Annotated in this window: 106 protein-coding genes and 2 pseudogenes (1 of these 108 running past the window's edge); 45 read left to right on the forward strand and 63 right to left on the reverse strand. The window is 57.3% G+C overall.

All coding sequences use genetic code 11. The features are described 5' to 3' along the window. The 5 genes from HK24_RS01145 to HK24_RS01165 all read right to left on the reverse strand — a co-directional run. Positions 1-176, reverse strand: the 5' end (the start) of a protein-coding gene (locus tag HK24_RS01145) for a divergent polysaccharide deacetylase family protein (RefSeq protein WP_086632968.1). It extends 928 nt beyond the left edge of the window; only the first 176 of its 1104 coding nucleotides appear in the window; the start codon lies at positions 174-176; the stop codon falls past the left edge of the window. A 30-nt stretch (positions 177-206) separates the two neighbouring features. After that, positions 207-1673, reverse strand: a complete 1467-nt coding sequence (locus tag HK24_RS01150; RefSeq protein ID WP_086632969.1) for a S41 family peptidase — start codon at positions 1671-1673, stop codon at positions 207-209. A 125-nt stretch (positions 1674-1798) separates the two neighbouring features. Beyond that, on the reverse strand, positions 1799-3088 hold the full coding sequence (locus HK24_RS01155; protein ID WP_086632970.1) for a murein hydrolase activator EnvC: 1290 nt from the start codon (positions 3086-3088) through the stop codon (positions 1799-1801). Further along, positions 3075-4613, reverse strand: a complete 1539-nt coding sequence (gene gpmI, locus HK24_RS01160) for a 2,3-bisphosphoglycerate-independent phosphoglycerate mutase (RefSeq protein WP_086632971.1) — start codon at positions 4611-4613, stop codon at positions 3075-3077. The genes HK24_RS01155 and gpmI overlap by 14 nt, the downstream gene beginning before the upstream one ends. A gap of 123 nt (positions 4614-4736) precedes the next feature. Continuing rightward, the gene (locus HK24_RS01165; protein ID WP_046901216.1) at positions 4737-4928 is read right to left on the reverse strand and encodes a CsbD family protein; all 192 of its coding nucleotides are present in this window, start codon (positions 4926-4928) and stop codon (positions 4737-4739) included. A gap of 147 nt (positions 4929-5075) precedes the next feature. Here HK24_RS01165 and msrB point away from each other — a divergent pair, with 147 nt between their 5' ends. The 3 genes from msrB (at position 5076) to HK24_RS01180 (ending at position 6513) form a co-directional block, all read left to right on the forward strand. Beyond that, positions 5076-5495 (forward strand): peptide-methionine (R)-S-oxide reductase MsrB, encoded by a 420-nt coding sequence (gene msrB / locus HK24_RS01170; protein ID WP_086632972.1) that lies wholly within the window; start codon positions 5076-5078, stop codon positions 5493-5495. Beyond that, on the forward strand, positions 5492-6130 hold the full coding sequence (gene upp, locus HK24_RS01175; RefSeq protein WP_064275018.1) for a uracil phosphoribosyltransferase: 639 nt from the start codon (positions 5492-5494) through the stop codon (positions 6128-6130). Before msrB ends, upp begins: the two co-directional genes overlap by 4 nt. Positions 6131-6225: 95 nt before the next feature. Further along, complete coding sequence (locus HK24_RS01180; protein ID WP_086632973.1) at positions 6226-6513, forward strand: DUF1330 domain-containing protein; 288 nt, start codon at positions 6226-6228, stop codon at positions 6511-6513. Between the two features lie 72 nt (positions 6514-6585). On the opposite strand, the gene HK24_RS01185 is transcribed toward HK24_RS01180, so the two are convergent. After that, positions 6586-7812, reverse strand: coding sequence for a threonine ammonia-lyase (locus HK24_RS01185; RefSeq protein WP_086632974.1), 1227 nt, complete (start codon positions 7810-7812; stop codon positions 6586-6588). Beyond that, positions 7812-8285 (reverse strand): transcription elongation factor GreA, encoded by a 474-nt coding sequence (gene greA, locus HK24_RS01190; RefSeq protein WP_086632975.1) that lies wholly within the window; start codon positions 8283-8285, stop codon positions 7812-7814. The genes HK24_RS01185 and greA overlap by 1 nt, the downstream gene beginning before the upstream one ends. 178 nt (positions 8286-8463) lie before the next feature. Here greA and HK24_RS01195 point away from each other — a divergent pair, with 178 nt between their 5' ends. Further along, positions 8464-9009 carry a hypothetical protein gene (locus HK24_RS01195; RefSeq protein WP_086632976.1) on the forward strand — a complete coding sequence of 182 codons (546 nt, stop codon included), beginning with the start codon at positions 8464-8466 and terminating at the stop codon, positions 9007-9009. Continuing rightward, positions 9009-9215, forward strand: a complete 207-nt coding sequence (locus tag HK24_RS01200; protein WP_046901223.1) for a helix-turn-helix transcriptional regulator — start codon at positions 9009-9011, stop codon at positions 9213-9215. The genes HK24_RS01195 and HK24_RS01200 overlap by 1 nt, the downstream gene beginning before the upstream one ends. 51 nt (positions 9216-9266) lie before the next feature. Here the strand turns inward: HK24_RS01200 and carB are convergent, their stop codons facing one another. Both carB and carA read right to left on the reverse strand, forming a co-directional pair. Beyond that, positions 9267-12521 (reverse strand): carbamoyl-phosphate synthase large subunit, encoded by a 3255-nt coding sequence (carB, locus tag HK24_RS01205; RefSeq protein ID WP_086632977.1) that lies wholly within the window; start codon positions 12519-12521, stop codon positions 9267-9269. Positions 12522-12524: 3 nt separating this feature from the next. Further along, positions 12525-13886 (reverse strand): glutamine-hydrolyzing carbamoyl-phosphate synthase small subunit, encoded by a 1362-nt coding sequence (carA, locus tag HK24_RS01210; RefSeq protein WP_086632978.1) that lies wholly within the window; start codon positions 13884-13886, stop codon positions 12525-12527. Positions 13887-14128: 242 nt separating this feature from the next. On the opposite strand from carA, the gene HK24_RS01215 reads away from it, so the two are divergent. Both HK24_RS01215 and HK24_RS01220 read left to right on the forward strand, forming a co-directional pair. Continuing rightward, entirely contained in the window at positions 14129-14584 is a 456-nt protein-coding gene (locus HK24_RS01215) for a GatB/YqeY domain-containing protein (protein WP_086632979.1), read from the forward strand. 149 nt (positions 14585-14733) lie between these two features. Continuing rightward, positions 14734-15690: a cation diffusion facilitator family transporter gene (locus HK24_RS01220; RefSeq protein WP_086632980.1), complete on the forward strand. Its 957-nt coding sequence runs from the start codon at positions 14734-14736 to the stop codon at positions 15688-15690. Positions 15691-15699: 9 nt separating this feature from the next. Here HK24_RS01220 and HK24_RS01225 read toward each other — a convergent pair whose 3' ends face one another. The 7 genes and pseudogenes from HK24_RS01225 to HK24_RS01255 form a co-directional block, all read right to left on the reverse strand. Continuing rightward, the gene (locus HK24_RS01225; protein ID WP_086632981.1) at positions 15700-16590 is read right to left on the reverse strand and encodes an alpha/beta fold hydrolase; all 891 of its coding nucleotides are present in this window, start codon (positions 16588-16590) and stop codon (positions 15700-15702) included. A 50-nt stretch (positions 16591-16640) separates the two neighbouring features. Beyond that, positions 16641-17669 carry a retropepsin-like aspartic protease gene (locus HK24_RS01230; protein WP_086632982.1) on the reverse strand — a complete coding sequence of 343 codons (1029 nt, stop codon included), beginning with the start codon at positions 17667-17669 and terminating at the stop codon, positions 16641-16643. 86 nt (positions 17670-17755) lie between these two features. After that, positions 17756-18740 (reverse strand): annotated as a pseudogene (locus HK24_RS01235) (zinc-dependent alcohol dehydrogenase family protein). Positions 18741-18774: 34 nt separating this feature from the next. Continuing rightward, entirely contained in the window at positions 18775-19803 is a 1029-nt protein-coding gene (gene adhP / locus HK24_RS01240; protein ID WP_046901231.1) for an alcohol dehydrogenase AdhP, read from the reverse strand. Between the two features lie 24 nt (positions 19804-19827). Beyond that, positions 19828-21249 carry an NAD(P)(+) transhydrogenase (Re/Si-specific) subunit beta gene (locus HK24_RS01245; RefSeq protein ID WP_046901232.1) on the reverse strand — a complete coding sequence of 474 codons (1422 nt, stop codon included), beginning with the start codon at positions 21247-21249 and terminating at the stop codon, positions 19828-19830. After that, positions 21246-21566, reverse strand: a complete 321-nt coding sequence (locus HK24_RS01250) for an NAD(P) transhydrogenase subunit alpha (protein WP_007282792.1) — start codon at positions 21564-21566, stop codon at positions 21246-21248. The genes HK24_RS01245 and HK24_RS01250 overlap by 4 nt, the downstream gene beginning before the upstream one ends. Then, complete coding sequence (locus tag HK24_RS01255; RefSeq protein WP_086632983.1) at positions 21563-22783, reverse strand: NAD(P) transhydrogenase subunit alpha; 1221 nt, start codon at positions 22781-22783, stop codon at positions 21563-21565. Before HK24_RS01255 ends, HK24_RS01250 begins: the two co-directional genes overlap by 4 nt. Positions 22784-23116: 333 nt before the next feature. On the opposite strand from HK24_RS01255, the gene dnaG reads away from it, so the two are divergent. The 7 genes from dnaG to HK24_RS01290 all read left to right on the forward strand — a co-directional run bounded on the left by dnaG (position 23117) and on the right by HK24_RS01290 (position 30524). Then, positions 23117-24955 (forward strand): DNA primase, encoded by a 1839-nt coding sequence (gene dnaG, locus HK24_RS01260; RefSeq protein ID WP_086632984.1) that lies wholly within the window; start codon positions 23117-23119, stop codon positions 24953-24955. A gap of 134 nt (positions 24956-25089) precedes the next feature. Further along, the gene (rpoD, locus tag HK24_RS01265; RefSeq protein WP_064275007.1) at positions 25090-27045 is read left to right on the forward strand and encodes an RNA polymerase sigma factor RpoD; all 1956 of its coding nucleotides are present in this window, start codon (positions 25090-25092) and stop codon (positions 27043-27045) included. Positions 27046-27056: 11 nt separating this feature from the next. After that, positions 27057-27629 (forward strand): GNAT family N-acetyltransferase, encoded by a 573-nt coding sequence (locus tag HK24_RS01270; RefSeq protein WP_086632985.1) that lies wholly within the window; start codon positions 27057-27059, stop codon positions 27627-27629. Positions 27630-27787: 158 nt separating this feature from the next. After that, positions 27788-28270 (forward strand): 30S ribosomal protein S6, encoded by a 483-nt coding sequence (gene rpsF / locus HK24_RS01275; RefSeq protein WP_046901239.1) that lies wholly within the window; start codon positions 27788-27790, stop codon positions 28268-28270. 5 nt (positions 28271-28275) lie between these two features. Beyond that, positions 28276-28566 carry a 30S ribosomal protein S18 gene (rpsR, locus tag HK24_RS01280; RefSeq protein ID WP_046901240.1) on the forward strand — a complete coding sequence of 97 codons (291 nt, stop codon included), beginning with the start codon at positions 28276-28278 and terminating at the stop codon, positions 28564-28566. Between the two features lie 10 nt (positions 28567-28576). Beyond that, positions 28577-29170 (forward strand): 50S ribosomal protein L9, encoded by a 594-nt coding sequence (gene rplI / locus HK24_RS01285; protein WP_064275005.1) that lies wholly within the window; start codon positions 28577-28579, stop codon positions 29168-29170. A 133-nt stretch (positions 29171-29303) separates the two neighbouring features. Next, a complete protein-coding gene (locus HK24_RS01290) occupies positions 29304-30524 on the forward strand; it encodes a cyclopropane-fatty-acyl-phospholipid synthase family protein (RefSeq protein ID WP_086632986.1) in 1221 nt (406 codons plus the stop codon). Positions 30525-30528: 4 nt separating this feature from the next. Here the strand turns inward: HK24_RS01290 and HK24_RS01295 are convergent, their stop codons facing one another. The 10 genes from HK24_RS01295 to HK24_RS01340 form a co-directional block, all read right to left on the reverse strand. Then, positions 30529-31104: a DNA-3-methyladenine glycosylase I gene (locus HK24_RS01295; protein WP_086632987.1), complete on the reverse strand. Its 576-nt coding sequence runs from the start codon at positions 31102-31104 to the stop codon at positions 30529-30531. Further along, on the reverse strand, positions 31085-31909 hold the full coding sequence (gene rsmA, locus HK24_RS01300; RefSeq protein WP_046901244.1) for a 16S rRNA (adenine(1518)-N(6)/adenine(1519)-N(6))-dimethyltransferase RsmA: 825 nt from the start codon (positions 31907-31909) through the stop codon (positions 31085-31087). The genes HK24_RS01295 and rsmA overlap by 20 nt, the downstream gene beginning before the upstream one ends. A gap of 1 nt (position 31910) precedes the next feature. Continuing rightward, complete coding sequence (locus HK24_RS01305) at positions 31911-33269, reverse strand: peptidylprolyl isomerase (RefSeq protein WP_086632988.1); 1359 nt, start codon at positions 33267-33269, stop codon at positions 31911-31913. Between the two features lie 2 nt (positions 33270-33271). Further along, positions 33272-35590, reverse strand: a complete 2319-nt coding sequence (locus HK24_RS01310; protein WP_086632989.1) for an LPS-assembly protein LptD — start codon at positions 35588-35590, stop codon at positions 33272-33274. Continuing rightward, entirely contained in the window at positions 35590-36777 is a 1188-nt protein-coding gene (gene lptG, locus HK24_RS01315) for an LPS export ABC transporter permease LptG (RefSeq protein ID WP_086632990.1), read from the reverse strand. Before lptG ends, HK24_RS01310 begins: the two co-directional genes overlap by 1 nt. Then, positions 36774-37922 carry an LPS export ABC transporter permease LptF gene (gene lptF, locus HK24_RS01320; RefSeq protein WP_086632991.1) on the reverse strand — a complete coding sequence of 383 codons (1149 nt, stop codon included), beginning with the start codon at positions 37920-37922 and terminating at the stop codon, positions 36774-36776. Before lptF ends, lptG begins: the two co-directional genes overlap by 4 nt. A 56-nt stretch (positions 37923-37978) precedes the next feature. Next, positions 37979-38461 carry a hypothetical protein gene (locus tag HK24_RS01325; RefSeq protein ID WP_086632992.1) on the reverse strand — a complete coding sequence of 161 codons (483 nt, stop codon included), beginning with the start codon at positions 38459-38461 and terminating at the stop codon, positions 37979-37981. 3 nt (positions 38462-38464) lie between these two features. Beyond that, on the reverse strand, positions 38465-39478 hold the full coding sequence (locus tag HK24_RS01330; protein ID WP_086632993.1) for an L-threonylcarbamoyladenylate synthase: 1014 nt from the start codon (positions 39476-39478) through the stop codon (positions 38465-38467). Continuing rightward, entirely contained in the window at positions 39475-40272 is a 798-nt protein-coding gene (locus tag HK24_RS01335) for a 3'(2'),5'-bisphosphate nucleotidase CysQ (RefSeq protein WP_086632994.1), read from the reverse strand. The genes HK24_RS01330 and HK24_RS01335 overlap by 4 nt, the downstream gene beginning before the upstream one ends. Before the next feature lie 65 nt (positions 40273-40337). After that, positions 40338-40976 carry a hypothetical protein gene (locus HK24_RS01340; protein ID WP_086632995.1) on the reverse strand — a complete coding sequence of 213 codons (639 nt, stop codon included), beginning with the start codon at positions 40974-40976 and terminating at the stop codon, positions 40338-40340. Positions 40977-41081: 105 nt separating this feature from the next. On the opposite strand from HK24_RS01340, the gene HK24_RS01345 reads away from it, so the two are divergent. From HK24_RS01345 to HK24_RS01390, 10 genes are all read left to right on the forward strand, one after another. Continuing rightward, positions 41082-42563, forward strand: a complete 1482-nt coding sequence (locus HK24_RS01345; protein WP_086632996.1) for a leucyl aminopeptidase — start codon at positions 41082-41084, stop codon at positions 42561-42563. Positions 42564-42565: 2 nt separating this feature from the next. Next, on the forward strand, positions 42566-43009 hold the full coding sequence (locus HK24_RS01350) for a DNA polymerase III subunit chi (RefSeq protein ID WP_086632997.1): 444 nt from the start codon (positions 42566-42568) through the stop codon (positions 43007-43009). Positions 43010-43075: 66 nt separating this feature from the next. After that, positions 43076-43921, forward strand: coding sequence for an aldo/keto reductase (locus HK24_RS01355; protein WP_086632998.1), 846 nt, complete (start codon positions 43076-43078; stop codon positions 43919-43921). 105 nt (positions 43922-44026) lie between these two features. Continuing rightward, entirely contained in the window at positions 44027-45274 is a 1248-nt protein-coding gene (locus HK24_RS01360) for a hypothetical protein (RefSeq protein ID WP_086632999.1), read from the forward strand. Then, complete coding sequence (locus HK24_RS01365) at positions 45271-46131, forward strand: hypothetical protein (protein ID WP_086633000.1); 861 nt, start codon at positions 45271-45273, stop codon at positions 46129-46131. The genes HK24_RS01360 and HK24_RS01365 overlap by 4 nt, the downstream gene beginning before the upstream one ends. After that, the gene (locus tag HK24_RS01370; protein WP_086633001.1) at positions 46128-46649 is read left to right on the forward strand and encodes a hypothetical protein; all 522 of its coding nucleotides are present in this window, start codon (positions 46128-46130) and stop codon (positions 46647-46649) included. Before HK24_RS01365 ends, HK24_RS01370 begins: the two co-directional genes overlap by 4 nt. After that, positions 46649-47740 carry a hypothetical protein gene (locus tag HK24_RS01375; protein WP_086633002.1) on the forward strand — a complete coding sequence of 364 codons (1092 nt, stop codon included), beginning with the start codon at positions 46649-46651 and terminating at the stop codon, positions 47738-47740. Before HK24_RS01370 ends, HK24_RS01375 begins: the two co-directional genes overlap by 1 nt. After that, entirely contained in the window at positions 47710-49176 is a 1467-nt protein-coding gene (locus HK24_RS01380; protein WP_233125916.1) for a hypothetical protein, read from the forward strand. The genes HK24_RS01375 and HK24_RS01380 overlap by 31 nt, the downstream gene beginning before the upstream one ends. A 14-nt stretch (positions 49177-49190) precedes the next feature. After that, complete coding sequence (locus HK24_RS01385; protein WP_086633053.1) at positions 49191-49658, forward strand: NADH-quinone oxidoreductase subunit B family protein; 468 nt, start codon at positions 49191-49193, stop codon at positions 49656-49658. 171 nt (positions 49659-49829) lie between these two features. Continuing rightward, positions 49830-50765 (forward strand): ROK family protein, encoded by a 936-nt coding sequence (locus HK24_RS01390; RefSeq protein ID WP_046901260.1) that lies wholly within the window; start codon positions 49830-49832, stop codon positions 50763-50765. 84 nt (positions 50766-50849) lie between these two features. Here the strand turns inward: HK24_RS01390 and HK24_RS01395 are convergent, their stop codons facing one another. The 3 genes from HK24_RS01395 to HK24_RS01405 form a co-directional block, all read right to left on the reverse strand. Then, complete coding sequence (locus HK24_RS01395) at positions 50850-51731, reverse strand: phosphatidylcholine/phosphatidylserine synthase (RefSeq protein ID WP_046901261.1); 882 nt, start codon at positions 51729-51731, stop codon at positions 50850-50852. A gap of 14 nt (positions 51732-51745) precedes the next feature. After that, the gene (locus HK24_RS01400; RefSeq protein WP_086633003.1) at positions 51746-52423 is read right to left on the reverse strand and encodes a phosphatidylserine decarboxylase; all 678 of its coding nucleotides are present in this window, start codon (positions 52421-52423) and stop codon (positions 51746-51748) included. A gap of 61 nt (positions 52424-52484) precedes the next feature. Further along, positions 52485-53201 carry a methyltransferase domain-containing protein gene (locus tag HK24_RS01405; protein WP_086633004.1) on the reverse strand — a complete coding sequence of 239 codons (717 nt, stop codon included), beginning with the start codon at positions 53199-53201 and terminating at the stop codon, positions 52485-52487. A 40-nt stretch (positions 53202-53241) separates the two neighbouring features. On the opposite strand from HK24_RS01405, the gene gloB reads away from it, so the two are divergent. Further along, on the forward strand, positions 53242-53958 hold the full coding sequence (gene gloB / locus HK24_RS01410) for a hydroxyacylglutathione hydrolase (RefSeq protein WP_086633005.1): 717 nt from the start codon (positions 53242-53244) through the stop codon (positions 53956-53958). Between the two features lie 54 nt (positions 53959-54012). Here the strand turns inward: gloB and HK24_RS01415 are convergent, their stop codons facing one another. The 8 genes from HK24_RS01415 to HK24_RS01450 form a co-directional block, all read right to left on the reverse strand. After that, complete coding sequence (locus tag HK24_RS01415; RefSeq protein WP_086633006.1) at positions 54013-54168, reverse strand: DUF2474 domain-containing protein; 156 nt, start codon at positions 54166-54168, stop codon at positions 54013-54015. Between the two features lie 19 nt (positions 54169-54187). After that, entirely contained in the window at positions 54188-55213 is a 1026-nt protein-coding gene (gene cydB / locus HK24_RS01420; RefSeq protein WP_046901265.1) for a cytochrome d ubiquinol oxidase subunit II, read from the reverse strand. A gap of 6 nt (positions 55214-55219) precedes the next feature. Then, the gene (locus tag HK24_RS01425; RefSeq protein WP_046901266.1) at positions 55220-56644 is read right to left on the reverse strand and encodes a cytochrome ubiquinol oxidase subunit I; all 1425 of its coding nucleotides are present in this window, start codon (positions 56642-56644) and stop codon (positions 55220-55222) included. Positions 56645-56854: 210 nt separating this feature from the next. Then, complete coding sequence (locus tag HK24_RS01430; RefSeq protein ID WP_086633007.1) at positions 56855-57931, reverse strand: DUF2125 domain-containing protein; 1077 nt, start codon at positions 57929-57931, stop codon at positions 56855-56857. A gap of 250 nt (positions 57932-58181) precedes the next feature. Continuing rightward, entirely contained in the window at positions 58182-58931 is a 750-nt protein-coding gene (locus tag HK24_RS01435; RefSeq protein ID WP_086633008.1) for a 1-acyl-sn-glycerol-3-phosphate acyltransferase, read from the reverse strand. 44 nt (positions 58932-58975) lie between these two features. Next, the gene (locus HK24_RS01440; RefSeq protein ID WP_086633054.1) at positions 58976-59569 is read right to left on the reverse strand and encodes a YdcF family protein; all 594 of its coding nucleotides are present in this window, start codon (positions 59567-59569) and stop codon (positions 58976-58978) included. Then, positions 59566-60465, reverse strand: a complete 900-nt coding sequence (locus HK24_RS01445) for an ABC transporter permease (RefSeq protein ID WP_086633009.1) — start codon at positions 60463-60465, stop codon at positions 59566-59568. Before HK24_RS01445 ends, HK24_RS01440 begins: the two co-directional genes overlap by 4 nt. Beyond that, on the reverse strand, positions 60462-61139 hold the full coding sequence (locus HK24_RS01450; RefSeq protein ID WP_046901269.1) for a cell division ATP-binding protein FtsE: 678 nt from the start codon (positions 61137-61139) through the stop codon (positions 60462-60464). Before HK24_RS01450 ends, HK24_RS01445 begins: the two co-directional genes overlap by 4 nt. A gap of 122 nt (positions 61140-61261) precedes the next feature. Between HK24_RS01450 and HK24_RS01455 the strand changes: the two genes are divergently transcribed. After that, positions 61262-61729 (forward strand): zinc-ribbon domain-containing protein, encoded by a 468-nt coding sequence (locus tag HK24_RS01455; RefSeq protein WP_086633010.1) that lies wholly within the window; start codon positions 61262-61264, stop codon positions 61727-61729. Positions 61730-61738: 9 nt separating this feature from the next. Here HK24_RS01455 and HK24_RS01460 read toward each other — a convergent pair whose 3' ends face one another. Beyond that, on the reverse strand, positions 61739-62149 hold the full coding sequence (locus tag HK24_RS01460; RefSeq protein WP_086633011.1) for a hypothetical protein: 411 nt from the start codon (positions 62147-62149) through the stop codon (positions 61739-61741). 117 nt (positions 62150-62266) lie between these two features. Here HK24_RS01460 and HK24_RS01465 point away from each other — a divergent pair, with 117 nt between their 5' ends. The 5 genes from HK24_RS01465 to HK24_RS01485 are packed head-to-tail and all read left to right on the forward strand — an operon-like array spanning position 62267 to position 68389. Then, on the forward strand, positions 62267-64087 hold the full coding sequence (locus HK24_RS01465; protein ID WP_086633012.1) for an ATP-binding protein: 1821 nt from the start codon (positions 62267-62269) through the stop codon (positions 64085-64087). Then, on the forward strand, positions 64084-65988 hold the full coding sequence (locus tag HK24_RS01470; RefSeq protein ID WP_086633013.1) for a response regulator: 1905 nt from the start codon (positions 64084-64086) through the stop codon (positions 65986-65988). The genes HK24_RS01465 and HK24_RS01470 overlap by 4 nt, the downstream gene beginning before the upstream one ends. A 55-nt stretch (positions 65989-66043) precedes the next feature. Continuing rightward, positions 66044-66622 (forward strand): ATP-dependent protease subunit HslV, encoded by a 579-nt coding sequence (hslV, locus tag HK24_RS01475; protein WP_198942030.1) that lies wholly within the window; start codon positions 66044-66046, stop codon positions 66620-66622. A gap of 1 nt (position 66623) precedes the next feature. Continuing rightward, on the forward strand, positions 66624-67940 hold the full coding sequence (gene hslU / locus HK24_RS01480) for an ATP-dependent protease ATPase subunit HslU (protein WP_086633015.1): 1317 nt from the start codon (positions 66624-66626) through the stop codon (positions 67938-67940). Between the two features lie 14 nt (positions 67941-67954). Then, the gene (locus HK24_RS01485) at positions 67955-68389 is read left to right on the forward strand and encodes a SufE family protein (RefSeq protein ID WP_086633055.1); all 435 of its coding nucleotides are present in this window, start codon (positions 67955-67957) and stop codon (positions 68387-68389) included. 63 nt (positions 68390-68452) lie between these two features. Here HK24_RS01485 and HK24_RS01490 read toward each other — a convergent pair whose 3' ends face one another. The 3 genes from HK24_RS01490 to HK24_RS01500 all read right to left on the reverse strand — a co-directional run bounded on the left by HK24_RS01490 (position 68453) and on the right by HK24_RS01500 (position 71963). Continuing rightward, positions 68453-68662: a hypothetical protein gene (locus tag HK24_RS01490; RefSeq protein ID WP_086633016.1), complete on the reverse strand. Its 210-nt coding sequence runs from the start codon at positions 68660-68662 to the stop codon at positions 68453-68455. Positions 68663-68747: 85 nt separating this feature from the next. Beyond that, positions 68748-69404 carry an energy transducer TonB gene (locus tag HK24_RS01495; RefSeq protein ID WP_086633017.1) on the reverse strand — a complete coding sequence of 219 codons (657 nt, stop codon included), beginning with the start codon at positions 69402-69404 and terminating at the stop codon, positions 68748-68750. Between the two features lie 132 nt (positions 69405-69536). Further along, positions 69537-71963, reverse strand: coding sequence for a glucose/quinate/shikimate family membrane-bound PQQ-dependent dehydrogenase (locus tag HK24_RS01500; protein ID WP_046901278.1), 2427 nt, complete (start codon positions 71961-71963; stop codon positions 69537-69539). Between the two features lie 304 nt (positions 71964-72267). Here HK24_RS01500 and rpmI point away from each other — a divergent pair, with 304 nt between their 5' ends. The 5 genes from rpmI (at position 72268) to lpxB (ending at position 77744) form a co-directional block, all read left to right on the forward strand. Further along, positions 72268-72468: a 50S ribosomal protein L35 gene (gene rpmI, locus HK24_RS01505; RefSeq protein WP_046901279.1), complete on the forward strand. Its 201-nt coding sequence runs from the start codon at positions 72268-72270 to the stop codon at positions 72466-72468. Positions 72469-72483: 15 nt separating this feature from the next. Then, complete coding sequence (gene rplT / locus HK24_RS01510; RefSeq protein ID WP_007282845.1) at positions 72484-72843, forward strand: 50S ribosomal protein L20; 360 nt, start codon at positions 72484-72486, stop codon at positions 72841-72843. Positions 72844-72944: 101 nt separating this feature from the next. Continuing rightward, on the forward strand, positions 72945-74015 hold the full coding sequence (gene pheS / locus HK24_RS01515; protein WP_086633056.1) for a phenylalanine--tRNA ligase subunit alpha: 1071 nt from the start codon (positions 72945-72947) through the stop codon (positions 74013-74015). A 1-nt stretch (position 74016) separates the two neighbouring features. Then, positions 74017-76485 carry a phenylalanine--tRNA ligase subunit beta gene (gene pheT, locus HK24_RS01520; RefSeq protein ID WP_086633018.1) on the forward strand — a complete coding sequence of 823 codons (2469 nt, stop codon included), beginning with the start codon at positions 74017-74019 and terminating at the stop codon, positions 76483-76485. Further along, positions 76482-77744 carry a lipid-A-disaccharide synthase gene (gene lpxB, locus HK24_RS01525; RefSeq protein WP_086633019.1) on the forward strand — a complete coding sequence of 421 codons (1263 nt, stop codon included), beginning with the start codon at positions 76482-76484 and terminating at the stop codon, positions 77742-77744. Before pheT ends, lpxB begins: the two co-directional genes overlap by 4 nt. Here the strand turns inward: lpxB and trpS are convergent. Genes trpS through HK24_RS01540 form a run of 3 tightly spaced genes read right to left on the reverse strand, consistent with a single transcriptional unit; the run spans position 77734 to position 79693 of the window. Then, positions 77734-78723 carry a tryptophan--tRNA ligase gene (gene trpS, locus HK24_RS01530; protein ID WP_086633020.1) on the reverse strand — a complete coding sequence of 330 codons (990 nt, stop codon included), beginning with the start codon at positions 78721-78723 and terminating at the stop codon, positions 77734-77736. The two genes, lpxB and trpS, sit on opposite strands and share 11 nt — an antisense overlap. Positions 78724-78761: 38 nt before the next feature. After that, on the reverse strand, positions 78762-79211 hold the full coding sequence (locus HK24_RS01535; protein WP_086633021.1) for a cytochrome c: 450 nt from the start codon (positions 79209-79211) through the stop codon (positions 78762-78764). After that, positions 79208-79693, reverse strand: coding sequence for a cytochrome c (locus HK24_RS01540; protein WP_086633022.1), 486 nt, complete (start codon positions 79691-79693; stop codon positions 79208-79210). The genes HK24_RS01535 and HK24_RS01540 overlap by 4 nt, the downstream gene beginning before the upstream one ends. A 95-nt stretch (positions 79694-79788) precedes the next feature. Between HK24_RS01540 and HK24_RS01545 the strand changes: the two genes are divergently transcribed. Beyond that, on the forward strand, positions 79789-80331 hold the full coding sequence (locus tag HK24_RS01545; protein WP_086633023.1) for a thymidine kinase: 543 nt from the start codon (positions 79789-79791) through the stop codon (positions 80329-80331). Positions 80332-80367: 36 nt separating this feature from the next. Here the strand turns inward: HK24_RS01545 and HK24_RS01550 are convergent, their stop codons facing one another. The 3 genes from HK24_RS01550 to rlmN form a co-directional block, all read right to left on the reverse strand. Further along, the gene (locus HK24_RS01550; RefSeq protein WP_086633024.1) at positions 80368-80856 is read right to left on the reverse strand and encodes an FKBP-type peptidyl-prolyl cis-trans isomerase; all 489 of its coding nucleotides are present in this window, start codon (positions 80854-80856) and stop codon (positions 80368-80370) included. A gap of 23 nt (positions 80857-80879) precedes the next feature. After that, positions 80880-82112, reverse strand: coding sequence for an argininosuccinate synthase (locus tag HK24_RS01555; protein ID WP_046901287.1), 1233 nt, complete (start codon positions 82110-82112; stop codon positions 80880-80882). A gap of 73 nt (positions 82113-82185) precedes the next feature. Beyond that, complete coding sequence (gene rlmN / locus HK24_RS01560; protein ID WP_086633025.1) at positions 82186-83397, reverse strand: 23S rRNA (adenine(2503)-C(2))-methyltransferase RlmN; 1212 nt, start codon at positions 83395-83397, stop codon at positions 82186-82188. 128 nt (positions 83398-83525) lie between these two features. Here rlmN and HK24_RS01565 point away from each other — a divergent pair, with 128 nt between their 5' ends. Together HK24_RS01565 and HK24_RS01570 are read left to right on the forward strand one after the other, a co-directional pair. Beyond that, positions 83526-83993 carry a nuclear transport factor 2 family protein gene (locus tag HK24_RS01565; RefSeq protein WP_086633026.1) on the forward strand — a complete coding sequence of 156 codons (468 nt, stop codon included), beginning with the start codon at positions 83526-83528 and terminating at the stop codon, positions 83991-83993. Next, positions 83990-84574: a TetR/AcrR family transcriptional regulator gene (locus HK24_RS01570; RefSeq protein ID WP_086633027.1), complete on the forward strand. Its 585-nt coding sequence runs from the start codon at positions 83990-83992 to the stop codon at positions 84572-84574. The genes HK24_RS01565 and HK24_RS01570 overlap by 4 nt, the downstream gene beginning before the upstream one ends. Here the strand turns inward: HK24_RS01570 and HK24_RS01575 are convergent. The 5 genes from HK24_RS01575 to HK24_RS01595 form a co-directional block, all read right to left on the reverse strand. Next, positions 84525-85289, reverse strand: a complete 765-nt coding sequence (locus HK24_RS01575; RefSeq protein WP_086633028.1) for a TlyA family RNA methyltransferase — start codon at positions 85287-85289, stop codon at positions 84525-84527. The two genes, HK24_RS01570 and HK24_RS01575, sit on opposite strands and share 50 nt — an antisense overlap. A gap of 3 nt (positions 85290-85292) precedes the next feature. After that, positions 85293-87275 (reverse strand): 1-deoxy-D-xylulose-5-phosphate synthase, encoded by a 1983-nt coding sequence (gene dxs / locus HK24_RS01580; protein WP_064274978.1) that lies wholly within the window; start codon positions 87273-87275, stop codon positions 85293-85295. A gap of 4 nt (positions 87276-87279) precedes the next feature. Further along, positions 87280-88182, reverse strand: coding sequence for a polyprenyl synthetase family protein (locus HK24_RS01585; protein WP_086633029.1), 903 nt, complete (start codon positions 88180-88182; stop codon positions 87280-87282). After that, on the reverse strand, positions 88179-88430 hold the full coding sequence (locus HK24_RS01590; RefSeq protein ID WP_046901294.1) for an exodeoxyribonuclease VII small subunit: 252 nt from the start codon (positions 88428-88430) through the stop codon (positions 88179-88181). Before HK24_RS01590 ends, HK24_RS01585 begins: the two co-directional genes overlap by 4 nt. Before the next feature lie 98 nt (positions 88431-88528). After that, positions 88529-88783, reverse strand: a complete 255-nt coding sequence (locus HK24_RS01595) for a sulfurtransferase TusA family protein (protein ID WP_046902033.1) — start codon at positions 88781-88783, stop codon at positions 88529-88531. A gap of 137 nt (positions 88784-88920) precedes the next feature. Between HK24_RS01595 and HK24_RS01600 the strand changes: the two genes are divergently transcribed. Both HK24_RS01600 and HK24_RS01605 read left to right on the forward strand, forming a co-directional pair. Continuing rightward, complete coding sequence (locus HK24_RS01600) at positions 88921-89265, forward strand: hypothetical protein (RefSeq protein WP_086633057.1); 345 nt, start codon at positions 88921-88923, stop codon at positions 89263-89265. Positions 89266-89276: 11 nt separating this feature from the next. Next, on the forward strand, positions 89277-89756 hold the full coding sequence (locus HK24_RS01605; protein WP_086633030.1) for a hypothetical protein: 480 nt from the start codon (positions 89277-89279) through the stop codon (positions 89754-89756). A 131-nt stretch (positions 89757-89887) separates the two neighbouring features. Here HK24_RS01605 and HK24_RS01610 read toward each other — a convergent pair whose 3' ends face one another. The 3 genes from HK24_RS01610 to HK24_RS01620 form a co-directional block, all read right to left on the reverse strand. Beyond that, a complete protein-coding gene (locus HK24_RS01610; RefSeq protein WP_086633058.1) occupies positions 89888-90655 on the reverse strand; it encodes a hypothetical protein in 768 nt (255 codons plus the stop codon). A gap of 59 nt (positions 90656-90714) precedes the next feature. Continuing rightward, on the reverse strand, positions 90715-92046 hold the full coding sequence (locus HK24_RS01615) for an NCS2 family permease (protein WP_086633031.1): 1332 nt from the start codon (positions 92044-92046) through the stop codon (positions 90715-90717). An 83-nt stretch (positions 92047-92129) separates the two neighbouring features. Beyond that, positions 92130-94232 (reverse strand): AsmA family protein, encoded by a 2103-nt coding sequence (locus tag HK24_RS01620; RefSeq protein ID WP_369826505.1) that lies wholly within the window; start codon positions 94230-94232, stop codon positions 92130-92132. A 113-nt stretch (positions 94233-94345) separates the two neighbouring features. Here HK24_RS01620 and HK24_RS01625 point away from each other — a divergent pair, with 113 nt between their 5' ends. Then, positions 94346-94897, forward strand: coding sequence for a biliverdin-producing heme oxygenase (locus HK24_RS01625; RefSeq protein ID WP_086633033.1), 552 nt, complete (start codon positions 94346-94348; stop codon positions 94895-94897). On the opposite strand, the gene HK24_RS01630 is transcribed toward HK24_RS01625, so the two are convergent. The 7 genes from HK24_RS01630 to efp form a co-directional block, all read right to left on the reverse strand. Next, positions 94887-96281, reverse strand: coding sequence for a glycosyltransferase family 2 protein (locus tag HK24_RS01630; protein WP_086633034.1), 1395 nt, complete (start codon positions 96279-96281; stop codon positions 94887-94889). The genes HK24_RS01625 and HK24_RS01630 overlap by 11 nt on opposite strands. Positions 96282-96290: 9 nt before the next feature. Next, a complete protein-coding gene (gene lepA, locus HK24_RS01635; protein WP_086633035.1) occupies positions 96291-98093 on the reverse strand; it encodes a translation elongation factor 4 in 1803 nt (600 codons plus the stop codon). A gap of 83 nt (positions 98094-98176) precedes the next feature. Continuing rightward, positions 98177-99178, reverse strand: a complete 1002-nt coding sequence (locus HK24_RS01640; protein ID WP_086633036.1) for a peptidoglycan -binding protein — start codon at positions 99176-99178, stop codon at positions 98177-98179. A gap of 2 nt (positions 99179-99180) precedes the next feature. Beyond that, a complete protein-coding gene (locus HK24_RS01645; protein WP_086633037.1) occupies positions 99181-100329 on the reverse strand; it encodes a flagellar motor protein MotA in 1149 nt (382 codons plus the stop codon). A gap of 17 nt (positions 100330-100346) precedes the next feature. Beyond that, complete coding sequence (locus tag HK24_RS01650; RefSeq protein ID WP_198942031.1) at positions 100347-101084, reverse strand: OmpA family protein; 738 nt, start codon at positions 101082-101084, stop codon at positions 100347-100349. Between the two features lie 60 nt (positions 101085-101144). Continuing rightward, positions 101145-101972: an inositol monophosphatase family protein gene (locus tag HK24_RS01655; protein WP_064274968.1), complete on the reverse strand. Its 828-nt coding sequence runs from the start codon at positions 101970-101972 to the stop codon at positions 101145-101147. 2 nt (positions 101973-101974) lie between these two features. Beyond that, on the reverse strand, positions 101975-102541 hold the full coding sequence (gene efp, locus HK24_RS01660) for an elongation factor P (protein ID WP_046901304.1): 567 nt from the start codon (positions 102539-102541) through the stop codon (positions 101975-101977). 216 nt (positions 102542-102757) lie between these two features. Here efp and HK24_RS01665 point away from each other — a divergent pair, with 216 nt between their 5' ends. Next, a complete protein-coding gene (locus tag HK24_RS01665; RefSeq protein ID WP_046901305.1) occupies positions 102758-103072 on the forward strand; it encodes a carboxymuconolactone decarboxylase family protein in 315 nt (104 codons plus the stop codon). Positions 103073-103231: 159 nt separating this feature from the next. On the opposite strand, the gene HK24_RS01670 is transcribed toward HK24_RS01665, so the two are convergent. Next, positions 103232-104281 carry a lysine-2,3-aminomutase-like protein gene (locus tag HK24_RS01670; protein WP_086633038.1) on the reverse strand — a complete coding sequence of 350 codons (1050 nt, stop codon included), beginning with the start codon at positions 104279-104281 and terminating at the stop codon, positions 103232-103234. 52 nt (positions 104282-104333) lie between these two features. Between HK24_RS01670 and epmA the strand changes: the two genes are divergently transcribed. Together epmA and HK24_RS01680 are read left to right on the forward strand one after the other, a co-directional pair. Then, positions 104334-105329, forward strand: a complete 996-nt coding sequence (epmA, locus tag HK24_RS01675; protein WP_086633039.1) for an EF-P lysine aminoacylase EpmA — start codon at positions 104334-104336, stop codon at positions 105327-105329. A gap of 107 nt (positions 105330-105436) precedes the next feature. Next, a pseudogene (locus HK24_RS01680) lies at positions 105437-105735 on the forward strand (hypothetical protein); the annotation flags it as partial.

Below are 105735 nucleotides of genomic sequence, written 5' to 3' on the forward strand. Positions count from 1 at the left end.
GCCAGAGCAGTTTCGGTTTTTTGTGGTGGCACGTCTGCAGGTGTCTGATGCCGAAGCATCAGGGCTGCTGACGTACCACCAACCAGGACGACACCCCAGAACACGATCAGAAGACGCCCGATAACGGGAAGGCGGCTCCAGAGCCCAGAGCGGGATGAAGCGGGACGGTTCTGCACGGTCTGGGCTGTCCTGTATCGTTCTACGGGTTAGTGCGTCGGCGCCGGTTCAGGGGCGGCCTTTTTGTCTGCTGGAGGCGCTTTGACTTCCGTAGCCTGCTCCACAGCCGGTGCAGGATTGGAAATTCCAGCCATGGCGTTGACGACCTTGATAGCCTGCTGCAGCTGGAAGTCCGTTGCCGGTTTGGTCAGATCAAATTTCGGCCAGTCTGCCGGCGGAGCTTTCGGAATAGACTTTGAGATCGGGGGCAGGTCAGTCCGAGGCGTTTCTGCTGTTCGGTTTCCGCCGACATTGGTCAGAATGTGGGACAGGTCTGCTTCCCGATAACCATAGGCGTCATCGTCCTTGGTTTCCGCAACGGGGATGTCAGGCGTGATGCCCAGTCCCTGGATAGAACGGCCAGATGGCGTGTAGTAACGCGCCGTTGTCAGGCGAACGGCACCCTGATCCCCAATAGGAATCAGCGTTTGGACAGACCCCTTGCCGAACGTCTTTTCACCTAGAATGACAGCCCGACGATGGTCTTTCAGCGCTCCGGCCACGATTTCACTGGCAGACGCAGAGCCACCATTGGTCAGAACGACAATCGGAAGGCCATTTGTGATGTCCGTGCCGCGCGCATCCCAGCGCTGGTTGTTTTCAGCATGCCGCCCGCGGATGGAGACGATTTCTCCCTCCTTGATGAAGTCATCAGAGACGGCAATAGCCTGATCGAGCTTGCCGCCCGGATTAGACCGCAGATCGAGGATGATACCTGTCAGCTTGTGGGCTGGAGTCTTGGCAGCTTCAGCCTTCAGCTTGTCAAAAGCGGCATGCATTGCGCCTTCGAGATCATCGTCGAACTCTGTCAGGCGAATATAGGCAGTGCTGCCGTACAGAGCGGACCTTACGATCTGGACGTGAACGATTTCGCGCTTCATGTCGAACGTGAGTGTCTTGCCCGTTTTCGGACGAACCACGGTCAGGCTGATGGATGTTCCCGGATCGCCGCGCATCTTGCGAACAGCTTGATCGAGCGTCAGGCCATCAATGCTTTTGTGATCCACCATCGTGATGAAATCACCAGTCTGGATACCAGCCCGTGCGGCAGGCGTGCCATCAATTGGTGAGACAACGCGCACATGGCCGGATTCAGCCTGAACCTGTAGGCCCAGACCGCCGAACTTGCCGGAAATCTCGGTCTGCATGTCCTTGAACTGGGCGGCAGTCATGTAAGACGAGTGGGGATCGAGTTCGCCAACCATGCCATCCAGGGCATTGTTGATGAGGTCTTTGTCCGTCACGGGATGGACGTATTCGGCTTTCACGACATCCATGACCGTGCCGAGCAAAGTCAGGAGGCGAACGGTTTCAGCGCTGTTGTCGTGAGAGACGTCGCGAGCGATGGCGGCGGTGGGGAAACTGCCAGCGGACCCGACGAGACGCAGTGCGCCCGGTCCGACAGCCAGTCCGGCCAGAAAGGCGGTGCCCAGCAACAGGCCAGTACGGAACTTCATGTGATCTCCATCCTCGGGAACGGGCGTGCTTCCGGCGTCTCTTGCAGTGTGTGAACTAGCGCGAAACGGGTTGCCGAAATGTTAAGACGTGATCTTACAGTGTCCTGCCCTGTCAGAAAACAGGGTCACAGAAACGGAGCAGGGCTGACGATCTGGGCGCCGTGACGCAGCTGGACAAAGAGCAACCCCTCAGCAGACGGCATTTGCCCGAGTGCGGCAGCTTTCCTGACACTTTGCCCGCTGGAAACACCCAGTGATCCCAAGCCAGAGAGAACAAAGCGGTAATTCTGTCCGCAATCCAGAATCAACATCTGTCCAAAAGAGCGGAACGGACCGGAAAAGACGATTCGGCCACTGCACGGAGCTTGAACGGAGGCTGAAGGTGCGGCGGCATAGGTGATGCCTGTTGACGGGCCAGCTTCCGTATCCTGTCCCCAGCGAACCGCAATACGCCCGGTGACAGGTGCGCGGCCGCTCCCGGAAGAAACACCGTTTCCGGCGGAAAGAGCTTTGACCTGGGCACGGGCTTTGCGGGCCTGTTCCATCTGATGGCTCTTTGCGAGCGCACGGGCTTCGGCTTCCAATGTTGCCTTGGCCTGAGCTTCCTGTCGGGCGATTGCGTCAATTTCCGCGGAAAGGTCCGCAGACGCCTTCATCGCTTCGGCAACTGCGGATTTCGCACGGCGTGCGGCCTGGTCCGACACGTTTTCCTGCTTGGCCGCAATCCGGGTTCTGGCGGCCGCGATATCACGTTGATGCGTCTGTGACTGAAGGAGGCCATCGAGCTCTTTCTGGCGGGCCTCTAGAGTGGCTCCGATCTCCTGAAGCTCATCTTCCTTCGTTTGCAAGTTTGCAGCCCGCTGCTGGGTCAGGCGGGAGAAACCTCCTAAAATGGAAAGTGCGGTAATGCTCTCAGTTGCAGTCGTCGGGGAGGCTAGCAGAGCAGCATCGGGCGCTATCGAGAGTCTCGCTGCAACGGGCAGGAGCGGTTGCAGCGCTTGGTTTTCGTGGGCGATATCCTGCCGTACGTTTGCTTGCCGACTGGTGAGATCTGCGATTTCGGTATTCAAAGCCGCAATACGGGAACGTGTGGTCTGTACAACGGTCTGGGCCGTGTGGGTCTGAGCGGCCAGTGCATCTTTTCGCGCGCTGTCCTGCAGGGCCTTTTGCTGTGCGGCAACCGCGGCAGCCTGTCTGGCGCGGAGTGTGGCGGCTTCCTGGGCCTGCTGTGTCTCAAGCGCTTTCCGGGCAGCCTGAGCTCGGGCCAGTGCTTGTTGTCCCGCGCTCAGGGCATGCGCCGGGTGAGCGTGGGCAGTGGTATGATGCCCATGAGGCGTGGGCGCAGTCGCGGCCACCAGCAATGGCGAGAACGCCAAAACCAGTGGCAGAACGACGGCCGGGTCAGGCGTTTTCAAGCAGGGAGACGCCTGTCATCGCTGGGGGCTGAGCAAGGCCCAGAAGTGCCAGAAGCGTCGGGGCCAGGTCTGCCAGGCGTCCGTCGTGAATCGTTTTGCCATCAGCATGGGCCAGAATGACTGGAACGACGTTGAGTGTGTGGGCTGTATGAACGCCGCCCGTTTCAGGGTCGCGCATGGTTTCGCAGTTTCCGTGATCGGCGGTGACAATCAGTGTGCCACCCGCGCGGACAAGTGCGTCATTGATGCGGCCCAACCCCTGATCAACGGTTTCGCAGGCCTTGATGGCAGCGGGCAGGGAGCCTGTGTGGCCAACCATATCCGGATTTGCGAAATTCAGAATGATCATGTCGAAACGGCCGGAATCAATGGCTTCTACGGCACGATCTGTCAGCTCGGGAGCGGACATTTCTGGTTGCAGGTCGTAGGTGGCAACCTTGGGAGACGGCACGAGAATGCGTTCTTCGCCCGGAAGCTGAACTTCACGACCACCATTCAGGAAGTATGTGACGTGAGGGAATTTTTCAGTTTCGGCCATACGAAGCTGAGTCTTGTTAGCCTTGGCCACGACCTCACCCAGAAGATCTTCCAAAGGAATTTTTGGGAACAGGACTGTCATATAAGGCGACAAGTGATCCGAGTAGCGCGTCATGCCGGTAATGGCGGCAAACTTGATGCGGCGTCCGCTGTCGTATCCATCAAAGTCCGGAGCCACGAGAACGTCCAGCAACTGACGGATACGATCGGCACGGAAATTACAGGAGAGAATGCCGTCGCCGTCTTTCATGCCTCCATACTGTCCGAGTACGGTTGGAAGGACGAACTCGTCTCCCTTGTCCTCCGCGTAACTGGCTTTGAGTACAGAGAGGGCGCTATCTGCATGAGGGCCTTGGCCATCACGGATCGCATCCACGGCCAGCTTGACGCGCTCCCAACGGCGGTCGCGGTCCATGGCGTAGTAGCGGCCACTGATCGTGGCGACCTGTACGGTCTCTGGCAGATCTCGAAGGAGGGCTGAAATGAATTCCTCGCCAGAGCGCGGGGGAGTGTCACGGCCGTCGCTGAAAATGTGTAGAGCGACAGGCACTCCTGCTGTGCTGACGATTTTTGCGAGAGCCAGAATATGGTCTTGGTGTGCATGAACGCCGCCAGGCGAGACGAGACCCATCAGGTGGCAGGTTCCACCTGAAACCTTCAGTGCATGAATATATTCTTTGAGGGCTGTATTTTCGGCGAGTGAGCCGTCACGGGCACTGCGGGAAATGCGAGGCAGTTCCTGCATCACGACGCGGCCTGCACCAATATTCAGATGGCCGACTTCGGAGTTTCCCATCTGGCCTTCAGGAAGTCCGACATCTTCTCCGCATGTTTTAAGAAAAGCATGCGGGTTATTCGCCCAAAGTCCGTCAAATGTTGGAGTGTTTGCCAGTCTTACCGCGTTATCGGAGTTTTCTTCACGCCAGCCGAACCCATCCAGAATGACAAGCATAACGGGGCGGCGTGGAGAAGAAGCGGTATGGGACATGATTGGACTTCCTGTCTCGCATTAAGGAGGAAAAGACTGTCGGGCATTATGCCACCTCTCTTCCAAAATGCGAACGCCCGCCAGATGGCGGGCGTTGCAGGTGACATGACAGTCGCGTGAGCGTCAGATCTTGTCGATGCCGCCTTTGACGGCGTCCTTGACGTCACCCTTGGCGGTCTGGGCCTGTCCCTTCAGATTTTGGACAACACCTTCACCTTCAAGCTTTTCATCGTCGGTGACGCGACCAACTTCTTCCTTGATCTTGCCGACGACCTTGTTGGTGGCGCCTTTGATCTTGTCTTCAATGGAGCTCACGACATTACCTCCTGAAACAGGGTTGCCGAACATAAACGGCTGGTGAGGCAGGAAGTTTCATGTCTTGCGCTCAGATATGCGTGACAAAGCGGCGTGCGGCTTCCATATATCCAAGACTGAAAACCTCAGATTTTCTGGAGATTGACCATGACCCAAAGCTGCGGTCCCGTTTCGGGAACCAATGGCGGGGGGTGTGGCGTCGGCCTTACGCCGGAACAGCGCCGTATCCTGCTCGAGCATGGCACCGAATATCCCGGTTCCAGCCCGCTGAATGATGAAAAGCGGGCTGGAATTTATGCCTGCGCAGGATGCGGGCGTGAACTTTTTTCATCCGCCACAAAATACGAAAGCGGAAGTGGCTGGCCGTCTTTTTTCGCGCCTTTGGAAAACGGTGTTGGGACGACGCAGGACGTCAGCCACGGAATGGTTCGGACGGAAGTGCACTGTGCGGGTTGTCATGGGCATCTGGGGCATGTTTTTCCTGATGGGCCACCGCCCACAGGGTTACGGTATTGCATGAACGGTCTGGCACTCGATTTTCGCCCGGCCGAAGGAGAAAAAGCATGAGTCAGGCGCTGCCGCCTATCGTTCTCGACCACCCGCTGGTGCGCCACAAGCTGACCCGTCTGCGTGATAAGAATACATCTACAGCAGGCTTTCGTCGGCTGACCCGTGAGCTCAGTCTGCTTCTGGCCTATGAAGCGACGCGCGGGCTTTCTCTGGCGTCTCGCCATATCGAAGCCCCGAGCGGGCCAATGGAAGGTGAGGAACTGGACGGCAAGAAGCTCTGCTTCGTCTCCATTCTGCGCGCAGGAAACGGCCTTCTCGACGGAATGCTGGATCTGGTTCCGTCTGCGCGTGTGGGACATATCGGTCTGCGCCGCGACCATGAAACGCTGGAAGTCAGCGAATATTATTTCAATATGCCAAGCGACGTTCCGGGGCGGACATGTATTGTTCTGGACCCGATGCTCGCCACGGGACATTCCGCTGCGGCGGCTGTTGCGCGCGTCAAGGAAGCGGGTGCTATTTCACCTGTTTTCGCCTGCCTGCTCGCAGCACCGGAAGGCATTGATTACATGACGAAGCTGCACCCTGATGTGCAGATCGTAACGTGTTGTGTTGATCAGAAGCTTGATGAACACGGATACATCGTCCCGGGTCTGGGCGATGCTGGCGATCGTCTTTTCGGGACGCGCTAAACGGGTTCAAATGTTCAGCACACGCGCTTGTGTGCTGAACATCCCGCCGTTTTGTGGCCGGTTATGCATCACCCCCGTTCAGGAGATGAAGTACCATGACCGCTTACGCTATTTTCATTCGTGACAAATTGACCGACCCAGCCGAGTTTGAAGCCTATTCAAATGGTGTCGGCGAGACCTTCAAGGGGCATCCTGCCAAAATTCTTGCTGCCTACGGGAAGCAGGAAAAGCTTGAAGGTATCGAGCCGGATGGTGTCGTTATTGTCGAATTTCCGGATATTGCTGCTGCTCGTGCCTGGTATGACAGCCCAGCCTATCAAACGGTCGCGAAGCATCGCTGGAAGGCCGCTTCTTACAACGTGGTGATTGTAGAAGGCATCTGAATTTCGGAAATTAGGTTGCAGTTGCATTGTGTTCGATGCTGGGGGACCCGTTCGAACACAATGCGTGCAGTTTCAGTCCCGTCGAACGATGTAATGACGGGCAAGATCGGTTTCGATCTGCGTGGCGTGCTGAGTGTCACGGGCTTCGATCATCACAACCAGCTCGGCTGTCTGAACCGACGGCGAGGCAAAAAGGCGATGATGGGACACCTCAATGATGTTTCCGCCGTAGTTGCCAATGCGCGCAGAAATATCAGCCAGCATTCCGGGGCGGTCGGGAATTTGGAAGATCAGACGAAGAATTCTTCCGTCCCGGAGGAGGGAGCGAAGGATCGTATTGGCCAGAATACGGGCATTGATGTTGCCACCCGACAAGGGAAGGGCAACCTTGCGGCCCTTGAACATCTCAGGGTTGGCCAGAACAGCAGCCAGACCAGTCGCGCCAGCGCCTTCGCAGACCTGCTTGGCTTTTTCCGCCAGCGTCGTGATGGCGCTTTCGACCTGAAGCTCGTTAACTACGAGAATTTTGGAAATCCGGTGACGAAATGCCCTGAGGCAATGATCGCCCAACTGCGTCACGGCAATGCCTTCAGCAATTGTCGAGCCACCGAGAGTGGCGCCACCTTCCGTCGGAAATGCAGCTAGAGAGGCATAAGCCTCGACCTGCACGCCAATGATTTCCACGTCGGGACGAAGTGCAGCCATGACGGTTGCAAAACCACCGATCAGGCCGCCACCGCCCACAGGGACGACAACCGTATCAATGTCGGGTGCATCTTCGAGAAGTTCGAGCGCAGCAGTCCCCTGGCCTGCAATGACGGCAGGGTCATTGAACGGATGGACGAGGACCCGGCCTTCTTTATTCTGAATTTCTTCCGCCGTTACGCATGCAGAAGCAAAATCGTCGCCTGCGAGGACAACATTTGCTCCCCATGCCTGCGTCGCTGCAACTTTGGTTGCTGGCGTGAAGCGGGGCATGACGATCGTGGCATCAATGCCAAGGAGGCTGGCCTGACGCGCTACACCCTGTGCGTGATTGCCTGCCGAGACTGTAATAACGCCGCGGGCGCGTTCCTCGGGCGTCAGGAGCGCCATTTTGTTGGCTGCTCCTCGCTCCTTGAACGAGCCAATAGCCTGAAGATTTTCAAGCTTGAGCGTAATTTCGGCACCTGTCAGGCGGGAAAGGGCCGGGCAGGCAATCGTCGGCGTGCGAACAACCGTGGACGCAATACGCTTCTGAGCGTTTTCAATGTCCAGAAGGGTCACGACAGGGGCGACGGACGTCAGGACGTCAGACATTAGCGGTATGTGACTTTCAGGATCTCGTAGCTGCGGTCACCGCCGGGAGCGGGAACGGAGATGGTGTCGCCCACATCTTTGCCAATCAGCGCCTTCGCCAAAGGAGACGAGATTGAAATCAGGCCCTGCTTGATGTCGGCTTCATGAACGCCAACGATCTGATAGGCGTTTTCCTTGTCCGTCTCTTCGTCAACGACTTCGATATGCGCGCCGAAACGTACTTTCGTGCCTGTCAGGGTCGAAGGATCAATAACTTCTGCCGAGGAAACAATGCTTTCCAGCTCAAGTACGCGACCTTCGATGAAAGACTGACGATCTCGGGCGGCGTGATATTCGGCGTTTTCGGAAAGGTCGCCATGTTCGCGGGCTTCTGCGATGGCACGAATGACTGCAGGGCGGTCAACGCTCTTGAGGGTACGCAGTTCGTCTTCAAGACGCTGCAGTCCCTTTGCGGTCATGGGGATCTTCTGCACTCTGAAATCCTCGGAAAAGCGTGACTGAAATTGAATGAACAGCCTGACAACATAGGATTTTAGGGGGGTTTATGCAAGGTGGCGCGTTTTTGTTTATCGAAAAGTAATAAATTCTCTGGCGAAACGAAATGAAACATATTATTGAAAAACGATAAATTCATTGTCAGGGTGGGTAGGAATGATTGCAGGTGCGCGTAAGGGCAGGACAGAAAGAAAAATCGAATATGCATTGACCCTGCTCAAGCTGTTCCGTCTGCTCCTTTGGCTTCCCATTGGCTTTTTCGGGCTGATTACGTTCGGTATCATTTTTATTGTAATTTTTGATCATTTCCCTTTGGAAAACTCTCTTGGGTACACGAAAGAAGATATATGCTGGAGTTTTATATTTATTTCCGAAGTGGTAATAGTCTACTCCTGTTTTGAAGTAATATTAAGAATTTTGTCCGAAATTTTAGTGAGCTTGATGCAGGGAAAAATTTTTACAAAAGAAAATGTGAAAAGAGCATATAAAATTTTATTTCTCGGGTTTGTTTATAATTTTCTTATTCCGTTAACGAATTACATCCATGACGTTTGGAATTTGCCAGGGTTTAGTTTTGCGAATTGGTTTGGATACTTTTTTGAGTTCCTGTCAGACGTGCCTGAAGCGATCATCCTGTTTGCTGTTGTGTGGCTTTTCGATTTAGGAACCCAGCTTCAGTCCGAAATGGATGAGGTCATTTAATGCCGGTTCAGGTCAGTCTGGATGCACTGCTGAAAGAGCGCGGTATGTCTCTTACGGAGCTGTCAGAGAAGGTTGGCCTAACCCTCGCCAATCTTTCAATTCTCAAGACTGGTAAGGCAAAGGCAATCCGGTTTTCCACGCTTGAGGCGCTCTGCCATGTGCTGGAGTGTCAGCCGGGCGATCTTCTGCGCTATTCCAACGATTGAATACAAAGAAGCCCGCCAGATTGCTCTGACGGGCTTCTTTGCTGGAAGGGCTTAGAACTCGCCCTTGAAGTAGGACTGAAGCGGAGCGACGCTGAGGTCGCCTTCCTTAAGAACCGCGATGGCGTAGGTTGCCGCACGGGCACCGGCAATCGTGGTGTAGTGCGGGATGCCCATGGTCAGAGCGCCGCGACGGATATCGTAGCTGTCACGTGCGGCCTGGCCACCCTGCGATGTGTTGATGACCATTTGAACGTCACCCGAGCGGATGGCATCCACGCAGTTCGGACGGCCCTGCATGACCTTGTTCACGCGCTTGACCGGAATGTTAGCCGCTTCCAGGCGTGAAGCTGTTCCGCTGGTTGCAAGAACGGTGAACCCCATTTCAACCAGTTTGCGGGCTAGCAGCTGAACATGTCCCTTGTCGCTGTCACGGACGGACAGGAAGACCGTTCCAGCCAGTGGCAGCTTTACGCCGGCAGCGAGCTGAGATTTCGCAAAGGCACGCTCGAAGCTGGAATCCAGCCCCATGACTTCACCCGTAGAGCGCATTTCCGGACCGAGGATCGTGTCTGCGTTCGCAAAGCGATGGAACGGGAAGACGGCTTCCTTGACCGCAACGTGTGGGGAGACCGCCCCGCCATCCAGACGGAACTCGGACAGGCGTGCGCCAGCCATAACGCGAGCGCCGATTTTGGCAACCGGAACGCCTGTTGCCTTGGCAACAAACGGCACCGTGCGAGACGCGCGCGGGTTCACTTCAAGGACGAAAACTTCCTGGTCCTTGATGGCGTACTGCACGTTCATCAGGCCGCGGATGCCAAGCTCACGAGCCATGGCTTCCGTCTGGGAGCGTAGTTCCGTCACCAGTGCCGGGGAGAGCGTGTAAGGCGGTAGGGAGCAGGCAGAGTCACCGGAATGGATACCAGCTTCCTCAATGTGCTCCATGACGCCGGCGACATAGACGTTTTCGCCGTCCGAAATGCAGTCCACATCGGCTTCGATGGCATCGTTCAGGTAATGATCGAGCAGGACTGGCCCGGTGGAAACTTCGGGGCCAGCAGCGCGCAGAACCGTATTCAGGTAATTCTTCAAGCCCGCGTTATCATAGACAATTTCCATCGCACGGCCGCCCAGAACGTAGGACGGACGAGCAACGACCGGGTATCCGACCTCTTCGGCCACTTTCTCGGCTTCTGCCGGATTGCGGGCAATGCCGTTACGTGGCTGGCGAAGTCCCAGCTTGCGCAGCATGGTCTGGAAGCGTTCACGGTCTTCCGCGCGATCAATAGCGTCAGCCGGGGTGCCGAGCAGCGGAATGCCTGCCTCTTCAAGTGCACGGGACAGCTTGAGAGGCGTCTGGCCACCGTACTGAACGATGCAGCCCAGAACCTTGCCACCCTTCGCTTCCGTGCGGATCAGGGCAATGACGTCTTCCGCAGTCAGAGGTTCGAAGTACAGACGATCGGACGTGTCGTAATCGGTGGAAACGGTTTCCGGATTGCAGTTGACCATGACCGTTTCGAAACCGGCTTCACGCAGGGCGTAAGCGGCATGAACGCAGCAGTAATCGAACTCGATGCCCTGACCAATCCGGTTCGGTCCGCCACCCAGAATGATGATCTTGTCGCGGTTGGTTGGTCGGCTTTCGCATTCCGGCGTGCCATATCCGCCTTCATAGGTGGAATAGAGATACGGAGTGTCAGAAGCGAACTCTGCGGCGCAGGTATCGATGCGGCGATAGACGGGCACGACTTCAAGAGCTTCGCGCTGTGCTGCGACGTCCGCAATGCTTTGGTCTGACAGGCGGGCAAGCTGGGCGTCAGAGAAGCCCTGAGCTTTCAGACGGCGCATGCCGTAGGCGTCTTTTGGCAGGCCGTTCTTTTCCACGTCCCGCTCAGAAGACACGATGTCTTCAAGCTGGCGTAGGAACCAGGGCTCGAACTTGCAGGCCTGCTGGATCTCTTCGACCGTCAGGCCCGCGCGCAAGGCTTGCGTGGCCATCAGAATGCGTTCCGGGCGTGGCTCTGCAAGAGCAGCCAGATAGGCGTCTTTCGAACCATCGCCGGGTGCTTCAACCGGGTCCAGACCCATCAGGCCCGTCTCCATGGAGCGGAAGCCTTTCTGGATGGCTTCGGCAAAGGAACGGCCTACGGACATGGCTTCGCCGACCGACTTCATGGACGTCGAAAGCAGGGCCGGGGAGCCTGGGAACTTCTCGAACGTGAAGCGGGGGATCTTGGCGACAACGTAGTCGATCGTTGGCTCGAAGGAAGCCGGGGTCGTCTTGGTGATGTCGTTCTTGAGTTCGTCCAGCGTGTAACCAACGGCCAGCTTGGCGGCGATCTTGGCGATCGGGAAGCCGGTGGCCTTGGAGGCAAGCGCGGAGGAACGGGAAACGCGCGGGTTCATCTCGATGACGACCAGACGACCATCGGCAGGGTTGACGCCGAACTGCACGTTGGAGCCACCAGTCTCGACGCCGATCTTGCGTAGGCACGCGATCGAGGCGTCCCGCATGCGCTGATATTCTTTATCGGTCAGCGTCAGGGCCGGGGCGACGGTGATGGAGTCACCGGTGTGCACGCCCATCGGGTCGATGTTTTCAATGGAGCAGATGATGATGCAGTTATCCGCGGTGTCGCGGACGACTTCCATCTCGTACTCTTTCCAGCCGAGGACGGACTCTTCGATGAGCACTTCCGTTGTGGGAGAGGCATCAAGGCCGCCTGCAACGATCTGGTCGAACTCTTCGCGGTTATAGGCGATGCCGCCACCCGCGCCGCCCATCGTGAAAGACGGACGAATGATGGCCGGAAGGCCGACGTCACCCAGAGCTGCGCGGGCTTCTTCCAGCGTATGGGCGATGGTGCTGCGCGGGCTTTCGATCCCGATCTCGTCCATGGCTTCGCGGAACTTCTGGCGATCTTCAGCACGGTCAATGACCTCTGCGTCTGCGCCGATCAGTTCCACGTTGTGCGTCTTGAGGAAGCCGGACTTGTCGAGCGCCATGGCGGCGTTCAGGGCTGTCTGGCCACCCATGGTCGGCAGAACGGCGTCGGGCTTTTCCTTGAGGATGATGCGCTCGACGAATTCTGGCGTGATCGGCTCGATATAGGTCGCGTCCGCCAGGCCCGGATCAGTCATGATCGTGGCCGGGTTGGAGTTGATGAGGATGACGCGATAGCCTTCCTCACGCAGGGCTTTACAGGCCTGTGCGCCGGAGTAATCGAACTCGCAGGCCTGTCCGATAACGATCGGGCCTGCGCCGATGATCAGGATGGACTTGATGTCTGTCCGTTTTGGCATGGCTCAGGCTCCTGCTTTAGCGCGACGGTCCATGACCGCGACGAAACGCTCGAAAAGATAGAAACTGTCAGACGGGCCAGGGCTGGCCTCGGGATGGTACTGAACGGAGAAGGCGTCCTTCGTGGTGGAGGCGATGCCTTCGTTGGAGCCGTCAAACAGGCTCACATGCGTCACCTTCACATCCGCAGGCAGGGACTTCTCGTCCACTGCAAAGCCATGGTTCTGGCTGGTGATTTCCACGCGGCCGCTCTCGATGTCCTTGACCGGCTGGTTGGCGCCGCGATGGCCACGATCCAGCTTGTAGGTCTTGCCGCCGAGAGCCTGTGCGAGAAGCTGGTGGCCAAGGCAGATGCCAAAGACGGGCACGTTGGCATCCAGAACGCTCTTGATGGCCGGGACGGCATACGTGCCAGTAGCTGCCGGGTCGCCCGGGCCATTGGAGAGGAACACGCCTTCGGGCTTCAGTTCCAGAATTTCCTCGGCCGTTGCCGTCGCAGGCAGAACCGTGACGTCACAACCGGCGGTCACGAGGCAGCGCAGGATGTTGTCTTTGGCGCCGTAGTCCATGGCAACCACGCGGCGGCGGTTCTCGGTACGGGCCGGGCGGGTGCTCTCCCACACGCCATCGGTCCAGACGCGCTTTGGCTGCGTGACCTCTTTGGCAAGATCCATGCCTTCGAGCCCAGGCCACTGACGTGCGCGGTTCAATAGGCTGTCCGTGTCGATCCGACCATTCGCCGGGAAGGCAAGGATGGCGGTCTGTGGGCCATTGTCACGCAGGGAACGGGTAACTGCACGGGTGTCGACGCCGCTGATGCCAGCGCGGCCGTGCTGCTTCAGCCATCCGTCGAGGGACTCTGTGGAGCGCCAGCTTGCCGGAGCGGTGATGTCTTCCTTCACGACGGCGCCAAGAGCAGCCATTTTCGGCGCTTCATTGTCGTCCGTGTTCGTGCCGACATTGCCAATATGCGGGAAGGTGAAGGTGACGATCTGCCCGGCGAAAGACGGGTCTGTCAGGGTCTCCTGATACCCGGTCATGCCGGTGGAGAAGCAGAGTTCACCGACGGCGCCATCGGTATGGGCGCCGAAGCCTCGGCCCCACAGGACCGTGCCATCTGCAAGGACAAGGGCGGCATTGGCGCCGGCAGGGCAGGAATTGGACACGTCCGTCTCTCTTTCTTGCGGGGTTTCAGCGGAAGTTAGGTCCTGGAGTTCGATTCCGGGAACGCGCAGTAGGGCGGGCCAGTGCTTGGTCGGCACGGTTCGCGACTGACGCCACTTTCGTACGGCTTCAAGGCCGACACCAGCCAGCGCGGCGATTTCTTCCGCGCCACCAGCTTTTTCAATGATTCTGTCGATGTCCATGGTCGCCCATTCCTGGCTCCGCGTTCACTTTCCCGTCTGATAGGCGATCGAACAGGGAATGGGAAGTTTTTTCCCAATGAGTTTTTGTGTCTGTAGAATGGTATGGGAAAAAACTTCCCTACACCTTGTGACGATGCTGGAAAGAGCTGTGCTTTCCATTGTTGGGGGGAGGCTTTTATGCGATTTTGCCGCCATTGACTGAACAGGGGCTTTTCAGGCCCCGCGCAAACAGGAGAAGACGCATGTCGCTTCGCACGCAGATCATGGATGACCTCAAAACAGCAATGAAGGCTGGTCAGTCTGAGAAGGTGGCGCAGATCCGTGGCATCACGGCGAAGCTGAAGGATCTTGAAGTTGCTGCTCGCGCCAAGACCGGGGAAGTGACGGAAGCAGAGATTATTTCCGCTCTGCGCTCCATGATCAAGTCCCGTACTGAATCCGCAACGATGTATCGTGAGGGTGGCCGTCCGGAACTGGCGGAAAAGGAAGAAGGTGAGATCGCAACGATCAAGGCCTACCTGCCGCCAGAACTCGATGAGGCAACTCTGAAGTCTGCCATTGATGAAGCCGCCACTGCTGTAGGTGCGGAAAGCATGAAAGACATGGGCAAGGTGATGGCAGCGCTGAAAGAGCGTTTTGGTGCCGATCTGGACCCGGCCAGGGCCAGTGCACTTGTGAAGGCACGTCTGTCTGCCTGAAGCGGGCTAGCCATCGTCGCTTGAAGAAGGCCGTCCCTTGAGGGCGGCCTTTTTTATGTTGGGGTCATGAACCCAAGAAAGCCCGCAAAGTTTGACTTAGGTTATCTGAGGTCCCCAATCTGGCCTTTGCTTACGGAAATGAGGGCTTCATGTCTGCTGGTGGTTCAACAAAAGTCGTTTTCATCGCGCTGGGTGTCAATTTCGGCATTGCCTGCGTGAAAGGCATGGCTGCCCTTCTAACTGGCTCTGCTGCGATGTTGGCTGAGACGGTTCATTCCTTTGTGGACTGCGGAAACCAGATCCTGTTGTTGGTGGGCATGAAGCGGTCCGCGGCACCGGCAACGAAGGAGCATCCGCTGGGCTACCATCGCGAGCTGTATTTCTGGACGATGGTTGTGGCTGGCGCGCTGTTTGTGGGTGGTGGCGTCGCGTCTCTTTATGAAGGTTGGGAGAAGGTCATGCATCCGGCGGAAATGCAGCCGGTGAACCTTCTGGGTCATGTCTTTCCGGGATGGTGGATGAACGTGGCCATTCTCGCAATTTCCGGCAGCATGGAAGGGTATGGGTTCATTGCTGCGGTGAAATCCCTGCCACGTAGCGAGGGGGTTTCATTGTGGAGAATGATACGGCGGAGTGCCGATCCCGGCCTGTTCGTCGTGTTGTTTGAGGATGGGGCCGCGCTGGTCAGTCTGTTGATTGCGCTGGTGTTTACAGTGCTTTCCGTAGTGACAGGTTGGCACGTTCTGGATGGAATTGCATCGCTGCTGATTGGTGTCGTGCTGGTTGTGGTCGCAGCATTGCTGACCAACGAGACGCGCTCTCTTCTTGTGGGTGAGAGCAATCCGGAAATTGATGCCTTTGTGCGCGCTGAAGCGCGGAAATTGCCCGGTGTTGTCGGGATCAATGAGGTTGTGACGGAGACCCGAGGCCCCGAGAGCATTATCGTTCTGCTGTCTCTGGACTGGGATGACGCGATCTCAGCCGGAGACGTGGAGCGGGGAGTTTCGATGCTGGAGAAAACAACCCGCACGCGATACCCCGCTGTATTGCGGATGTATGTTGAGGCACAGGACATGAGGGACGGGATTCCAGCCCCTCTGGTCTGATGGCGGGTACTACTTCGCTGCTAGGAACGGCTCGACGGCTTTAAGAAAAGCCTCGGGTCGCTCAATGCTGGGGGCATGCCCTGATTGCGGAATGACCGTCAGATGTGCTCCGGGAATTTTTGCAGCAAAATCGTGGCCGTCGGCCAGTGGAATGACTTGGTCATTCTGTCCCCAGATCACCAGCGTGGGAATATGAATGGCCTTCATGCTGTCATCGAGAAAGGTGTCCGGCACATTGGCGTTTCTGGCGAAGCTCTCCTGCGTGTATTGCGCACCTTCGGCCAGTCGGGTTTGGAATGTTGCCTGAACCAGTTCATCTGTAATGAGGGCTTTATTGTAAAACAGCCATCTTAGCCCCGTGCGAATGCCAGAAAATGAGACCGGCCCGAACAGGGGAAGACCATGTTCGACGAGAGACTTGTGGCCAGCGGCATCACTCAGGACGAGGCGCAGGGGCATGGCCATGGAGGAATTCTGTGCCGCTTCGATTGTGTAAAGTCCCGCAATCCAGCCGCCAAGGGATTCTCCAGCGAGCATGAAATGCGTGATGTGACGTGCTTTCAGGAAGCCATCCAGCATGTCCACCCATGTCTGAATTCCGTAGGCGATCAGCGGCTTTTCCGAAGCACCAAAACCGAGCTGATCCATGGCAATCACATGATAATGCCGGGACAGTTCAGGGATGACTTTGCCCCAGTCCATTGTGGCGCTGCTTCCGAGGCCATGGACCAGCACAAGGTCCGGACCTGTACCAGCTTCCAAGAAACGGATCTGCTGACCGTAAACGGAGACACTTTGCAGGGGCGGGAGAGTTTGCGCCTCGCCGTGGCTGGGGATGCATGCTGCGCCAAGTGTGGATGCGAGCAAGGCGCTTCGAAGTGTTTTGGACAGTCGTCTCATGGCGGCCGAGCCTTTATGGTCAGATGATATGTTTCTAATTCGGAATAGTATTATCGATCTGGCCTGGCTTTCTTCAACATATCATTCCCGGAATGAACGGTATCTTTTGGTGCGATGCCCTGATCATGAGCAGTCGCCTGATACTTCCGGATATGGAGGGGCGTCCATGGCAGCGGAGGTTCTTTGGTGAGAGAAGGGTCTGACGCGGGAGAGAGCCAGATGGCCGCACGAGGTGGGTCCAGAAGGATATGGAAATGGTTCAAAGCATCAGTGCCTAACTCGTCATAGGCAATGGTGGAAGCGATGACGATCTTCGGGTGAGACAGCAGAAACGGGCCGATTTTTAGTGTGTCGAACGTATGAAGATAGCCACCAACTGTATTGCTTGCATTGATGCGGACGGGATCATCTGTGTTTGGCTCAGGCGCAATGCCTATTGCTCTGGCTGTATCTTGCTGGATCAGGGTTCGGTTGGAGCTTAGGTTGATTTTCATCCGAACTGGATGGCCGTTGAGTTCAACAAGAACCGTGTTCGAGAGTGGATAACCGTCTTGATAGAGGTGCAGTTTGGTTGTCGGCGCGGGGAGCAAATCTCCGATCGATGGACATTTCTCATCGTCGTATCGAAAGAACGTGACGTTGCGAGAGGAGCGGTCAATCAGGGTGGAAATATGGGAGAGAAAGTGCTCTCCCAGTTCCACCTGGAGTGGCGGAATAATAGTGTTGGGCACTGAATAATCCACCACATAAGCAGTATAATTTTTGAGTATGAGGGCACCAATATTTACGGTTGAGAGCGTTTTTACGAATACTGTCGCTTCGCCTGTTTCTGATCCGGCATCTTCAGGAGCTGAGCCCGAAAACGTGACATTGTGATTGGCAAAAATAAAAGTATCGCTTGCCTGTGGGGCAAGGAAAAAGCGGGCAGGTAATCTGTCTATACTGCCCAGCATGGAGGGTGGCGCATTATAGTGCTCTAGTGGAACGGAGACCGCGCCATGAAGGCAATTCTGCCAAGGTGCAGCTTGAGCATGCCCGCAGAATTGAAAGACGATCAGGAGAAGAGCTGTTTTACGCATGAAGTGCCTGTCGCCTTAGTGTGACACAGTATGTCTTTCTTAGGCGATGGGGCTGTTAAGAGCGAGGGCAGAGCAGTGATGTCCGCTTATGGAATGAGAACAGCGGCTCCTTCGAAGCGACCGTGACGCAGGTCATCCAGAGCCTGATTGGCATCTTTGAGGGCATAAGGCGTATTCGTGACCTTGATGCCGATTTCAGGAGCCAGTTTCAGAAAATCCAGACCGTCCTGCCGGGTCAGATTGGCAACGGAGACGATTTCACGTTCTTCCCAGAGTGTATCGTATGAGAAGGACGGGATCGGGCTCATGTGGATGCCGCCACACACGACCTTTCCACCCTTGCGGACGGCTTTCAGTCCGGCTGGAACCAGCGCGCCGACAGGCGCAAACAAGATGACGGCATCAAGAGGTTCGGGGGGAAGTTCGTCTGAACCGCCTGCCCATATGGCGCCAAGGGAACGGGCAAATGCCTGCTTCTCTGTGTCTCCGGGGGATGTGAAGGCATAAACCTCGCGCCCCTGCCAGCGCATTACCTGAATGATGATGTGAGCGGCGGCTCCAAAAGCCATAAAGACCAATCTTTTTGCCGTCTCCAGCCTTGCTGAGACAGCGCCAGCCGATCAGGCCTGCGCAAAGCAGGGGAGCAAGATCCTTGTCTTCCCCTTTGTCACCCATGGGAAAGGCATATCGCGCATCAGCAACCGTCATGGTGGCGTAGCCACCATTGCGGGTGAAGCCTGTGAACAGGGGGTGATCGCAGAGATTTTCCATCCCGTGCGTGCAGTAATAGCAATGCCCACAGGTATGGCCGAGCCACGGGATGCCGACGCGTTCCCCAACATTCAGGCTCGTAACGTTGCTTCCGAGTTTATCAATTCGCCCGACGATTTCATGTCCGGGAATGATGGGAAGAGTGGGGTTGGCGAGTTCGCCGTCCACGACATGCAGATCTGTGCGGCAGACGCCGCAGGCCCCGATGCGGATGCGGATTTCGTCCGGTCCGGGTTCGGGGTCTGGCAGCTCCACCCATTCCGGAGGCTGGTGGTGTTGGCGGAGCTGCATGGCAAACATGGCGTGTGCTTTCTAAAGTCTCAGGTGTCCTGTCTCAGGACCGGAAATCCAGAACCGTACGGCCCTGAAGGCGGCCGTTCTTGAGGTTGTCGAAGATCGTGTTGATGTTCTCGATCTTGTCTGCGGTGACGACGGATTTCACTTTGCCACGGGCGAAGAAATCCATGGCTTCGATCATGTCCAGCCGTGTGCCCACGATGGAGCCACGAATGGTCGTGCCGTTCATGACCATATCGAAGATCGACACCGGGAAGTCTCCGGGTGGCAGGCCGTTCAGAACGATTGTGCCGCCACGGCGGGCATAACCCATGGCCTGCGAGAACGCGGTGCGACCCACAGCCGTAACGAGAGCGCCATGAGCGCCGCCAACTTCCTGCTGGATGAAGGCTGCCGGGTCCTTGTCCTTGGCATTGACGGTCAGAGCCGCGCCAAGCTTTGTAGCGGTGGCGAGCTTGTCGTCGTCAATATCGACGGCCACGACATTCATGCCCATGGCGACCGCGTATTGAACGGCCATCTGACCCAGTCCCCCAACGCCCGAAATGGCCATCCACTGACCGGGGCGGGCCTCGGTCATTTTCAGGCCCTTATAGACGGTCAGACCAGCACAGAGCACTGGTGCTGCCTGTAGGGCATCAATGTTGCTGGGCAGATGTGCGACATAGTTCGGATCTGCGACGACATATTCGGCGAAGCAGCCATTGACCGTGTAGCCGGTGTCGTCCTGATCCTTACACAGCGTCTCCCACCCGCCGAGGCAGTGTTCGCAGTGTCCGCAGGCCGAGTAGAGCCACGGCACACCGACCACGTCGCCGATCTTGGCGTGGCTGACCTGACTGCCAACGGCCACGATATGGCCGATGCCTTCATGGCCCGGAATGAACGGTGGGTTCGGCTTTGCGGGCCAGTCACCCTCCGCGGCATGCAGGTCGGTGTGGCAGACGCCGCAGGTATCGACTTTCACAAGGATCTGGTTGGGCCGGATCTCGGGGATGGGAAGTCTCTCTACGGAGAGAGGCTTCCCGAACTCCCGGACGACGGCGGCCAGCATTGTATCAGCCATGAGAGTGTCTCCTTGAGAAGGGTTTTACGATGCGCCGAGAGCCTTGACGGCTTCGACCATCTTGCTGAGGACGGCCTGCGCATCGCCGAAGACCATGGCGCAGTTGTCCTGGAAGAAGAGCGGGTTCTGAACCGCGGAGTAACCCATGCCCATGCCACGCTTGATGACGAAGACCTGACGGGCCTGATCGGCATTCAGGATCGGCATGCCGTAGATCGGGGAGGATTTGTCCGTCCGGGCGGATGGGTTCACCACGTCGTTGGCGCCGATGATGAGGGCGACATCTGTGTCAGCGAAGCTGTCGTTAATGTCTTCCATGTCATAGATCATGTCATACGGGACGCCGGCTTCGGCGAGCAGCACGTTCATGTGGCCCGGCATACGACCGGCGACTGGATGGATGGCGAACTTGACGTCCACCCCTGCGGCCTGAAGCTGTTTGACGAAGTCGTACAGCTTGCCCTGAGCCTGAGCGACGGCCAGACCGTAACCCGGCACGATGATGACAGACGACGCATAACGCATTGTCGTGGCAGCATCGCTTGGAGCGACGGACTTGGCTTCCTTTTCGGGGCCTGTTGCTGTGGAGGCAGAAGCTTCACCGAAGTTGCTGAACAGCACGTTGGCAATCGAACGGTTCATGCCCTTGGCCATCATGACCGTCAGCAGTGTACCGGCGGAACCCACAACCATACCGGCGATCATCAGAGCCGGATCGGCCATGACATAGCCTTCGAGACCGACAGCCAGACCTGTGAAGGCGTTGTAAAGCGAGATCACGACCGGCATGTCAGCGCCGCCGATGGGGATCGTCATGCAGATGCCAGCCAGCAGGGCACCGATGAAGAACAGCAGCGTGGCGATACCGCCGCCATCCTGATGGTACAGGAAGGCTGCCATGATGCCGAGCAGGACGGTGAGCATAAAAACGGCAGCATTGACGATACGCTGCCCACCGAAACGGATCGGCTTGTTCATGCGGCCATCGAGCTTGGCCCAGGCAATGATGGAACCCGACAGGGACATGCTGCCGATCAGGCCACCGGCGACGGTGACGAGCAGCGGAACGATGCCTGTCTCTTTCGGGCCGGTCAGGGCAATGACGGACACAGCTGCGGCAGCACCGCCACCCATGCCGTTGAAGAGGGCAACCATCTGCGGCATGGCCGTCATGGCAACGCTGCGGCCTTTCCACCCAGCCCAGCCGCCGCCGATGACAAGGGCGAGAATGGCCAGAATGACGTTGACGACCAGATGTGGTTTTGCGGCTTCAGAAACACTGAAGATGCCGAGGAAGCTGGCTGCCGTGACGAACAGCATACCCCAGCCAGCCGTCACAATGCCGGAAACGGCCGTGACGGGAGAGGACATGCGCTTGAGGCCGTAGACCAGTAGGCCGGAGGCGATAAGGGCGCTGATAGCGACGATATATTCGAGGAGGATCATTTCTGCGCTCCCTTCTGCGGAGCCGCTTTGTCACTGGGCTTGAACATGGCCAGCATACGGTCTGTCACGACGTAACCGCCGACAACGTTACCAGCGCCCATCATGACGCCGAGGAAACCGACAACCTGTTCGAGCACGGAAGAGGCGTTGAAAAGGGCTGTCAGCGCCCCCACGACCACGATGCCGTGCACGAAGTTCGAGCCAGACATCAGCGGTGTGTGCAGAATGGATGGCACGCGACTGATGACCTCGTAGCCCGTGAAGGCCGCGAGCATGAAGATGTAGAGCGCGATGATGAAGGTCATTGCGGTGATCATCGTGCGGCCTCCTGTCCTGAAGCCTGTGCCGGTGCGGCGGGGGCGGCAGCCGGGGCAGGGGGTTGTGGTGCGGGTGGCGCCGGGGAATTCGGATCGACGGCCGTGCGGATGCCTTCGTTCGTGATGTAGCCATCATGAGTCAGGGCTGTGCCGGAAATGACTTCATCCGTGAAATCCAGCTGGATCTGACCATCCTTGGTCAGGATCTGTTGGAGCAGATGCATGATATTTTTGGAATAAAGTTCGCTGGCCTGAAGGGCGAGCATGGACGGAACATTGATCGGACCAACGATTGTGGTCGGGCCAACCTGCACCGTCTGGCCGGCCTGTGTGCCTTCACAGTTGCCACCACCTTCTGCACCGAGGTCGATGATGACGGAGCCGGGCTTCATGGCCTTGATCTGCTCGGCATCAATCAGGCGCGGAGCCTTTTTGCCGGGGACTGCTGCTGTCGTGACGATCAGGTCAGCCCGTGCGATGTGGTCGCTGATGACCTTGCGGACCGTCTGTTTTTCTTCGTCTGTCAGTTCGCGGGCATAACCGCCCTTGCCGGTGCCATCCACGCCGGTATCGACGAATTTGGCACCCAGAGACTGTGCCTCTTCGCGTGTTTCGGGGCGGACGTCATAGCCTTCCGTGACGGCACCAAGACGCTTGGCCGTTGCGAGAGCCTGAAGGCCAGCGACGCCAAGCCCCATGACCAGAACCTGTGCGGCCCGCAGGGAGCCGACGGCCGTGGTCATCATGGGAAGGATCTTGGTCATATGCACGGACCCGAGCAGAACGGCGTAATAGCCGGCAAGGGTGGCCTGACTGGACAGGGCGTCCATGGCCTGTGCGCGGGAAATGCGGGGCACCAGCTCCATGGCGAAGCAGGTTACTTTCTGGTCCCGCAGGGCTTTGACCAGATCAGGGTGGTTTCGGCCGTAAATGAAGGACACCAGAATGGCGCCGGGCTTCATGGCCTGAACGGTTTCAATGGTGGGAGGCTGAACGGCGAGGACAATATCCGCATCGCCGAGAAGAGCCTTCCGGTCTGTTGAAAGGGTTACGTCTTTATAGGTTTCATCCGGATAGGAAGAGGCGACACCGGCCCCGTTTTCCATCGCGAAAGAGACGCCGAGGCTGCTAAGGCGCTCGACAACCTGCGGGATCAGGGCGACGCGACGTTCACCGCCTTCGTCCTGTTCTTTTAGTACCGTGATTTTTACGGTCATAGGTTGAGATCCTGCGTCTTTAATCTTTTGTGAAGGAGCGACTCATCCACCCCACTAAAGGGATGCAGGGGCCTGCACCTCGTTCGACTGCCATATTGACGCTATATTTGCGCCTCTTCCATTGATGGGTGTCAAAAGAAAAAAATTTCTTTTAGTTGTCATATTGTAATCGTTTCCAGATCAGGAAAACGGCTACGATTGTTTCGGAAACGGCCAGTAACCTTTCTGTTTTTCTTTGAGTGCCCGCTGTTCGAGCCAGAGTAGATTTTCCTGTCTCAGGCTTGTAAGAGCCATCTCTTCCGACGGAACTGATTGAAAGGCTCCTGCTGCCCGATGGCATTCGACGCCGCCTTTCTGGACGAACTCCGCAATCGAACGCCGCTGGCCTCCCTGATCGGGCGTCGTAACAAGCTGGTTCGCTCCGGTCGTAACTGGAAGACATGCTGTCCTTTCCACGGGGAAAAGACGCCGTCTTTCTACGTTTATGATGATCATTTTCATTGCTTTGGCTGTGGCGCGCATGGTGATGCGATCTCCTTTGTCATGCAGAGCGACGGCAGGAGTTTCCCTGAGGCTGTTGAGCAACTAGCCGCTGAAGCAGGCCTTGAAGTTCCGAAGCAGGACCCACGGAGTGAGGCGCGTGCGCGGGAGGTCAAATCTCTTGGCGATGTCTTGTCTCTCGTTCAGGCCAGTTACCGGCGTCGGCTCTTCCTTCCGGAAGGACGGGAAGGGCTTGCTTATCTGCGTGGGCGCGGACTGAGTGACGCGACTATCGAGCGGTTTGGTTTGGGGTGGTCTGGCGATGGGCGGCATCTGGTTGAAGAACTGCGCGCCCATGATGTGACGCCTGAAATGCTGGTTCAGGCGGGCATTTTGCGTGTGGATGATCGGGGGCAGCCCAAAGGGGAACTGTTTTTCAATCGCGTGACGTTTCCGATCCGGGATCGCCGCGGCAAGCTGATTTCTTTTGGCGCGCGCACCCTGGGGGACGGGCAGCCAAAATATCTCAATGGTCCGGAAACGGCGCTCTTCTCCAAGCGGCGCACACTCTACAACCTCGATCTGGCGCGTGAGGCTGTCCACAAGGGCGCGGAGCTTGTTGTGGTTGAAGGGTATATGGATGTCATTGCTCTGGACCAGGCAGGCTTTGGTGGTGCTGTGGCGCCGTTGGGGACTGCGCTGGGCGAAGAGCAGCTTGATCTGTTGTGGCGTATGACGCCCTCTCCGATCCTGTGTCTGGATGGTGATGCGGCAGGAGCCCGCGCGGCGCTGCGGGTCTGTGAAGTCGCGCTTCCCCTGCTATCTCCCGAACGAACGCTCAGGTTCTGTCGCTTGGACCCTAAAGATGACCCGGACAGTCTGATCCGTACACGCGGCGTTGCGGCCATGAAGGAAGCCCTGTCTGGGGCGACGTCTCTGGCGACTGAATTGTTCGGGTTGATGACAGGGGGAATGGTTGATCCCGGTCCCGATCAGCGGGCGGCGTTGCGTGAGAAGCTTGTTGCTCTGTCAAAGCTGATCCCGGATCGGGCACTTGCGTCTGAGTATCGCAGTACGTTTCTGGATATGTTTTTCGCGCGGTTCAGGCGCGGTGGTGGAAGCAAAAAGCCGTTCCAGAAGAAAGGAGCGCCGCTTCCTCTTTCAACGCAGGCCCCTGGTGAGATGCGGCATATCGAGCAGGGGAGTGTGGAGCGTCTCAACATTCTGACTGCGATGCTGCTGTGCTATCCGGATATTCTTCCGGAGGTGGAGCAGGCCTATAGCAGTCTGGCTCTCCCGGTGGATCTGGATCGGATTCGCTCCGCCCTTTTGGACTGGAGTTGCCAGGACGAGGATCTGACGGAAGAGAACTGCCATCGCTGGATCGAGGCTCATGGGCTGACGGATATCGTGGCGGCTGTGACAGAAAGTCCGATGCCTCGGGAAGTGGGGCTCGGAAAAGATAGAGATGAAGTTCTCAAGATCGATGTTGTGGAGAGCTGGTGGCACTTTTACGGGCTTGTAAATTTTCGCAATTTCGAGCGCGAAGTGGCCAATGACATTCAGGCAACCATCATGCAGGTCTATTCTGGTAGAGGGGGCGGAGACTCATCTTTTCCGGAAAGCCTGCTGGCGCGGATGAGGGTTCTGGAAGCGCTGCGGCGAGGTGAGGATGTTGAAGAAGAAGGGTGAAAAAGGCCGGGGCTAACGTTTTTTATTGCCCTGAAGTTGCTTTCTTTTTCGTCTAAACCTTGACTTACGGCTCAGGATCGACCACCTGCACGCTGCCGAATTGCTTGCTTTCGGTGGAGTTGAGGGAGAGACGCATGGCGACGAAAACAGCCTCTGGTACGGATCGGAACGCGCAGGAACAGGAGGGGGATGCCACTCTTCTTGATACGCAATCCGCTGCCGTGAAGCGGCTGATCGCCAAAGGGCGTGAGCGTGGCCATATTACCTTTGACGAGCTGAACGCCGTTCTGCCGCAGGACCAGATGTCCTCCGAGCAGATCGAAGACGTCATGGCAGCTCTGTCAGAGATGGGCATTCAGGTTCTGGAAAACGAAGAACAGGACGAAGCTGAGCCGGCTCAGGAAGAAGCCAAGGAAGAAGCTGAGGAATCAGACGAGCCTCAGGGCGGCAATATTGATGCCGAGGCTGCCAGCCGCACGGATGATCCGGTTCGGATGTATCTGCGTGAGATGGGGTCTGTAGAGCTCCTGTCCCGCGAAGGCGAAATCGCGATCGCCAAGCGCATTGAAGCAGGTCGTGACGAGATGATTGGCGGGCTTTGCGAAAGTCCGCTGACGATCCGCGCGATCATTTCCTGGCATGAACGCCTCAAGGACGGCGAAATGCTGCTCCGCGACATCGTCGATCTGGAAGCCAGTCAGGCTGTCGGTCCGGGTCCTGAAGGCGAAGAGGGCGAGGAAGGCGAGGAAGCTGCGGCTGACGAAGATGCCACGGACGACGATGCCGAAGAAGGCGACGGTGATCAGCAGGAAGGCAGTGGCCTGTCCCTGTCTGCTCTGGAAGAGAAGCTGAAGCCAGAAATCCTGGCCCGCTTCGAAGCCATCGAGCCGCTGTATCACAAGCTGCGTCAGCTTCAGGTCAAGCGTCTGGAGGCCCTGACGGCCGGTGAGGAAAGCTCGGACAAGTCTGAGAACATCTACGAAGAGCTGCGCCATGAACTGGTCAGTCTGGTGGAGCAGGTTCACCTGCATAACAACCGGATTGAAGAGCTTGTTGCCCAGATCAAGATGCATGTTCAGCGTCTGAACAATCTCGAAGGCCGCTTGCTGCGTCTGGCTGAGGGCTGCAAGATTTCGCGTGACGACTTCCTGCTGAAGTATCGTAACCGCGAGATGGACCCAACCTGGGTTGATTTTATTTGCACTCTGCCCGGTAAGGGTTGGAAGACGCTGACAACCAAGCACCTGGACCAGATCCGGTCCATGCGTGCTGATCTTGCGGCGCTTTCTCACGAGACTGGCCTGCCGGTTGGGGAGTTCCGTCGTGTGTATGCGACCATTTCCCGTGGTGAGCGTGACTCCACGCGTGCCAAGAAGGAAATGATCGAGGCTAACCTTCGTCTCGTGATCTCGATTGCCAAGAAGTACACGAACCGTGGTCTGCAGTTCCTGGATCTGATTCAGGAAGGCAACATCGGTCTGATGAAGGCTGTGGACAAGTTCGAGTACCGTCGCGGTTACAAGTTCTCGACCTATGCCACCTGGTGGATCCGTCAGGCGATCACGCGTTCTATCGCCGATCAGGCCAAGACGATCCGTATTCCGGTGCACATGATCGAAACGATCAACAAGCTGGTGCGCACGTCCCGTCAGATGCTGCATGAGATCGGGCGCGAGCCTGCTCCGGAAGAGCTGGCTGAGAAGCTCGGCATGCCGCTGGAGAAGGTCCGGAAGGTCCTGAAGATCGCCAAGGAGCCGATCTCCCTTGAAACGCCGATTGGCGACGAGGAAGACAGTCATCTTGGTGACTTCATCGAGGATAAGACGGCTGTTATTCCGTTGGATGCCGCGATCCAGACCAACCTGCGTGAAGCAACCACGCGCGTTCTGGCGTCCCTGACGCCGCGTGAAGAGCGCGTGCTGCGGATGCGCTTCGGTATTGGCATGAACACGGACCACACCCTTGAGGAAGTGGGCCAGCAGTTCAACGTGACGCGTGAGCGTATTCGTCAGATCGAGGCAAAGGCTCTTCGCAAGCTCAAGCACCCGAGCCGCAGCCGCAAGCTGCGTTCCTTCCTCGACGATAACTGATCGTCTGGGTCATGCTGCCGGCCTGGCTTCATCCGCAGGGATCATCCACCCGTTTTGAGGTGGGTGTGACTTTTCTGGAGACGAGGGCAAGCCGCCCAGCTCCGGTTTTGCCAGAGGGGGTCTCTCTTGAGAGAGTTCTCCCTCCGGCATTGCCGCTATACCGCAAGCTTTATCGGGAAGTCGGTGAGGCATATTGCTGGTGGATGCGTCGTCCGATGCCGGACGAAAAACTTGCTGAAATTGTTCATGATCCTGACGTTTACTTCATGGTGCTCTGGCAGGCAGATGGTACGCCTCTCGGGTTTTACGAACTGGATCTGAGAGAGGGTGGAGACGCCAATCTGGCGTACTTCGGACTTCTGCCAGCAGCGATTGGTCGTGGCTTAGGTCGGGCATTGCTGGATTCCGCAATTTCTCAGGCGTTTGCGGCAGGGTGCTGGCGATTGCGGGTCAATACCTGCACACTGGATCATCCCAGAGCTCTGACCAATTATCAGAAATGTGGGTTTGTAATTCAGTATGTTGTTCAGGAAATCTGGAATGTTCCTGACGAATATGTTCCGGCAGAGCTGCGTCGACTCTGAGTTTATCCTTGATTTCCGTTAGGCTGCATGATTAATGCAGCCTTTCCCTGCCGGGCGATGTGGCGTCGCGCCGGCTATACCCGCGCTTTCCCCAAAGATTGCACTGTCTCCGGCACGGGCTGGACCAGTTGGGTTGACCTTATCCGAAGGGAGTTTTCATGCCACTGTACGAAAGCGTGCTCATCGCACGTAACGATGTGTCTCAGGCACAGGTCGAGAGCCTGGTTGAGACCATTGAAGCCCTGCTGACCGAGAATGGTGGTTCCATCCAGAAGCGCGAATTCTGGGGTCTCCGTTCGCTCGCATACCGCATCAAGAAGAACCGTAAGGGCCATTACGTCCTGCTCGGTATCGACTGCACGCCGGATACGCTTCGTGAAGTTGAGCGTCAGCTCGGCCTGAACGAAGACGTGCTTCGCGTTCTGACGCTTCGCGTTGACGAAATCGACGAAACTCCGTCCCCGGTTCTTGCTCGCAAGAATGATGACCGCGGCGACCGTGGTAGCTTCCGTGGCGGCTCCAAGCCGGCTGGTCGCTTCGAGAGCGGCCGTGGCGGCCCGCGTCGTGGCAGCGAAGACCGTGAAGAATACCGTGCACGCGGCGAGCAGGACGATGCTCGTGAGGCGGCTGGAGCGGAGTAAGAAACATGTCCGATACAACCACCACCGACGTGAACGACGTCAACCCAGCAGCCCGTCGCACGGCTGTCGGCGCACGCCGTCCTTTTTATCGTCGTCGTAAGTCCTGCCCGTTCTCCGGCCCGAATGCGCCGAAGATCGACTACAAGGACGTGCGTCTTCTGAGCCGCTTCCTCTCTGAGCGTGGCAAGATCGTGCCGAGCCGTATCACGGCTGTTTCGGCCAAGAAGCAGCGTGAGCTGGCGCAGGCTATCAAGCGTGCCCGCTTCCTTGCCCTGCTCCCCTACGTCGTAAGCTGAGGAGAGCACCATGTCCCAGACCGCACTGATCCTGCTCCAGCGGGTCGAGCATCTCGGCCAGATGGGCGATCTTGTTTCCGTGAAGCCGGGTTACGCCCGTAACTTCCTGCTTCCGCAAGGCAAGGCGATGCGTGCTACGGCCGCAAACCGCAAGCGCTTTGACACGGAGCGCGCCCAGCTTGAAGCGCTGAACATCAAGAAGCGCGAAGAAGCTGAGCGTCTTGCCGAACGTATGGACAGCCTGTCTGTCGTCATCATCCGTCAGGCAAGTGACAGCGGCAACCTGTACGGCTCCGTCAGCACGCGTGATATCGCTGTTGCTGCTACGGACGCTGGCCTTACGGTTGCTCGTCAGCAGGTTGTTCTGGCTCACCCGATCAAGTCTCTTGGCCTGACGGAAGCCCGCATCGTCCTGCACCCGGAAGTTTCCATTCCGCTGACAGTCAACGTTGCACGTTCTGCTGAAGAAGCTGAGCGCCAGGCCCGCGGCGAAGCCGTTGGCGTGGAAGAAGAGGATGACAACATCCTCGGCGAACTGCAGGCAGAGAACGCAGCTGAAGAAGCTGCTGCCGAAGCTGCAGTCACGGAAGAAGCCGAAGGCTGATTTCGCTGGCATAGCCAACAGAAAACCCGGCCGGGTATTCCCGCGCCGGGTTTTTTGATGTCTGCTCTCCCGGTCAGGCAACTGAAGACTGTGTCATGTCTTGTCATGACGCGTGAACAGGAGGGAGACAGGCGTGAAACCCATTCTCGATTTCGTTCTGAAGAAATTTATTCAGGTCGGAACGCTGCGAGTCACGTTCAGTGACGGCACGATGCAGACCTATCGTGGGTTCTTACCCGGCGTTGAAGCGGGCTTACATCTCAAAACAAAACAGGCTGAGCGTTCTCTGGTTATTAATTCCGGGTTGGCGTTTGGCGAAGAATACATGGCTGGCGAACTTGCGCCGGAAGGATGCACTCTTGAGACACTGATGATCGTTCTGATGGCGAACATCACGCAAGGTGGCCATGTTTTTGAAGAGATCGAGGATCGACTCCGTTACCTTCTGCGACCTTTCAAGGGCCTTAATTCCCTGAAACGGTCATGCCGGAATGTTGCGCATCATTATGATCTAAATGGTCGCCTTTATGACTTGTTTCTGGACAAGGACCGCCAGTACTCCTGCGCTTATTTCCAGCGTGAAGATATGACGCTTGAGGAGGCTCAGATCGCGAAGAAGCGACACATTGCCTCCAAATTGAATCTCAATCGTCCGGGACTGGAAGTTCTGGATATTGGCTGTGGTTGGGGCGGTCTGGCGCTGACGCTGGCAAAAGAATATGGCGCAACGGTTGTCGGTATTACGCTTTCCAAGGAGCAGTTGGAGGAAGCGCGGGCTCGGGTGCGCGCCGAGGGGCTGGAAGGGCAGGTCCGTTTCGAGCTCATGGACTATCGGAACGTTCATCACGAGTTTGATCGTGTCGTGTCAGTCGGAATGTTCGAGCACGTTGGGCAGCCGCAATTTGAGCGCTATTTTCGCGGAATCAAGGAATGTCTAAAGCCGGATGGGGTGGCTTTGATCCACTCGATTGGCCGAACGGATGGGCCTGGAACGACTAACGCCTGGCTCCAGAAATACATCTTTCCCGGCGGATATTCCCCATCTCTAAGCGAGACGCTGGCTGCTGTTGAGCGCACTGGCCTTTGGATGACGGACTGCGAAGTTCTGCGTCTGCACTATGCCAAGACAATTGCAGAATGGCGCAAGCGTTTTGAGGCCAACAGACAGAAAATCATTGATCTGTATGACGAACGGTTTGTGCGGATGTTCGAGTTATATCTCGTGGGGAGCGAGCTGGCGTTCCGCGTGCAAGGGCACATGAATTTCCAGCTTCAGCTGACACGGTCCGTGGATGCTGTGCCTTTGACCCGTGACTACATGTTTGAAAGTGAGCGTGCGAAAAGCGTAGTCTGAGTTTTCAAACGTGGGGTTCGTAGCGAAAGCAGGATGGGTCATGATCGTGGATCAGACCCACGGCCTGCATCCAGGCATACACGATGACAGGTCCGACGAAGCGAAAGCCTCGGGCTTTTAAAGCTTTAGACACAGTTACTGAAAGAGGCGACTGCGCCAAGACTGTTCCGGTCGAATTATAAATCGGAGCGTTTGGGACCAAGGAAGCAATGAAACCTGCGAAATCTTCGCCTTGTTCCTTCATGGCGAGGTAGGCTTGTGCATTGCCTATGGTGGCTTTGATCTTGGCACGGGCTCGGATAATGCCGGGATCCTGCATGAGGCGGTCGATATCCTGCTCCGTAAAGAGGGCTACTTTTTCAGGGTCAAAGTTAGCGAAGGCTTTTCGAAATCCTTCGCGCCGTTTCAGAACAATTGCCCAGGACAAGCCAGCCTGAAAGCTTTCCAGAACGAGGGTCTCCCACAGCTCACGGCTATCACGGATCGGAACACCCCACTCTTCGTCATGGTACTGACGAAGAAGGGGGTCTGTTACGGCCCAACGACAGCGGGGAAGGTTCTCAGGCGCGGGAGCGGGCAAGATGCAGCTCTGCAAGGCGGCCAAATTCTGCAACGCTCAGGGTTTCAGCCCGGCGTGTGGGCTCGATACCCGCAGCGTCCAGAAGTGCTTCTCCACCAATCGATTTAAGAGATGAGCGTAGCATCTTGCGGCGCTGTCCGAACGCGGCGGCTGTGACGCGCTCCATCGCACGGAAAAGCTCTGGTGCGGGCTGCTCTGCATGCGGAATGAGAACCGCAACTGCCGAGTGGACCTTAGGTGGTGGGGAAAATGCCCCTGGTGGAATACGCAGAGCTACGGAACAGGACGCGCACCATTGGGCCAGAACAGCAAGCCGCCCGTAAGCAGAGGTATCTGGTTCAGCACAGATGCGTTCAGCAACTTCAAGCTGGAACATCAAAGACAGGCGTTCCCACGAATGGGCCTGTCTCAACCAGCCAACAAGAAGGGGCGTGGCAACATTATAAGGCAGGTTAGCGATGATCTGTCTCGGAGCGGGGGCAAGGCTCGCCGCATCCAGTTTCAGGGCATCCTGCCGGATAATATGCAGACGATCCGGATAGTGCCCGGCCAGCTCTTCGAGCAGCGGCCACGCGCGTTCATCAATTTCCACAGCATCGACACGGCTTGCCGGACTATCGAGCAGAGCGCGTGTCAGGCCACCAGGGCCAGGTCCGATTTCGACAACGCTTCGCCCGGTCAGATCGCCACCCAAGGCGACGATCCGGGCACAAATTCCGGGATCCAGAAGAAAGTGCTGACCGAGGGATTTTTTTGCATCCAGACCGTAAGCCTGGATAGACTCTTTCAGAGAAGGAAGGCTCACGTCAGTTGAGAGCCGGCTTCGCTGCGGGGCGAATATCGATGATGGACCGGCGCTGTAGATCCCGCTGGAGCTGACGGGACGCCTGCTCAACGCGCTCGTTCATGAGCTGATCGGCAATTTCACCCGGTGTCTGCTGTGCCAGATTTTTCTGCTGGCGATCACAGACCATCAACAGGGCAATACCATCCATGGATACCAGCGGGTGGCTTACCTTGTTTATAGGCAGAGGCTCGATAATGGAGCGCATCTGGGGCGCCAAGCGTTCCAGAACCTGAGTTCCGGGATTGCTGGGGCGCTTCTCACCCTGAGCTTTGTTAAGCGCTTCCAGAGCATCACAGCTATGGATCGTTTCGACAGCGTGCGTCGCTTTCTGAAGAGCTGCCTGCTGCTGAGGTGTAGGGTTCTGTGGGTTCAGCGGCGCATCAAACGGGAAGAAGGCCTGACGCAGGGCAACGAGCGTGCCCATCTGTTTGCCGACGACACGTTTGGCCTGAACTGTTGCGATGACAAAGCCGCCAGCAACCTGAATCGGGTTGGAAATGGCGCCAATCGGCATTTGTCGCACGACATTTACGACCTGTGGGTCAAGATTGTCTTCCTGCACCCAGCCCATGGAGCCGCCATCGAGAGCAGACTGTGCTTGCGAGAACTGTGCGGCAACAATCGGGAAGGGCGCGCCTTCGCGAAGCTGGGAGATGATGGTGCGTGTAAACGTAAGTTCGTTTTCATCGTGGCGTGGGTCAGCAACAGGAACGAAAATTTCGCTCATCATGTACTGCGCGCGACCCTGCTCAGCCTGAAGGGCCTGCTCACGTTGTGCGATCTGGGTGGCTGTAATGCGGCCCCCTTCGCCCAACTGTTCACGAAGCACCTGCATCCAGCCAATCTGCACACGGATCTGATCGATTAGCGTTGTCAGGGAGACGCCATCGGATGCCAGACGGTCACGCAGGGCATTTTTGGGCATGCCGTTGCGCTGTTCGATGTTGCTGATGGCTCCGGCAATCTGCTCAGGCTCGACATTGATGTGTCGCTTCAGCATTTCCTGAGTCTTCAGGCGTTCTTCGATCAACTGGTGAATGATCTGGCCGCGCATGCGGTTCATGACATCCGGGCTGATGGGCAGGCCGGTGGAGAGCACGAACAGCTTGGCGCGGTTATCCACATCACGCTGGGTTAGCACCTGACCGTTGATAACAGCCAGGATCTGGTCTTCAGGCGGTTTCGCTGCGGGTGCCTGCTCCTTTTTGGGAGCACTCTTGTGTGCGGGTGCAGCATGCGCCACAGCGGTTGGAGCCGCCGCAGAGAAGGCCAGCAGGGCAACCAGGGCAGTAGATGCGATGCGATGGGTCTTGGACATGCTCAGCCGTTAATTCCGAAAGTGCCGATCGTTTTGAACGTGAAGTTGAACATCACAGTGGTGTTCCGCTGCTCGCCGCCGATCCGGGTGTACTGTTTGATATACATGATATCCAGCCCGAAGCAGTCGTTGGAATACCCAATATCCCCGCCATTTGCGACGAACTGTTTCCGGGACAGGCTGCGACGGAAGAAGCCTGACGCATGATACTGGCGCCAGTGGGTAGAGACACTGCCCGTAATTTCGTTCGTCTTGACAAGATAGGGCGAGTTCACGCCGCTCTCACGATAGTTGGTGGCGTAATAATAATACGGTGTCACCGGGGCATAGAGGTAGCCGGCACTGAAGCGCAAAGCCGGAATGCCGGCGCTGAACAGGCCTTCGCCGTAGTCCACCTGATGAGTCCATGGATTGTAACGACCGCGGGCCGTTACATCGAGGTACTTGTTGGGTGTGAAGCGCACACGGCCAACCGGGTCCGAAAGGTGATGATCCAGGCCGGAATACGGAATACGATTCTTTGTGATGTGCTCCTGGATGCTTTCACTCACCAGCATGTCGATAGAATGGCCGTTCCACGTCCAGCTCTGATGAACGCCGATATTGCCGCGCAGTCCGCCATCGAGGCGATCTGTACCGGCGTAGCGGTTCAGGGAGAACATGGTTGTATCGGTGAATTCGTACGTCAGACTGTCTTCATTCGGCATATTGCTGTTGGCAGAGTTGCCGGTGTTAGGCGCGGCAATCAGCTGAACAATAGGCTCAAGAACCTGCGTGCCACGTCCGCGGGCGAAGGACCGGAGGAACGGCCAGTTCATCTTGACCGCAACGGTTGGAAGAACCTGCCCTGTGATTTTTGTGCCGCCAACTGCGTAATAGGTCGGCTGCTGTGCGAGGCGAGTGGCTCGATAGACGTTTGAGTCCAACCGTGCCGTTACAAGCCACTGCTGGCCCAGACTGTTGTGGAACGGACGGTCCCACTGCATCTGAAGCTGGCCACGCTGATCAGACACGCCCTTTGTACGGTACACGTCAAAGTCTGTGGTGTTCATGCTGAAACGCCCACCCAGTGCATCAGGCTGGCCCTGATAGGCGTAGGTGAAGCGCGGCAGTGCCCATGGCAGCTCGGCGTTCTGAATGACGCCCTGGTTCAGGCCCTGATAGGCCTGTGCGTCAAGGCGGGCGTAGGCGCCTACGCCGTAGCCTTCAAGATAGACGTTCGAGTTAAGCGATTCCTGACCGTAACCAGGAACGCGGTAATCTCGCATGTAGTTGGCAGACGTCGCCAGATTGACGTTGATGCCTGCCTGCCAATGCTTGTTGATCGCGAAATTGCCTTGACCGAACACGTAACCCTGAAGGCCGTATTCGCCTGAAGAGTTGACGTTGTTTCCGAACGTATTGACGTAGCGGCTCTCTCGGTTGGTGTCGTATGCTCCACCGGCCGTGATATCCAGCGTGCCAAAGTTGAAACGGCGGCGATATTCGCTGGTGATTTCCGGACCGGTCTTTGTGGAGACCAGTCCACGAACGGTGAGGTCCTGACTGTCGTCAATGGCCCAGAAATATGGAAGGGTGAAATACGTTCCAAGATAGCGGTCATGCGGGCTGATGCCGGCCATCAGGAAGCCGCTCTGTCGTTTGACCGAAGGATCGGACATCGAGAAGAACGGAAAATAGAACACTGGAAGGCCAAGCATTTTCAACCAGGCATGGTTGAACTCGATACGCTTGTGCTGGGCATCCTGCGTCGCGCCATAGGCCTGGAACTGCCAGAACGGGGGAGCGTCAGGGTTTGTTTCGCAGATTTTGCACGCCGTATAAACGGCATGTGAGAGATCATTGATCAGACCATTGGTGCGACGCATGCCGTTACCGGCCAGCTTCGCATTGTCCTGCATCTGCATGTAGATGGACGTGCCGATGCCGTCATGCATGCCATGGCTGAATTCCATATAGGCAGCATAGGTGGTGCTGCCGTCTGGTTCCATGATGGCGACATGGCCGCGTGCTGCCAGAACGCCTGTGTTCCGGTCATAGGTGATCTTGTCGGCACGGAGAGCGTGGTCGCCCTGCCAGATGCGGACATTGCCTTCCCATGTGACGAGACCGTTCTTTGCGTAGCTTTCGCTGTCAGCCAGATAGGTGAGAGGGTCGTGCTCGGACGTCGGCTTGCCAATGACGATGATATGCGAATTGTCGCGCTGCATCGTATTGGCAAACATGTCCTGCGGCGCCACGAGCGCAGTTCCCGTCAGGGCGACGCCTGCAAGAGAGACGCATCTGCGGGCGCGTTTTGGGAGCCACCGGGGCACCGACATCAACCATCCTCCATATGCAGCAAAAGCGCGACCGCAAGGCAGAGCCCTGCGCCCGTGGGCGCCCATGCGGCAAGAACCGGCGGCAAAGCGCCAGATTCACCAAACTGTTCAGCCACTTTCGAGATCGTGAAAAGCGCAAAGCCTGCAGCAATTCCCGATCCCAGCATCCGGGCCACTCCGCCGCGTCGTGCGGGACGCATCGAAAACCCTGCGGACACCAATGCCATTGTACCAGCAAGGATGGGAAGAGCCAGAAGCGATTGGAAATGTAACCTGTGCCGAATTGAAGGGAAACCGGACCGCTCCAGAAGGGAGATAAAGCTGGGTAGAGCAAAGACCGACAGCGTATCGGGCGATGCAAAACTTTCCTGAATGCGAGTGACCGTAAGATCTGACGGAAGGCTCAGGGTTCCGATTTTTTCCGGCAGATGATCCGGATGCAGCAGAGACGAATCATTCAGGCTCCACTGCTGATGGGCGAGTGTTCCGGTTGGCGCTTCGACACGGACGATCAGCCGGTCCCGCTCATCCAGGCGGAAAATGGTCACGCCGGAGACATCGAGCGTATCCTGCGCAAGTTTGACATTCTGGGCGTGGAGAATGGCGACGCCGTGTGGCGTCAGTCCATCGTCGGCCTGCCTGAGCCAGAGTTCGCCACCTTTGAGTGTGAGAACGCCACCACCCGTTCGAAGATAAGACTGATCCAGAAGCTCCGCCTGCCGATACATCGACGAGGAAAGCGCTGAGATGCCGGTGGTTGTGAACAGACCGATCAGGAGGGCGCAGGAGAGAGGGCTGGCAAGGAACTGCCAGGCAGAGATCCCTGCGGCTCTGGCGACGATGAGTTCGGACGACCGTGTCAGGCGGGAAAAGCAGACAATTCCGCCAAGCAGAATACCAAACGGCAGCACGTAAATGACGTAATACGGAATGTGCAGCCCTGCGATTTCCAGAATGAGGCTGGTGGGCACATTGGGCCGGGTTGCGGCGCGCCTGAGCAGATCAATGAAGTCGAACAGGGACACAAGCCCTGTCAGAGCCAGAACCATCGACAGCGTATTTAACGTGAAATGGCGTGCGATATAGATCGCCAGGGTCGTAGAGAACCCGACTTCCGCTTCCTGTGGTCTCAGGGTGTGGATGAGCGTGGAAAACCAGCTGCGATACCCGTCAGTGGTGGATTTCATGAGGGGTGTCCAGTCTGGCGCGTGGTTCCGGTCCACTGCTCGGCGAACAGAAGAGCTGCACAGATGATGCTTGGAAGAAGGGCTGCAACCCAGAGCAGGGGAACAAGAGCAAGATTTCTGCCAGCAAAATTCTGCAGCATGAGTGAAAGTGCGAGAAGCCCCACGACTGTCAGAATGGCGATCAGAGGACGGGTGATATTTCCATGGCGTGAGAACGTCCCCCGAAGAACAGCCACAAGCCCGATCATGGCGAAGGATAGTACAGTCAGTGGCGCAGTCAGGCGATGCCACCCTTCGACCGCAAATTTGCCCCTGTCACGCTCGGACACCTCGTTTGGATCCGGGTGGAATAGATCGTGCAATGGCATTTCCGATGCGTCCCGCTCTTCATGGTTGTTCTGGCGGGACGACGTTAGATCAATCGTGTTGCGGCCAAATGTCAGGACGTTCAGTCGCCCTGTATGCCGGTCAATTTCTTCACGAGAGCCATTGTAAAGGACGACGCGAGGCTTGTCGTTGACGGTTACGATCGTGCCTCGTTCGGCCAGAACGGTCGTATGGGCATCCGGGTCACGATCATCTTCCACCAGAACACCGTGCAGCAGCCCGTTGGAATCCCGGGAGCGGACATACACGGTCATGTCTCCCGAGACCTTTGTGAAAACACCATCCTGAAGCAGGAAGGCGGCCATCTGATTGCGGATCTGGAATTCGTATCGATGGAACGCGTGATAGGACACCGGTGCCAGCCAGAGCGTCAAAACGTAGCACAGGCCCACGCAGGCTCCTGCGCAGATCAGGCCAGGGCGTGCCAGTTCTAAGGGGGACCGACCAGCGGCGCGCATGACGGTCATTTCCCGGTCGCCGGACATTCGCTGATAGGTGAAGAGGATCACGAGGAAGGTTGTGATCGGCAGAATGACAGCCACAAAGGACGGCAACATCAGGGAGGTAAGCTGCAGGAAGACGCGCAGCGACAGCCCATGCTGAACAATCATCGATACAAAATGCAGCGATTGTGTCAGCCAGATGAGCGCTACGGCTCCTCCTGTCAGCGCCAGAAGGGCGATGACAAGCTGGCGGAGAACGTATCGGTCAAGAAGGGGCAGCAGATGTCGCTTTGCAGCGCCGGGGGAAGAGGCCATGGCCCTTCATCTATCCTTAGCCTGTGACGGGAGAAAGGCAAAAAAACAAAACGGTATCAGCGGAAGTAGACTGATCGGTCAATCGGAGGCCGGTCTGTCAGGCTATGGTAGAACTGGCTTGTCGCGATCCCAAGCAATAGCCCCGCGCTGATCCCAAAGGCAATTGTAATGTAACGCCATGGGCGCTGGGCACGCTGTGTCGCGATCTCGGTCATGAGAGCTCGGCTCTCCATCTGCGTATGACTGAGGGCGCCCTGAGCGGATCGGAGGTGACCCTGGGCTTGTCGTAGTTCGCGCTCAAGATCGGAAATTCTTTGGCGGAACTGTTTTTCCCGATCGGCTGCGTTTTGGCGTCCGGTGTCGGCAGCAAGGCTTGCGAACAGGTTTTTGAGTGCGCCGCCTGACAGATTATTGCGTTTGGCACGGAGACGAAGTGCTTCGAGCGCATTTTGGGCAGAACCAGACGGCTCTGCGAGAACCAGCGCGAGAATATCGGAAAGAATTTTGATATCTTTGGGGTCGAAGCGGTTCTCGGCCATGTGTCAGCCAAGAGCTTGAGAAAGTGGGCGTGGTTCAGCCGCACGCCGTAGCCGATCCCGAATTGCAAGCCCAAGGCCCTGACGGGGAATGGGCTGTGCCGCGATACATGTCAGTCCGCGTTTGGTGCCTTCTGCGTCCAGGAAGCGCAACCCTGCAAACAGGCGCGCCGCCGCCTCTTCCAGATTCCCGGTTTCACTCAGATTCCAGGTCAAGCCAGCATTGGAAAGTGCCGGGCCAAAGGCCAGCAGTGCTTCGTTGGGGCGGACGTCATAGGCGTCAAGGCGGACTGGCAGGGAGGGCGCATAATGAGACGCCAGCCTGCCAGGGGAAGAGGGAAGTGCTTCGGCAAAATCGTCCGGATGTTGGATTGGGCCACAGAGAGTCGTCAGTTCTTCCAGCGTCACGCCACCCGGTCTGAGCAGGACAGGTGTATCGCGTGTGAGATCCAGAACAGTGCTTTCTACTCCAACGGAGCACGGACCGGAATCCAGAATGGCATCAATCCGTCCATCCAGAGACCGCAGAACATGCGAGGCGTCTGACGGGCTGACAGTCCCGGAAATGTTCGCAGATGGCGCTGCGATGGGGGCGCCAACCTCACGGAGGAGGGCAAGAGCCGTTTTGCCTCGGGGGACGCGAAGGGCCAGCGTGTTCAGGCCAGCGGCGGCCAGGTCCGAAACAGTGGAGTGTGATCCGCGGGGCAGGACCATCGTCAGGGGCCCCGGCCAGAACTTGTCGGCCAGCGCATACGCCATGTCTTTGATCCGCCCATGCAGATCTGCCTGTGCAAAGGCGCTTTCTGCATCTGCCAGATGGCTGATGAGGGGATTGAATCGGGGACGTCCCTTGGCTGCAAAAATACGTGCGACTGCGGTGTCGGACGACGCGAGCGCCCCCAGGCCATAAACGGTCTCGGTTCCGAAGGCGACGAGCTTACCGGCCTTCAGAAGCTCGGCAGCACGGCGAATTCCATTTGTGTCAGCAGTCAGGCGTTCCGTGTTAAGGGTCTCGCTCACGAAGCGCCTCCGGTGCAGTAAAATGAAGAGTTCAGGCGGTCGGGCTTACCGTAACGCAAGGGCTGGCCGTTTTCATCCAGCAGGCTCCCCCCTGCGGCTTCGAGAATGGCCTGCGGAGCGGCGGTGTCCCACTCCATTGTCGGGCCGAAACGGGGATAGAAATCCGCAGCGCCTTCTGCGACGCGCATGAATTTTACGGAGGAGGCCAGCTTGTCGATGGACGCAACTTTCCGTCCGGCGAGCCACCGCTCGAGAAGCTCGGTATTCCCATGATGGCTGGACGCCAGAACGCGTAGCCCTTCAGCAGAAGGTTTGGCCGTGTGGATAGGGGTACTGGTCGTGCCATCGAAACGATGCGCGCCGAGCCCTATGCCCCCGCTGTAGATCAGTCCGTATCCTGGAAGTGCGACGACGCCCAGAGCGGGCCTGTCTCCACGAATCAGGCCTATATTGACGGTGAAGTCCTTGCCGCCGGACGAGAAACCACGGGTTCCGTCCAACGGGTCCACAAGCCAGTAGGCGTCCCCGGCTGTAACCTCAATCCCTGCGGACATTTCCTCTTCCCCGATTGCAGCGAGCGACGGGCACGCGGTGCGCAGGCCACGCAGGATGTGGTCTTCAGAGGCGCGATCTGCCTCCGTAACCGGAGAGGCGTCTTTCTTGACTTCCGTGAGGAAGCCTCGGGCACGGATTTCGTTAATGATGTCCGCTGCTTCCGAGGCCAGACGGAATGCGAGGGACAGCAGGGCGCGGTCGTCGTCTGGGGAGACCGTATGGAGGGGGGCTGAGGTCATGCCTGCAAGGCTACTTCATGAAAGGCGTTTCGTCATGTGCTGATGCGAGAGATGTCACGTCGTGATTACGGGAAGCATCCATCTGGAGAGGAGGGCGGCCCCGCATTGGCGGACAGGGGCAGGCCTGTGGCGACTTTCAATGCGATATCGGAGCTACAGAATGTGCCCGGGACTGCGATCTTTTTGACAAAATGAAAATAGAGCGGTGTCCATCCGGGAACGCCATCTGATGCGACAAGGCTGTAAATGTAAATGATGGTTGGGCCACGAGAGGTTACAGGGCCGTCTTTTGGGTTTCGAATGGCCTCGAACAAGAGAGTCGCGGGTTTTCCATCCAGTTCGCCATGAGCAAATTGAACGGTGGTCAACGCGTCCTCACCCGTATGAGGTGAATCTCTCAGATGGTCTTCGAATGAGTGATCGGGTGTTTCTGAAGACCCTTCGATGCCAATGACGCTGGTTCTTTTGTCGATGACGGTCGTCAGAACATACATGTGATAGCCCCACGCATTTCCGTTGTCCCGCCATGCCTGGAAAATGGAGAACGGTCCGAGTGGGCTTTCGAAGGTGTTCAGTCCGTCATGCAGGGGCAGGAGTGAGAGCCGGCTGAGTTGCCCGGGGGCCGCGTGCGCTGTTGCATGCGGAACAGAGCACGCCAATGAGGCGATGATTGCAGCGGAAATGAAGCCGGAACGCAGTGACATGTGACGTCTCCGTTGTGCTCATCGAACTGCTCCCCTCTTGTGTGGAAGCACGCTGTTCCCGATAACGGGAGCACTGAAATGGTTCTGCCATGCAAAAGGTGCGATATGCTCGATATTTCTTTTGGTTCGCTTCCAGCGCTGAACGACGCCCAGCCACAGGCCGTTGCCCTGATTGGGCATGGGAAGGCGACCTTTGAAGACAGCATCTTCAAGACACTCGATGACGCGACGGCTGGTGCATTGAGCCGTGCTGTGTCTTTCAAGGGTTTCAAGGGCGAAGCTGGGCAGACAGTTGTGCTGACGGCGCCATCTGCGGGTCTGTCTCAGGTTGTTCTGGTGGGATGTGCGGCTAAGGATGGCTCGGCTGTCGGATCAGTTGCTGTTGAAAATGGTGGTGGCTCAGCGGCTAAAGCGCTCGATGGCGTGGCTAATGCGGTTCTTGCCCTGACGTCAGATATTGCAGAATTTGCACCGGAAGCTGCGTTGGGTGCGCGTCTGGCTCGTTACGACTTTGCTCTGTATCGCACGAAGAAGTCTTCCGAGAGGCCGGTTCTGAAGGCTTTGGCGGTCGTGGCTTCGGATGTTGCCGCCGCTGAAGCGCGCTGGACGGCTCTGGATGCCGTATCTCGCGGTGTGTTTCTGACCCGTGATCTCATCAGCGAACCCGCCAACATTCTGTCTCCGGAAACGTTCACCGCGCGGATCGAAGCGCTCCGTGAGACGGGTCTTGAAGTGGAAGTTCTCGATGAAGCCGCCATGCAGGAATTGGGCTTTGGTGCCCTTCTGGGGGTGGCACAGGGAAGTGCGAACAAGCCCCGCACCGTGATTGTCCGTCATAATGGTGGTGGTGATGAGGCCCCTCTGGCCTTCATCGGTAAGGGCGTGACGTTCGATAGCGGTGGAATTTCGATCAAGCCTGCTGCCGGCATGGACGAGATGAAGACCGACATGGGCGGTGCCGCCACGGTTATCGGCCTCATGAGCGCACTGGCGCGCCGCAAGGCTCCTGTGAATGCGATTGGTGTTGTCGGGCTGGTGGAAAACATGGTGTCTGACCGGGCCCAGCGTCCGGGCGATATTGTGACGAGCTATAGCGGCCAGACCATCGAAGTGCTCAATACGGACGCCGAGGGTCGTCTGGTTTTGGCGGATGTGCTTGCCTACACAAAAGATCGTTTCAAGCCAAAGCTGATGGTTGATCTGGCCACATTGACCGGTGCAATCGTGGTGAGCCTTGGAACGGAAAACGCAGGTTTGTTCAGCAATGACGACACGCTGGCTTCCGGTCTGTTCGAGGCTGGAAAGCAGGTTGGCGAAGGTCTGTGGCGGATGCCGATGGGCGAGGCCTACAACCGCCAGATCGACTCTGACATTGCTGATATGAAGAACATTGGTGGGCGTCCGGGGAGTGCCATTCTGGCGGCTGAGTTCCTGAAGCGCTTCGTTGGTGAGACTGTCTGGGCGCATCTGGATATTGCGGGCACGACATGGAAGACGACGGCGTCCCCGACGGCTCCGAAGGGTGCAACTGGGTTTGGGGTTCGTCTTCTGAACCAGTTCGTACTGTCTCATGAGGCCAGTGCCTGAGAGTGGATGTCGGATTTTATCATCTGACGCGGACGCCTCTGGAAGAGGCGTTGCCTGCGCTTTTGGGTAAGACGCTGGATGTTGGGGAGCGGGCCGTGGTCCGTTGCCCCGATGTAGCGTCCGTTACGGCTCTGGATGCCGCACTCTGGGCGTCCCGCGATCCCGTGTGGCTTCCGCATGGCACTGCGAAAATGGGTCATGCGTCCTGGCAGCCAATCTGGCTGACAGAAGGGACTGATGTGCCGAATGGCGCAAAGTTCCTGTTCCGGATTGATGGCGCTGGAGAAGACGATTTTTCTCCGTTCACAAGAATTTTTGACCTGTTCGATGGGCGTGACCCCGCGAGCGTCCAGAGGGCCCGTCAAAGATGGGTAGCCTTGAAAGCGGCTGGCCATACTCTTGTGTACTGGCAGCAGCAGGAGCGGGGCTGGAAGAAGTCCGGCTGAGGTTCAGGCGGAACATCTTCGGGGGGTATGTCGTTGTGTGACAGAGTTCTTCCCGGGAGACGACTTATGAAAACCGTTACGCTCCGCAACGGCACCACCGTTCCTGCATTGGGAATGGGGACATGGAATGTCGGAGACAGTGCAGATCGCCGCGCTCTGGAAATCGAGAGTTTGCGCACGGGTCTGGAAGCCGGTCTGCGGGTTATCGACACAGCGGAAATGTATGGAAACGGCCGGTCTGAAAAGCTGGTTGGGGAAGCCATCGCGGATGTGCGGGATGATGTTTATCTCGTCAGCAAGGTTCTCCCGTCCAATGCGTCTTATGACGGCGTGCGCCGGGCCTGCCGGCGCTCGCTGGACCGGCTGGATACGGACTGGCTGGACATGTATCTGCTGCACTGGCGGGGTGGTACGCCGCTGGAAGAGACCATTCGGGCGTTTGAAGACCTCCAGACAGACGGGCTGATCCGGGGATGGGGTGTTTCGAACTTCGATGTCGACGACATGGAAGAAATCGAGGCGCTTTCAGGGTCCTGTCAGGTTAATCAGGTTCTTTACAGTCTGGAGCATCGTGGAACGGAGTTTGATCTGCTGGATCATGATCTTTCGACCGGCACTGTGACGATGGCGTATTCTCCGCTGGGACAGGGCGGTGAACTTCTCCAGCACCCCGCTCTTGCCGAGATCGCAGGGAGACATGAGACGTCTGCTGGCCCGGCTGACCCTGCTCAGATTGCACTGGCCTGGGTGATGCGTCGGGAAAATGTCATGGCTATTCCCAAGGCCGGCTCTCCAAAGCATCTCCTCTCCAATGTTGCCAGTTTGGAAATCAGCCTCACTGAAGAGGACCTGAAAGTTCTGGATCATGCTTTCCCTCCGCCGCAACGCAAGGTATCTCTCGCCATGATCTGACGGGCATGATCTGATACGGCCCGTTCCCACTCTGGACCGGACCGTACCCTGCTCACTTTTTCTGCCCTGTTTCATACTGATCCGGTCTCTCTTTGCCTTGCGGCATTGACCTTTCCTGCTGCTCTTAAGACAGACCGGGAAAGCCGTGTTGGCCGGGGGCGCTTTGCCCTTCCGGCAGCTATTACGGCTGTATTGTTGACGTCTGCTCCGGCTGTTGCTGTAGCGATTGGCGTGCTGATGACGCAGGAGCGCAAAGCGTGCCCGGTATGGTGGGCGCTGCCAGCTCTCATATGCTCGACGTTGTTGCCAGACAGTACGTTGGCGCTTCTTTCTCTCTTTCCGGTGCTGTTCTGGCCTGCGCTCTTTACGCGTGAGGGTGCGCTGTTTCCGGCGTTGTCGTCTGTTCTTGCCGTTGCGCTTGTCTGGCATGCGGGGGCCGTCGTCCCTATTGGCTGTGCAGCGGGACTGGCTGCTCTTGTTTTGCTCGTTTTAGGGCGCAGCGTGTTCTGGGGAATTTCCCTTGGCGATCTGGGACTGGTCCGGCCTGCCATTCTGGCAACGCTTCTGATTGCTGCGCAGGATGAGGGAATGGGAACAGGCGCGCGGATCGCGCTTGAAAGCCTGTTGCTGGATCTGACCCTGATAACGCTGTCCGTTCCGGCGCTAAGACTGATGCCGGTCCTCGTGACGCTGCGTCTCCCGTTTCCGCCCTTGCCGGGGTTTCTCGTGTTGTGGCTGGGAATTCACGCTGCGCTGGGGCTGGCTGCTGGTGTGCAGGGCTGGAGCGTGATTGGAGTGCTTGTGGCGCTTCTGATTGGCCTGATTTCACTGTTTGACGTTTTGACTGTGGGGCGTCGGCCCGACACGGGTGTTTTGCCTATCGGTCCCGCAGGTGCGGTCTGCGGGGTTATTCTGGGCGCGCTGCTGCTGCCGGTTGCAGTGTTTGGTGTGTTTAGTCCCGTGCTTCATCACGTCGAGGGGGAGTGGGTCTGGCCGTTCTGGTCTTTGGGCGGCGGAGACGGTGCGCACCTCAAGCTGCCAGCTTTGATGTTAATTCTCAGTGTGATGTGGCTGTTCTTTGTGAAATCGTGGCGCACGGAGCGTGGTCTTGAAAAGGCTATCGCGAACTTACTGCTTCCGGGGACGCAGACCGGCCGTTCAGAGATCGGAGTCTTCGAAGAACCTCCAGCTCTGCCCTGGATCATGCGTCGTTTGATTGTTGGTGGCCGTATTCGTCTTCAGGCACTGACGGCGCTTAAGAGCGGTCAAATGCCAGATATGCGGCAGATGGCGGTCGGGCTCTGGCTTGTGCTGCTTGCGCTTGTTCTGGTGGTTCTGGGTCTGACGGCATGATGATGACCGGTTTGTGGGCTGTCGCTCAGACGTTGTTTCAGCTTTTTATTCTTCTGGTTCTGGCGCCTGTCATGGCGTGGGCGCTAGCAGAGTTGCCTCGCTGGATAAATGGCGAAGCCATTTGCGGGCCTCAGCGTCAGATGAGCAGGGCAATCCGTTTCTGGGGCGTTGTCTTAAGGCAGCCTGTTGCACCGAGACTGGCGCTTGTTTTAGCCATTGCGTTGTTGAGCTTTGTTGTTCTGCCTGCGGTGACGACGGGCGGGGCATTTGTTTCTCTCGCCAATCCTCTGCTGATCGGCCTTTTGCTGCTGGCTGGTCGCCTCATGTTAGGTGTTCCACAGCAAAGGGAAGAATGGCGGCGGGTTCTCCCTGCCGTTCTGGTGCTCTGCCTGACGGAAGCCTTGATTGCGCTTGCGGCACCGGGCGCGGATGGTCTGGGGGGCTTATGTGCCATGTTGCACATTGAGCCAGCACCAGGCCTCGAAGGTGCGCTGGGCGCATGCGCATTGGCGTTGGCGATTTCCTGCCCGCCCCTGCGTGAAGACGATATGATCCAGCGTCTGGACGGCGAAAAAAGCCGTCAGGTTCGTGAGATGTCGAGGAATGTTGCGGAAGTTCTGAATATGGCCTGGCTTCTGCTGCTGGCTGATATCGCTCTGCCCATTACGGTTGGTCTGGGTGGAAGCGATGTGACGGGCTGGTTTGTTGGATTGGGCGGCCTGTTGGGGCGACTTGCTCTTGTGGTGGTCGTGCTTATTGGACTGAGGCTCACCGCACAGGAACGCAGTGAAAGACTGACGGCGCTATTTGCCGGAGTGGCGCTTTTGCTCGCGCTCGCCGGGAGGTTTGCGACATGATTGTCGGATTTGGCGTGCTTCTGCTGCTGGCGCTTGCCGGGCTGGGGCGAGATGGACGAGGCCTTCCACTTTACGGTTTGGTATGTGCTTTTGCAGGGGCGACAGTCTGTGGAGGGCTTCTGGCGCTGCTCACCTCGATCGCGTTAATCGGTCTGAATATTGGTGCCTGGATATGGCTCAGGCGGTTCGCTGGTCATATGCCAGATCGCGGTGCCGTGCTGCCTGTGGTCGGGGCGTTGCTACTGCTGCTGGCACTTGGCCTTTCAGGTGCGAGTCTTGGGTTGGCGCCTGTGTTGGGAGCGGGAGCGGTTCTGGTGGGCCTTTGTGGCGCTGCTTTTGGCCCAGCACTTGTGCAGTTTACAGGGCTGCTGATGGCTGCTGACGGACTGATTGTCATGGCGTGTGTTCTTCAGTCGTGGCCGTTCTTTGCTGCGGCTGTAGCGCTATGGGGTGTTCTGGGCGCACTGGGGATGACGCTGTTGCCACGCCTTGCCTGGCGGCGGGTGGAGGAAAACTGATGCATCCACTTGCTCCCGTTGGAACGCTGTTTGCCGTGACAGTCTGGCCGCTTCTGGCCGCTTTTCTGCTACTCATGACGCCTCCAGGCCGACAGGCTGTCAGCAGTCGCACGTTTGCGATTGCTGGTGCTCTCATGACCCCCGTTGCAGTTTGGCTGATGCCGGGTGCGGATGCGCTCGCGGCCGCGTGCTCCTGCGTGGTTGCAGTCATGCCGCTTCTTTTGCCGCCTGCGGGAGACCGGGTAGGACGTATTTTGCCCTTTCTGGTGACCGGATGCGCTTTGATGGCACTGAATGTTCATTCAGCCTTTGCCGTCACGGTGCTGTGCGGCGCAGGAACGGTTCTCTTGGCTTGGCGGGAGGGCCGGGGGGCGCAGAAGGCTGCCATTGTCTGGGATATGGCGAGGTCACGTCTCGGTGGAGTTATTCTGGGAGTGCTGGGGGCGTCCCTGCTGTCGATGGACCAGTCTCCTCTGGGGCCGGTTCTGCTGACAGTCGGGTTGTGCATGATGGCCGGTCTGGGGCCGTCTCCCGTTCCGGAACCTGATGCCGTGCTGCTTGATACGGGTCTGAGGTTTGCAGCCATTCTGCTGATGTTGCGACTGGACGGACACCCGCTCGTTCATATTCTGGTGCTGGTGGCTGGGTTCGGGACCCTGATCATGCGTATGGCAGGCCAGTCCCGAGGGCGCGGTGTCTTCCTGCCCATTCTGTCCTCGCTGGGGGCGATTGCCGCGGCAGTTGGTGAAGGAAGTGCAATTGTCCTTCTTTTAGTAGCGTCTGTTGGGTTGGCTGTTCTGGAACGTCAGAATGACGGACGTCGATACGAGATGGTTGCTGCTGGCGTAGCGCCATGGCCAGTCTTTTGCGCTTTGTTGGCGATTGGTCGTTCTCTCGAGCCATTGCTCCTCGTGCTGATGATCATTTGTCTTCTTCCCGGGTTGAGGCAGGTTCGTCTGGGCGGGCTGATGCCGTCCGGTCTTAGTCTCAAGGGTGGCATTGTTCCGGCCGTTGAGGCTGTTCTTTTGCTTGTCGGTCTTTGCGGGCCGCTGCTTCTGGCATGGCATCCAGCACCTGGGTGGCGGCCATGATGAGCATGGAACGCATCATCCGGAGTGGTGAGCGGGTTGCACTGGCGCATTACCACCTTGATCCCGAGCAATGGGAAGCGATGCTGACTGCACCCGGCAGAGCTTTGTCACTGTTGTCCTGCTGGGCGGATGAGCAGCGTGTTTACGTGCTGTTGCTGGACGGCGATTGCCCGCTGATGGCCAGTACGGCGGTGGAAGATCGTCGTTATCTGGCGCCATCTTCACGTTTTCCTGCGGCGGAGTGGGGGGAACGCGTAGCCTATGATCTCTGGGGCGTTGAGGCCATGAGTGCCTGCGGAGATGGTCGTCCTGCCCTTGATGATGGTTTCTGGGAAACGACATGGCCGCTTTCCTCACGGCCGGGGCCTGGAGGGCAGGCTATACCCTTGCCTGCGGGCCGTAGCCGCCTGCGCGCGGAAACAACAGGATTGAGTGGTCCGCTCGAACTCTCTTTCGATGTTGTGCGCGGCGCAGTGCAAGGACTGTCCGTCGATGCCGGACTGGCTCATCGCGGTGTGTTGCAACGCATGGTTGGATTGTCGCCTGAAGAGGCACTTCCGCTGGTTGCCCGCATGACGGCTGGGGGTTTTGTTGCCCACCCAATGGCGTTTTGCCGGGCTGTTGCTCAAGCGCGCGGGTTGCAGCCGGGTCCAGGGACGCGGGATGCCTGGATGATCCTTCTCGAAATCGAGCGAATTTCCGTCCACCTCTTCGATCTGGCGAGAACAGCACGTGCCGTGGATGCGGGGCTGCTGGCAACACACTGTGAGCATGCACGGGAGGCTATTGCCGCCGCTTGTACAGAGCAGGGCGTACCGCGCCGACTAACGGACGTGATCACGTGCGAGGGTGTGCGGTCTGGTTTGGAAATCGTTCCGCTGGCTCAGGCTGTTCTGGAGGTCATGTATTCCCGCATGGCGCAACTGCGCGAACTGCAATCCGTATTTGCACCCCGTTTGAAGGGACTGGCGGTTTTGGCGCCCGCGCAGGCACGTGAATTTGCCGTGGGTGGTCTGGTCGGTCGGGCTTCGGGTCGAAGTCTGGATGTGCGTCGCAGGGAAGTTGGTATGCGGCTGGATGCTTTGCGGGCAACAGGCTCAAGCGATGGCGACGCGGCAGCCCGCGATGCGCTGCGTTTGACGGAAATCCGGGATTCTCTGGCTTTGATCAAGCGGATTTTGGGGAGCATCGGCATGGATGATGACGAGCCCGCACCTGAAGCTACGCAGGAAGGCATTGGCGCGGCTGAAGGGGCGAGAGGTGACGTCTGGTATTGGGTGCGCCTGAAAAATGGGAAGATTGAGTCTGTCCATGCCCGAGACCCGGCTGTCTCTTTGCTGCCCGTTCTGCATCGCGTGTTGCAGGGAGAGGCTCCTGAGCGTTTGAGCGCCGGGCTGAAGTCTCTGGCTCTGGCCCCGTCTGGAGTGGCGATGTGACAGCGTTTCAGACTATGGGCCCACTCAGTGTGTTGCACGCTTTCCTGAATGTCTCGCGTTGGAGAGTATCCGCTGACAAAGGCACGTCTGTCCGTCCCGATACGATCAATTTGTACGTATTGGAGACCGGCGGATGTGAAGGCTGCGCCATGGAAGTAGAGAGTTTGTGCGGCAGTGCTTTTGCTCTTGAGCAATATGGCTTCGCACGCGTTACCGATCCGGCAGATGCAGACTGGCTGTTGGTTACGGGGCCGATGGGCAGGGCTTGTGTTCAGATGCTTGAGCGGGTCTGGAACGCGATGCCGGCTGGAAAAAGTCTGGTGGCTGTAGGGGCTTGCGCTGTTGATGGCGGGATGTTCGGGCCGAATTATGCCACTTTGGGAGGCTTGAAAGCACTCACGCCGGTCCGCCGGGCTATTCCAGGATGTCCGCCGTCGCCCCAGGACATTCTTGTGGGTCTTCAGCGTCTCGCTGAGGGATGAATGGCGGAGTTTGACCAGAACTCGATCCTGCAAAAACAGAAACATTGATTTTTTGTGATCGGATGACTTGCCGACAGAGGCTTTCACGTTCAATCAGACGAGCGCATACAGTGCGTTAATCTGTTTTCAGGCTCTCTTTTGAGACGGCCGCCAAACAACACAGGGCATGAGATGGCTGACTATCGCCTTGGTATTGATCTCGGTGGAACCAAGATCGAGATCGCAGTTCTTAATCGTCAGGGCGACCTTGTCCTGCGTGAGCGAATTCCTAATCCAGGTGTTTATCCGGAAGCGGTTCTTGCGATCCGTGATCTCGTGACGAGTGTGGATCATCGTCTGGGGGCTGTTCCCAGCCACCGCGTGTCTGCCGGTCAGAGCACGTCTACGCTAGGTATTGGCATTCCAGGATCGATTTCTCCGGAGACGGGGCTGATCAAGAACGCCAACGCGACCTGGCTGAACGATCAGCCTTTCGGCATGGATTTGGAATCGGCTCTGTCCCGTCCTGTTCGTACAGAGAATGATGCAAACTGCTTTGCGTTGTCTGAGGCGGCCGATGGTGCAGCTAAAGGTGCACAGACTGTTTTTGGCATTATTGTCGGAACGGGCATGGGCGCTGGCATTGTCAATAATGGCCGCGTGCTTGAGGGGCGCCATCATATTGCTGGTGAATGGGGGCATCTGCCGCTTCCCTGGCCGCTCCCTGAAGATGGTGAGCCGCGTCCTTGCTTCTGCGGAAACAAGGGCTGCATGGAGCGCTATCTTTCCGGTCCGGCTCTCGCAGCTGACTGGAAGGGTCCTGGTAACCGCAACACGGCTGGCATCGAAGATGCTGCTGCAAACGGCGATCAGGCTGCCATTCGCGCACTGAACCTCTACATGGAGCGTTTTGCGCGCGCTTGTTCCCTTGCGATCAACTTCCTTGATCCGGACGTGATCGTTCTCGGAGGCGGAATTTCCAATCTGGCGTCTCTGTATGAGCGTGTTCCGCCGCTCCTGAGCAAGCACGTCATCACGCCGGTCTGCACAACTCCAATCGTCAAGAACCTGCATGGTGACAGCTCTGGCGTCCGCGGTGCAGCATGGCTTTGGGATGTGACCGAGTAAGTATTTTCCGAATGGCTGGAAGACTGCTTCCAGCCATGTGGAGACATAAAAAAAGCCGCCGGTCATTCCGGCGGCTTTTTTTGTTCAGATTGCTTCTTCTTCAACCGTTTCGGACATGTCTTCAGCGGCCCGTTTCAGCCGGTGATAAGATCGGCGGGAAAAGGGCAGTATTGCGACATAAAAAAGTCCGGCTGCGGCTAGTGCGCCCCACGGGTCCGCAACCAGAACGGCCGCATAGAGGCCCGTTCCCAGCATGAGCGGCAGAACATAGCGGGCCGGAACCTTGAAATTCTTGAAAGACCAGACCGGCAGCGTCGAGACCAGAAGCAGACCTGTCAGGATCAGGCAGACTGCCGAGACGATGGGTGCACGGGCGAAAGCTGCAAGGCCTTCGGCGTGCATCCTGTCTGCCTCAAGGCCCAGGAATACGGGGAACAGAACGATACCTGCGCCAGCAGGGGCTGGAACGCCGGTAAAGAAGTTGGCGGAGTAATCCGGCTTGTCATCGTCATCCAGGCTTGCATTAAAGCGTGCCAGACGAAGGGCCATGCAGACCGTGAACATGATGCAGGGGACAAAGGCATAGCGCCCGGCATCTTCAAGGCACCAGATCAGCAGCACGAATGACGGTGCGACACCGAAGCATACGAAATCTGACAGACTGTCGAATTCGGCGCCAAAACGCGTTGTGCCGCGCAGAAGGCGGGCAATCCGGCCGTCCAGTCCATCAATGCAGGCTGCGATCAGGAGAGCGACCGCTGCGTGTGCAAACTGGTGTTCCAGCGCAAAGCGCATCCCGCTCAACCCGGCACACAGGCCGAGCATGGTCAGGATGTTGGGAATCAGCCGGTTAAAGGACGGTCCCCGCACGCGTGTGCGGGGGGTGCGTCCCATGCGGCGCAGTCGGCGACGAATGCGGCGGCGTCTGGCAGGACGGTTGGGTTCAGCCGTCTCGGGAATGGTCATTGGCGCGTTCTGGCTCAGAGCTTCGCCAGGACGGTTTCGCCCCCGATCATGGTCTGGCCTTCAACAACGATCGGCTCAACACCCGGCGGCAGATACACGTCTGTGCGGGAGCCAAAACGGATCAGACCAAAGCGTTCACCAGCTTCCAGGTGCTCGCCTTCTTCAACGAAGCAGAGGATACGGCGCGCAATCAGGCCTGCGATCTGCACGACACCGATATTGCGGCCGTCGGGAAGGGTCAGGCGGATTTCGTTGCGCTCGTTGTGCTCTGAGGCCTTGTCGAGGCTGGCGTTCAGGAACTTGCCTGCATGATAGGCAATCTTCGTGACCTGACCGGCTGCAGGCATCCGGTTGATGTGCACATCCAGCACGGACAGGAACGTCGAGACGCGCCAGACCGGAGTTGTGCCCATTTCAAGCGCTGCCGGTGGAGCAACGAGAGAGACTGACGTTACGCGGCCATCTGCAGACGCCAGTACGAGATCTGATCCCGGTGGTGGTGTGCGCTTCGGGTCCCGGAAGAAGTACAGGCAGAAGGCAGAAAATGCGATGCCAGCCTTTCCGAGGAGACGCGTGAACCGCCAGGGCGTCAGGCGGCCGACGATGCCAACGAAGGCACCTGCAGCGAGGAAGGGAGTCGCAGCGCGATGCGGCGGCGACAGGACAAGTTTGAGGGACTGGATCAACGACATGGAACGCACTCTTACGGCACAGGAAGCTAGGGTCAAGAATTCGCCACAAAGAAGGCGTTTTTCAGGCAGGTTCTGCAACCTGTCTGGGGACGGTCACGCGCGCTTTTTCGTCCATCAGGGGAAGGCCTGCATAGACGTTCTTGCGAGCCACCACGATATGGACGCCCGCGCAGGGGTAGCGGATCATTTTTCCAAGGCGCTCTGGAAGTGTGCCTGAAAGGCGCGACAGCAGAGCAGGGGGCGTCATGAGGGCGCCAGTGTGATGCTCGATTTGGAACAGTCCCTGCTCCAGCAGCCGTGTCAGCTGTCTGGTGCTGAAGGGGACGCCGTGACCAAAAGGTGTTGCATCCGTATGGGCCCAGTAGCCGGAGCGGTTTGGCACGACGAGAATCAGGTAGCCGTCATCCGTCATGACTTTCCAGGCGGCGCGGAGAAACTCTGCTGCTGAGCGGGTGAACTCAAGTCCATGAACGACCAGCACCGTATCCATCGACAGGTCATCGAAAGGCAGGCGCCCGCTATCAATCAGGCAGTCCTGAACGATGTGGTGAAATGGGCGCTGGGTCTGGGGATGCTGCAAACGCGCAGAAATTGCGCACCCGGCTGTGGCAGGGCGATAGGGGCCGGGGTACCCTATCCCGAGCAGTCGACGCGCCCGGAGGTCTGGCAGGAGACTGTTCAATCTTCGGTTGAGGAGACTGGCTGTGCGTTGGCCTGCCCAGCTTTGATAGAAAGCGGCAGCATCTTCGGAACGGGTGCGTGTCAGGCGCGTCAGCATGGAAGTATCTAACCAGCAAGCTCAGTTCAGGGGAACTGTCATGTCACTTGATATTCAGTCCATTCCGGTTTTGTCAGACAATTATGTCTGGCTTTTGAAAGCAGAAGACGGGACGCGGGCTGTCGTGGACCCAGGCGAAGCTGGCCCAGTCATGGACGTGTTGGGAGAAGGGCGTCTTGATCTGATTCTTCTGACGCATCACCACGCGGATCATACGGGAGGGGTGGAAGCTCTTCGCGAACGATATGGCGCGAAAGTGTTCGGCCCATCCCAGAAGCAGGAATGGCTCCCCAAGCTGGATCGTGGCCTTGAAGATGGTGACAGCTTTTATATCGGATCCACGAAAGTGGACGTTCTTCTAACGCCGGGACACGCTGTCGGGCATCTTTCCTATGTTGTGCCTGAAGCGCCTGCGTTGTTCTGTGGTGATGTGCTGTTCAGTGTCGGATGTGGGCGCCTGCTGGAGGGTACAGCAGAAGAGCTGTATCGGAGTCTCCATCGTTATGATGCACTGCCTGATAACACGCTGGTTTGTGCCGGACATGAGTATACCCGCTCGAACGTCGCGTTCGCATTGCATGTCGATCCAGACAATCAGGCTCTGAAAGCACGGGCAGCGGAAGTGGAAACGCTTCTGGAAGCGGGGAGACCAACATTGCCAGTCTCTCTGGGAACGGAGCGGGCCACGAATCCATTTCTGCGAGCGTCCGATGTGTCGCAGTTTGCGGAATTGCGTCGGCAGAAAGATACCTTCTGAGGGCATGAAAAACCCCGCCTTTCAGGGGCGGGGTTTTTCTTTGGGAGGCCTCGGTTAGTGATGGCCGCCGAAGATGATCCTCTTGAGGAGTTCAGCGCCCACGCCAACGACGAGGACACCGCTGAGCCAGAAGAGTACGAACCATCCCACCCGTTTCATCCAGGCGACAGTGCCGGTTTTCTGGTTGGGCTTTCCGTACTCGATTCTCATGGCGCGAACTCCCTGAAGGTCAGTGGTAGTGATGCTCGTTCGTCACTTTTCCACGGAACACGTAGTAGGAATAAATCGTGTAGCCGAGGATGACTGGCAGCAGGAACATCGCACCGAACAGGACGAAAGCCTGACTGCTTGGTGGCGAAGAGGCCTGCCAGATCGTTATGGTCGGCGGCACGATATACGGCCACACGTTGATCCCGAGACCGGAGAAGCAGAGGAAGAACAGACCCAGTGTCGAGATGAACGGCAGCAGGTGGGACTTGCGGTTGCGCAGGCCCAGGAACAGCGCGCCAGCCACAGCTACGACAGCGACGGGAACCGGCAGGACCAGAGCAAGCTGTGGCCATTCCAGCCAATGCTGCATGTAGGTGGTGTGAAGCTGTGGCGTCCAGACAGATACAGCGACGATCGTCAGCAGCATCAGGCCGGCAAGGCCGTAGGAAACACGACGCATCGTATCCTGCAGTTCGCCTTCACAGCGCCAGATGAGCCACGTGGAGCCCAGAAGTGCGTAGCCGATTGTGACGGCGGCACCACAGAACAGTGCAAACGGCGTCAGCCAGTCCAGCGAGGTTCCGACGAACACGTTGTTCTGGACGGGAATGCCCTGCACCAGCGTCCCGAGGATCACACCCTGCATGAATGCTGCAACGATGGAGCCACCGCAGAAGGATGCATCCCAGAACAGCTGTGAACCGGGAGACTTCATCTTGAAGCGGAACTCGAAGGAGACACCGCGAAGGATGAGAGCCAGCAGCATGAACAGGATGGGCAGGTACAGCGCGGGAAGAATCGTGCCGTAGGCGACCGGGAAGACGCCGTAGAGTGCGGCGCCGCCGAAGATCATCCAGGTTTCGTTGCCGTCCCAGACAGGGGCGACCGTGTTGACCATGACGTTGCGGTGATCGTGATCCCGTTCCTTGAGGAACAGGACGCCGATGCCGAGGTCAAAGCCATCAAGGATGACGTAGAGGAAGATGGCTGAGGCCGCGAGAACGGCCCAGACCACGGGAAGCCAGAAAGCGGCGGATTCGGTCATGATCGCTTACTCCGCCAGACCAGCATTGTGGGGGTGATGTGAGACCTGCGTGGTACCAGCGGACATCTGCGGCTCGTGCTCGGACGGACCTTCCTCACCAGAGTGAGGCTCTTCTGCGAAGCTGCGCAGAAGAATGGTGATGCCACCTGCAAAGACCACAAAGTACACAATCACGAAGGCAACCATCGACGTCGCCATGCTCGGCAGAGCGATCTGGGAGACACTGTCGGAGGTCTTCAGGAGGCCATAGACCGTGTATGGCTGACGGCCGACCTCAGTCGTGATCCAGCCACACAGCAGGGCGATGAAGCCTGCCGGGGACATCCACAGAGCGACACGATGGAGCATCGCGTTGCTGTAAAGGCTGCCCTTCCAGCGCAGGAAGAGAGACCACAGACCAACCAGAACCATGAGCGAGCCAAGCGCGATCATGATGCGGAAGGAGAAGAACAGCAGCGGCGAATACGGGCGCAGATCCTTCGGGTAGTCCTTGAGGCCCGGCACCTTGCCATCGAGGCTGTGCGTCAGGATCAGGGAGCCGAGGAGTGGAATCTGGACCTTGTAGTGCGTCGTCTCGTTTTCCATGTCCGGAATACCGAACAGGATTTCCGGCGCACGGCCTTCGGAGTCCCAGTCGCCTTCCATCGCGGCGATCTTGGCAGGCTGGTATTCCAGCGTGTTCAGACCCTGCGTGTCACCCGCCAGGAACTGGACCGGAGCAACGATCGCGGCCATCCACATGGCCATGGAGAACATCAGGCGGACCTGTTCGGAGGCCTGACGGCCTTCACGACGCGCCTTCAGCAGATGCCAGCCAGCGACGCCAGCCACGATGAACGCGACGGACAGGAATGCTGCCAGCCCCATGTGCACGAGGCGGAACGGGAAGGACGGGTTGAAGATGATCTGCCACCAGTTACCCGGCAGGAAGCGACCTGTAGCTTCATCGATGATGTAGCCCTGCGGCGTCTGCATCCAGGAATTGGAGGCGAGAATCCACGTCATGGAGATCAGCGTGCCGATCGAGACCATGCAGGTGGCGCCAAAGTGTAGGCCTTTGCCTACGCGGTTCAGGCCAAACATCATGACGCCAAGGAAGCCGGCTTCGAGGAAGAAGGCCGTCATCACTTCGTAGGCCAGCATTGGGCCGAGGATGGGGCCAGCCTTCTGCGAGAACTGGGACCAGTTGGTGCCGAACTCGTAGGACATGACCAGACCGGAAACCACGCCCATCGCGAATACGACGGAGAAGATTTTCAGCCAGTATTTGAAGAGATCCAGATAGGCGCTGCGTCCCGTCTTGAGCCAGAGGCCTTCAAGAACGGCGAGATAGGCAGCAAGCCCGATCGAGAATGCCGGGAATACGATGTGAAACCCGACTGTAAACGCGAACTGAAATCGCGCGAGAAATAAAGCCGACAGGCCAAACATTGCGATGGTGCCTTCTGCTTGGGAGGCGGACCGCAGAACCGGCCCGCATGGACCCGTCAGCTACGCTCGCACCCTAGAAGTCAGGAATGAGCTGAGATCATGCGCACCGCACTGCACGCATGACCCGGATCTGAATCTTGAAAGCCGCAGCACGGGAATAGTTTTCTTTCCGCGCCATGGTTTTGACAAAAATCAAAACATTCCCTGCGTCTACTCGCGCAAATGTGACGCGTCAATTTTTTGTGTGGAGATTGTTTGCAAAAGTTGTTCGAGAGCAGGTGCAGCATGACCGTTCACGACGGAAACTTCTGCGACAACAGGATGACTTTCTGTCAGTCCGGATGAGGGTGTTGCGTGCAAAATGTGCTCAAGAAAGACGCGCGTGTCTGGAGCAAGCGAGGCCTGAAGGCGCGGAATATTCAGGATTTTTTCGGCGGCATCATGCCAGTTCAGAAGCGTCAGAGTGAGGTGGCCGTTGAGCGCTGGGTATGTCAGTTCACCGGAAAAGGAAAGATGTGCAGAAGTCGCTTCCGACCCCATCGAAAATGATGCTGTCTGCACAAGTAGGCGCTCATAGCCCTCAGGACTAAAAAGCGGGCTTTCAGGATGTGTGCTGGACGTCGTGAGAGCTACCACGAGATGAGCGTTGTGCAGTGGATACTTGGCAGCATTCAAAAATGATGTGCCGAGAGTGGAAGACAACACATCCAGTCCGAGGCGTGTGGTTCCCGCTGGGGCTTGGGGTTGGATGAGGATGCGTCCAGAAAGGCGGGACAGCGCGACTGTCTGATCCACAAGGTTCATTGCGATGGCGACTTGGGCAGAAGGGGCGTGGAATATCACGGTTCCGTCCTCTGAGATGTGCAGTCTCAAAGCTTCTGTGAGAATGGTTGCTCTGGCCGAAGAAGTGATAATGCGCGCAGCCTGACGACCAGGAATGGAGACGGTGAGGCCTTTTCTGACGATTTCCGTCCATGGTCCGCCAAGCCTGAAAGTCTCACCTGCCCAACCAGCCTCGAATGGTTGGGCAGGAAAATTTTTATGGCGGAGCTGGGGTTTCTGGATGTCGATCCATGCTCCGAAAGGCCAGCCTCCGCGCCGAACTTCTCCAGTCTCTACGGACCATCCTGTTGCTTTCAGGTTCGCGACTTCAGCTTCAATCCGCCCTTGCATTCTGGTGGTGACGTGATGCCACAGGGCGGTATCTGCAGCTACCACAACTGTAATGAAACAGAAGATGACAAGCGTGATTTTCAGGTAACGGGCAGTATTGGAAACTGGGTTCACTGGGCCTGTCTTTGTGTAACTGGATAAAGAGGCTGGTTCGATGGGCGGTATTTTATCCCCAAAACAGCATTCCGCGTGCAGTCATTGTTTGACAGCCGAGTCTATGGAAGGCGATCTGGGCACATTGAGGTCAGGGAATAGCTGAGAACCGCAGAAAAACGGGGTTTTTTAGCTACGTGTGGAAACTGTTGGGTTTCTTGAGATTCGCCCGAAGCCTGTGGCCTCAAAACTCCTTCTGTTCCGGCGGCGGCTAAACCCTCTGAAGCTCCACAGAGTTATCCACAGTATTGCGCGGTAATTCATGGGTTGCGCACAGTTCATCCCATGCTTCGTTCAGCGCGATCGTGAAGCTGTTGCGTCCCTCTGTGGAGGGAAGTGGCGCGCCGATGACGACCTTCAAAACACCCGGTTTTTTCCGCCAGGGTGATCGGTCCCAGAAGAGGCCGGAATTGGTGGCGACCGGCACGACAGGAACATTAGCCTGTCGGGCTAAAGCAATAATGCCCGGTTGGATGGGGTGGCGCTCTCCGGGGAGTGTGCGTGTGCCTTCAGGAAAGATAATAATCTGTCTGTCAGATGCGTGAGCGCGTGCGCTATCTTTCATCATAGTCCGCAGGGCTTTAGATCCAGCGCTTCGTTCCACAGGGATCATGCCGCTCAGAACAAGCATAGGGCCGACGAGGGGTATTTTAGTCAGTTCCGCCTTGATGATGTAGGTCGGGAGGGGAACCAGATTCATCCAGACGAAGCCATCGAAGAAGGACTGATGCTGGGATGCAATCAGGCTTGGGCCTGCAGGAATATTATCCCGACCATGAACTTCGATTTTCACGGAGCAAAGCTGTTCAAATCCAAACAGCACCGCTCTGGACCAGAGTTTGGCGTAGGAGAGTGCCAGATCCTGTCGCTTCATGAGGCGGATCGGGATTGCACCGAGGCCCATGATGACTGTGAGAATCAGGAAATAAAGATTGAACAGCAGGCCGCGAAGAATGCTCATAATTTTGTCTGCTCACCAGAAAAGCTGCAGTTGCACAAGAGGCCTTAGTGAGGCGTAAGGCCGATCTTGCCGTCTGGCAGGCCCGTCAAGTTACCAAGCTCTGCACCCAGAAGTTTGAAATATTCCCGGATGAGTAAGTGCAGGGTCTGGCGGGACAGGGGCGCTTCCAGAGCTGGCGGGAGAACCGGATAAGGCACAAGTTCCAGATCTGGGGCAGTCCGGCTGAGCTCTATAATGGCACGGCGAATGTGGTAGCCAGCGGTAACGACCAGCAGGCTGTGCATCTTGTGATCTCTGGCCCACGTCGTGGTCTCATAAGCATTACCAATCGTGCTAACGGCACGGCGACCCAGAGTGACACGGCTGGCCAGATCGCTGGAAAGCGTCTGGTTCTGAAGGCGCACCAGTTGATCGAGTGTAACATGGGGCCCGACGCCGGAAATTAGTAAAAGCTGGCCATATCCGCCCTTGAGAAGGGTGAGGGAGGTTTCGATACGGGATTGGCCACCTGTGAGGGTGACGATGCCATCGCAGACAGTGGCAACATGCGGTGGCTGTCGGGAATCGTGGATGAACCAGACGAAGCCAGCCGACCAAAGCACGGCAATAAGAAACAGCGCGGAAAGAAAGGCCCTCACGGCAATCGACGGAGCCACACGAGCACAACGCCCTGAGCTGTGATCCATCCCAGAAGAGCCGCAATGACGGGCAGGGCACCGAGCTCTTTCAGGAGGCTGAGAGGTAAAATGCGGAGTGTCCTCCACCAGCCATCTAGTGTTGTCGGAAAGGTGCTTGGGACGGTGGCCTGATGCGTGAAGGGGGCGAGGGTTGTGGCAAGGGAGGTTGTCAGTGGCGTGAGGAGGACGAGGCCAGCCACGCCGCCCATAAAGCTGAGGAGTGCAGCTCGACCGGCAATATGGCTGGAAATTGTAAAATCCCCGGCGCCAAGGGAATGCACGATTTCCACAGCCCGTTTCTGGGCAGCGACAGAGCGGCGGACAGTGATGCCAATGGATAAAACGGCAATCGCTGCGATCAGGATAACGGCAAGCCAGGCGCATCCGACGAGGCTTGTGCCCAAATGTTCAAGCCTCTGGCCCCACTGCATGTCTTCCTGAACAATGGCTTCAGGCAGCGTGTCGTGAATAGTGGAGCTTAGGTTAGCGTCAGGCGTGTGGGCGACGATGAGGACGGTGGGCAGAGAGAGGCCCGGCAGACCTTTCCGCGCATCCGTAGGCTGGCCAAGCCAGGGCGCCAGTAGATCCTGCACTTTGTCTGTGGAAAGCTTTTGCAGGTTGGTAACGCCCGGCAAGGCCTTGAGAGCGTGAATGAGTGCGTCCGTGCGATCTGAGGCGTTTGGAATGTCCGTCGGGATTTCGATCGTTGCAGCACTTCGGGCCGCCTGCGCCCAGCCGTCTGCAAGCGCTTGAACACCGGTCAAACCAGCAAGGGCCAAGCCAGCCAGCAGGGTCATGAGAGCAACAAGCAGAGGGAGGCTGCCTGAGCGCAGACCGGGAGAGACGCGGCGGCTCACGCTATCGCCTCATTTGCATGCGGATCGAGCGTGCCATCACGGAGCATGATGGATGGAGCGGGAGCATCGCGCACGAGACCTTCGTTATGCGTCGCGACAATCACGGTTGTTCCCAGATCAATCAGTTCCTGAAACGTTGCAAGAAGACGTCTGGCCTGAGAATCCTCAAGAGCGTTTGTTGGTTCATCGGCAAGAAGGATATCGGGTCGTCCGATCAGGGCGCGTGCAATGGCAACACGCTGCTGTTCGCCTCCGGAAAGAGTGGTCGGCCGGGAATGGGCATGCGGGGAAACATCCAGCCAGTCCAGGACGGCAAAAACCTCTTGTCGAATATCGCGTTCGGAGCGCCCGCGCAGACGCAACGGGAGGGCGACGTTGTCAAAAACATTCCACTCCCCGATCAGGCGGTAATCCTGCGGGACGAACCCGATGCGTCTTCTCAGGTTTCGGAGGGTGCTTCGGCTGGCGCCCGTGACTGGGGTGTTGAGAATATCCATTTGGCCTGAGGCGGGTTTTGCCCCGAGTGTCAGAAGCTTGAGAAGGCTGGATTTACCTGCGCCTGATGGCCCGAGAAGCCAGCGGAATTCTCCCTGAGGGATTGTCAGGGTCATGCCGTGCAGAACAGGCTGCCCAACGCCAGCAGGTTTCAGGGAGACATCGCGCAGGCGGATCATATGAAAACGATCAAAGGTGTTGCAGGCGTATTAACCATTTATTAACGACAACCTCGTCATATGGGCAACCCAGTTGAGGTCAGACCGAGGCCGGTACGGTCTGATTTTTGAAGGATACCGTGATGCGTGTTGAATGTCCCCACTGTCATGCTGTTTTTGAAGTGCCTGATGCACTTTTGGAGCAGGCGCGGCGGCTGCGTTGCGCGAACTGTGGGGATAGCTGGTCTTTACAAGAGACACACGAGCCGGAGCTTGCGCAAATTTCGACTGATGACTTGTCATCGCTCAAGGCTGAGACTGAAGAGCCTCCAGGCCCTGAAACATCACAGTCTTATCCTGTTGGATTGAGCGCGTCCGAAGCACGGGACGCTGCGAAACATGCGTTTGTTCTACATTCCCGGACAGTAACCCAAGGTCTGGGTAAGCCCGAGACTGTCGGGACGAAAATGATTGGAAGTCTGGGGACTTGGAGTGCCGCGTGGGGGCTCAGCCTCGTGGTGGTCGGCGGAGGCGTGGCTGCACTGTGGCACTGGAAGGCTGGAGAGCTAGTGACTTTATTGCCGGGTATCGGCCATGTCCTTACTCCCTGAGCCCGGGGTTTACATGTTGCGAGCAGCCAGCGCGGACAGGGTCGCTCCGATTGCGGCAAGTCCCATCAGGAGAAAGCCGTCGAACATGAGGGAGCCTGGGGTTAGCAGGTGACTGCCGATCTGAAGATGAGTCGGCAGGGTGCCCGCCACATGGTTCATGATGTCTTTCGCCTGCGGGTCGGCGCTTGCAGCACTCGTCGTAATGGCGTTCACGATGTGCGGAAGGATGTACCAGCCAAGACCAAGAATCAGGAGAAGCGGAGCGAGAAGCTCTGCGACCTGTTGGGCAAAGTAGAAGGCGAAATAGCAGATGGACCAGATGCCCGTCCGGATCAGCGCGCCGGTTGAAAGAGGGCCGCTTTCTCCGCTGCGGGAGTTGAGCAGGCGATCCGTCAGGTTGCGCGAGGGCTGAATGTCCATGAGATACGGCTTCCACTGATCCGGTAACGGGAGTTATCTTCGCCCCTTGGAAATCGGACGAACATCAGCTTCGGACTAGCTGCAAGAGGCCGTTAATGCAAACATTCCGTCATTCTCATGCTGCCTTCTGATCTTAAAGCTCCGCTCGGAGCCACAGAGACCGCACGTGTTCTGCTCGTGGAGCCGGATGATGCTCATGCCCAGCGGATCTGGCGTGTTCTTCTAAAGGAAGGCTTCACCGTGACTTGTCTCGGCAGCGGCGAAGCTGCTTTGGGAACGGTCGAGGATCTGATGCCTGACCTTGTGGTCGTGTGCTCTGAACTGCCCGGCATGACGGGTGGGCAGTTGGCGCGGCGTTTGAGGCTGGATGCCCTGACACGCACCATCCCGATCCTGATGCTGACGGAAGATGCTTTTCCCGGTGGTGAGCGAGAGGGGCTGGAAAGTGGGGCAGATGCCTATATTTCCAAATCCGCTCATCCTGACCTGCTGGTGTTGCGGATGCGAGCTTTGCTACGGGAAGGACCGGAGCTTCTTCAGGTGGATGAAGCCTCTCGCTTTCGCCGGGCAAGAATTGTCATCGTCAATTCTCCCCGTGAAGAGGAGGACGACGAAGAGATTACCGAGGATGCACCCGAGACAACGTTGGGGGAGCTGCTCTGGCGTGATGGGCATACGGTCACGTCTATCGAGCGTTCAGACGATCTGATTGATGGTGGATGGTTGCGCGGCGCAGATGGCCCGGACTGCCTGGTGCTGGAACTGGGGAGCGGAGACGAAGACCTCAAGTTTTGCCGCCTTCTGGATGCGCGGCGTCAGGCTGTTCTGGAAGCTGGTGGAATTCCGTTTCGAACGCTTGGCATTGTGGAGGCCTCACGCTTCCGGAGGCAGTCTTCTGGTGAATTCTTCGAGGCCGGCATTGACGATTTGGTTCCCAGCGACATTGCCATAGAAGCCCTCGCCATGCGGATCAGGACGCTGGCGCAGAGACGCATGGCGCAGGATGAGTTCCGACAGCAGGAAATTGAGCGGCAGCAGAATGCGCTTACTTTGGAAGCGGCAAGGGCGAAGGCCGAAATGGCTGAAGCTCTTGCGCAGGCAAATATGGAATTGGCGCGCACAAACGAACAGTTGATTCAGGCGCAGTCGAAACTCGTGCAGACTGCCAAGATGGCGTCGCTGGGTGAACTGGTGGCGGGTATCGCTCATGAGATTAACAATCCGCTAGCCTTCACGATTGCTCATGCCGATACAGTGGAGCGGACGTTGAAACGCCTTCAGACGCTGGGGAGCCCAGAGGATGGGGCGCCACTCATGCAGAAGGGGATTTCACGTCTGGAATCCATGAAGCTCGGGTTGCAGCGGATTCAAAATCTCGTTTTGAGTCTCCGGCGATTTTCCCGGCTGGATGAAAGCTCATTCCAGACAGTCGATGTTCCTGGTGCGCTTGAGACAGCATTGGCGTTGCTGGGACATAAGCTTGGCCCAGACATTAAAATTGAAAAGGATTTGCAGGCTCCGGCGCATTTGGTCTGTCAGCCTGCGTTTCTGAATCAGGTGGTTATGAACATTATTTCCAATGCGGCCGATGCATTGGCGGATATCTCGCCTGAGGGCGGCCCTGTGCAGGGGCGTATTGTGATCAAGTCCCGTCTTGAAAATGGCCGGTATGACATGACGATCAGCGATGACGGTCCGGGTTTGCCGATGGAACTGAGAAACAGGGTGTTTGATCCGTTCTTCACAACCAAGCCGGTTGGAACAGGCACTGGGTTGGGGCTTGCGATCGCTTATAGTGTGATGGAAGCTCATGATGGAATTATTGAAATCACGGATGCCCATTTGCCGGATGGCCGCGGAATAGGGGCGTGTTTCCGGCTCAGCCTTCCCGTCACAATGACGGAAGATGGACCGGTGGCAACGGGACGTTCCGTATGAGTGTGTGGAGCGTGAAGGGGCCATTACGTCCCCGTATCTTGCTGGTGGATGACGAGGAAGAAATCCTTGTCGCCCTGGAAGATCTGCTGGAAGACCAGTACGAAATTCTTGCAACGACGGATCCCCTGCGAGCTCTGGAGCTTTTGCGGGCGCATCCGGATGTCGCCACCATTATCTCCGATCAGCGGATGCCTGGACTGACGGGGGATCAGCTTTTGATGCGGGCCCGAGAGTTTTCGGATGCGCGCAGTATTCTGCTGACGGGCTATGCGGATCTGGATGCTGTGGTGTCTGCCCTGAACCTCGGGCAGGTGCAGGCTTACGTGCACAAACCCTGGGATTCGGACGCGCTTCGATCTTTGGTTGGGGAAGTGACGCAGCATTGTATTGCCCAACGGGCATTGCAGACGGAACAGGCTCTGTTGCGGGGTCTGATGGATGCCCTTCCGATGGGGCTTGTTTTTTCAGATGCTGAGGGGCGCTGTATTCGCAGCAACGTGCGCGATGAGGCTGCACAGGATCTGAACGACGAACTGATGCATTTCCCGGAAGTGCTGCGTGCTGATGTTCAGCAAATGCGAGACAATGTTCGTAGCACGGGGCAGGAAGAGCGGCTGGTTGCTGAAGTTCTGCCAGATCATGACGGAGGAACCGTTCAGCGCTGGCACGAATTGAGCCGCCTTTCTCTGGCGTGGCCGCAGGGTGTGCCGACGGAAGACCGCTGGCAGGTCAGCATGGACCGGGACGTTACGCAGCGAGTACTGATGGAAAGCCGTCTGCGGCAGGCGGACAAGCTTCAGTCCCTGGGCACATTGGCCGGGGGAATTGCGCACGACTTCAACAATCTTCTCGCTGCCATCTCCGGGTCCCTGGAATTGCTGGAAGATATGGTGGACCTGGATGAGACATCCGGTGCTCTGGTGAAGAACGCCATGGAATCTGCGCAGCGTGGTGCTGTGCTGACACGGCGGTTACTTCAGTTTGGACGTCCACGTGAGGCACGCCTGGCACCTGTGGCGTTGCAGGATCTTCTGCCGGGGCTTGAAGCGCTTCTGGTTCAAAGTCTCAAGCGCCGAAGTGGCGAAAGAAGTGTGGCCTGCAAGCTGTCGCTTGAGGATATGCCTGCTGACTTCCCCGCTGTCTGGTCAGATCAGGATCAGCTCGAAATGGCGCTTCTGAATCTCTGTGTGAATGCTCGGGATGCCATGACGCAGGGTGGGACAGTGTCGGTGTCGGCCCGTGTAGTGGGGCAGAAATTCAAAACGCTGCCTCCGGAATGCTGTCTGGATCGTGCGGTGGCCATTGATGTGGTTGATGAGGGTGAGGGCATGTCACCCGAGGTGATGAAGCGGATTTTCGATCCCTTCTTCACCACCAAAGATGTGGGGCGTGGAACAGGGCTTGGCCTTTCCAGTGTATATGGGTTCCTGAGCCGGAGTTACGGCGAGATCGTTGTGGACAGCACGCCTGGCAAGGGGACGTGCATGACATTGCTGCTTCCTGTCGTCCGAAGCGATGTTGTGGCAGATCGGGTGGCGGACGGTGAAAAACCTCATTCGCTGAAGGTACTGGTCGTCGATGATGAGGCGCCGGTTCGTATGGTGACGGAGGGTTTTCTTCGCCATGATGGGCATAATGTAGCCGCTGCGTCGTCTCTGGCGGAAGCTCTGACCCTGACAGATGAACATGGTCCATTCGATCTGGCTGTGATTGATATGCGTATGCCAGATCATGATGGCCCAACCTGCGCGGCCATTCTGATGGACAAAATGCCTGAGCTGAAAGTGCTGTTCATTAGTGGGCACACAGATGCGCAGTCTGAAAATGCGCCGTTGCCCAAGCCCTTTACACAAAAGGGGCTTCAGGATGCGATCAGGCGGTTGATGCAGGGGGCAATATAACCTGACGGGAGTGGTCCTCTTGTCAGGCGCTCCATCCGCACCATCTTTTTGAGTGATGTCTTACCAAATCACTCCCCACGATCCGGTCGGCTGGCATGGCACGACCATTCTTTGTGTCCGTCGCGATGGCTGGGTGGCCATGGCGGGGGACGGCCAGGTCTCCCTCGGGCAAACCGTTATCAAGGGTAATGCTCGCAAGGTTCGGAGAATTGGACCTCATAGCAATATCCTTGCGGGTTTTGCTGGTGCCACGGCTGACGCCTTTACCCTGCTGGAGCGGCTTGAAGCGAAACTGGAGCGGTATCCAGGGCAGCTTGAGCGGGCCTGCGTCGAACTGGCGAAAGACTGGCGCACGGACCGCTATCTGCGGCGTCTGGAAGCCATGATGCTGGTGGCTGACGCAGACCGCTCTTTCACCCTGACTGGAAATGGCGATGTGCTGGAGCCGGAAGACGGCATTGTGGCCATCGGCTCCGGCGGAAATTACGCACTGTCTGCAGCGCGGGCATTGATGACGGTGGACGGTCTGAGTGCGGACGAAATCGCGCGTCGGTCCATGAAAATTGCCGGTGATATCTGCGTTTACACGAACTATTCCGTGACGCTGGAAACATTAGGCGGGGAGGCCTCCTGAGATGTCTGTTCCAAATTTTGCCCCCCATGAAATCGTATCCGAGCTTGATCGCTTTATTGTTGGTCAGTCCGACGCAAAACGTGCGGTTGCCATCGCGATGCGTAATCGCTGGCGCCGGTCCCAGCTTCCTGACGGCTTGAAGGATGAGGTTGTTCCCAAGAACATTCTCATGATTGGCCCCACGGGTTGTGGCAAGACAGAAATCGCCCGTCGACTGGCCAAGCTGGCGCAGTCTCCGTTCCTGAAAGTGGAAGCGACCAAGTTTACGGAAGTTGGCTACGTTGGGCGGGACGTGGACAGTATTGTTCGGGATCTCGTTGAGGTGTCTCTGACCATGCTGCGGGATGGACGCCGCAAAGACGTGCAGGAGAAAGCTGAAGCCGCGGCTGAAACCCGGCTCGTTGATGCGCTGGTTGGCGAAGGAGCGACAGCCGACACCAAGGTGAAGTTTCGCCAGATGTTGCGAGATGGCGCTTTGGAGGACAAGGAAATTGAAATCCAGATTGCTCCGGATCCACAGCGCGGTAAGGAGAGCAGTGATATTCCAGGGCTCCAGCCGGGGCAGGTCATCAGTTTCAACGATATGATGAAGGGGTTCATGAACCGGATGCCTTCACGTAAGAAACTGAAGGTTTCGGTGGCCCGCGAGCAGTTAATCCGTGAAGAAGCTGACAAACTTCTGGATGACGAAGCCCTGACGCGCGAGGCGATTGAGCACACTCAGAACCATGGCATCGTGTTCCTGGATGAAATCGACAAGGTCTGCGCGACATCTGAACATGGAACGCGCAGCGGAGATGTCTCTCGTGAAGGCGTGCAGCGTGACCTTCTTCCGCTGATTGAGGGGACGACCGTCAGCACGAAGTATGGCTCGGTGAAGACGGACCATATCCTGTTTATCGCGTCCGGAGCTTTTCACATTGCCAAGCCTTCAGACCTTCTGCCGGAATTGCAGGGGCGTCTGCCTATTCGTGTGGAGTTGGCTGGCCTGAGCAGGGACGATCTGAAGCGTATTCTGCTGGAGCCTGAGCATTCGCTTCTGAAGCAGTATGTGAGTCTGCTGGGTACGGAAGGTGTGACGCTGGAATTCGGTGACGATGCCGTGGATGCTTTGGCGGAACTGGCGGCTGATATTAACGAGCGCGTTGAAAACATTGGGGCGCGACGGCTGGCAACCGTTCTGGAAAAGCTGCTGGAGGACGTCTCATTTTCTGCATCTGACCGGAAAGGCGAGACCGTGAGGGTGACGGCAGAGGATGTTCGTGACAGGGTGGCGCCGCTTGCCCGCAAGGGTGATTTGAGCCGCTTTATCCTGTGACGGAGACGTTTTTTGTGAGTGATGCCTTTCTTGCCCCTCAGGAAGAGACGGCGACCGCTGCCATCGAGGAAATTGAAGCCGAACTGGCGATGTTCGACGACTGGATGGAGCGGTATCAGTATATTATTGAAATGGGCCGCAAACTTCCGGCTTTCCCTTCGGACTGGCAGGACGATGTCCACCGTGTTCCGGGGTGTCAAAGCCAGGTCTGGCTCGAAGCGGAAGACCGTGATGGTAAGCTCTTCTTTGCTGGCGCTTCAGATGCGGCCATTGTTCAGGGATTGGTAGCCCTTTTGCTGAGAGTGTACTCAGGGCGAAGCCGTGAAGAGATCCTTCAGACGAGCCCGGTCTTTTTGCATGATATAGGGCTGGTCAAAGCACTGTCCACGAACCGTGGGAATGGTGTTGAGGCAATGGCTCAGGCCATCCTCAAGCGTGCTGCGGCCTGACGATCTCAGTATTTAAAAAAGCCCCTGTCAGCAGACGCTGACAGGGGCTTTTTTTGTTTGAGCTTAGTGAGCCGGCTGAGCAACTTGTGGGGCTGTTACGTCACACTTGGTGAACTTGCCTTTGGCATCCCGGCAGGCCTTTGGCTTCTTTGGGGCTTCACACTTGGTGAATTTGCCTTTGGCGTCCCGGCAAGGCTGAGACTTGGCATGTGCGAACTGGCCGCCGAAAGCGACGGTAGCGAAGGCAAGAAGAGCAAATTTGCGAAGGGTCATGCGTAGCCTCTGTGCAGTTTTTGCCCTGAACCGACAGGGCTTTCGACGCCGATTATGGAATGGACTGGCCTGCAGACACAAGGTTTCAGCGGAACCCGTCATTCCGGTCTTTCGCGTCTGATTCCCAGTTTATGTTGCCATGATAGGGAGCGGAGATGGGCTGCCCGTCTTTCATAGCCGGAAGGTATCTGGCCAGCGTGAAATAGGCGAGCGACACCCGTCGTAAAATTTCGGGCCCCGGGCTGGCGGTACAGTCATGCGCGATGCCTGCGGTATCAATCTGACAGGTGACGGCTACTCTTCCTGTAATATTCCTGTCGTTCGCAAAGTCTGGATAGTAGGGGCGTGGACTGTGCTCATGATCCACGACGGGGAGAGTTGCTGTTCCACGAGCCTCGAAGGGAATGGTCTTTTCCCATCGGCCTTCGATGGGTTTGCTGTCCTGGTATGCTGGAAGAAACTTGGACGAATAGGCATAGGCTTCTGCTGCAAGTGCGAAATCCGGTGCGCTCGCTGAAGTTTCGCAGCTTTGGGGCTGACCGTCCTTTGTGATGACGCAGACAATGTGCGCCGAACCCGAATGACGCAGTTCGAGTTCAGCCGGCGGATAGACGAGACGCCCGTGATGGCTCGGATCCAGCACCGCCGTTACGGAAGCAGTATCATCACTGTGGGCTGGAGACGGAGCGACGGCGATGAGGCCAAAGATGGCCAGAGCCATTCCAGATCGAGGAAAATGCATGATGCCCTTACTTTATGGAATATATTTCATAACGTAACGAGAGCTTAGAAAGCTTTTGCCGGGACTTGAAGACAAAAAAAGGGGCACCCGAAGGTACCCCTTTTTCTCGATAACCAATGGCTTACTCAATGATCACTTCTGATCAGCGAGGCTGTAAGCAATCAGGTCGTCGCCCATGACGGTCGGGAAGGAGTTGTGGCCACCAGCATAAGTGACAACGAACTGCTTTCCATTGACCGCATAGGTCATTGGCGTGGCTTGTGCGCCAGCTGGGAGGCGATCCTGCCACAGGGTCTTACCTGTCGTCAGGTCGTAGGCGCGGATGTAGTAGTCCATCGTGCCCGTCAGGAAGCCAACGTTGCCAGCCGTGGAGAGCGGGCCGCCGAGGCTCGGGACGCCGATCTTGATCGGAGGCAGCGGGATGGGCAGGGAACTGCCGTGCATGGAGTCACGGAGCGTACCGTTACGATGCTGCCAGACCACCTTGTTGGTGCGCAGATCGATACCGGCCACATAACCCCAAGGCGGCGTACGGCAAGGCATCTTGATGCCAAGCGGCAGCAGGACCGGGTCCATGAACGGATGCAGATCAACAGCATAGGGGATGCCGTAGTTCGGCTGCAGACCGGTTTCGCCACCGGAGCCCTTTGCGTTCGGTTCCGGCCATAGCGGGTTACCCGGACCACGGGGTACCAGACGGGAAACGAACGGCAGCGAGATCGGGTTGGCAAAGGCCACCTGACGCTGCGGATCGACAGCCAGACCACCCCATTCGAACATGCCAAGGTCGCCCGGGAAGATCAGAGATCCCTGGAGTGACGGCGGCGTGAACGGACCTTCATAGCGAAGGGAGTGGAAGTAGATGCTGCAGAACATCTGGTCGAAGATTGTGCCACCCCAGATATCGGAATCCGAGAGGGCTGCCTTCGGACGCAGGCTCAGCTGAGACATCGGCTGCGTTGGGCTGGTGTGATCGCCCGGTGCGGCGCCACCAGGAACCGGTGTTTCCGGAGCCGGGACGACTTCCTTGCCCGTACGACGGTCAAGAACGAAAATGTCGCCAGTCTTCGTCGGAACGTAGATGGACGGAACAATCGTGCCGTCTTTCGACGTGATGTCTACGAGGCTCGGCTGGGACGGGGCGTCCATGTCCCACAGGTCATGGTGAACGGTCTGGTAATACCAGGCCAGCTTACCCGTCTCTGCGTTCAGCGCGACGATACCCGGAGCAAAGCGCTCGGATTCCTTGGTGCGGTAACCGCCCCACTGATCCGGCGTACCTACGCCCATTGGGATGTAAACGAGGTTCAGGTTCTTGTCGTAGGACGACACGATCCAGGAGTTTGGAGAGTTCGGATGGAAGACCGGATGATCCGGATCTGGCATCTGGTTCGGGTCAGGGTTGGATGCGTCAAACACCCAGACGCGCTTGCCGGTATAAACGTCAAATGCCTGGGTTGCGCCCGATGCCTGCTTGATGGAGCCGTTATCGGTGATGGCGCTGTTGGCAATGATCAGCTTGTCGGTGATGACCGGCGGAGACGTCGGTTCATACATGCCCGGCGTGGTGTAAGGCTGGTTCGGCAGGCGCAGATCCAGTTCACCGTCGTTTCCGAAGCCAGAGCACTTTTGCCCGGTTTCAGCATCGACTTCGACAAGGCGACCGTCATTGACGGGCAGCACGATACGCTTGGCGCAATCGGTTGGAGCCGGATTGCCGTCGCTGTCCGTGGCATCCGCCGGTGTCTGGTGGAAGCTTACGCCACGGCACGTCAGATGCTGGAAGCCTGGGTTGATCTGCAGGTGCGGATCGAACGTCCATTTGACGTGCCCCGTTGCGGCATCAACAGCCCATAGCTTCTGGTGCAGCGAGCACAGATACAGCGTGTTGTCGAATTCAATCGGCGTGACTTCGTTGGTTGCTTCGCCCGGATCATTCGGTCCCATCAGATCCTTGGTGTGGATGTGCCATGCCACCTTGAGGTTCTGAACGTTGGACGAGTTGATCTGCTTCAGCGGAGACCAGCGATCGCCAGCCTGCGTGCGGCCATAGGCGTGCCACTCGCTGTCTGGAACGTTATCTGCGTCAACCGGTGCTGCGTTGGTGAGCTCTGTTGGCAGATTGCCGCTGATGTCGTGCGGGTCTGTAAAAAGACCGGCAGCAAGCACCAGTACGGCGAGACCGACGGAGCCTGCCAAGGGAAGGACAGATGCGCGTGTGCCGCCGATCTGGCGGGACACGAACGGGATCAGCAGCCAGATGCCAAGAATGATCACGATGTCGGAGCGGGGAACCAGTGCCCAGAGGTCGAGACCGACCACGGAGAGTTCCCATACGACCGTCGCGAACACTACAGCGGCAAAGAGCCAGAGTGCGGCCGGGTTACGGCGCCATGCGAGGAAGGCAGTCGCAAGAAGTGCGATGCCGAGGAGGAGATAATACAGGGGGCCGCCGAGGGAAACGGCCCATGCGCCGCCCACGGTAAGGATCGCGCCGCAAAGCGCGAAGACCGCGGCCGTGATCAGGGCCCAGAGCCCTGGCCGGGATGATGTGCTCATGATGTTCCTAGAGCTGTTATTTGGTGCAGCACTTGACCTTCGGACAAACACATAGAAGCGCGTTAAGAATCAAGATGTCAGATGGTTCATGTTGCTCACGTCACTGTGAGCGAGATCACAGTGACGTGACTTGAACAAAGGGGCGTCTTTTGCTTGCGCGTTAAAGAAAATAAAGTTCTTGGCGGAATCAGTCCGATGGGATAAGGCAGCCGCTCCGTGTACGCGTCCGGGCCATAAGTGGCATGCCCGGCCGTGCAGAGTCCCGCTCCGGTGGGACCAATCGTTTACGGCGAGGGAGACCGAAATGCCCAAGATGAAGACGAAGTCGTCGGTCAAGAAGCGGTTCAAGATCACCGCGACCGGCAAGGTAATGTGCGGCCCAGGCAACAAGCGCCACGGCCTTATCAACCGCCCGCAGAAGATGAAGCGCACCAACCGTGGTCCTCAGACCATGACGGATATGGACGCAAAGACCATCAAGCAGTGGGCGCCCTACGGGCTCTAAGGGAGATTAAGGTACATGGCACGTGTTAAGCGGGGCGTAACGACGCACGCCCGTCACAAGAAAGTTCTCGATCTCGCCAAGGGTTACCGCGGCCGTTCGTCTACGAACTACCGTATTGCTCTCGAGCGCGTTGAGAAGGCGCTGCGCTATGCGTATCGCGACCGTCGCAACAAGAAGCGTGATTTCCGCGCTCTGTGGATCCAGCGTATCAACGCTGCTGTCCGCGAGCACGGTCTGACGTACAGCAAGTTCATCAATGGCCTGGACAAGGCTGGCATCGAGATTGACCGTAAGGTCCTTGCTGCTATTGCTTTCGACGACGCAGCTGCTTTCGCAGAAATCGTCAAGAAGGCACAGGCCGCTCTCGCAGCCTGAGCTATTCAGACCTGATCCCCACGCGTGGGGGCTGGTGACTGGCGGGCCGTCCTGTTATCAGGGCGGCCCGTTTTGTATTTGTACTGTAAGCGATGGGCGGTATGGCTGACGATCTCGACACGCTGAAGAATGAAACTCTTGCTGCGCTGGGCGCTGCTCAGGACCGCGCGCAATGGGATGCCGTTCGCGTTGGAACACTGGGGAAGTCCGGTGCCCTGACCGGGCTCCTGAAGCAGCTTGGCAAACTTGATCCCGAAGAGCGCAAACTGCGCGGACAGGCCTTGAACCGCCTGCGGGACGAATTGACCAAGGTGATCGAAGATCGCGGTCGGGAAATTGAAGAAGAAGCGCTGCAGGAACGCCTGAAAGCCGAACGGGTAGATATCACGATGCCTGCCCCTTCTGTGGTGACAGGCGCCATTCATCCGATCAGCCGTACCATTGAAGAAATGACAGCCATCTTTGGCTCTATGGGTTTTTCCGTCGCGGAAGGGCCCGATGTTGAAAGCCAGTGGCATAATTTCTCGGCACTCAATACGCCGGACCATCATCCGGCCCGGACTGAACACGACACTTTCTATCTGCCGCCCAAGTCAGGCACTAACGAGCCGCGCGTTCTGCGGACCCAGACGTCTGGCGTGCAGATCCGGACGATGCTGGGGCAGAAACCGCCCATCCGCATCATTGCTCCTGGTCGCACCTATCGTGCCGATCATGACGCGACCCATTCCCCGATGTTCCATCAGTGCGAAGGGCTGGTCATTGACCGCAATATTACTCTCGGGCACCTCAAAGGCTGCCTGATCGAGTTCCTGCGCGTCTATTTCGACAAGCCTAATTTGCCTGTGCGTTTCCGTGCGTCTTATTTCCCGTTTACCGAGCCCTCCATGGAAGTGGATATCGGCTGGTCAAAAGCCACAGGCGAGATTGGCGGTGGGTCCGACTGGCTGGAAGTTCTCGGGTCCGGCATGGTGCATCCGCGCGTTCTGGCAAATTGCGGCCTCGATCCGGCCGAATGGCAGGGCTTTGCGTTCGGTATGGGCGTCGAGCGTCTGGCCATGCTCAAGAACGGTATTCCGGATCTTCGGTCCTTCTATGAGAGCGACCTCCGCTGGCTCCGCCACTATGGTTTTTCCGCTTTTTCTCCCGCAACGCTGACGGAGGGCGTGTGACATGAAGTTCTCTCTCTCCTGGCTGCGTGAACATCTTGATTTTACAGCATCTTGCGAAGAGATCTGTGCCCGTCTGAACGGCATCGGTCTTGAAGTTGAGAGCGTTGAAAACCCAGCCGAGAAGCTGGCAGGTTTTAGAACGGCCAAAATTCTGGAAGCACATCGCCATCCGGATGCGGACCGTCTTCAGCTTTGCCGCGTCGCTGCTGGTGCGGGTTTTGAAGATTTGCAGGTCGTGTGCGGTGCACCGAATGCACGTGCTGGCCTCCATGTGATTTTTGCGCCCCCGGGGACGTATGTTCCGGGGCTGGATATCACCATCAAGAAGGGCAAAATCCGCGGCGAGGAAAGCGGCGGTATGCTGTGTTCCCTGCGTGAGCTGGGTCTTGGGGAGGAGAGCAACGGTATTGCCGAACTGCCAGAAACGGCTCCGATCGGCGAGGCCTATGCGACTTACGCCGAGCTTGATGACCCGGTCATTGAAATCGCGATTACGCCGAACCGCGGCGATGCGTTGAGCATTCGCGGGATTGCGCGTGATCTTGCGGCAGCTGGCATCGGTCATCTCAAGCCATGGCTGACGGAAGCTGTTGAGGGTGATTTCGAGCCCGCCGTCAGCTGGAAGATCGCGCATCCGGATTGCTCTTATGCTGTGGGCCGCGTCATTCGTGGTGTGAAGAATGGCCCTAGCCCAGACTGGCTACAGCGCCGCCTGAAGGCTGTGGGGCTTAAGCCGATCTCCAAACTGGTTGACGTCACGAACTACTTCACGTTTGATCTCGGTCGTCCGCTTCATGTTTTTGATGTTGCGAAATTTTCTGGAAATACGCTGACCGTCACGCATGCCGCACGGGAGACCTTTACGGCTCTGGATGGCAACGAATACGTCCTTGGCACGGACGATATGGTGATCGTGGATGATGCCGGTGTGCAGTCGCTTGCAGGTATCATGGGTGGTCAGCAGAGCGGTGTGGATGAGAATACGACGGACGTATTTGTTGAATCCGCGTTGTTCGATGCTGTTCGTATTGCGCTGACGGGCCGTCGTCTGGCGATCCACACAGATGCGCGTCAGCGTTTTGAGCGTGGTGTTGATCCGGCACTGGTGCGAACTGGGCTCGAAGCAGCCACCATCATGATCCGTGACCTTTGCGGTGGCGAGCCAAGCGAAATTACGGAAGCTGGCGACCTGCCCAACTGGAAACGAACGGCTACGCTGCGTTTTGAGCGCCTGGAAACGCTGGGTGGTATTAATATCCCTGCGGATGATGCTGTGCGTTCTCTGGAGCATCTGGGCTTCGAGGTTGTTGAGCGGAAAGACGATCACGCGACCTTCGCAGTTCCGTCCTGGCGGAATGACGTTGCATCCGGTCAGGTTCTGGCTCAGGCCGTGACACTTGATGAGGACGTCGCGGCAAAGGCAGCAGCGAATGTTCCGCGCATGGAAGCAGAATGTGACCTCATAGAGGAAGTGCTGCGTCTTTATGGGCTGGATGCAGTGCCGGCTGTGCCACTCCCTCAGTTGGCCATGGTCGCGGCTCCGGCAGTCACGCCTCTTCAGGCGCGTGCAGCGCTAATGCGCCGTATCTGTGCAGCACGTGGGATGATGGAAACGGTTGGTTTCTCCTTCGTCGCTCATGAAGACGCGGTTCTGTTCGGCGACGTGCCCGAAACGCAACGTCTGCTAAACCCTATCGCTATGGATCTTGATCAGCTGCGCCCGACGCCGCTTGTCAATCTGGCGCGTGCACTCGGCCGTAATCTGGCGCGTGGTCTGGGGCTTTCTGGCGAAGGTGCATTGTTTGAAATCGGTCCATGTTTTGATTTTGAAGGTCAGCACCTGCGTGTTGCCGGCTTGCGAGGCGGATTGACGGCTCGTGAACCCGGTCAGGCTGCGCAGGAAGCAACGCTCTGGGATGCTAAGGCGGATCTGACGGCCGCGCTGACGGCGCTAGGCGTTCCGGAAGCTTCTTTGTCTGTCACGGCAGATGCTCCGGGCTTTTATCACCCGGGTCGCTCAGGTCAGGTACGGCAGGGGCCTAAACTGGTTCTGGGTAGCTTTGGTGAACTGCATCCTCGCACGGCACGCGCGCTTGGTCTGACTGGGACTGTCGTGGCGTTCGAGCTGTACCTGGATCGCATTCCGCAGCCTAAGGCTAAAAAGAAGACGCCTCCTGCGCTCTCAGCGCTGCAGCCAGTGCGTCGTGACTTCGCGTTCCTTGCTGGGCCGGATGTTGAAGCACAGGCTGTTCTCAAGGCCGTTCGTATGGCCGACCGGAACCTGATTCAGGATGTTCGCCTCTTTGACGTCTTTGAAGGTGGTAGCCTGCCGGAAGGGCATCGTTCTCTCGGTGTTGAGGTTGTCCTGCAGCCGCAGACCGAAAGTCTGACGGATGTAGGCCTTGAAGCGCTTTCCAAATCGGTGGAAGCTGCGGTTCTCAAGGCAACAGGAGCTACGTTGCGCCGATGAACTCTCTTCCAGAATCCGAACTGGCGCATCAGCCGGGCAATAGGGCCTTCCAGCCGGGGGCTCCCACGCCCCAGCATGGGCGCGTGATTTGGATTCTGGCGGGGGAAGCCAGTGGAGACGTGATTGGTGCACGTCTCATGCTGGCGCTTCATGCGCAGGACCCGACGCTGGTGTTTGCCGGAGTCGGGGGTGGCCGCATGGAAGCCCTTGGGCTGCATAGCCTGTTCCCGATGAGTGATTTGGCTGTCATGGGGCTTGTGGAAGTCTTGCCGAGGGTCAGGCATTTGCGGCAGCGGCTTCTGGAAGCTGTTCAGGATATCGAGCTTCGTAAGCCTGATCTGGTTGTCACAATAGACAGCCCAGGTTTCGCACTTCGACTTCTTCAGAAAATTGAAAATTCCGGCTTCAAGCGGGTCCATTACGTTGCACCGCAGGTCTGGGCCTGGCGCGAAAATCGCGTCAAGGAATTCCCTGGGCTCTGGGATCGGTTGCTCTGCCTTTTACCGTTTGAGCCGGAATGGTTTGCGCAGAGAGGGTTGGAAGCGCGGTTCGTCGGTCATCCGGTGTTGCAGTCGGGTGTAAGACAGGGAAACGCTGCACGCTTTCGGACGCGGCATAATATTCCTGAAACGGCACCCGTCCTGATTTTGATGCCAGGAAGCCGGCGCTCTGAAGTTCCGAAGCTGTTGCCAGTTTTTCGCAAGATGCTGGACATTCTGCGCAAGAAGCATCCGGACATCTGCCCGGTGATACCGGTTGCTCCGGTCATTGCGCCGACCGTGCGCAACCTTATTCGCAAATGGCCCGTGCAGCCGCATATCGTGACCGATATTCATGATAAGCACGACGCGTTTGCAGCGGCTCAGTGCGCTTTGACAAAGTCGGGGACGTCCACGCTTGAGCTTGCCATGGGCAATGTGCCGATGGTGGTGACGTATCGGGTAAATCCGCTAACGGCGATGATGGCGCGTCGGATGATCAAGGTGCCATACGTGGCAATGGTCAATCTTCTGGCCGGGCGTGAAGTCGTGCCGGAAATGTTGCAGGAGAACTGCACGCCTGAAAAGCTGGCGGATATGGTTTCAAAGCTGCTTGATGATCCGGCAGCAGCAAAGAAGCAGCAGATGGCATTTGAAGAGGTGCTGGAAAAGCTCTCTCCCGCTGTGGGTACGCCTGCGGATGCAGCTGCTGCGGAAATTATGGATCTTCTGGACGAGCCGGTGTCTCGCTCGTCCAAGAAGAAAAAAATCAGCGAATAAAACCGACCAGGCGTTCTGCTTCCTGCACGATCGGCTCGGAAATTTCACGGGCCCGGTCGGCGCCTGCGCGCAGGACTGAGATGATGTGGTCTTCGTTCTGCATCAGGCGGGCTGTCTCGGTGGCAACTGGCCCAAGTTTTTCCACGAGCAGGTCAGCCAGAGCGTTTTTGAACGGACCAAAGCCCTGTCCACCGAAACGCGCCAGAACGTCAGACATCGTTTCGTCTGACATCACCGCGTAAATAGCTACCAGATTGCGGGCTTCCGCCCGGTCTCCCAGCCCCTCAACGTCGCTTGGCAGCGCGTCGGAATCCGTTTTTGCACGACGAATTTTTAGAGCGATTTCGTCCGGGGTATCTGTCAGGACAATGCGGCTTTGTTCGGAGGGGTCCGACTTGGACATTTTCTTCGTGCCGTCGCGCAGGCTCATCACGCGGGCTGCTGCTGGCGGGATGAACGCTTCGATCTGGGGGAAGAACTCCGTACCCATGTCATGGTTGAACTTCTGGGCGATGTCATTGGCCAGCTCAATATGCTGCTTCTGATCGTCACCGACGGGGACGCGGGTAGCGTGGAACGCCAGAATGTCCGCAGCCATGAGGTTCGGATAGACATAGAGGCCCGCTGAGTGGTTCTCGCGGTTCTTGCCAGCCTTGTCTTTGAACTGTGTCATCCGGTTCAACCAGCCCAGGCGGGACACACAATTGAAAATCCATCCCAGTCGCGCGTGGGCGCTGACAGCGGATTGGTTGTAGAGGCGTGTCGGTTCGATACCGGTTGCCAGAAGGCAGGCTGCTGAGCCCAGCGTCTGACGACGCAGGTCTTCCGGATTCCAGGGCATCGTGATCGAGTGCATGTCCACGAGGCAGAAGACACAATCATGGTCTGCCTGCATGGCCGCCCAGTTGCGGAGTGCACCCAGGTAGTTACCCAGATGAGGAATGCCAGTTGGCTGAATGCCGGAAAATACGCGCTGCATGATGGATCTGTCTTCAGCTTTGGGGAAAGGTCATGCTCTCAGGGAAGCGGCTGCTTCTGCTCCAGGAGCTGTCGTTCTTGGTAACTCGCTGCGGGGTCACCCTGCTGTGCACGTGCACTGGCGACCTCGGCTGGCGTGATGGTGGGGGAAGGCTTGATATTGCCGCGTGCAATCAGCCAGTTCAGAGTATCAGCAATCTGCTGGTCAGTAAGGCGATCACGATATGCGGGCATGGAATAGTTATAGCGATAGCCCTGCGTGGTGAAACGGCCACGGAGGCCATTCAGAAGAACATTCGCGAGATAGTGGCGACCCTCAGGTGTTTGGGCGATGAAATCCACTCGGCCTACGAGGGGTGGTGTTTCCCCGGGCATTCCACTTCCGCCATGGTGGCAGATACCGCAGTTGGGCCCATAAACGGCTTGGCCAGCCGGTTTCTTCCCACAGCAGGCAAGTGCGAGACAACCAAGAAAAGCGATCCGTTTCATGGGAGAGGGGACTGCTGTTCCAGTTTCTGGCGTTCAAGCAGAACTTCCTGAGGTGACAGCGGATGTTTGCGCTCTTCAGCGATCTCAGCAGCCGTGAATGTTGGGCCCCCTGCGGCCATTTCTTTTCCTCCAACAAATGTCAGGATCCGTGCAATTTCATCATCTGAAAGGCGATGGAATGATGGCATGGAACTGTTGTAAGGAGCGCCACCCGCTGTAATTGGTCCGTCAAGACCATTCAGCAGCACGTGGATAATGTAGCGATGGCCTTCCGGAGTCAGGGCAATATGCCCAACCCGCCCAAATATTGGAGCAACGGCTCGCACCTGCCCATGACCACCATGATGGCAGATACTGCACTCGTTCGAATATTCTCGAGGGGCCTGTTCACGATTTTCCCACGCATGGCCAACCACAAAGACAATTGCCATGAAAATGGCAATAAACAGGGGAAGCCGGATTGCTGGGTCTAATCTGATCACAGAAGGTTTGTCGCATTTTCATGGGGCGTTCAGCAAGGGTGGCTCTTGGCAAAACCGTCCCGATAGGGCTCATGGGCGCATCAGAAGGAGAAAGCATGAGCGGCAAGGGACGTCTGGTACTGTATGTGGGGCCAATGTTTGCAGGAAAATCCTCGCATCTGATCAAGGCTGCGTCTGCGCATGAACGCGTTCTGGCACTGAAGCCGGGATTCGATACGCGTGACGGTGCAGAACTGGTCAGTCGGGATGGCTCACATTTCGCAGCGCGTTCCGTGCGGCGCTGGCCGCCTCATTCCGAGGACTATTCACACATTGTTCTGGATGAAGTGCAGTTTATGGTCTCACCTCATTACGAGGGAGATATCGTTGCAGAGTTACAGTCTGCCCGATTGCGCGGAGCAACTGTCACGGTTGGCGGCCTGGATAGCGATTATCGTCAGGAGCCGTTTGAAATTGTATCGAGGCTCATGCAGTTCGCCGATGAAATCATTCATCTGGAAGCTCGGTGCCATGTCTGCAATCAGCCAGCCCAGTGGACTGCCAAGACACATGAGACTGGGCATCTTCTCGAAACGGGAGATCAGGAGCTTTATGAAGCGCGGTGCGATGAGCACTGGGGCCTGCCAGAGGTGCCTTGAGGCCTCTCTGGCAAAGCTGAAGTGAAGCAGCAGGACTTACTGCTGTCCGTTATTGACGCCCAGAAGCTGGAGCTTGAAGATGAGTGGGCTGTTGGGCGGAATGATGCCCATGGAGCGCTTCCCGTAGCCTAGCTTGGCCGGAAGATAGAGCATCCATTCGTCGCCAACGTGCATCATTGGCAGAGCTTCGAGCCAGCCATCAACCAAGCCATCCAGCGGCATTTCCATGTAGGCACCGCTGCCATGCTGGTCAGAGCTGTCAAAAATTCCGCCGTCTGGCAGGCGTCCTTCATAGATCACCATGATGGTGGAGCCACGATGTGGGCTTTCACCATCTTTGGGGCCGGACTTCAGAACCTTGTAGCTCAGGCCATCCGGGAGGGTTTTGACACCCGGCTCCGCCTGGACCTTCGCCATGAACTGTTCGGGCGTCAGTTCTGGCGCGTCTTCCTTGTGTCCGGCGCATCCTGCAAGGAGTGCGCCGCAAAGGGTCAAGGCTGATGTAAGGCGAAACAGGCTGGTCATGGTCCCCCGCTACTGGTTTGTACTTAGAGTGCGCCGCCGCGGCGGCCAATCTGACCACCCAGACGCAGGCGCAGGGCGTTGAGCTTGATAAAGCCCTGTGCGTCCTGCTGGTTATACGCGCCCTCGTCATCTTCAAATGTCACGACGCGGGTATCATACAGGCTGTTAGGGCTTTCGCGTCCGACGCAAACGACATTGCCCTTATAGAGTTTCATGCGGACACGGCCGTTGACGGAATGCTGGCTCGCATCAATCAGGGCCTGAAGCATCCGGCGCTCTGGCGAGAACCAGAAACCGTTATAGATCAGCTCCGCATAGCGCGGCATGATGCTGTCCTTGAGATGAGCAGCTTCGCGGTCCAGCGTGATGCTCTCGATGGAACGATGAGCGGCCAGCAGGATCGTGCCACCTGGCGTTTCGTAGATGCCGCGGGACTTCATGCCCACAAAGCGGTTTTCCACGATGTCCAGACGGCCGATGCCGTTGTCGCGGCCTAGTTCGTTCAGGCGTGTCAGCAGTGTTGCCGGGGTCATCGCAACGCCGTTGATGGCAACCGGGTCACCATTCACGAAGTCGATGCTGATTTCCGTAGCCTTGTCCGGCGCGGCTTCTGGGGAGATGGTGCGTTGGAAAACGATTTCGTCAGGCGCGACAGCCGGATCTTCGAGCAGCTTGCCTTCGGACGAGGAGTGCAGAAGGTTGGCGTCAACGGAGAACGGGGCTTCGCCACGCTTGTCCTTCGTGACAGGGATCTGGTTTTCTTCTGCAAACTCAAGCAGCTTCGTCCGGGATGTCAGTTCCCATTCGCGCCATGGGGAAATGACTTTCACGTCCGGCTTCAGGGCATAGTAGCCAAGTTCGAAACGGACCTGATCGTTGCCCTTGCCGGTTGCACCGTGGGCAACGGCATCCGCACCAACAGCTTCGGCAATTTCGATCTGGCGCTTGGCGATCAGCGGACGGGCGATGGACGTACCGAGGAGGTACTGGCCTTCATAAACCGTGTTCGCGCGGAACATCGGGAAGACGTAGTCCTTCACGAAGGTCTCGCGCAGATCCTCGACGAAGATTTCCTTCACGCCGAACATCTCGGCCTTCTTGCGGGCCGGCTCCAGCTCTTCGCCCTGACCAAGGTCAGCCGTAAAGGTCACGACCTCGCAGTTATAGGTCTTCTGGAGCCATCGAAGGATGACCGAAGTGTCCAGCCCGCCGGAATAGGCGAGAACGACTTTCTTGACGTCCTGATGGGCGCTCATAACTGCGTGGTCCTTAATGGTGTTCGTTCGGAAGGCGTTTCTAGCATCCCGCGTCCGTGAGGGAAACCGGGCGTCAGACGCTTTTGCGCTGACGCTCACTTTCGGTTTTGAGCTGTCCGCAGGCTGCAAGAATGTCCTGGCCACGTGGTGTACGGATCGGGGCTGCAAAACCTGCATCCATCACGATCTTTGCAAACTTTGCGAGCTGCTCTTTTGTGGAGGGATGGAACTCTGATCCCGGCCACGGATTGAAAGGAATAAGGTTCACTTTCGCCGGCAGGTCTTTGATCAGGCGGACCAGCTCCCTCGCATCGGCTTCGCTGTCATTCACGCCGCGCAGCATGATGTATTCGAAGGTGATGCGACGGGAATTGGACGCTGCCGGATAACGCTTGCAGGCGGCCATCAGTTCCTCGATCGGGTACTTGCGGTTCAGAGGGACAATCTGATCGCGCAGTTCGTTCGTGACCGCATGCAGGGAAATAGCGAGGCCTACGCCCAGTTCTTCACCACAGCGATCCATCATCGGCACGACGCCTGACGTGGACAGCGTGATGCGGCGCCTGGAGAGGGCAATGCCTTCTCCATCCATGACGATGCGCATGGCTTTAGCGACGTTGTCGTAGTTGTAGAGTGGCTCACCCATTCCCATCAGAACGATGGTGGAGAGAAAGCGCGGCATGTCCGCGCTTGGGCTTGGCCACTCCTTGTAGCTGTCTCGTGCCGCCATGAACTGGCCGACAATTTCTGCTGGGCCGAGGTTGCGAACGAGCTTCTGCGTCCCGGTGTGGCAGAACGTGCAGGAGAGCGTACATCCGACCTGTGAAGAGATGCAGACAGCGCCACGGTCTTCCTTACGGTCAGGAATATAAACTGTTTCAGCTTCCTGACCGTCGCGGAAGCGGAAAAGAAATTTCCGCGTTGCATCCACCGACGTCTGTTCCGTCGTTGTCGTCGGGCGGCCGACGATGAAGTGGTCTGCAAGTTTCGCCTGAAGGGGTTTGGCGATTGTGCTCATTTTCGAGAAATCGGTGGCACCCTGATGGTAGATCCAGTGCCAGATCTGTTTTGCGCGGAAAGGCTTTTCGCCAATTTCCGTCATCAGGGTTGCCAGCTCTTCGCGTGACATTCCGACCAGATCACGCCGTCCGTCTTCCAGTCGTGCTTCAGGTGGGGCGAACAGGGCGGACTTTGCGCGAATGCGTTCGCGCTCCGCCTCATTCAGATCATCTGAAGCGATGGAATTGATACGGGGGAGGGTGTCGGGATGTTTCAAAGCGGTCATGGCGGCGGAGCCATAGCACGGGGAGGGCGCAGATTTCCAAGGGAAAGTGAGGTGATGCAAGAAAGATTAGACTCTTTGTACCATTCGGTACAAAATATGGTTTCTTCTCTGGTTCTGAAAGGTACGACATGCAGACGCGTCCACCTGTGCCCCCATTCACGCGGGACACCGCTATTCAAAAAGTTCGAGCGGCTGAAGATGCCTGGAACCGTCAAGATCCGGAGACAGTTGCGCTGGCCTATACAGCCGACAGTCGTTGGCGAAACCGGGATCAGTTTGTTCACGGGCGGTCTGAAATTAAGGAATTCCTGACGAGAAAATGGGAGAAGGAGCGTGAGTATCGGCTGATTAAGGAGCTTTGGGCATTTCACGAGAACCGGATCGCCGTCCGCTTTGTTTATGAGTGGCGAGATGGGCAGGGCCAATGGTGGCGATCGCACGGGAATGAAAACTGGGGTTTTGACGAGGCAGGCCTCATGGCAGAGCGGCATGCCAGCATCAATGATATGCCAATCAAGGACGCTCAACGCCTGTTCCACTGGGAAGGCAAGGTTCGACCTGAGGGACATCCTGGACTGAGTGATTTGGGGCTATGACGGGATCAGGCGGCCGTAGCCGTACTGCTATCTTGCAAAATATCGCTGAGGTATTTCGTCAGTATGGGTACGAGGGGGCGTCTCTCAGTCGCTTCACAGCTGCGACGGGGCTGGGAAAAGGCAGCCTCTATAATTTCTTTCCGGAAGGGAAGAAGCAGATGGCTGCTGAAGTCCTGGAGCATATCCAGCAGTGGTTCGATGCTGAAATTTTTAGTCCTCTGGAAACAGAAGAAGACCCCAAGGTCGGCCTGACAGCAATGTTCGAAGGTACTGAGCAGTACTTTAGGTCAGGCCAAAGAATTTGTCTGATGGGGTTGCTGGCCCTGAGCGTAGACACATCGTTTGCTATGCAGATTAGAAACTATTTTCTGCGCTGGCAGGAAAGTCTGTCTCAGGCACTCCAGCGGCAGGGGCGCTTGAAAAGCGACGCTGTTGATCTGTCTGAGGAAATTGTCAGTGGCATTCAGGGAGCATTGGTGTTGGCCCATGCTCGAGGCGACGCAGATGTTTTCAAACGTCGGCTCGTGTCGTTCAAGTTGCGTCTGGATCTTCCAGCGGACCATTACGACGAGCGGCAATGAGAAACTCCCGATTGCCTTCGGGGCCAGTAATGGGGCTGGCTTCAACGCCCATAACTTCCCATCCTGGAATGGCCGAAAGCCAGTCATGGATTTCGGCACAGACGCGTTCGTGAACGGCGGGGTCCCGTACCACGCCCTTTGCGCCGACTTCGTTTCGCCCGGCTTCAAATTGCGGTTTGATCAGAGCGATAGCCCAGGCATCCGGGGTTGTTAGCTTAAGCGCGGCGGCCAGTACGGTCTTAAGGCTGATAAAGCTGGCGTCGCAAACGACGATGCCTGCGCGTTCAGGAATCTGTTCCGCTGTGAGCGCGCGCGCGTTCGTCTTTTCCATGACGACGACGCGTTCATCAGAGCGGATTTTCCAAGCAAGCTGACCATGCCCGACATCAACGGCATAAACTTTCGTTGCGCCGTGCGTGAGAAGGACATCCGTAAATCCGCCCGTTGAGGCGCCGACATCAATGGCAATACGGCCTTTGGGGTCCAGCGCGAAATGCTCGATGCCGTGAATGAGTTTCAGACCGCCGCGAGACACCCAGGGATGGTCCTGCCCTTTGAGGGACAGGGGGGCATCCTCTGGAAGCTGGTCCCCAGCCTTGGCGATGCGCCGATCCCCCGTATAGGCAAGACCTGCCATAATGAGGGACTGGGCACGAGTTCGGCTGTCAACCAGTCCCCGATCAACGAGGAGCTGGTCTGCGCGGCGTTTGGCCATGACTCAGGCAGACTGCTGGACGACTTCGACGCCCAGTGCAGATGCTGCCGTGCGAACGATATGCGGAGCTGTCAGGCCAGCTTCGTCATACTGAACGTCAGGGGCATTATGATCGATGTACCTGTCCGGGAGAGCCAGCGGACGGAATTTCACCGTATCCAGCAGACCGGTTTCTGCAAGGTGCTGCACAACCAGGCTGCTGAAGCCGCCAATCGCACCTTCTTCAAGGGTGATGAGAACTTCATGCTGGCTGACCAGATCATCAACGAGCTTCGTATCGATCGGCTTGGCGAAGCGGGCATCTGCTACCGTGACCGGAACGCCCTGAGCGGCTAGCTGGTCCGCTGCGCGCAAAGATTCGTGCAGACGTGTACCTAGCGACAGGATGGCGACACCTGCGCGGGCGCCAGGTGCCTGACGCGCTTCGCGAACGATGCGACCCTTGCCGATTTCCTGCACTTCGCCCTTTTCCGGAAGGTCGAGGCCGATGCCGCTGCCACGGGGGTAACGGAAAGCAATTGGGCCAGCGTCGTATTCGCAAGCCGTTGCCGTAGCATGCAGCAGCTCGATTTCGTCCGACGGTGCCATCACGACCATGTTTGGCAGGCAGCACAGATAGTTCAGGTCGAAAGACCCGGCATGCGTCGCGCCATCAGCACCGACCAGGCCAGCGCGGTCGATGGCGAAGCGGACTGGTAGGTTCTGCAAGGCAACGTCATGCACGACCTGATCATAGGCGCGCTGAAGGAACGTGGAGTAAATGGCGCAGAATGGACGCAGACCTTCGGACGCAATACCTGCAGCAAAAGTGACGGCGTGCTGTTCGGCAATACCCACGTCAAAGAAGCGGTCCGGATAGGCCTTGGCGAAAGCTGTAAGACCGGTGCCGGAAGGCATGGCTGCCGTGATGGTAACGAGCTTGTCGTCTGTCTTTGCGCGACGCAGGAGTTCGCGGCTGAAAATCGACGTGTAGCTCGGCGGTCCAGCTGGAGCCTTCTTCTGCTCGCCTGTCACGACATTGAATTTGCTGACAGCGTGATATTTGTCGCCAGCAGCTTCGGCGGGTTTATAGCCGCGGCCTTTTTCCGTGATGATGTGGAGCAGGATCGGGCCTTGATCGTCCGCGTCACGCAGGTTGCGAAGAATGGGGACGAGCTGGTTCATGTCATGGCCGTCAACCGGGCCGACATAGTAGAAACCCAGCTCTTCAAACAGCGTGCCACCTGTGATCATGCCACGGGCATATTCTTCAGCGCGCTTGGCCGTCCGCTCGATCTTGCCGGGCAGGCGCTTGGCAACCTTGCCAGCCAAGTCACGCAGACCGAAGAACTGGCGCGAAGACATCAGGCGGGACAGGTAGTTCGACATCGAACCCACCGGTGGTGCGATCGACATTTCATTGTCGTTCAGCACCACGATCAGGCGGTTCGCGCCCGGACCTGCAACAGCGGCGTTGTTCATGGCTTCGTAGGCCATGCCAGCGGAGATAGAGCCGTCACCAATGACCGCAATCACGTTGCGCTCATGGTAGCTCGGATCTTCTTCCGCGCGCAGGTGATGGGCCACAGCCATGCCAAGACCGGCAGAAATGGATGTGGACGAATGAGCGGCACCGAACGGGTCGTATTCGCTTTCTGCACGGCGGGTGAAGCCAGAGAGGCCTTCCGGCTGACGCAGGGTGCGAATGCGATCGCGACGGCCTGTCAGGATCTTGTGCGGGTAAGCCTGATGGCCAACATCCCAGATGATACGGTCATCCGGCGTGTTGAATACGGCGTGTAGCGCAACGGTCAGTTCGACGACGCCAAGAGAGGCGCCAAGGTGACCGCCGGTTGTGGAAACGGCGTCAACCGTTTCGGAGCGCAGTTCGTCGGCAAGCTGCTTGAGCTGATCGACGGAAAGATTCCGCATATCTGACGGCAGGGTCACGCGGTCCAGAACTGGATAGCGGCCGTATGTAGGAATCGTGGAAGACGGGTTGCTCATGAAATCAGTTCCTGCGCTCGACGACGTAGTCTGCAAGAGCCCTGAGGGCCGCGGCCTGTGCGCCGAAAGATGAAAGGGCCTCCCGGGCCTGATCGCTCAGGCGGCGGGCCTCGGCGCGGGCTCCGTCAATGCCAAGCAGGGAGACATAAGTGGATTTGCCGCTGGCTTCGTCCTTGCCAGCGGTTTTGCCGAGTTCCTCGGCGCTTGCGGTCGTGTCCAGAACATCGTCTGCCACCTGAAAGGCTGTTCCAAGATTCTGGCCGTAAGCGACGATGGCGTCCCGGCGATCATCCGTCACACCTGCCAGAATCGCTCCTGATTCGGCGGCATAGCGGATCAGGGCGCCCGTTTTCAGGGCATGCAGGCGACGAACTTCATCCAGAGGGAGGGCACGGCCTTCCCCCCGGATATCGATGACCTGACCACCAACCATTCCCGCTGCGCCTGAGGCACGAGCCAAGGCGAGTGCGAGGTTGGAGCGGATGGTGGCGTCGGAAGACGTTTCATCCTCAAGAAGAATCTCGAAAGCCCGCGTCTGAAGAGCGTCGCCGGCAAGAATGGCAATGGCCTCGTCAAACTGACGGTGCGTGGAGGGACGCCCACGGCGGAGATCATCGTCATCCATGGACGGAAGATCATCATGCACAAGAGAATATGCGTGAAGCAGTTCGACTGACGCCGCAACGCGCAGCGCAGCCTTGCGGTCTGCACCAAATAGAGACGCAACTTCTACGGCCAGAAAGCCACGAAGACGCTTTCCGCCACCGAGGGCAGCGTAGCGCATGGCTTCAAGAAGAATGGATTCGTCACCCGGCACCATCGGGAGCAGGGCGTCGATTGTCGCTTCGATGTCCGTGCAGGCGTGGGCGAGAGCCTCCTTGAGGGAGGTGGACGTGGTGGCACTCATCGGCCGGTCTCTCCGGTATCGGCAAGAGGCTCCGTGCCTGTGCTGCCGTCATCGTTCTGGACAATGGCGCGCACACGCATCTCGGCCTCTCCCAGCTTTGCATCGCAGTGCTTGCGTAGGGCGGCACCGCGTTCATAGGCAGAAATGGCGTCTTCAAGCTTCATCTGTCCGCCTTCAAGGCCACGGACGATCCGCTCCAGCTCGGAGAGGGCATCTTCGAAAGACATGGCATCAATGGGTTCGGGCATGGAAAGCCTCAAGACACGCTTTGGGAAACAAGGTAGCGAGGGATTACAGCCAGATGACAGGTTTTGCCAGCCCTGTGCTTGGGAACGGGGGAGTTTCCTCAGGAGGGTTGCGTTTCTGCACGCCTGCGGATGACAAATGAAAGAACGCCAGCGCTCTCCGTGAAGGCCACCATCGCATGGCCTGTTTCGCGGCAATAAGACTGGAAATCCGCCACTGAAGCGCGATCCGTTGCCAGAATACGAAGGCGTGTTCCAGGCGCCATGTCACGCAGGGCGCGGTTCGCCTTGAGAACGGGCATGGGGCAGGCAAGACCGCGCAGGTCCAGCAGGGTCTCCGTCGGAGGTATCGTCATGACGTCTGTTATGCCCTGCGCCGTGCCGTGGGCCAAGTAACGGATTTCCCATTGCCGGAATAGCATGGTTTTTCTATAACTATGGCTCAATGCCACAAAGCGTCCTTCGGGGCGCTTTTTTTGTTTTTGAGGAACACATGGAAAAACTGATCTCTGAAAGGTCGCCGTCTTCCGAGGGAAATGAGCATCGGGCTTACACGATCCGTATTTTGGAAGACCGTGTTCTTCGACTGGAAACAGTCGCTGGGGGGTTGTCAGATCGGTACGAACAACTGCGTACGGAGATGCGGCAGGAAATCAGTTCTCTGCGGGATCAGATGAAATCCCTGGAGACCAAGGTCGATAATGGTAACAGGATTGTGAATGGAAAGCTGGACCGTCTGATCGGTGGCCGGGCTGTTCTGACGGCGATAGTGACGCTGGCAACATCCATCCTCGGAACTGGGATGGTGCATTTCGCTCTGTCTCTCAGCACGCATTGAGGGGACGAGTCATGGAAGGTCTTGATGTCGGACAACTCAAGCATCTGGTGGTGGAGCCAGCCCTTGCAGCGCTCGGACTGGGCGGGACAGCAGCCGTTAATCTTCTGACGGGCACGGCACTGGCTGAGAGCAGAGGAGCCTACGTAAAGCAGATTGGGGGAGAGCCAGCGCTGGGGCTATGGCAAATGGAACCTGCAACCCACGACGATTGCTGGGCTAATTTTCTGCGTTTCCCGGTTGGGCAGCCATATGCTGGCATTCTGGAAAACATGCTGGCTCATGATCTGCCACGCAGTGCGCAGATGATCAGTAATTTACGATATGCCTGTGCGATGGCGCGAATCCGGTTTTACCGTGTTCGGGAAGCACTGCCTTCTGCACAGGATCCGTTTGCCTTAAGCCGGTATCACAAGGTGCATTACAATACCCCGCTCGGCGCGGCAGACCCTGTGGCCAATGTCGATTATTTCAGGAGAGCTGTTCAGGCTTGAAGCGAGAGCGATGCCGGGGACCTGTATGCATCACGCTCCCGACATCGCAGGTTTACCTTAGATCGGTATATTATGACAGAATAGTGGCGTAGCTGAATATGCCAATTATTTAATCTGACTTTTATGGGTATTTAACGAAGCGCGAAAAGCCTGTTTTGGGGATTGCCCTGGAATGTCGCAGGACCAGTGTGGGACAGGCGCAATCCCCGATGAAGCCAGACGCTTCCGCCGATTTTGAGCCATCGACGGCAAAATGCGAAGTCTTCGGAGAGATATGTTCTCGTCTCCGGGTCAATCATGCAGTCAAACAGGGCAAAAGGATTCTGTGGGACCGAATGATCGGTGAGATGGCCACTTTGTTGAGCATCGATGCGCTCGTATTCGGTCTCAGGATAGGCGCTCATCATCTGGCTAATTGTGGAGCGCGTCAGCAGCATGAAGCCAGTTCCGACGTAAGAAACGGAAGCAATTTCGGCTGGCGGTGAAGTGTCATACAGCGCAGAGCAGTCGCCAACATAGCGCAAACTGGCACTTTCCGGGGGTTCGCCTTTGCTCATGAACCGCTGGGTATTATGGTCCCAGTAGTGAGATTTGAGCGGGTAGGCTCCGCCGATAACCGGCTTGTCGGCGTTTAGAAGTGCTTGAATATCTGCAAACGAAAAACCAATGTCACTGTCTGCAAATAACAGGTGTGTAGCGTCTGTTTGGGTTATGAACTGGTGAAGAAGCGTATTGCGTGCCCGTGTAATCAAGGCGTCGCTTCCTAGTGTCGAGAGCGTCAGGCGAATATTGTGAGAAGGCGCTTCACTCATGCAACTGATAATGGACTGCATGTATGTTTGGGTAACTGTTCCCCCAAAACAGGGTGTCGCAATGAAGACGTGTGGGGCTGCGTTCATGGGGAGATAGTGTTCCATCTCCCCTTAAGAAAGGCTTAAAACTGAGCGGTCAAAATTTGTTAGCCGCCCATGTGACTTTGCAGAACCATATAGAAAAGAAACGCAGCATCGAGGCCGAGCACAATTGGCGTAAGGCGTTTGAAGTCCCGTAATGCGAGGGCCAATCCCGTATAAAGCAGCAAGCCGCAGGACAGGCTGAGCATGAAATTTCCGGTGATCCCGGCGATGAGCAGCATCGTGAGGGGCGGAATAGCATCGGACGGGTTGGAGGCCACGCGGTGGAGGCTGCCAAGCATATTGAGTCCGACCAGAACCAGAACAGGCGCCGTCGCGATAGCCGGGATAGCTGTAATCAGTGGCCAGAAAATGGAGGAAGCTGCGAAAAGCAGGGCGACGATCAGGGCGCTCAGGCCAGTTCGGCCTCCAGCTTCGACACCTGCGAGGCTTTCGACATAGGCTGAAACCGTACACGTCCCAAGGCTGGCCCCAATGATGCTGGCTGCGCCGTCAGATGCAAAAGCACGATGATCCAGCGCCGGTTTCTCGGGCGTTCCGTCCAGACCTGCACGATGGGCAACACTCATCATCGTTGCCGTCGCATCAAAAAAGTCACTGATGAGGAAGTAGAGCGTGATGGGAACCAGAAGGCCGAGGTGGGAGAAAAAACCGGCAAAATCAAAAGGAAGAAAAAGATTGGTGGGATAATGCGGCCAGTCCATCATATGCGTGGGCAGGGTCGTGATTGCGCCTTTATCCGTATGAATGAACAGGCCTGCCACGGTCAGTGTCAGAATCGCCAGAAGAAGCCCGGCGGGTATTCTCAGAACCACAAGAACGGCACAGAGAAGCACGCCAGCTAGGCTGAGAATAACGGACGGATCACTCAGAGAACCGAACGTCAGCCCTTGAGCCGTGGGGACGGCAATACCACTGGTAGTGAGGCCGATGCGTGCGATGAAAGCACCCAGTGCAACTTGAATGCCCAGGACAATTGAAGGCGGAAACCCGCGGATAATGCGCTGGCGTATCTGGCTGAGAGAAAGTGCTGTGAAGCACAGGCCGCTGAAAAGGACGACTGTAAAGGCGGTCCGTGGGCTCACATGGGCCTGCTGAACGACAACCTGCGCGAACAGAACGTTGCTGCTCATGGCCGGAGCTAGAGCGATTGGCAGTCTTGCCCACAAAGCCATGAGCAATGTGCCAGCGACTGCTCCTGCAATCGTGGTCATGACCATGTCGTGGCGATCCAGTCCCGCCGCCGACAGAATGGCTGGATTGACAGCGACGATATAGGCCATGGCCCCGAAAACCGTCAGGCCAGCGATGATCTCACGCGGAACGGTGGAGCCGCGGGCGGAAATATGAAACCATCGGTCGAGTGTGGACAGCAACGATCAGGCACTCCGGCGGGAATGAAAATTTTGCTCAGCTATAGTGAAAAAAGTTCATTCCGCCATGGGGCCTTGGTGATTTTTCATTTCGGGTTCGTTTTTTGAGCCCATGCTTTTTTAACCTGAGCGGGTGTCAGGCGCTTCGCAGGCTTGCCAGAAGATGCCGCCTTTGACGGATGTGGCACACTGCTTGCTCCACCTCCTGTCGTCCCGCCTGGTGCAATTCCTGCAGCCGGGTTTGTGTTGGCTTCTCGTACCGCACGTTCACAGGCTGAGCCTTCCCCAACACCCAACTGAATGGTTGGGATGAGCGCAGCAGGCGGGAAGAGAACACCAAGGCCTACGGACGCTGCAACACGCCCTACCAGTTCTGCGCCGGGCAAAATATTGGGGCCGCTGAGAGGGCCAAAAATATGCACTGCCCCAGGAAGAGAGAGGATCTGAGGGTGAATTGAGCGGGTAGTAACAGCATAGTCGAGAGTATCGTTGTGGAAATTGACTGTTCCTGTTCCGGTCGTGCGGGTGGTTTCAGTCTGGAGCAACAGAGACTTGGTTTTCAGAATGCCGCTGTCCAGCGGCATATCAGCGACAAGACATTCAAGTCTCGATCGGTTGGGAATTCCAAGAGCGGACAAAACTGCTGATCCCAGCTTTAGCCCGAGCAGATCTGGAAGAAGGGCCGTAACGTCTCCGCCCCGATCCAGTACAAGTGTGGTTCCGCCATCTCCGTTCGCGACCAGCGATGCGACAGAATTTCCTGTTGATGTCAGCGTGACATGGCCACCGATTGTTCCCTCACCTTTGAAGGTGTCAGTTGCTTTCATGATCTGCGAGAGGGGGAGGCGAGAAACATCAAGGCGGAACTTGGTCCGGAACTGCTCATTCTTCGTTGGTTCCAGAGTCGCAGCGGCGCTGATTTTCCCGGATCCTGTCGCAAAAGTCAGATGTTTCAGATCAATAGCGCCGTCTTTGACCTCGAACTCCGTATCGATGTTGTCCAGCGGCAGGTCTTTGTTGCGGATATGATCACCGTGATAGGTCACGTGTGCATTCACAGCGTTCAGCTTGGGAACATTGATTTTCTGATCGGGTAGCACGCTTTTGCTTGGAGGAGCGGTTTTCTTTGCCTCGCCCGTTTTCGCACCAATGAACCCACCGAGATCCGCCAGATCGACTGAGCGCGAATGTAAGGCAGCCTCTACGAATGGCGGTTTCAGGTGGGGATTGACGTTGATGTCCCCACCAATGTCAGACGACCCCATCTTTCCTTCGAATTTCTGGAAACGAATGGCATTTTCGGAATATCCGAGGTTGCCCGTGATGCTGTAAGCCGGAGTGTGCGGCACAGGAACACCCGTCAGTCCATAAAGCAAAGACATGTCTGGGCCCGCGAAGTGAAGGGCGAGCTTTGTTCCCTTGAAGTGCAGCGGGTCGTCGACCGTTCCCTTGAGAGTTACGTAGGTTGGGCCGTTAGCGATACGACCATCAATGGGGTACGGCTCAGCAGGCTTAGTGAGCGAGAGAAGAGCCCCACCAACAATGTGTCCGTTGATTGGTGCCTGAGCGTAGCGCCCGTTGAGATCAACGACGACGTTTCCTTTTTGGTTGGCCTGAGCCGGCGTCGTGTGAACAAGCACGTGCATATCCGTTTTCAACTGAGCAAGTGCCAGATGAATGTCCGCATTCTGGATGTCGATTTCGCCGAGATCCGGTAGCGTTGTTGTGCTTGAGGATGAGGCCGATTGGTTATCTTTGGATGTGTCGCCGAACGTATAATTATTACGGCCGTTCATCAGGGAAATAATGTCCCCTCTCGGGGTATCCATGCGGATTACCGGGATAAAGAGGCCACGTCCGGTCAGGTAGCGCCAGACATCCACTTTCACTGTCAGGGATTTGGCAGACGCAAAGTCAGATTTTTCTTTTTCAAAGCCTTCAGGTTGGGAAATTTTCAGGTCGTCGACCGTGACGCTGGTGCGCAGGCCAGGTGAAACGTGAAGATGAGCAATGCTGACCGGGCGATGCAGTGCCGCAGAGGCTTTGCGATTGATGAGCGGGACGAACCAGTCCCACTGCCAGACAAACACCAAGACGATGATGGCAATGGCGAGAGCGCCCAAAAAGCCGCCTGCTACTTTTAGAACAGGATGCTTGCGACGAACCTTTTGGGACGAGGCATCACTCATCATTGAAACTCCACATCACGAAAAATCTGGCCGAAGAAGAAATATGACTGCATTGGTATGAATACGATTTGCAGCCGACCCAGTTGCGCCTGAAGACATTAAGAGCGTGGAAAATGAGTGAGACCGTGAACGATATCAGAGCCGAGCATGATCCCCTGACAGCCTTGCGTCAGGTCAGTCGCACTGTGCATGAACGGGTCGATCAGGTGTATTCACGTTTCAATCTGTCAGATCCAACGTCTTATGGTGCCTTTCTGCAGGCCCATGCGAAGGTGTTGCCTGCTGTGGAGCAGTGGCTTGCCACGCAGCATGATTTGCCAGCGTGGCGTGGTCGCACTGATCTTTTGCAACGCGATCTACAAACTCTTGGCCACGCACTACCCACAGCGCTGGATTGGCACCCTCCAACGCGAGCGGGAGGTGCTCTGGGTGCTCTCTATGTGCTGGAAGGATCTCGCCTTGGCGGCAAAATGCTGTCAGCGCAGGTGGGGGAAGGGCTACCCCGGGAATATTTGTCAACAGCGCATGAAAAGGGTGGCTGGCCCGCGTTCCTTCAGATGCTGCGTGAGCGACTTTCCACCGGGGATGCGACTTATCGTGCTGCGGTCATGGATGGTGTGACGGCAACGTTTGATCTGTTTCGGAAGGCGGCTGTTACGGACTGACGGGCCGGACGCTCAAGGGAACGAGCCCTGGGAATGTGACGGCCAACTGTGCTGCCTCTGCGGGACAGAGCATGGCAATTGCACACCCCAGTGCAGTTGCATCAGGGGCAGGAAGTCTTTCAATACCCCGAAGCAGCGCTTCCAGTGTGTGTCCGCCCTGGCTCAGCACCATTAAAACCGTGAGGCGTGCGTAAAGCTCGGACGTGGCTTCCTGGGGAAGTAGCGTGGAATCAGGGGTTTCAAGATCGACACTCTGCCCCGTGATTGCAGAAGCCATACTCTGGTCTTCTGGGCGGAAACGTAAGGGAACGGCTGCGAGAAGTGATGGAGAGCCTGTGATGGTCAGGCACGGCGCCTGGCAGGGGCGTTCAGGAAAAAGAAATGCAGGATATGGCGAGACTGAACTGGCCTCGACAGCAAGAATCATCCGGACATGCCGGGTAGGGTCCAGATCAGTCGCTGGAAGAGCAACAAGTTGCTCTGTGTGCAGGTCCAGCACGAAAGGCTGTGTGTTACTGAACGCGTAGAATTGAAAATCAGGAAACGTGCCGTCATCTTCCGCAGAAAGCGCGGAGGTACTGAGACCAAGCTTTTCCAATGTATTTTCGTCATGCTGGACCACAGTTTGGCGAAGGCGCCAGTAAAGGTCAGTCAAACCTGACTGAACAAGCGAAGCGGCAATTCGGCGCGTTTCCGGTAGCCAACGCTGTGGTCCTGTTTCTAATGCATCATTGCGATCAAAATGTTTCCAGGCCTCTTCTGGCGTTTCACTTGAACCGCGTTGGAAAAAGCTCTGGCGATCGCCTGCTGCGTAATGAAGAACGCGTGCCTGAGACCAGTCAGGATGAGAACGGATACGCTCAAAAGGGTCAGGCAAAGCGCTTTCGAACCGGTCAGCCGGTAAAAGGGTTCGCGTGACCCTGTGGTCAGCAGTCTCAAGAAGTGCGTGATGCGTGAAGGTTTGGCTCGGTGCAAAGGGCGACGGTGTTTCATGGCCATTGGAACCAAACAGACACCAGTTTACCGGAATGGGCTGCCCATCTGCCGAACCCAGAAACTCTTCAAGAGACGAGGCCTGTTCAAGATGCAGATATTCGTCTGCGGCAAGAATCATCATCCAATCGAATTCGGTGCGCCCATGTTCAAAAACAGCCTTTTGAAAGGCTGTCTGGCGCTCCAGACGATCGGGGATGGTCTTGTCCGATCGTTGAAGCCGAATATCGTAAAATGAAGCGGCATTGGAAAGAAGAGTCCAAGTGCCGTCAGTTGAATGATCGTCGCAGACGATCAGTGTTGAGAACCCAATCGTGGCATGGTGACTAAGCCACCAGCCGATGTTGTCGGCCTCGTTATGGACGAACAGGACAGCGGCTGTTTTGGGCATAAGGCTGGGTTAATCCATTTTGAGGGCTGCGAGGAAGGCACTCTGCGGAATTTCGACCTTACCAAACTGTCTCATCCGTTTCTTGCCTTCTTTCTGCTTGTCCAGAAGTTTGCGCTTACGGGAGATGTCACCACCATAGCATTTCGCCGTCACGTCCTTGGAAAGCGCGCCAATGGTTTCACGGGCGATGACCTTGGAGCCGATAGCGGCCTGAATGGCGATCTTGAAGAGCTGCTTGGGGATCAGATCCTTGAGCTTGCCGCAAATTGCACGACCGCGCGTCTCTGCCACGGTGCGGTGGGCAACGAAGGACAGCGCATCCACTGGCTCATGATTGACCAGAATGGAAATGCGGACCAGGTCGCTCTCCTCGTATCCATCAACCTGATAGTCGAAGGACGCATATCCGCGGGTCAGGGATTTCAGACGATCATAGAAGTCAAACACAACTTCATTGAGCGGAAGACGATAGACGGCCATCGCACGGTTGCCGACATACGTGAGATCGACCTGAATACCGCGACGTTCCGAGCAGAGTGTCAGCACGGAACCCAGATATTCATCCTGAACCATGATCGTAGCCTTGATCCAGGGCTCTTCAATGGTTTCGATTTGGGCAGGATCCGGCATGTCTGCAGGGTTATGCAGCTCTTCCTTCGTGCCGTTTGTCAGTGTCATGCGATAGACGACAGACGGCGCGGTGGCGATCAGATCCAGATTGAATTCGCGGGAAAGGCGTTCCTGGATGATCTCCAGATGGAGCAGTCCGAGGAATCCGCAGCGGAAGCCAAAGCCCAGAGCAGCCGAACTTTCTGCCTCGAAGTGGAAAGATGCATCGTTCAGTCGCAGCTTACCAAGGCTGTCACGCAGCTTCTCGAAATCGTCGGCATCGATTGGGAAGAGGCCGCACCACACCACAGGGATGGAAGGCTTGAAGCCTGCAAGCGCCTTTTCGGCCGGCTTGCGATCCAGGGTAATTGTGTCACCGACCGCGACGTCCGCAACGGTTTTGATGGCTGCATTAATGAAGCCCATCTCACCTGGGCCAAGCTCATCAACGTTGGTCATTTTGGGAAGGAACACACCAACCTGATCAACGTGATAGGTCGATCCGGCCTGCATCATACGAATGCGGTCACCGCGCTTGACGGTGCCATTCATGACGCGGATCAGAATGATGACGCCGAGGTAAGCATCGTACCAGCTATCCACCAGAAGAGCCTGAAGCGGTGCTGAACGGTCACCCTTCGGCGCAGGCAGACGCGTTACAAGTGCTTCAAGGACGCCTTCGATGTTGATGCCGGTTTTGGCGCTGATTTCCACAGCGTCATCCGCCGGGATGCCAATGACCTCTTCGATCTGCGTGCGAACACGCTCCGGCTCGGCTGCCGGAAGGTCGATCTTGTTCAGAACTGGCACGATTTCGTGGTTTGCGTCGATCGCCTGATAGACGTTTGCCAGCGTCTGGGCTTCCACGCCTTGGGACGCATCCACAACCAGCAGTGACCCCTCACAGGCGGCAAGCGAGCGACTGACTTCATATGCAAAGTCAACGTGGCCCGGCGTGTCCATGAGGTTCAGCGTGTAGATGTTTCCATCTTTGGCCGGGTACGTCAGGCGAACCGTCTGTGCCTTGATGGTAATGCCGCGCTCCTGCTCCAACTCCATCGAATCGAGGACCTGAGCTTTCATCTCACGAGCCGTGAGAGCGCCACAGGCCTGGATCAGGCGGTCTGCAAGCGTCGATTTACCGTGGTCAATATGCGCAATGATCGAGAAATTGCGAATGAGGGAGAGCGGGGTTTCGGTCATGGCAGGTTACATACGGGATTATCGCAGGAATGTCAGCAGACCTGCGGAAAAGCCTGCCTTCGTGAAAAGGCAGGCAAGGGGAATCAGCGATCCGTCAGACGGAACTCGATCCTGCGGTTGCGGGCGTATGCCGCTGGGGTGCTGGCCGCGTCAAGCGGCTGGAAGTCTGCAAACCCTGTTGCTGCCAGATGATGCGGGTCCACACCCTCGGCAATCAGAAGTTTCACAACAGTGATGGCCCGTTCAGAGGACAGCTCCCAGTTGCTCGGAAAAGCGCTGTGAATGGGCTGTCTGTCTGCATGGCCGTCAATGCGCAGAATCCATGGGATATCTGCGGGAATGGTTGAAGACACCTGTTTGAACGTCTTTGCCAGAGTGGTGATTTCTTTTTTGCCTTCAGTGGTTAGGTCAGCGCTGCCCTGAGGAAAAAGAATTTCTGACTGAAAGACAAACCGGTCTCCTACGACATTCACGCCCTTCTGATTCTTCAGGATATCACGCAGGCGGCCAAAAAATTCCGAGCGATACCGTTTGAGCTGGTTCACTTTGTCGGCCAAGGCGACGTTCAGCTTGTTTCCAAGATCCTGAATCTGCGTGTCTTTGGCCTGCTCGTTCTTTTTCTCGATATCAAGGGCGTTGCTGATGGCCTGAAGCTGGCGTGTCAGTTCTTCGATCTGAGCCTGTAGGTCCGAGATTTTGCTGTTCTGCTGCTGGCTTGTGCTGTCAGCAGAGGCAAGGGCCTGATCTTTGGACTGAAGCTGGCCATTCAGAAGAGCCATCTGCCCGGCCAAAGCCTTGAGCTGGTCTTCGTTCTTCTGCTTGTCATTGGCCAGGCTGGCGACGGTCGCATTCAGGGATTTGTTCTTGTCTTCCGTCATAGAGAGCATGTGTGACAGCTCAGCCAACTGCTTCTGCAAAGCGTCGAGTGTGTGCTCGCGTCGCATCAGGGCGACGGACAAAAACTGTTGTCCCACCACAAAGACCAGAAGAACGAACGTGACGACCATCAGCAGTGTGGACAGAGCGTCCACATAGCCGGGCCAGGCATCCAGGGCGTTGTTGGGTCCGCGTCTGCGCCGGGCCATGGTCAGTCCTGCCTGCTGGAAGTGCCGTTTGTGGTGCCGGAGGCCGCAGCGATGGTCCGCGCGAGAACCCGCAGGTCATTGCGAATTTCACCCACGGTTTGGGCGCGACCCTGATGCAGTTCTTCAACGAGACGGGAAAGATGGCTCTCAATCCGAAGAAGCGGCGTGCCTTGCGAGCCCGGTTGACCCTCTTCACCCATCTGGCGAAGGAGTGGAACGAGGGCTGCATTCGTCTCGGCCGTGCGGGTCATGATCTGCTGATTGGCTTTCAGGAGTTCAGTCATGCCGCGCAGACGCTCCTGCAGGCTATCCAGCAACTGAACCTCACGGACGCGGGCTTCTTCACTGCGGGAAACGGCATTCTGAAGCGTTTCCAGATTTTCCGCTGTCTGTTCGAGAAGGGCCTGCACATAGGCTGGGATCGGAGCCCCATCGCTCTCAATGCTTGTGCCACCGCTGACACGGGTAACGCCCGCAAGCCATTCTTCCAGCTCATTGAAGAAGCGGCTTTGTGCCTGACCGGCTGTCAGATCCAGGAAGCCAAGAACCAGCGCTCCTGCCAGGCCGAACATGGAACCCGAGAATGCGGTCGACATGCCAGCCAGCGGACCGGCAAGGCCTGTCTTGAGCTGGTTGAACATGGCGTCCAGATCGCCGTTACCCGCTGACATTCCACCGATCACGGAGGCGATGGAGCTCACCGTCAGAAGCAGACCGTAGAAGGTGCCGAGAAGCCCCAGGAAAATCAGCAACTGCGTCATATAACGCGAAATTTCGCGGCTCTCATCCAATCGGGACGAGAGACTGTCCAGCATGGCCTGGGTTGTCTGGGTCGAGAGGGTCAAGCGGTCCGTGCGACTGCGTGCGGCAAGCATGCTCGCCATTGGGGCGAGCAGTTTGGGCGGGTTTGGAGCTGCAAGCCCTGCGCGGGGCTGGCGGAGCATTTCCACCCAGCGAACTTCCGGCATGAGCCGCTGGACAACGCGGAGGCTCCAGATAATTCCCAAAATCAGAACGCCCAGAATGACGGCATCCAGCTTCGGGTTGGCATTGAAAGCGTTCAGGAGCGTCTTGGCCATAGACGCTGCGAGAAGCGCAACGGCGGCGAGAAAGACGCCCATACGCAGAAGGAAGGTGGTGGGACGGGTCACGGCGGGTCTTTCCTGGCTTATGGCGTGCCGTTTGCCGGGGTTGCGGAATCGGAGGGCGGCGGATTTTGCTCAGTGACGATATCGAGGCGGTCAGCCGGATTAGTATCGCCCTTGTCCGGACGTCCCATGGCGCGGGGATACAGGCGCGTGGTTGCAACGCCAGCATTGATGAAAATGGAGCGTACAGCCAGTGCCCGTGCAAGGGAAATGCGTCTTGGCATTGAAATGTCATCACCTGGCACAGTGGCATAGGCTGTCAGGATGATACGTTTTTCAGGCTGATCCTTGAGCGAGGCGCCATAGGCCGTAAGGGCTTTGAGGCTCTCATCGGTGAGATCTGAACTCGACGGCGCGAAAATCACGCGCAGTCCACCTTCTGGCAGAGCTGTCGTGCTGCTCTTCGCATCAGCAACGGCCTTGATATCAACCGGTGGAGCGGGCGCATGCGTCTGAATGGGGACGAAGGGTGGCGGCAGCACGACAGGTGGCGGCGGTGCGGTGGGAACGGCAGGAACCGTCGTTTTGCCTGTACCTGTAGGTGCAGAGGCGCTGTGCGGAGCCGTACTCCGCGATGGAGAAGGCGTCGCTGCGGCACGATGCGTGGTCTGGGAAGGGACTGCAGGTTTTGCAACGGCAGTCGGTTTGCCACTGGGAAGATCATCCAGATTGCTGGTGACCTGGGCATGCGCCCCAGAAGGCTGAAGGCAGGCCAGAACGGCCGCCACTGAGAGGGAGGTTAGGATCGGCCTGTACATAGGGGACCGATCCTAACCGAGCGTTCCATCCTCCCGCAATGGGGCAGGAGAGACTTCTGCTTACTCCCGGTTCAAAGCCTCATGCACGATACCGCGCAGAGTGCCATGAAGCTGGGCATTTCCGGCAACAACATTGACGTCGTCGTCGAGGTCATGAAGCTCCTGTCCGTCCGGATCAGTGGCGTGGCCACCAGCTTCCCGAACGATCAGCAGGCCTGCTGCGCAGTCCCATGGCTTGATGCCGAATTCCCAGTAACCTTCGTAACGGCCAGCTGCGACCCATGCGAGATCAAGGGCAGCGGCGCCGAAGCGACGGATGCCTGCAACCTGCGGCATGAGAGCACCCAGAACGCGTGCGAAGGGCAGGCGTTTGCTGCTGGGGACCTTTGCGAACGGAATACCTGTGGCGAACACGGCTTCCTGCATGTTCCGTCGTGCGGAAACGCGCAGGCGGCGCTCGTTCAGGAATGCGCCGATGCCTTTCTCAGCCCAGAACATTTCGTTGGCAGCAGGATTGTAAACCAGCCCGGAGACCAGTTCGACCGTACCATCCGGCAGGCGACGCTGAAGGCCAATGGAAATGGCCCAGTGCGGAATGCCGTGCAGGAAATTCGTCGTGCCGTCCAGCGGATCGACAATCCAGCGCCACGTCCAGTTATCCCCGCCCGAGGGGCCTGATTCTTCCATGAGGAAGGCATAGCCTGGACGTGCGCGGGCGAGTTCTTCGCGGATGATGGTTTCTGCACGCAGGTCGGCCTGGGACACGAAGTCTCCCGGACCCTTGATGCTGACCTGAAGCTGCTCGACCTCTGCAAAATCGCGGAGCAGGCGGCGTGCTGCCTTCTGCGCTGCGTTCTGCATGACGGCCATGTGCGGGGAAAGACGCATGATCAGTCCTTGGCGCGCTCGACGTAGGACGCATCATCCGTACGGACAACGATGCGCTCGCCAGCTTCAATGAAAGGAGGAACCATGGTCTTCACGCCATTGGCGAGCATGGCTGGCTTGTAGGACGATGAGGCCGTCTGACCTTTCACGACCGGGTCCGCTTCGGTGATTTCGAGCGTGACATGCGGCGGCAGGGTCACGCCAACGGCGTCGCCTTCCACAAGCTTGACGCTCAGTTCCATATTGTCCTGCAGGAACGGAAGCTGGTCACCCAGGATATCGGTTGGCAGGATGACCTGCTCGAACGTTTCCGGGTCCATCAGAACAATGTTCTCACCGTCCATGTAGGAATAGGTGAAGTCCTTGTCTTCCGTGATCAGGCGTTCAACGGTGTCTGCGGTGCGCCAGCGCTCGTTCGTCTTGTTGCCCGTCTTCAGGTCACGCATTTCAACCTGAATAAACGCGCCACCCTTACCCGGGGTGATGATCTGCTGCTTGAGAACCGTCCAGCGACGGCCATCGTGCTCGATGACCTGACCGGCGCGGATAAGGTTGGCTTGTTGCTTCATGTGTTGTCCTGACCCTGCAATAGTGGGTTTCTTATCACGTCTTGTGGGCTTCTAGCGCCGTGAAGGGGATTTCGGCAAGGCGCAAGGCGGCCTGAGTGGGCTGAATAACTCAGGAAAGTGTGAAGGATGTCGCTCTTGGAGGAAAAGTGAGAGGGGTTCATGCTCGCAATGGCCCTGTCGTGCAGGCGGGGACGGATAACTCAGGGGCTTGCTCTCATGTACGACATGAAAAATCTTTCCCGTATTTCCCATCTCGAAGCGAACGCCAGCAAGGGGATGGACGCTTTCTGGCAGTTTGATCGCGCTGCATTTGAAGACGGAACTGTCAGCGCACTGACTAAGCAGCTCGCTGCGGTTGCTGTCGCGCTGACCACGCAGTGTCCGTATTGCATCGAACTTCATGCCAAGGCTGCGCGTGAGGCAGGGGCAACAGACGCTCAGCTGTCAGAGATTGCTCTGGTGGCAGCGGCTATCCGTGCGGGTGGCGCCGTCACACATGCGACGCATCTGTTTCCGAAGACGGAAGGGTAAAGCAGGTGCTCGGGGCTGCGTCCGGCTTTGTTGGGTAAGCAGCTCCAAAATCCGCCGTCGGGCAATGCTCTATCGTGTTGAGCGAGCCTGTCTGTGATTTAGACGGTTAACGTCCAAGGCTGAAGCAGGCCAGGATTTCGATGGCCTGAGCGATAGGCTCTAACCTTCAAAATCTGCAATTTCTCCTTGAGGTGTACGGACTTTGCCCTTCTCGCCAGGCAACAGGTAATCCGGCCCCAGTGGGACTTTCCCTTTGCCATGGGGAATGTCGAGAACATATGTCGGCCATGCCAGGCCTGTGACGCGTCCACGAAGGCGGCCCAGCAAAGCCCGCCCTTCTTCAACGGGAACCTGAAAGTGACTGGTTCCCGGTGCCGCGTCGAGGTGATGCAGGTAATAAGGCTTGATACGTGCCGTCACGAGAGCGCGCAAAAGCGCCTCCAGAGAGGCTTCCGTATCGTTCACTCCCCTTAAGAGAACAGACTGGGACAGAACCGGAATAGCGCGCGAAAGAATGGCGCGAACTGCCTTGCGGGCCTCGTCTGTCATTTCCCGTGCGTGATTGATGTGCGCGACGACCCACATGGCGCGATCTGTTTCCATGGCGTCCAGCAGGTCCGGTGTAATGCGAGCCGGGTCTGCTACGGGAACACGGGAATGAATACGGATGGTCTCAATATGCGGAATCGCCGAGAGGGACTGAACGATATGTTTCAGTCGGCGCGGCGCGAGCATCAGAGGGTCACCGCCCGTCAGGATGATTTCGCGGATGGCGGGATGCGTCCGAACCCAATCAAGCGCAGTTTCGAACTCTTTATCTGTCAGAAGGCCACCATCGGGGCCAACATGCTCCCGTCGGAAACAGAAACGGCAGTAAAGTGGACAGATCAACAGGGGCTTCAGAAGCGCACGGTCTTCGTAACGATGTACGATCCCTTTGACGGGAGACAGCGCATCATCCCCAATCGGATCAACGGTTTCATAGGGCTGCGTGGTCAGTTCCCGGATGTCAGGGATGACCTGCTTTCCGATAGGGTCGTCTGAGGTTTCAATCAGTGCCTGAAACGCAGGTGGAATAGCTGTCGCAAAGTGGCCGCTGACAGCATCAAGGGTCGCTCTGTCAACTTCCGGAGCTAGCCCTGCCTGAATGAGATCAGATGGTGTGCGCAGCACATGCCGCTTGTTCGTGGTCTTGACCATATCGTGCATGTGGTGGCTCTAACGCTGGCTGGCTGTGTGTTGCAACAGGAACTCTTCCCTTATGACCCATTCCTCGTCCGATCATGACCGGATTGCTGAACGCCTGCCGTTGCTCAGGCGCCGGGCTGCCATGGTGCAGGCTACGCGAAAATTTTTCGATGATCGTGGTTATCTGGATGTGGAAACGCCTTACGCGGTTCCGGTTCCGGGGGAAGAAGTGCATCTTCGCTGCTTCCGGACAGAACTGGAGCAACCTGATGGAGGCCGCGAAGCACGGTTCCTGCATACCAGCCCCGAATTTGCGATGAAACGAATTGTAGCGGCCACGGGGCTACCGATCTTCCAGCTCGCCCGGGTGTGGCGCAATGGAGAAAGCAGTTCCACGCATGTTCCGGAATTCACAATGCTGGAATGGTATGCGCCTGAAGCTGATCTTGCCGGCCTGATGGATGAGACGGAGGCTTACGTCAGGGCTCTTTTGCCGGAACAGATCTATAGGGATGAAAGACTAATCCCGCTGTCTCTGCCGTTCGAACGTCTGACAATGCAGGATGCTTTTGCGCGATATGTAGGTGCAGATCTTCTGGCGACAGCCGGGAATGCAGAGGCTCTGGCGACACAGGCGGGCGCGGTGCTCAGAAACGGTGAGACCTGGGAAGATCTCTTTTTTCGCCTGCTTCTGGAGCGTGTCGAGCCTGTTATCGGCCGTGAAAGGCCTACTTTCCTGACGCACTGGCCTGCGGAACAGGCGGCTCTTGCCCGCAAAGATCCGTCGGACGCGAGGGCAGCCTTGCGGTTTGAGCTGTATATTGCTGGGATCGAACTGGCGAACGCGTTCGAAGAATTGACGGATCCTGTGGAGCAGCGCGAACGTTTCGCTACAGATCGGCAACGAAGACTCGAAATTTCGCCAGATCAGGACTGGCCGCTTGATGAAGCTTTTTTGACGGCATTGCCAGATATGCCATCATGCTCTGGTATTGCGCTGGGGTTTGATCGCCTTGTCATGCTCGCGACGGGTGCGCCTGCAATCCGTGACATTTTGTGGTTGGCATAGCCGTTTTGAAACTTGCAGGACTTTTAATCCGTTTCTATCTCCAAACGGGCTAGAACGTCTCACGAAGAAACATATCTGTGCTGGTCACACAGCCGGGGACAAAGAAAATGAAAAAGGCAAAGCTGCTTTCCGTCGTCGCTCTTCTGGCTCTTTCCGCCTGTGAGGTTCCTACCCTGCAGCAGCGCAAGGTTCTCGATTCGATGGTCGGGAAGTCTGAAGTGGACGTCATTCGCCAGTTTGGCGTCCCGACGAAAGACTACCAGGCAGAAGGTCACTCGTTCCTCGCCTATATCGACAACCAGACCCAGTATTCCGGTGGCGGCGGCTGGGGTTGGGGCGGCTGGGGCGGCGGCTATGGTGGCTGGGGCGGCGGTTGGGGCGGTGGCTGGGGTGGACCCGGCTATGG

The sequence above is a fragment of the Gluconobacter sp. DsW_058 genome, from assembly GCF_002153615.1.
Classification (GTDB): Bacteria; Pseudomonadota; Alphaproteobacteria; order Acetobacterales; family Acetobacteraceae; genus Gluconobacter; species Gluconobacter cerinus.

Coding starts and splice junctions, on each gene's coding strand:
- HK24_RS01390 (WP_046901260.1), top strand. CDS start 49,830: ATGGCTGACTATCGCCTTGGTATTGATCTCGGTGGAACCAAGATCGAG.
- HK24_RS01230 (WP_086632982.1), bottom strand. CDS start 17,669: ATGCGTAAAACAGCTCTTCTCCTGATCGTCTTTCAATTCTGCGGGCAT.
- pheT (WP_086633018.1), top strand. CDS start 74,017: ATGAAGTTCTCTCTCTCCTGGCTGCGTGAACATCTTGATTTTACAGCA.
- lpxB (WP_086633019.1), top strand. CDS start 76,482: ATGAACTCTCTTCCAGAATCCGAACTGGCGCATCAGCCGGGCAATAGG.
- rpmI (WP_046901279.1), top strand. CDS start 72,268: ATGCCCAAGATGAAGACGAAGTCGTCGGTCAAGAAGCGGTTCAAGATC.
- rpoD (WP_064275007.1), top strand. CDS start 25,090: ATGGCGACGAAAACAGCCTCTGGTACGGATCGGAACGCGCAGGAACAG.
- HK24_RS01610 (WP_086633058.1), bottom strand. CDS start 90,655: ATGAACGCAGCCCCACACGTCTTCATTGCGACACCCTGTTTTGGGGGA.
- HK24_RS01195 (WP_086632976.1), top strand. CDS start 8,464: ATGATTGCAGGTGCGCGTAAGGGCAGGACAGAAAGAAAAATCGAATAT.
- HK24_RS01545 (WP_086633023.1), top strand. CDS start 79,789: ATGAGCGGCAAGGGACGTCTGGTACTGTATGTGGGGCCAATGTTTGCA.
- HK24_RS01665 (WP_046901305.1), top strand. CDS start 102,758: ATGTACGACATGAAAAATCTTTCCCGTATTTCCCATCTCGAAGCGAAC.
- dnaG (WP_086632984.1), top strand. CDS start 23,117: ATGGCATTCGACGCCGCCTTTCTGGACGAACTCCGCAATCGAACGCCG.
- HK24_RS01225 (WP_086632981.1), bottom strand. CDS start 16,590: ATGAGACGACTGTCCAAAACACTTCGAAGCGCCTTGCTCGCATCCACA.
- HK24_RS01220 (WP_086632980.1), top strand. CDS start 14,734: ATGTCTGCTGGTGGTTCAACAAAAGTCGTTTTCATCGCGCTGGGTGTC.
- HK24_RS01595 (WP_046902033.1), bottom strand. CDS start 88,783: ATGACGATACCTCCGACGGAGACCCTGCTGGACCTGCGCGGTCTTGCC.
- HK24_RS01585 (WP_086633029.1), bottom strand. CDS start 88,182: ATGAGTGCCACCACGTCCACCTCCCTCAAGGAGGCTCTCGCCCACGCC.
- HK24_RS01460 (WP_086633011.1), bottom strand. CDS start 62,149: ATGGACATTCAGCCCTCGCGCAACCTGACGGATCGCCTGCTCAACTCC.
- HK24_RS01255 (WP_086632983.1), bottom strand. CDS start 22,783: ATGACCGTAAAAATCACGGTACTAAAAGAACAGGACGAAGGCGGTGAA.
- cydB (WP_046901265.1), bottom strand. CDS start 55,213: ATGACCGAATCCGCCGCTTTCTGGCTTCCCGTGGTCTGGGCCGTTCTC.
- HK24_RS01215 (WP_086632979.1), top strand. CDS start 14,129: ATGTCGCTTCGCACGCAGATCATGGATGACCTCAAAACAGCAATGAAG.
- HK24_RS01535 (WP_086633021.1), bottom strand. CDS start 79,211: ATGAAACGGATCGCTTTTCTTGGTTGTCTCGCACTTGCCTGCTGTGGG.
- lptG (WP_086632990.1), bottom strand. CDS start 36,777: ATGAAATCCACCACTGACGGGTATCGCAGCTGGTTTTCCACGCTCATC.
- HK24_RS01200 (WP_046901223.1), top strand. CDS start 9,009: ATGCCGGTTCAGGTCAGTCTGGATGCACTGCTGAAAGAGCGCGGTATG.
- HK24_RS01365 (WP_086633000.1), top strand. CDS start 45,271: ATGATGATGACCGGTTTGTGGGCTGTCGCTCAGACGTTGTTTCAGCTT.
- trpS (WP_086633020.1), bottom strand. CDS start 78,723: ATGCAGCGCGTATTTTCCGGCATTCAGCCAACTGGCATTCCTCATCTG.
- HK24_RS01385 (WP_086633053.1), top strand. CDS start 49,191: ATGGGCCCACTCAGTGTGTTGCACGCTTTCCTGAATGTCTCGCGTTGG.
- HK24_RS01630 (WP_086633034.1), bottom strand. CDS start 96,281: ATGCCCAAAACAGCCGCTGTCCTGTTCGTCCATAACGAGGCCGACAAC.
- rlmN (WP_086633025.1), bottom strand. CDS start 83,397: ATGACCGCTTTGAAACATCCCGACACCCTCCCCCGTATCAATTCCATC.
- rplT (WP_007282845.1), top strand. CDS start 72,484: ATGGCACGTGTTAAGCGGGGCGTAACGACGCACGCCCGTCACAAGAAA.
- HK24_RS01590 (WP_046901294.1), bottom strand. CDS start 88,430: ATGCCCGAACCCATTGATGCCATGTCTTTCGAAGATGCCCTCTCCGAG.
- HK24_RS01565 (WP_086633026.1), top strand. CDS start 83,526: ATGCAGACGCGTCCACCTGTGCCCCCATTCACGCGGGACACCGCTATT.
- HK24_RS01465 (WP_086633012.1), top strand. CDS start 62,267: ATGCTGCCTTCTGATCTTAAAGCTCCGCTCGGAGCCACAGAGACCGCA.
- HK24_RS01180 (WP_086632973.1), top strand. CDS start 6,226: ATGACCGCTTACGCTATTTTCATTCGTGACAAATTGACCGACCCAGCC.
- HK24_RS01470 (WP_086633013.1), top strand. CDS start 64,084: ATGAGTGTGTGGAGCGTGAAGGGGCCATTACGTCCCCGTATCTTGCTG.
- adhP (WP_046901231.1), bottom strand. CDS start 19,803: ATGGCTGATACAATGCTGGCCGCCGTCGTCCGGGAGTTCGGGAAGCCT.
- HK24_RS01600 (WP_086633057.1), top strand. CDS start 88,921: ATGGAAAAACTGATCTCTGAAAGGTCGCCGTCTTCCGAGGGAAATGAG.
- HK24_RS01305 (WP_086632988.1), bottom strand. CDS start 33,269: ATGTCCAAGACCCATCGCATCGCATCTACTGCCCTGGTTGCCCTGCTG.
- lptF (WP_086632991.1), bottom strand. CDS start 37,922: ATGGCCTCTTCCCCCGGCGCTGCAAAGCGACATCTGCTGCCCCTTCTT.
- HK24_RS01495 (WP_086633017.1), bottom strand. CDS start 69,404: ATGCATTTTCCTCGATCTGGAATGGCTCTGGCCATCTTTGGCCTCATC.
- msrB (WP_086632972.1), top strand. CDS start 5,076: ATGACCCAAAGCTGCGGTCCCGTTTCGGGAACCAATGGCGGGGGGTGT.
- epmA (WP_086633039.1), top strand. CDS start 104,334: ATGACCCATTCCTCGTCCGATCATGACCGGATTGCTGAACGCCTGCCG.
- HK24_RS01450 (WP_046901269.1), bottom strand. CDS start 61,139: ATGATCCGCCTGCGCGATGTCTCCCTGAAACCTGCTGGCGTTGGGCAG.
- rpsF (WP_046901239.1), top strand. CDS start 27,788: ATGCCACTGTACGAAAGCGTGCTCATCGCACGTAACGATGTGTCTCAG.
- HK24_RS01655 (WP_064274968.1), bottom strand. CDS start 101,972: ATGCGTCTTTCCCCGCACATGGCCGTCATGCAGAACGCAGCGCAGAAG.
- pheS (WP_086633056.1), top strand. CDS start 72,945: ATGGCTGACGATCTCGACACGCTGAAGAATGAAACTCTTGCTGCGCTG.
- HK24_RS01500 (WP_046901278.1), bottom strand. CDS start 71,963: ATGAGCACATCATCCCGGCCAGGGCTCTGGGCCCTGATCACGGCCGCG.
- HK24_RS01670 (WP_086633038.1), bottom strand. CDS start 104,281: ATGCACGATATGGTCAAGACCACGAACAAGCGGCATGTGCTGCGCACA.
- carA (WP_086632978.1), bottom strand. CDS start 13,886: ATGGACATCGACAGAATCATTGAAAAAGCTGGTGGCGCGGAAGAAATC.
- gloB (WP_086633005.1), top strand. CDS start 53,242: ATGTCACTTGATATTCAGTCCATTCCGGTTTTGTCAGACAATTATGTC.
- lepA (WP_086633035.1), bottom strand. CDS start 98,093: ATGACCGAAACCCCGCTCTCCCTCATTCGCAATTTCTCGATCATTGCG.
- HK24_RS01650 (WP_198942031.1), bottom strand. CDS start 101,084: ATGTACAGGCCGATCCTAACCTCCCTCTCAGTGGCGGCCGTTCTGGCC.
- HK24_RS01355 (WP_086632998.1), top strand. CDS start 43,076: ATGAAAACCGTTACGCTCCGCAACGGCACCACCGTTCCTGCATTGGGA.
- gpmI (WP_086632971.1), bottom strand. CDS start 4,613: ATGTCCCATACCGCTTCTTCTCCACGCCGCCCCGTTATGCTTGTCATT.
- rpsR (WP_046901240.1), top strand. CDS start 28,276: ATGTCCGATACAACCACCACCGACGTGAACGACGTCAACCCAGCAGCC.
- HK24_RS01245 (WP_046901232.1), bottom strand. CDS start 21,249: ATGATCCTCCTCGAATATATCGTCGCTATCAGCGCCCTTATCGCCTCC.
- carB (WP_086632977.1), bottom strand. CDS start 12,521: ATGCCAAAACGGACAGACATCAAGTCCATCCTGATCATCGGCGCAGGC.
- rplI (WP_064275005.1), top strand. CDS start 28,577: ATGTCCCAGACCGCACTGATCCTGCTCCAGCGGGTCGAGCATCTCGGC.
- HK24_RS01380 (WP_233125916.1), top strand. CDS start 47,710: ATGGCATCCAGCACCTGGGTGGCGGCCATGATGAGCATGGAACGCATC.
- dxs (WP_064274978.1), bottom strand. CDS start 87,275: ATGAGCAACCCGTCTTCCACGATTCCTACATACGGCCGCTATCCAGTT.
- HK24_RS01550 (WP_086633024.1), bottom strand. CDS start 80,856: ATGACCAGCCTGTTTCGCCTTACATCAGCCTTGACCCTTTGCGGCGCA.
- HK24_RS01345 (WP_086632996.1), top strand. CDS start 41,082: ATGCTCGATATTTCTTTTGGTTCGCTTCCAGCGCTGAACGACGCCCAG.
- HK24_RS01605 (WP_086633030.1), top strand. CDS start 89,277: ATGGAAGGTCTTGATGTCGGACAACTCAAGCATCTGGTGGTGGAGCCA.
- HK24_RS01625 (WP_086633033.1), top strand. CDS start 94,346: ATGAGTGAGACCGTGAACGATATCAGAGCCGAGCATGATCCCCTGACA.
- HK24_RS01435 (WP_086633008.1), bottom strand. CDS start 58,931: ATGAGCATTCTTCGCGGCCTGCTGTTCAATCTTTATTTCCTGATTCTC.
- HK24_RS01620 (WP_369826505.1), bottom strand. CDS start 94,232: ATGAGTGATGCCTCGTCCCAAAAGGTTCGTCGCAAGCATCCTGTTCTA.
- HK24_RS01250 (WP_007282792.1), bottom strand. CDS start 21,566: ATGATCACCGCAATGACCTTCATCATCGCGCTCTACATCTTCATGCTC.
- upp (WP_064275018.1), top strand. CDS start 5,492: ATGAGTCAGGCGCTGCCGCCTATCGTTCTCGACCACCCGCTGGTGCGC.
- HK24_RS01395 (WP_046901261.1), bottom strand. CDS start 51,731: ATGACCATTCCCGAGACGGCTGAACCCAACCGTCCTGCCAGACGCCGC.
- HK24_RS01570 (WP_086633027.1), top strand. CDS start 83,990: ATGACGGGATCAGGCGGCCGTAGCCGTACTGCTATCTTGCAAAATATC.
- HK24_RS01490 (WP_086633016.1), bottom strand. CDS start 68,662: ATGACCCTTCGCAAATTTGCTCTTCTTGCCTTCGCTACCGTCGCTTTC.
- HK24_RS01325 (WP_086632992.1), bottom strand. CDS start 38,461: ATGGCCGAGAACCGCTTCGACCCCAAAGATATCAAAATTCTTTCCGAT.
- HK24_RS01370 (WP_086633001.1), top strand. CDS start 46,128: ATGATTGTCGGATTTGGCGTGCTTCTGCTGCTGGCGCTTGCCGGGCTG.
- HK24_RS01185 (WP_086632974.1), bottom strand. CDS start 7,812: ATGTCTGACGTCCTGACGTCCGTCGCCCCTGTCGTGACCCTTCTGGAC.
- efp (WP_046901304.1), bottom strand. CDS start 102,541: ATGAAGCAACAAGCCAACCTTATCCGCGCCGGTCAGGTCATCGAGCAC.
- HK24_RS01555 (WP_046901287.1), bottom strand. CDS start 82,112: ATGAGCGCCCATCAGGACGTCAAGAAAGTCGTTCTCGCCTATTCCGGC.
- hslV (WP_198942030.1), top strand. CDS start 66,044: ATGTCTTACCAAATCACTCCCCACGATCCGGTCGGCTGGCATGGCACG.
- HK24_RS01425 (WP_046901266.1), bottom strand. CDS start 56,644: ATGTTTGGCCTGTCGGCTTTATTTCTCGCGCGATTTCAGTTCGCGTTT.
- HK24_RS01400 (WP_086633003.1), bottom strand. CDS start 52,423: ATGTCGTTGATCCAGTCCCTCAAACTTGTCCTGTCGCCGCCGCATCGC.
- HK24_RS01335 (WP_086632994.1), bottom strand. CDS start 40,272: ATGACCTCAGCCCCCCTCCATACGGTCTCCCCAGACGACGACCGCGCC.
- HK24_RS01310 (WP_086632989.1), bottom strand. CDS start 35,590: ATGTCGGTGCCCCGGTGGCTCCCAAAACGCGCCCGCAGATGCGTCTCT.
- HK24_RS01405 (WP_086633004.1), bottom strand. CDS start 53,201: ATGCTGACGCGCCTGACACGCACCCGTTCCGAAGATGCTGCCGCTTTC.
- hslU (WP_086633015.1), top strand. CDS start 66,624: ATGTCTGTTCCAAATTTTGCCCCCCATGAAATCGTATCCGAGCTTGAT.
- HK24_RS01270 (WP_086632985.1), top strand. CDS start 27,057: ATGCTGCCGGCCTGGCTTCATCCGCAGGGATCATCCACCCGTTTTGAG.
- HK24_RS01340 (WP_086632995.1), bottom strand. CDS start 40,976: ATGTCACTGCGTTCCGGCTTCATTTCCGCTGCAATCATCGCCTCATTG.
- HK24_RS01455 (WP_086633010.1), top strand. CDS start 61,262: ATGCGTGTTGAATGTCCCCACTGTCATGCTGTTTTTGAAGTGCCTGAT.
- HK24_RS01575 (WP_086633028.1), bottom strand. CDS start 85,289: ATGGCCAAACGCCGCGCAGACCAGCTCCTCGTTGATCGGGGACTGGTT.
- HK24_RS01375 (WP_086633002.1), top strand. CDS start 46,649: ATGCATCCACTTGCTCCCGTTGGAACGCTGTTTGCCGTGACAGTCTGG.
- HK24_RS01150 (WP_086632969.1), bottom strand. CDS start 1,673: ATGAAGTTCCGTACTGGCCTGTTGCTGGGCACCGCCTTTCTGGCCGGA.
- HK24_RS01415 (WP_086633006.1), bottom strand. CDS start 54,168: ATGAGAATCGAGTACGGAAAGCCCAACCAGAAAACCGGCACTGTCGCC.
- HK24_RS01640 (WP_086633036.1), bottom strand. CDS start 99,178: ATGGCCCGGCGCAGACGCGGACCCAACAACGCCCTGGATGCCTGGCCC.